The sequence below is a fragment of the Streptococcus xiaochunlingii genome (assembly GCF_006385805.1).
Classification (GTDB): domain Bacteria; phylum Bacillota; class Bacilli; order Lactobacillales; family Streptococcaceae; genus Streptococcus; species Streptococcus xiaochunlingii.
Genome location: NZ_VFSG01000004.1, coordinates 1 through 87,616, shown reverse-complemented (window position 1 = coordinate 87,616; position 87,616 = coordinate 1). Strand labels below are relative to the sequence as shown.

Below are 87,616 nucleotides of genomic sequence, written 5' to 3'. Positions count from 1 at the left end.
ATCATTCAGAGTTAAGTGACGATAGCCTAGGAGATACACCTGTACCCATGCCGAACACAGAAGTTAAGCCCTAGAACGCCGGAAGTAGTTGGGGGTTGCCCCCTGTGAGATATGGTAGTCGCTTAGCTTTTTTCCGCCATAGCTCAGTTGGTAGTAGCGCATGACTGTTAATCATGATGTCGTAGGTTCGAGTCCTACTGGCGGAGTCAGTACCCGAAAGGGTTTTTTTATTTCTCTTTATTAAAAAAGTAGAAAAAGGTTCTTTCGAACCTTTTTCTTAGTTAAAGAATACATTGTATAGAGCTTTAATAGCCTGTTTTTCTTGTTCTTGATTTACGACAAACATGATGGAAACTTCGCTGGATCCTTGAGAAATCATTTGGATATTAATGTTATTTTCTGATAAAGCCTTTGTGGCTGTAGCTGTTACACCAATTTGATTTTTCATATTCTCTCCAACAATCATAATAATGGAAAGATCATGTTCAATTTCGGCATAATCTACTTGTAAATCTTGGATTAGATGTTTTAAAATTTCTTGTTCTTTAATTGGTGTTAATTCTTTCGAACGGAGAATGACAGATAAATCGTCAATACCAGTTGGCATGTGATCCCAACTGATGTTCAAGTCTTCTAAAATTTGTAATAATTTTCTACCAAAACCGACTTCTCTATTCATCAGGTATTTGGTGGTATTAATGCTGACAAATCCAGAGTCTCCTGCAATCCCAACGACTTTAACATTTTCATCGGTATGGTTCAGCACAATCTTCGTACCTGGATGTTTTGGATTGTTGGTGTTCTTGATCACCATTGGAATCTTTCCACGATATGCAGGAACAAGTGCTTCATCATGGAGGACACTAAAGCCAGCATAGGCTAATTCCCGCATTTCTTTATAGGTTAATTCAGGAATAGAATGTGGCTGTTTGATAATGCCTGGGTGAGCTGCAAAAATACCATCGACGTCTGTAAAGTTCTCGTAGAGATCTGCTTTAACTCCCGCTGCAATAATAGATCCTGTAATATCAGAACCACCTCTAGAAAAAGTACAGACTTGTCCTTCTTTAGTAATTCCAAAGAATCCAGGGATCACTAAAATTTCATTATGATTTCTCAGTTCTTCAATCTTATCGTAACTAGAAGGGAGAATGCGGGCATTGCAAGGTTCACTTGTTACAAAGATACCTGCATCTTTTGGATGGATATATTTTGCTTCTAAACCCTTTTTTACAAAGTAAGCTGCAATGAGTTTTGCATTGTTGTTCTCTCCAGCTGCTAAGAAGGTATCATATAAGAAGGTATTATCGGACTTGGGAAGTGTTGCAAGGGATTTGATATCTCTAGCAATCTCTTCGATAATTTCCTCGTCTAAGTCTAACTCCTCTGTAATGGAACGATAGCGATTGATAATCCATTCTTGACTTTGGTTCGTATCTTTTCCGTTGGTATATTCTTTATAATACTTGATGAGGGCATCTGTGACTTTTGTGTCCTCAGCATTGCGTTTCCCTGGAGCAGAAACGACCACGTATTGACGGGTTTCATCTTCTTTAACAATATTGAATACTTTTTCTAGCTGGGTAGCAGATGCTAACGAACTACCACCAAATTTAACTACTTTCATGTGGACTCCTTTACAAAACTTACTTTAAATTATACCAAAGATAAGGCTTGGTTACAATCTAAAAAAGTACTGTTATCAAGCGAGTTTTTCGGGTGAGACACTTTGTTATGAAAATGTAATTTACTTCTCAAAGTAGTTGTGCTAAAATAATATAAAAATAAATAAGTTCAACTATCAAACAATTTGAATGGCTAATTAGTAAAGAGGTGGCTTATGGTGTTCGAAACGATTATTTATTCTGTAGAAGAGGATCTCGCATCTATTATTTTAAATAGACCAGAGGTTTCAAATGGTTTTAACATTCCAATGTGTCAGGAAATCCTTGAAGCATTAGAATTAGCTGAGAAGAATCCAGATGTTCGTTTTATTTTATTTAAAGCAGTCGGCAAGGTTTTTTCAGTTGGTGGTGATTTAGCTGAGATGAAACGGGCTGTTGATGCTGATGATATCGATTCGTTAACGCAAATTGCGGAATTGGTCAATCAAATCTCTAAAAAAATGAAGCAAATTCCAAAACCAGTGATTATGGTTGCAGATGGTGCGGTTGCAGGAGCAACTGCTAATATGGCAGTAGCGGCGGACTTTTGTGTTGCTTCTGATAAAGCCAAGTTTATTCAAGCCTTTGTTGGGGTCGGTTTGGCTCCCGATGCTGGTGGTCTATTCCTTTTAGGAAGAGCCATTGGTTTGACTAGAGCAACTCAGTTAGCAATGACTGGTGAACCATTAGGTGCTGAAAAGGCTCTGGAATATGGCGTTGTGTACAAGGTTTCTGAAGTAGAAAAATTAGACAAGACTGTCAACCAACTACTCATGAAGTTAAGACGTAGCTCAGACAATTCTTTTGCTGCGATTAAAGAGTTGGCTTGGTCTAGCATGCTGACTGACTGGGATCGTTATGCTGAAATTGAGTTGCGATTGCAAAGAAATCTTTCTCTAAAGGAAGACTTTAAAGAAGGAGTTATTGCCTATTCAGAGCGTCGGCGCCCAAAATTCCAAGGAAAATAAAAACGTAAAATTTTTATGTTTTTATTGCTGAGGCTTGCTATTTGGTTTGATTTTTGATAAAATTCGATTATCAAAGTAATGAATAGGGGGTGTGGTTTTTGAATTTTCAACTAGTCAATGATTACCTTACATCCATTTTTAACAACGTATTAGTCATCGAAGAAACTAGTTTACGTAGCAGTCGATTTAATGATGTTTCCATCAAGGAAATGCACACAATAGATGTCATCGGCTCAACACCAAACGCAACTCCAAGTGATATTTCGCGTTCGTTAATGGTAACGTTAGGTACAGTCACTACCAGTTTAAATAATCTTGAACGAAAAGGTTATATTGAACGAACCAGATCTGAAGTCGATCGTCGGGTTGTCCATTTGAGTTTGACCAAAAGAGGCAAGCTCTTGTATCGGCTTCACCAACAATTTCACAAGCGGATGGTCAATCAAATTATTGATGGGATGTCTCCAGATGAACGGAAAGTGATGCAAAAAGGGTTGCAGAATCTTTATCGTTTCTTGGAGGAGTTGAAATAATGACTTTTGCAAAAATTAGTCAGGTAGCCCATTATGCGCCAAGCCAAGTGATTTCTAATCAGGATCTTTCTGAACGGATGGATACCAGCGATGAGTGGATTGCTAGTCGGACAGGAATTCGGAAGCGTCATATTACTCAATCAGAATCAACCAGCGATTTAGCTACGGAAGTGGCTCGACGCTTGCTTGAAAAAAGTGGTTTACAAGCGGATCAGTTGGATTTTATTATTGTTGCAACGATTTCGCCCGATTCCATGATGCCATCCACTGCAGCTCGTGTTCAAGCTAAAATTGGGGCCTCTAAAGCTTTTGTTTTTGATTTGACAGCAGCTTGTAGTGGATTTGTCTTTGCGCTTGCGACTGCTGAAAAGTTGCTTCGGTCTGGTCAGTACAAACGAGGAATCGTTATCGGAAGTGAAACCTTATCGAAAGTGATTGATTGGGAAGATCGGACAACAGCGGTCCTATTTGGGGATGGTGCTGGCGGTGTTTTATTGGAAGCTTCCGAACAACAAACTTTTTTAGCTGAAAGTTTATTTTCTGATGGTTCCCGTGGAGAAGTTCTTCAATCATCATCTGTTGGTTTATCTTCACCATATTCTGATAAGGAAGAAGATAAAAAATATTTGTCAATGGATGGAAGAGCAGTCTTTGATTTTGCCATTCGGGATGTGGCTAAGAGTATTAAAAATACGTTAGCAGATGCTCCAGTGCCTGTTGAAGAGATTGATTATTTTCTTCTGCACCAAGCAAATGACCGGATCTTAGATAAAATGGCTAAGAAAATCGGGGTTGATAGAGAAAAACTTCCTGCAAACATGATGGAATATGGTAACACGAGTGCCGCAAGTATTCCAATTTTATTATCGGAGTGTGTTGACCAAGGACTGATCAAATTGGATGGAAGTCAAACAATTCTTCTGTCTGGATTTGGTGGAGGTTTGACATGGGGCTCACTTCTTGTTACAATCTAGTTAAACATGTGGTAACACATTTTAAAAATTTTTTATTATTTTAAGGAGGCCAATCATGGCAGTATTTGAAAAAGTACAAGAAATTATCGTTGAAGAACTTGGTAAAGAACCATCAGAAGTAACTCTTGAGTCTACTTTTGAAGATCTTGAAGCTGATTCATTGGATTTGTTCCAAGTGATTTCAGAAATTGAAGATGCATTCGACATTCAAATTGAAACTGAAGAAGGATTGTCTACTGTAGGTGACCTTGTTGCTTACGTAGAAGAAAAAACTAAATAATAATGGATGAGAGTATCGAAAGATATTCTCTCTTGTTTAGGTAATAGTTTGACGCTCAAAGCAAAGAATCGCTTTCAAACTATTACTTAAGCGAAAATGAGGAAGGTACTATGCAAACACGAATTACTGAATTATTAAACATTAAATATCCAATTTTCCAAGGTGGTATGGCTTGGGTAGCAGATGGAGATCTTGCTGGAGCTGTATCCAATGCAGGTGGTCTTGGGATCATCGGTGGAGGAAATGCACCTAAAGAAGTTGTCAAAGCGAATATTGATCGTGTCAAATCCATTACTGACAAACCTTTTGGAGTGAATATCATGCTCCTTTCTCCTTTTGCAGATGACATCGTTGACTTGGTTATCGAAGAAGGGGTTAAAGTGGTTACCACTGGTGCAGGGAATCCTGGGAAATACATGGATCGTTTCCATGAAGCAGGCATTACCGTTATTCCGGTTGTACCTTCAGTAGCTTTAGCAAAACTGATGGAAAAACTAGGTGCGGATGCTGTCATTGCTGAAGGAATGGAAGCAGGTGGGCATATTGGTAAATTGACTACCATGACCTTGGTTCGCCAAGTGGTCGAAGCGGTCTCTATTCCAGTTATCGGTGCTGGTGGTGTTGCAGATGGTGCAGGAGCGGCTGCAGTCTTCATGCTTGGAGCAGATGCTGTTCAGGTGGGAACACGATTTGTCGTTGCTAAAGAATCAAATGCTCACCAAAACTTTAAGAATAAAATCTTGAAAGCTAAGGACATTGATACAGTGGTATCTGCATCAGTTGTTGGACATCCAGTTCGTGCGATTAAGAATAAATTGGCTTCTGCCTATAACCAAGCTGAAAAAGATTTCTTGGCTGGTAAGAAGACCCAAGAAGAAATTGAAGAACTTGGTGCGGGTGCACTTCGCAATGCTGTTGTGGACGGAGATGTCGATAACGGATCTGTCATGGCTGGACAAATTGCGGGTCTTGTAAGCAAAGAAGAAACCTGTGCTGAAATCTTGGAAGATATCTACCTTGGGGCTGCTAAGGTGATTCAGAAAGAAGCAGCTCGCTGGGCTGATGTGAAATTCTAACAAGTAAAGGAAAGGAAGAGAACAGTGACAAAACGTGCCTTCTTATTTGCTGGTCAAGGTGCTCAAAAATTGGGGATGGCTAGTGACTTGTATGCAACCTATCCAATTGTCAAGGAAACCTTTAACACCGCAAGTCAGATTTTGGGTTATGATTTACGAAAATTGATTGATTCTGACGAAGAAAAGCTCAATCAAACACGCTATACCCAACCGGCTATTTTGACAACCTCAGTGGCTATTTATCGTCTCTTGGCAGAAAAAGGGATTACACCAGATATTGTGGCAGGTCTTTCTCTAGGAGAATATTCTGCTCTAGTTGCTGCAGGTGCTCTTTCTTTTGAAGAAGCGGTCGCCTTGGTAGCTAAGCGGGGGGAATTTATGGAAACAGCTGCTCCCGCTGGAAGCGGAAAGATGGTAGCTGTCATGAATACTGATCCTGCCTTGATTGAAGAAATCTGTCAACAGGCTTCTGAAAAGGGAGTTGTAACACCAGCTAACTACAATACTCCTGGCCAAATTGTGATTGGTGGAGAGGTTGAAGCTGTGGATTATGCAGTTGAACTCTTACAAGAAGCAGGGGCAAAGCGGTTGATTCCTCTGAATGTCTCTGGTCCTTTCCATACGGCCTTACTTGCTTCTGCTAGTGAAAAACTAGCGGCTGAACTTGAGAAAGTCACTTTTAAGGACTTTAGCTTGCCTTTGGTTGGGAATACAGAAGCAAAGATCATGAAATCAGACGAAATCAAAGCTTTATTAGCTCGCCAGGTGATGGAGCCCGTTCGTTTCTATGATTCGATTGCAACGATTCAAGAGTTTGGAGTAGATGAAGTGATTGAAATTGGTCCAGGTAAGGTTTTGACTGGTTTCTTGAAAAAAATTGATAAAACTCTTCCAACGAAAAATGTTGAGGATCAAGCCAGCCTTGATGCCTTACTGAACGAATAAGATGAGGTGACTATGGAACTGAAGAATAAAAATGTATTTGTTACTGGCTCAAGTCGAGGCATTGGATTGGCTATTGCGCATAAATTTGCGTCAAAAGGTGCCAACATTGTCTTAAATAGTCGTGGAGAGCTCCCAGCAGGCCTAGTAGATGAATTTGCCTCATACGGTGTGAAGGTAGTTTGCGTTACTGGGGATGTATCTCAAGCTGGGGAAGCGAAGCGAATGGTCGCGGAAGCGATTGAAGCACTTGGCTCAGTAGACATCCTTGTCAACAATGCTGGGATTACCAATGATAAGCTCATGTTGAAATTGACGGAAGAAGATTTCGAGCAAGTCTTGAAGGTGAATTTGACTGGTGCTTTTAATATGACACAATCAGTCTTAAAACCGATGACCAAAGCACGTGAAGGTGCTATCATTAACATGTCGAGTGTTGTCGGTCTGACAGGAAATGTTGGACAAGCCAACTATGCAGCCTCAAAAGCTGGTTTGATTGGTTTTTCTAAATCTGTAGCACGTGAAGTAGCTGGTAGAAATGTCCGTGTCAATGTCATTGCGCCGGGCTTCATTGAGTCTGATATGACAGAAGGACTTCCTGAAAAAATTAAAGAAATGTCTCTCGCTCAAATTCCAATGAAACGATTTGGAAATACAGAAGAAGTGGCAGATGTTGCAGTCTTTCTTGCAACTCAAGAATATCTAACAGGGCAAGTCATCGCAATTGACGGTGGCTTAACCATGCAATAAAAAGAGGTAGGTTTTGAAATGAAATTAAATCGTGTTGTTGTAACAGGCTATGGTTTGACATCTCCAATCGGGAACACTCCAGAAGAATTTTGGAATAGCTTAAAAGAAGGAAAGATTGGAATTGGTCCAATTACAAAATTTGACCACAGTGACTTTGCTGTTCATAATGCAGCTGAAATCCAAGATTTCCCATTTGATAAGTACTTTATCAAGAAAGATACAAACCGCTTTGACAACTACTCTTTGTATGCCTTGTATGCCGCTCAAGAAGCTGTGAATCATGCAGGTTTAGACGTAGAAGCTATTGATAAAGATCGTTTTGGTGTCATTGTTGCTTCTGGTATTGGTGGTATCAAAGAAATCGAAGATCAAGTGATTCGTTTGCATGAAAAAGGACCAAAACGTGTCAAACCAATGACCCTTCCAAAAGCTTTGCCAAATATGGCATCTGGTAATGTTGCCATGCGTTTTGGAGCTAATGGAATTTGTAAATCGATCAATACTGCTTGTGCCTCTTCCAATGATGCGATTGGGGATGCTTTCCGCGCTATCAAGTTTGGTTTCCAAGATTTGATGTTGGTCGGTGGTTCTGAAGCTTCTATTACACCATTTGCAATCGCCGGTTTCCAAGCCCTAACAGCTCTTTCAACAACAGAAGATCCAACTCGTGCTTCTATTCCATTTGATAAAGATCGGAATGGTTTTGTGATGGGGGAAGGATCAGGAATGTTGGTACTTGAAAGTTTGGAACACGCTGAAAAACGTGGTGCAACCATTCTTGCTGAAGTCGTGGGTTACGGAAATACTTGTGATGCTTACCATATGACTTCTCCACATCCAGAAGGTCAAGGTGCTATTAAAGCAATGAAGTTGGCTTTGGATGAGGCAGAAATTGAACCAGCTCAAGTTGATTATGTCAATGCCCATGGTACCTCTACTCCAGCAAATGAAAAAGGAGAAAGTGGTGCAATCGTTTCTGTATTTGGTACAGAAGTTCCAGTATCTTCTACAAAATCATTTACAGGTCACCTCTTGGGAGCAGCAGGGGCAGTTGAAGCTATTGCGACGATTGAAGCAATTCGCCATCAATATGTTCCAAAAACTGCTGGAACACAAGAGTTATCAGATTATATTGAAGCCAATGTCATCTTTGGTGAAGGGCAAGAACGTCCGATTTCCTATGCTATTTCCAATACATTTGGATTTGGAGGACACAATGCTGTCTTAGCCTTTAAACGTTGGGAGGGATAAAGTGAATATTCAAGAGATTAAAGACCTAATGAGTCAATTTGACCAATCTAGTCTTCGTGAATTTAGCTATCAAAATGCAACGGATGTGCTATCATTTAGTAAAAATGCTGGCAGTGTAGCTAGCCCACAACCGGCTACGCCAGCTCCAGTAGTTCAAGAAGTGGCACCTGCTGTTGAGAGCCCTGTTGTTCTTGCTGAAGAACCAGTTGCTTCTTCAGCACCAGCTCCTGAAGCAAGTCCAGCAGTAGCAGCAGAAGGGGAAGTGGTTGAAAGTCCTCTTGTTGGTGTAGCTTATTTAGCTTCAGGTCCAGATAAACCAGCTTTTGTTCAGGTTGGAGATAGCGTTTCAAAAGGCCAAACCCTATTGATTATTGAAGCGATGAAAGTTATGAACGAAGTTCCTGCACCAAAGGATGGAATTGTCACTGAAATCCTTGTTTCAAATGAAGAAATGGTTGAGTTTGGGAAAGGATTGGTACGGATTAAATGATCGATATTCAAGCTATTAAAGAGGCTCTTCCGCATCGCTATCCGATGTTGTTGGTGGATCGCGTCCTTGAAACAAGTGAGGATACGATTGTAGCCATTAAGAATGTGACGATTAATGAGCCCTTCTTTAATGGGCACTTTCCAAGCTACCCAGTAATGCCAGGTGTCCTCATTATGGAAGCCTTGGCACAAACTGCCGGTGTCTTAGAATTATCCAAACCAGAAAATAAAGGGAAATTAGTCTTTTATGCTGGAATGGATAAGGTTAAATTTAAAAAACAAGTCGTTCCGGGAGATCAGCTCGTGATGACGGCTACCTTTGTCAAGCGTCGTGGTTCGATTGCGGTCGTGGAAGCAAAAGCGGAAGTCGATGGGAAATTAGCTGCTAGCGGGACCCTAACATTTGCAATTGGTAACTAGGGAGGTTTCTATGTTCCGAAAAATTTTAATCGCGAATCGTGGTGAAATTGCGGTCCGGATTATTCGAGCTGCTCGTGAATTAGGAATTGAAACAGTCGCTGTCTATTCAACGGCTGATAAGGAAGCCTTGCATACCTTACTAGCGGATGAAGCAGTTTGTATTGGGCCTGCCAAGTCAACCGAGTCTTATTTGAACATGAATGCTGTTTTATCCGCAGCAGTTTTGACTGGATCAGAAGCGATTCACCCAGGATTTGGATTTTTGAGTGAAAATTCGAAGTTTGCCACCATGTGTGAAGAAGTCGGGATTAAGTTTATCGGACCATCAGGATCTGTCATGGATATGATGGGTGATAAAATTAATGCCCGAGCACAAATGATCAAAGCAGGCGTGCCTGTTATTCCAGGATCAGATGGAGAAGTTCATACAGCAGAAGAAGCCTTGGAAGTTGCCGATCGGATTGGTTATCCTGTCATGCTGAAAGCATCAGCTGGAGGTGGCGGTAAAGGAATCCGTAAAGTAGAACGGGCAGAAGACCTAGTTCCAGCTTTTGAATCTGCTTCGACAGAAGCTAAGGCGGCCTTTGGCAATGGAGCTATGTACCTTGAACGCGTCATTTACCCAGCTCGTCATATTGAAGTTCAAATCCTGGCTGACCAATTTGGACATGTGGTTCATTTGGGTGAACGGGATTGTTCCCTTCAAAGAAACAACCAAAAAGTCCTCGAAGAATCTCCATCCGTAGCAATCGGTAAGACAATTCGAGACCAAATCGGATCTGCAGCTGTCCGCGCAGCAGAATCTGTTGGCTATGAAAATGCTGGGACAATCGAGTTTCTTTACGATGAAGGTAAAGGCGAATTTTACTTCATGGAGATGAACACTCGGGTTCAAGTAGAGCATCCCGTGACAGAATTTGTCACAGGAATTGATATCGTGAAAGAGCAAATTAAAATTGCTGCTGGGCAAGAATTGTCTGTTCGTCAAGAAGATATTCAAATTTCTGGCCATGCAATTGAATGCCGGATCAATGCAGAAAATCCTGCCTTTAACTTTGCACCAAGTCCAGGAAAAATCACCAATCTCTATCTTCCAAGTGGAGGAGTCGGCTTGCGCGTGGATTCAGCTGTCTACCCTGGCTATACGATTCCACCTTACTACGATAGTATGATTGCCAAAATCATTGTCCATGGAGAGAATCGTTTTGATGCCTTGATGAAGATGCAACGCGCCCTCTATGAGTTGGAAATTGACGGTGTAATGACCAACAGTGATTTTCAATTGGATTTGATTTCAGATTCGAATGTGATTGCTGGTGACTACGATACCGCCTTTCTGATGGAGACATTTTTACCAAATTATCAGAAAAATCAATAAACATTGAACTTTGTAAATGTGAGATTCATTTTCACAAGGAATGAACGCGCACAATTACAAAGTTCTTTTACCAAGTAAGGAGAAGTTGATGGCTTTATTTTCTAAAAAAGATAAGTACATTCGAATTAATCCCAATCGGTCGGCCATTGAAGCACCTCAGCCAAAACCAGAGGTTCCAGATGAGTTGTTTTCTCAGTGTCCGGGTTGTAAACATACGATTTACCAAAAGGATCTAGGAAGTGAACGTCTGTGTCCTAAGTGTGGTTATACCTTCCGCATCTCTGCGGTTGAGCGACTTCAATTGACGATTGATCCAGGAAGCTTTATTGAATTGTTTACGGGTATTGAGACCAAGGACCCGCTTAAGTTTCCAAACTACAAGAAGAAATTGGCGGCTGTTCGTGAATTGACAGGACTTGATGAAGCTGTGCTAACAGGAACTGCAAAGATCGGTAGCCATCAAGTGGCTCTTGGTATTATGGATTCTAATTTCATCATGGCTTCTATGGGCTCTGTGGTCGGTGAAAAGATTACGCGTCTATTTGAATTGGCGACAGAAGAAAAACTCCCAGTCGTGCTCTTTACCGCTTCTGGTGGTGCTCGAATGCAAGAAGGAATCGTCAGTTTGATGCAGATGGCTAAAATCTCTGCAGCTGTTCAAAGACACTCAAAAGCAGGCTTATTTTATCTGACAGTTCTAACAGACCCAACAACAGGAGGGGTAACGGCGTCTTTTGCAATGGAAGGAGATATTATCATTGCAGAGAGTCAAGCCCTTGTGGGATTTGCAGGTCGACGAGTGATCGAGTCTACTGTACGAGAACAGTTGCCGGATAATTTCCAAAAGGCTGAATTTTTACAGGAGCATGGCTTTGTGGATGTGATTGTCCAGCGTAGTGAGATGCGTTCAACAATCGCAGACTTGTTAGCCTTTCATGGAGGGAAGTAATGACAAGAATAACACAAATTATTAAAGAAGCTCGTGACCAAGGACGTTTGACAGCTCTCGATTATGCTCATGGAATTTTTGATAACTTTATCGAATTGCATGGAGATCGAAATTTCCGAGATGACGGTGCAGTAATTGGCGGAATTGGCTGGTTAGGGGATCAAGCGGTAACGGTTGTGGGGATTCAAAAAGGAAAGAATCTTCAGGACAACCTCAGTCGAAACTTTGGCCAACCCCACCCAGAAGGCTATCGAAAAGCCTTGCGTCTGATGAAACAGGCGGAGAAATTTGGTCGTCCAGTAATAACCTTCATCAATACTGCGGGTGCTTATCCGGGTGTTGGCGCTGAAGAGCGGGGACAGGGTGAGGCTATTGCCCGCAATCTCATGGAAATGAGTGACTTAAAAGTTCCGATTATCGCGATTATTATCGGAGAAGGTGGCTCAGGTGGTGCCCTAGCTCTTGGTGTAGCAGACAAGGTCTGGATGCTGGAGAACTCCATTTATGCAGTTTTGAGTCCAGAAGGGTTTGCTTCTATTCTCTGGAAAGACGGAAGCCGTGCCATGGAAGCAGCTGAATTGATGAAGATTACTTCGCATGAGTTGTTGAATATGGATATTGTGGACAAGGTGATTCCCGAGCATGGTTTTTCCAATGGCGAACTACTAGCTCAAGTGAAGAAGGAAATCCAAGCAGAATTGAAGGAGCTACAAGCATTGCCTCTCGAAGAACTTCTAGAGCAACGTTACCAACGTTTTCGTAAATATTAAAAAACTGAGCTTGCAATTTGCAAGACTCAGTTTTTTTAACTTTATTTTGGTGCGATGACTTCAGCGCCACCCATGTATGGACGAAGGACTTCAGGAATGGTTACAGAACCATCTTCATTTTGATAATTTTCAAGAATAGCAGCAACGGTACGTCCAACAGCCAATCCAGAACCGTTCAAGGTGTGAAGAAGTTTGACTTTACCATCTGCTTCGTCACGGTAGCGGATTTGCGCACGGCGGGCTTGGAAATCTTCTGTGTTGGAACAGCTTGAGATTTCACGGTAGGTATTTTGCGCTGGAATCCAGACTTCCAAGTCATAAGTCTTAGCAGCTGAGAATCCCATGTCTCCTGTTGAGAGAGCCACGACACGGTATGGCAAGTTCAATTTTTGAAGGATGTTTTCAGCGTTAGCTGTCATCTTTTCCAATTCTTCATATGATTCTTCCGGTTTGGCAAATTTGACCATTTCTACCTTATGGAATTGGTGCAAACGAATCAAACCACGAGTATCACGACCAGCAGAACCAGCTTCAGAACGGAAAGATGGACTCATAGCAGTAAAGTAGATTGGTAGATCTTTACCATCAATGATTTCATCACGGTAGTAGTTGGTCAGTGGAACTTCAGCAGTTGGAATCAAGACATAGTTGGTGTCGCTGAGTTCAAAAGTATCTTCCTTGAATTTTGGATATTGACCAGTACCAAACATAGAATCGTGGTTGACCATGTAAGGGGTGATGACTTCTGTGTATCCTTCCTTGCCATGCTCATCCAACATAAAGTTATAGATAGCACGTTCTAAGCGAGCTCCAAGCCCCTTGTAGAAGAGGAAACGAGCGCCAGTGACTTTTCCACCACGTTCCCAGTCAAGGATGTCTAAGTCTTCTCCAAGGTCCCAGTGAGCTTTAGGTTCGAAGTCAAACTCGCGAGGAGTTCCCCAACGGCGAACTTCTACGTTATCATCTTCATCAGCTCCAACAGGCACGCTATCAGCAGGGATGTTTGGAAGAGTCGTAGTAAATTCTGTCAATTTTGCATCGATTTCAGCCAATTCTGTATCCAATGCTTTGACTTCTGCAGAGAGGGTTTGCATGGCAGCAATCTTATCATCTGCATTTTCCTTGTTGCGTTTAGCTTGTGCGATTTCAGCAGATACAGTGTTACGCTCTGCTTTAAGATTTTCTACTTTGACTAAGATATCTCGACGTTTAGCATCGATTTCTTTCATTTCATTCAAAATAGCTGCATCTACGCCACGTGTTGCCAATTTTTTAGCAACAGCATCAAAGTCTGTACGAATTCGTTTAATATCTAACATAGCTTCTCCTTTAACAAAAAACACACCTGTTAGAGTGTTGGAGTGGCAGAGCCACGGTTCCATCCAACTTCACAGGTGTGCACTTGATTCGATATTGTATTTTAAAGAAACGGTAGAATTTCAATTAAGATTTCTATCTGCTCGCAGCAACCGCAGACTTTCTGAAAGAGCCTCTTAACTTACTTATCCGTTTGCGTCTATTATACAAGAAAAGATCCTATTTTGCAAATAGATTTTTAATTTTAGCCGTGATGATTTGGATCAACGTAGGAAGTTTGACAATTTTATCATTTCCTAGATGTTCCCGAGCAATCTTTAAAATTTTTCCAGAGTCTTTTGAAGCAAAGAGAAATTTTGATTCTCTGGTATAGATTTCAAAATGGCGGCTAATTTTACGTCCGGATACATTGGCTCCGATTCGCTCGATTTCTTGCCAGGGAATTTGGATGTAGTCTTCTACATTTGCATCCGCATAAAATTCAAAAGCGGCATTCCCGACTAGGATTTTTCCAACCTTTCCCCCCACTCCAAGGTAAGAAACCCCTGTAGTATGGAATTCAACGGTTTTATTCAATGATTGAGCCATGAGATCCTCCTGTATTGCTGTTCACTCCATTATATCATAATAAAAAGAAGGCCGAAACCTTCTTTTTAGTTGATCTTTGCTTACATCAAGCCAGCAACGTGTGCTAATACACCGATTACAAAGAGAGCGATGATGATAGTGATTGGAGATACTTTTTTCTTCAACAACCACATACAAGCAAAAGTAAGAAGCAATCCCATCAAACCAGGAATCAATGAATCCAAGTTTTGTTGGAAAGTTGTAACTTTTTCAGGTGTTTGAGATAGGCCTGAACCAACTTGAGCGAAGGCTTCTTGAATTCCTTTGAAACCTTCAGGAAGTTTATCCCAATGGATATAAGCTTTGTCGTCTAATTTGACAGAAGAAACATTGAAGACGAATTTAATAGATACCCAACGTTCTACCAAGACAGCGAGGATGAACATCCCAAGGATAGAAGCCCCTTTAGTGATGTCTTGCAAGATCCCACCAGACATATCTTTGGTAATTTCAGAACCTGCTTTGTAACCAAGTTCTTGCGTGTACCACAAGAAGGCCATACGAATCGCATTCCATGCGATAAAGAAGATGAGTGGGCCAAGGATGTTACCAGACGCAGCAAGTGATGCACCAAGGGCACCAAGGATAGGACGTACTGTAAACCAGAAGACTGGATCTCCGATACCCGCCAAAGGACCCATCATACCAATTTTAACCCCTTGGATGGCAGCATCGTCAATAGCGGCACCGTTTGCTCTTTCTTCTTCAAGAGCAAGCGTTACCCCGATGATAGGAGCGGCAACGTATGGGTGAGTGTTAAAGAATTCCATGTGACGCTCAAGAGCAGCCGCTTGGTCTTCTTTCTTTGTGTAGAGTTTTTTGATAGCTGGGATCAATGAGTATGCCCAACCCAAGTTTTGCATCCGTTCATAGTTCCAAGAACCTTGCAAGAAGGTTGAACGCCACCAAACTTTTTGACGATCTGATTTAGATAATTGTAATTTTTCAGTCATGATAGTGTCACACCTTTCTTAGTAGTCTTCGAGAATGTCGCCGATTGGATCGTTAGAAGTAGCGGCTCCGCCACCTCCATTGCCACCTTTCTTAGAGAGTGAAAGGTAGATTAAGGCAAGAGCAACACCGATTGCTCCAAGAGCGATCAAGGTCAATTGGCTAACAGCTGCAAGAGCAAAACCGATGGCAAAGAATGGCCATACTTCACGGCTCGCCATCATGTTGATAACCATGGCATAACCAACGGCTACAACCATACCACCACCGATTTGCATTCCATCAGAGAGCCATTTTGGCATTTGTTCAAGAGCAGTTTTGACAGTTTCAGCAGGAATCATCAACAAGAGGGCTGCAGGAATGGCGATACGAAGACCTTGAAGAAGAAGGGCCACAAAGTGAGCGCGTTCTACACCTTTGATATCCCCTTTTCTAGCAGCAGCGTCGGCAGTGTGAACCAAACCAACGGAAAGGGTACGGACGATCATGGTCAAGAAAAGACCAGCAACTGCAAGTGGAATAGCGACACCTTGAGCGACAGCGATTCCTTTTGTACTGAAGTCTCCCCCAAGTACCATGATGATGGCAGCAGCGACAGATGCAAGGGCAGCATCGGGTGCAACTGCGGCACCAATGTTTGCCCAGCCAAGTGCAATAAATTGAAGTGAACCACCAAGCATAATGCCAGCAGTCAAATTACCTGTTACCAAACCGATTAAGGTACAAGCAACAAGGGGTTGGTGGAATTGGAATTGGTCAAGGATACCTTCAAGACCTGCTAAGAAGGCAACAACGACCACTAATACCATAGAAATAATAGACATGTTTAAAATCCTTTCGTAAGTAATCGATTATTGAACGTTAGCTTTGTTAATTAAGTCAAACAAATCTTTCTTAGAGTCATTTGGCACTTTACGGACGTCAAATTCTACTCCAAGATCACGCATTTTTTCAAATGTAGCCACATCATCTTTATCCATTGATAACACATTGTTCACCATGGTTTTACCAGTTGAGTGGGCCATTGAACCAACGTTCAAGGTTTTAATCGGAACACCACCTTCGATGGCGCGAAGAGCATCTTGAGGTGTTTCAAATAAGATCAAAGCATGGGTATTTCCAAAACGTGGATCTTTTGCAACGTCGATCAATTTTTGAATTGGGACAACGTTTGCTTTCACACCATTTGGTGCCGCTTGTTTGATCAATTCCTTACGGAGTTCATCTTTGGCAACAGAATCTGAAGCAACAATGATCCGATCGGCTTTTGAATCAGGTGTCCAAGCAGTTGCGACTTGTCCATGAAGAAGACGTGTATCTAAGCGGGCAAGGTTAATCTTGAGTTTTCCATCTCCGATAACTGTTCCTTCTGGAATAGCAGCTTGGGCTACAGGAGCAGCAGCGGCTGTACTAGCTTCTTCAACAGGATTCAATTCTTCTGGAAGAGCTTTGACACCGTCTTTTGCTTCCTTAATGATGTTTGCAGCGACTTTATCAACGCCGGCATTTGCATCCATCAAACGTTCTGTATAAGCTTGAATCAACATCGGAAGGTTTAATCCTGTAATGATCGCAAATTTACGATCTGGATTTTCTCCCATGACGCGACTTGCTTGGTTAAATGGAGAACCACTCCAAAGGTCAGCCAAAACCAAGACTTCATCTTCTGCATCAAATGCGGCAACAGCTGCATTGAATTTAGCATAGAGATCATCCGGGCCTTCACTTGGCATGAACGTAACCACTTGAACTTTCTCTTGATCCCCAAAGATCATCGAGCCGGATTGGTGGATTCCAGCTGCAAATTCACCGTGGCTAGCAATAATGATACCAATACTCATTATTGACATTCCTCCTTATAAAATTTGTTTGACTTTCAGTTTAAGAAAACTTTAAGCTTATATATTATAAAACGTTTTCATAATAAAGTCAATTTTTCAATACTAAATTAAAGGAAAAAGAGAGTCTTTAATATATTAAATTGTTAACATCTGAGGTCGCTTGCTAGCAGACTTATTTGGCTATAAAATTCGAAAATCCTTTGGAATTCCTTGACAAGAGGGGAACGAAGGGGATTCTATGTTTCTGAAAAGAGTAGTAGTAGGATCTAATAGGTAAAATAAAAATATAGCAACCCCTTGCAGGTCCTGTTTGTGAGAAACTAAAAAAGACCAGCCCATTTGGGCTGGTCTAATAGGTTGAGTTGATTAGTTGGTGAAGTCAAGTACCATACGTCCTTGAATGGTTCCGGCTTCCATTTCGTCAAAGACTTTGACAGCATCTTCTACTGGACGCTTTTGAACAACTGGAACGACCAAGCCTTCTGCACCAAATTGGAAGGCTTCTTCCAAATCTTTACGAGTTCCTACAAGAGAACCGATGACTTGGATACCATCTAATACTGTTTTCACAATGCTGAGGTCCATCATTTCAGAAGGAAGACCAACTGCGATCACGCGGCCACCTGCACGAACAGAATCTACTGCTTGGTTGAAAGCTACTTTAGAAACAGCTGTTACGACAGCAGAGTGAGCTCCACCATTTGTTTTTTCTTTGATCAATCCTGGGACATCTTCGACTTCGTAACCGTTGATGACAAAGTCTGCACCAACTTCTTTTGCCAATTCGAGCTTATCATTGTTGATATCAACAGCGATGACATGAGCGTTGAAGACTTTCTTAGCATATTGAACAGCCAAGTTTCCTAGTCCACCAGCTCCATAGATAACGATCCATTGTCCTGGTTCAGCTTTGGCTTCTTTGATAGCTTTGTAGGTTGTAACACCGGCACAGGTAATAGAAGAAGCTTGAGCTGGATCTAATCCCTCTGGTACTTTTACTGCGTAGTCTGCAGTTACGATACATTGTTCAGCCATTCCTCCATCAACAGAGTAACCAGCATTTTTTACAGTACGGCAAAGAGTTTCGCGACCAGTTGTACAGTATTCACAAGTACCACATCCTTCGAAGAACCAAGCAACACTGACACGGTCACCAACTTTTAAACTTGTCACATCTGGAGCAAGTTCTTTAACAATCCCGATTCCTTCATGTCCAAGAACACGGCCTGGAACTTTACCGAAGTCTCCGTGAGCAACGTGCAAGTCAGTGTGGCAGACACCACAGTATTCGATTTGAACAAGAGCTTCCCCTGTTTCTAATGGGCGCATCTCCTTGTTTGCAACGATTTCAACACCGGTACCTTCTGGATTTACAACAACAGCTTTCATAGTTTTCCTCCTCAAGAGCTTAGTTGAATTAGAGACGGTAATAAAACGAGAAGTAACATCACTTGAATCATTATCGTATGAAACGAGCTAGGCTCCTTTTTTATTTTTGTTATGTTAATTTTATCACAAACTTTATCAGTTAGCAAGCGTTTACATAGAAAATTTTCTGAAAACAAACTTAACCAGTTAAATTGTTTTCAGAAAAAGTCTCTATAAGGTTCCGTATGTTTGAGAAAACAAAAAGCTTGAATCCTTTCTTGTAAAAGGTGATTCAAGCGCTTCTCTATTTATAGGAAGAGTTTTTCTAGTTGACGAGCAACGCCGTCCTGATCATTTGTATACTCGGTTTGTTTATCGGCATAGGGGAGGAGAACAGGATTGGCGTTTTTCATTGCAAAACCAGTTCCTGCGAAAGCCAACATGTCTGTATCATTTTGTTCGTCTCCAAAGGCGATAAGGTCTTTCCGATCAAGTCCGTAAGTCTCGAGGAGATAGTTGAGGGCAAAGGCCTTATTGACGCCTTTTGGAGCACATTCCAGAATGTTGAGGGGACCACCCCAGCTATTGATTTCTAGCTCGTGATGGTAGTAATCACGCATTTCTTCGGCTAAAGCATACTTATCTTCAGCGCGTGTTTGAAAGAGGATGGCGTTTGGGTTTTCGGTAACTTTACGAGCTTCGAATTTTGTTTTGGAGGAGATTTTAGAAACCCCAAATAAGGCGGGATCAATAGTATGGTGGTAGGTGTGGGTGACATAGAACTTATTGCGATACTCTCCAGCGATAAAGTCCGCCTGGATGTCATTTTCTCTCTCGACCATATCTAGGAGGTATTTTTTATCAAGGGTCATGGATAGTTCTTTTGACCATTTTTTATTTGGAATATGAGTGAGAGCGCCGTTAAAGTTAATCATGGGACTTTCCAATCCCAATTCCTTATAGATGTGATCTGCCATTCGATAGGGACGCCCAGTTGTAATAATGACCCGGTGACCTTGTTCACTGACTTTCTGGATGGTTTCAATCGTATAAGGTGATAATTTGCTCTCAGAATTTAATAAGGTGCCATCTAAATCGACAGCGATTAGTTTTTTATTCATAGGAAGATTCCTTTCATTTGTATGGTTTTTCTTACTCTAAATGAGGAGTATAGAAGTGCCATATTTTAAGAAGAATGCTACCATTATACCAGATAAACAGGAAAATTTCAGTTTTTCGAATAGTAAATGATGTGGCACAAAAGATTATCCAGATGAATCTCTTGTAAAAGTGAATGATATTTGATAAAATATTTGTATTGTTCGTGATTGAGTCGCGAGCAGATTTATTTTTTTAAGGAGTTTATTGGAAAAATGGATAAGTTTTTCAAACTATCTGAACACGGAACGACGGTTCGTACAGAGGTATTAGCTGGTTTAACGACCTTCTTTGCCATGTCTTATATCTTATTTGTAAACCCTCAAATGCTCTCCCAAACAGGAATGCCTGCTCAAGGAGTATTTCTGGCAACCATTATTGGGTCAGTCGTTGGGACTCTTATGATGGCTTTCTACGCGAACCTGCCTTATGCCCAAGCACCAGGAATGGGCTTGAATGCCTTCTTTACCTTTACAGTGGTATTTGGGATGGGCTATTCTTGGAAAGAAGCCTTGGGAATGGTCTTTATTTGTGGATTGATTTCCTTGGTTATCACATTAACTAATGTTCGGAAAATGATTATTGAGTCCATTCCAAATGCTTTGCGTTCAGCTATTTCAGCTGGTATCGGAATTTTCTTAGCCTATGTTGGAATTAAAAATGCTGGCTTGTTGAAGTTTTCGATTGATCCGCATACCTATACGGTGGCAGGAGAAGGGGCTGACAAAGCGAATGCAGCGATTACAGCAAATTCTGCAGCGGTCCCAGGACTTGTTAGTTTTAATAGTCCGACAGTCCTTCTTTCCTTGGCTGGCTTAGCCATTACTGTTTTCTTTGTCATCAAGGGCATTAAAGGAGGAATTATCCTTTCTATCCTTACGACAACAATCCTCGCTATTGTGTTTGGCATTGTTGATCTTTCAACGATTGACTTTGGTAGTACCCATCTTGGGGCAGCCGTTAATGATCTTGGGAAAATTTTTGGTGCTGCACTTGGTTCAGAAGGATTAGGTTCTTTGATTACCAATACTTCTCGTCTTCCTGAAACCTTGATGGCCATCCTCGCTTTCTCATTGACAGATATCTTTGATACGATTGGTACCTTGATTGGAACTGGTGAAAAAGTTGGTATTGTTGCCACAAATGGTGAAAATCATCAATCCGCTAAATTGGATAAAGCCCTTTATTCAGACCTCGTAGCGACATCTGTTGGTGCTATTGCAGGTACTTCGAATGTGACGACTTATGTTGAGTCAGCTGCGGGAATTGGAGCTGGTGGACGGACTGGTTTGACAGCCCTTGTAGTAGCCATCTGTTTCGCAGTGTCAAGTATTTTTAGTCCCCTTCTTGCCATCGTACCAACTGCAGCGACAGCACCGATTTTGATCATCGTTGGGATCATGATGTTGAGTAGCTTGAAAAACATCCATTGGGATGATTTGGCAGAAGCTGTACCAGCTTTCTTCACCTCTATCTTTATGGGATTCAGCTATTCCATCACAAATGGGATTGCAGCAGGTTTTATTACCTATACAGTAACCAAATTGGTCAAAGGTGAAGCCAAAGAAGTTCACAGTATGATTTGGATTTTAGATGCCTTGTTTATCTTGAACTTTATCAGTATGGCCTTGCATTAGAATGAACATAGAGGAAAGCTTGGACAAATAGCCCAAGCTTTTTTTGATTGTCTTAGGTGAGGCAGAAGGTTGATCGACTAAAAATAGTGGGCAATAATCAATTATTTTTGGTATAATGGAGGAATGAAAAGTCAAAATGAACAAGAGTTGATTGCACTTGGAAAACAGTTGGGTCAACGGTTAGAAAAACAGGATGTCGTGATTCTGACAGGGGATCTGGGGGCTGGGAAAACAACCTTTACAAAAGGCCTAGCTCAAGGGTTGGGCATTCGCCAGATGATCAAAAGTCCTACTTATACTATCGTGAGAGAATATGAAGGCCGTTTGCCCTTGTATCACCTGGATGTCTATCGTATTGGAGACGATCCAGATTCGATTGATTTGGATGACTTTTTATTTGGTGAAGGGGTTACCGTCATTGAGTGGGGAGAATTGCTAGAGACCAGTCTTCCTGCTGGATATTTAAAGGTTGAACTGCTAAAGGACGGTGATGGACGTGAGATACGCTTGTCAGCTGTCGGTGAACGTGCAGAACAATTAAAGGACTCATTTCTAACTTCTGTAGGAGCTTGAAGATGGAACAGGTATTGGATCTCTTTTTGAAAGAGGCTGAGGCTTCGGATGCAGAGTGTTTACTCGACTTTTTTAAAGATGTAGCGACTGAATCGGATTTTATGACCTTGGCTCCAGAAGGGCTTGGGATGACCAAGAAAGAGTTGGAAATATTTGCTGAGACACAAGCACAAACAGACAATCAATTATGTCTCTTATTATACTTGGGTGAGGATCTGGTAGGTGTCTTAAATATTGCAGCGGACCAAAACAGAGCCTTGCGCCATATTGGAGATGTCTTTATCGTTGTTCGGAAGGCCTATTGGAATAAAGGCTTGGGTCGTATTCTTCTAGAAGAAGGAATCTCATGGGCAGAAGGTACCAACCTCCTTCGGAAGTTAGACCTCAGTGTCCAAGTTCGAAATGAACGGGCCATCCATCTCTACCAAACGCTAGGATTTGAAATTGAAGGTCTCCGCAAGAGAGGCGTATACAAGGAAGGGGAATATCTGGATGTTTACCTAATGGGCAAACTGATAGATGGACAGAATTAATGATTAAAAAAATTCTATTAATGTTTTTTAGTTTGTTGGCCGTAACGACAATCGGGATTGGGGCCTATGGGCTGACCATCCTCAATCAGTCAACAAACACGTTGAGTAAGACTTATAAAGGGATTGGTGATGAAAACAATGTCATCGCAGAAAACAAACCAATGACCATTTTGCTCATGGGGGTCGATACTGGATCAGGCTCACGAGAGGATCAGTGGGTAGGAAACAGTGATACCATGATTCTGGTGACGGTAAATCCACAGACGCGTGAAACAACGATTATGAGTTTGGAACGGGATATCTTGACCAATATTACGCAGGATGGAGAAACTGTCCAAGCTAAGCTGAACGCGGCTTATGCTCAAGGTGGAGCAGAATTGGCCATTAAAACCATCCAAGATTTGATGAATATTCATATCGACCGTTATGCGATGATCAATATGAAAGGCCTGGTTCAACTGGTTGATAAGGTTGGCGGCATCACAGTAAACAATCCATTTGATTTTGATATTTCAATCGAAGAAAATGAACCGGAATATACAGCAAAAATTCCACCTGGTCGTCAAGAGATTGATGGAGAACAAGCATTGGTATATTCACGGATGCGTTATCAAGATCCAGAAGGAGACTATGGTCGTCAAAAACGCCAACGGGAAGTCATTGAAAAGATCATCAAGAAAGTATTGACTTTGGATGGTCTAAGCAACTATCAAGGAATTATTGAAGCGGTTAGTGATAATATGCAGACCAATATCTCCTTGGATACGAATAGCTTGATGCACTTGATGGGCTATCGAGATGCCTTGAAGAACATCCGTATGGAACAGTTGAAAGGGGAAGATGCCACCCTAGCGGATGGCGGAAGTTACCAAATTGTTACTTCAGAACACCTGTTGAAGATGCAGAATATCCTGCGCAAAAGTCTTGGATTATCGCCTGTAAGAAAGCTCAAAACAAGTGCTGTTCTATTGGATAGCGATGAAGCTAGGGGTACTGATTCGTCAGAAAGTGGCGAAAGCCCAGTAGAGTCGGGTCAGAATACTGGTGGGGGCTATTACGATCCTTCCTATGTTCCGGAAACTTCTGTAAGTTCAGAAGCGGTGACACCATACCAACAGATAGTGCCTCCTTATACGGATACAACTGTAGCTGGTGTTGGAGGAAACTAAATTAAAAAATAAAAAGGTTTTGAGATAGCTATCTCAAAACCTTTTTTGGTTAGTCGTTCGTATTAGATTTCTCAGACCAAATAGTTTGGATTTGTTCTACAGAAGCGTTGGCTTGCTGAGAGAAGACCCTTGCTTTATAGGAAAAGTCTTCCAGTAGTTGATTTAAAAGGACTCTTTGCTCCTGAATGATTTCAATGTTTTTTTTGATTTTAGTAACATTTGATTGAATTCCATCCGTTAGTTGTTTGGTTTCGTTGAATTCATTTTTCAGTGGTTCACGATTTTTAACAAGTTGATAGCTGATGGTTGCTCCAGTCGCAAACCAAAATAGATCTCTTAATTTCATAGTAAGCTCCTTTTTAATGGTTTGAGATATCCTTGGCTAATTGAGCAAGGCGGTCAAAATCAGGTTCGTGGGCAATGAAATCAATCTTTAGGTCGTCTTCTTGAGAGTAGCGTGGAAGAATATGGACGTGGGTGTGGAAGACAGACTGACCCGCAATTTCTTCCATGTTGCTAATGATATTCATTCCTTGAGGCTGTGTAGTACCTTCCACTTTTTTGGTGACTCTTGAAACGATGTTAAAAAGATAAGCTGTTTCATCTGGTGTCATCTCCAATAGATTACGGGCGTGTTTTTTTGGAATCACGAGGGTATGGCCTGGAGTGACCTGAGAGATATCTAAAAAAGCAAGAAAATGGTCATCTTCGTAGACCTTAGAAGCAGGAATTTCTCCGGCAACAATCTTACAAAAAATACAATCCGAAACCATAAATGTACCTCAATTTCGCTAGATTTTGTTATAATATAAGAACATTATACCAGAAAGCTAAGAAAATATGTTAGAAATAAAAAACCTGACAGGAGGCTATGTCAATATCCCTGTCTTAAAAGATGTTAGTTTTGAGGTCGGTGATGGTCAATTGATTGGATTGATCGGCTTGAATGGAGCAGGGAAATCAACGACCATTAATGAAATTATAGGTCTATTGCGTCCCTATGCTGGCGAAATCCGGATCGACGGTTTGACTTTAGCTACTTCTCCAAGTGCTTATCGCCAAAAAATTGGTTATATTCCTGAAACACCGAGCCTTTATGAGGAGTTAACCCTGCGTGAGCATATTGAGACAGTGGCGATGGCCTATGACTTGGATCAGGAAGCAGTTTTTGCGCGTGTGACTCCTCTCTTGAAGCAATTTCGACTAGAGGAAAAATTAGATTGGTTTCCTGTCCATTTTTCTAAGGGGATGAAACAAAAGGTCATGATTGTTTGTGCCTTTGCTGTTGATCCAAGTTTGTTTATTGTCGACGAGCCTTTCTTAGGTTTGGATCCAGTTGCGATCTCAGATTTAATTCAATTATTGAAGGTGGAAAAAGAGAAGGGGAAATCTATTTTAATGAGTACCCATGTTCTGGATTCTGCTGAAAAAATGTGTGATGCTTTTGTCATCCTCCATAAGGGACAGGTCCGTGCTCAGGGGACTTTAGAGGATTTGCGGACAGAATTTGGAATGGCAGATGCCGATTTGAATGAAATCTACCTTGCACTAACAAAAGAGGCTGACCGATGATTGAAGTTTTACAAAAGAGGAAGACGACCTTTCGCAATCAGTGCTTAAAATATTCTCGCTATGTGTTTAATGATCACTTTGTCCTCTTTCTCCTGATTTTTCTAGGCTTTTTAGCGGTTCAGTACAGTCAATTTTTGCGCTCCCTACCAGAAGATAAGAGCCTTCTCCTCCTTGTACTTGCCCTTGCTCCTTTGTTCCTGCTTCCAATTGGTTCCATCGCTACCTATTTTGAGAAGGCAGACATGATTTTCCTTCTGGCAAAAGAAGAGCAATTGAAAGGCTATTTGAACCAACAGATCTTACGAGCGACTATTTTCTGGGGAATTGTACAAACCCTTGTGCTTGTTCTGTTTGTCCCTTTGGCTTTTGCTTTAGGACTGTCTCTTACCATTGTATTGGTTTATTTGGCTATTCTCTTCTTGTTGAAGGTTCTTGTTTTTCAAGGGAAGGGGAAAAGATTCTATAACCAGGCGGGTCTTGATTGGAAGCGAATCGTAGAGCTAGAAAACCAGAGAAAGCAAAGTATTCTAAGATTTTTCTCCCTTTTTACCACAGTAAAAGGAATGACCAACAGCGTGAAACGGCGGGCCTACTTAGACAGACTAACAAGCATGGTTCCGAAAGTCAGTGCTAAGACCTGGAACAACCTGTATCTCCGTTCTTATCTCAGAAATGGAGATCTGTTTTCCATGAGTCTGCGTCTATTAGGACTAGCAATCGCTGTCTTTGTCTTCATCCCGCAAACGCTAGTAGCAGTAGCCGTCGCGGGGCTCTTGAATTATTTACTTGTTTTTCAATTGCTCGGACTCTACAAGGCCTTTGACTATCAGTATTTAACGCGACTCTTCCCCTTGGAAATCAGTGCTAAAACACGAGGGCTTCTTCAAACAGTTCAATCGGTGACTTTGTTTGTGGTTCTTGTCGAGGGAGGACTGGGATTCCTGGTCTTTGAAGAGAAAATTCTCGTCCTGGCCTTGCTAGCTTTCACATCCTTTTTAGCCTATGGTTATGCACCTTTCAAGGTGAGACGATTAGTTGACGAAACGCTTTAAAATTAGTAAAATAGATGGGAAACTTTTTACGGAGGAAGAGATGGACTCGAACGAAAAAGAGCTAACGTTAACCCCAATTGCTGGTAAAAGCGGAAAAGCCTTTATGGGGACTTATCCGGATGGGGTGAAAGTATTTGTCAAAATGAATACGACTCCAATATTAGCAGGGTTAGCTAAAGAACAAATTGCTCCACAACTCTTATGGAGCCGACGCTTACCTGACGGAAATGTGATGAGCGCACAAGAATGGTTAAATGGAGAAATTTTAACTCCAAATGGGATGGGGAAAAAGCAAGTGGTTCATATCCTGACTCGTTTGCACCGTTCACGCCCCTTGATGACGCAATTGAGAAAGTTGGGCTACACAGCTGAATCGCCATTGGATTTATTGAATTCTTTGAGCAGTCAGTTGCCAATTGCTTTGCGTCAAAACAATTATTTGCAATCTGTATTAAAGAGTTTACGACAGACTGTTCCAGCTTTTCGAGAAGATTATGCAACCATTGTTCACGGAGATGTCCGTCACAGTAACTGGATTGAAACGGATAGTGGATTTATCTACTTGGTAGATTGGGATTCTGTCCGCTTAACAGATCGGATGATGGATGTGGCTCATGTTTTAAGTCACTACATTCCAGATTCCCAGTGGCAGGATTGGTTGGTCTATTACGGCTATAAGTACAATGAAACTGTATTTGGTAAATTGTACTGGTTTGGTCAATACTCTTTCCTTTGTCAGATTGTAAAATACTATGAAAACAATGATTTAGAGAATGTGAACCGAGAAATTTATGCCTTGCGTAATTTCCGGTCAAAATATGGGAAGGAAGCATGAGAGTTAGAAACCGTAAAGGTGCAACCGAATTATTAGAAGCCAATCCGCAATATGTCATTTTGAAGCCAGAAGAAGCCAAAGGGAAGTGGCATGAGATTTTTGGAAATGACCATCCTATTCATATTGAAGTGGGAAGTGGTAAAGGAGCCTTTATCACTGGAATGGCCAAACAAAATCCAGACATTAACTATATCGGGATTGATATTCAAAAATCAGTATTAAGCTACGCTTTGGATAAGGTGTTGGAAGCTGACGTTCCCAATATCAAGTTGCTTTGGGTGGACGGAGATAGCTTGACTAATTACTTTGAAGACGGTGAGATTGATCAATTGTATCTCAATTTTTCAGATCCTTGGCCGAAGAAACGCCATGAAAAACGTCGTCTAACCTACAAGAGTTTCTTAGATACCTTCAAACAGATTTTGCCAGAGCATGGAGAGATTCATTTCAAGACGGACAATCGAGGACTCTTTGAATACAGTTTGGTGAGTTTTTCTCAGTATGGAATGACCTTGAAGGGTGTCTGGATAGATCTTCATGCTAGTGATTTTGAGGGAAATGTCATGACCGAATATGAAAAGAAATTCTCAAGTAAGGGTCAGGTCATTTATCGGGTTGAAGCACAATTTTAAAGTCTAGTTAAGGATCGACGTCTCCTGAAAAGGAGGCGTTTTTCTTTTGGATGGTAGCTGTATGAATGAGGAAGGCGAAATTCTTGCATTTCGACGGAACTTGTGCTAGAATATTTAAAACGAATAGAAAAGGAGAGGCGAAGACATATCTTCGCCTCTTGTCTGTGAGGAGGTGTTGTCCTATCGCAACAATTGTTGAATTAGTAACAGAAATTCTTGAACCCGCCATCCAAGCTCCATTTGAATTAGTGGATGTGGAATATGAAAAGATTGTAGGAGACTATGTTCTAAGTATCTTTGTTGATAAGCCAGGTGGTATTACCCTGAATGATACAGCAGATTTAACAGAAGTGATTAGTCCTCTGTTGGATCAGATTCAACCTGATCCATTCCCAGAACAGTACTTCCTAGAAGTGACGAGTCCTGGTTTGGAGCGTCCCTTAAAAACCAAAGATGCAGTGGAAAAAGCTCTGGGTCAATATATCCATGTCAGCTTGTACAAGGCAGTTGACAAACAAAAGGTCATTGAAGGAACACTCGTTAAGTTCGAAGATGACCAATTGACCATGGAATACATGGACAAAACAAGAAAGAAAACCATTGAAATCCCCTATAGTCTTGTCTCAAAAGCAAGACTAGCTGTCAAATTATAGCAGAAAAGAAAGGAAGGCTCTTAGTAGCCTAAGAGCAAGAAAAGAATGAGTAAAGAAATGCTAGATGCTTTTCGCATCTTGGAAGAAGACAAAGGAATCAAAAAAGAAGATATCATTGAAGCTGTCACAGAATCATTGCGTTCGGCTTACCGGAGACGGTATGGTCAAGCAGAGAGTGCTGCTATCGAATTTAATGAAAAGACTGGTGATTTCCGCGTTTATACTGTTCGTGAGGTAGTGGATGAAGTATTTGATAGCCGGTTAGAAATTAGCTTGAAAGATGCTCTTGCGATTAGCTCTGCCTATGAATTAGGAGACAAAATCAAATTTGAAGAAGCACCTGCTGAGTTTGGCCGTGTCGCAGCCCAATCTGCCAAACAAACCATCATGGAAAAAATGCGCAAGCAAACTCGTGCGATTACCTATAACACTTATAAAGAACATGAAAATGAAATTATGAGTGGAACGGTTGAGCGTTTTGATAATCGCTTTATCTATGTAAATTTAGGGTCTATCGAAGCTCAATTGTCTAAACAAGACCAGATCCCGGGTGAAGTCTTCCAATCTCATGATCGCATCGAAGTATTTGTCTACAAAGTAGAAGACAATCCTCGTGGGGTCAACGTTTTCGTAAGTCGTAGCCATCCAGAAATGATCAAACGTTTGATGGAGCAGGAAATTCCTGAAGTCTATGATGGAACCGTTGAAATCATGAGCGTGGCACGTGAAGCTGGAGACCGGACCAAGGTGGCTGTTCGTAGCCATAATCCAAACGTAGATGCGATTGGAACCATCGTTGGTCGTGGTGGATCGAACATCAAAAAGATTACTAGCAAGTTCCACCCAGCACGTTACGATCAGAAATTGGATCGTATGGTCCCAACAGAAGAAAATATTGATGTCATTGAGTGGGTTCCAGATCCAGCAGAATTTATCTACAATGCCATTGCGCCTGCTGAGGTCGATCAAGTCATCTTTGATGAAGAAGACAGCAAGCATGCTCTTGTGGTAGTACCAGATAGCAAACTATCTCTTGCGATCGGTCGTCGTGGTCAAAACGTGCGCTTGGCGGCTCACTTAACTGGCTATCGGATTGATATCAAATCAGCTAGTGAGTACGAAGAAATGGAAGCAAGTCAAGAACCTGCTTTTGAAGAAGTAGAAAGTGATTTGAATTCTGTAGACGAATAGGGAGGAAATCATGGTAAAGACAAGAAAAATCCCTTTACGCAAGTCTGTCGTTTCAAATGAGGTCATCGATAAACGAGATCTCTTGCGAATCGTAAAAAATAAAGAAGGTCAAGTTTTTATCGATCCAACTGGGAAAGCAAATGGTCGTGGTGCTTATATCAAGCTCGATAACGAGGAAGCACTTCAAGCCAAGAAGAAGAAAGTCTTCAATCGCAGCTTTAGCATGGAAGTGGATGAAGCTTTCTACGACGAATTGATTGCTTATGTGGATCATAAGGTGAAAAGAAGAGAGTTAGGCCTTGAATAAGCAAAAAGTCAGTAATTTATTGGGATTGGCTCAGCGAGCAGGGAAAATCATCTCTGGAGAAGAGTTGGTCATCAAGTCTGTTCAAGAAGGAAAGGCTCGTTTGGTCTTTCTAGCAGATGATGCAGCTCCCAATCTTACCAAAAAAATCACAGATAAATGCCACTATTATGGCATTCCGGTATTAACCGTGTTTTCAACACTAGAATTAAGTACTGCCATTGGTCGCTCACGAAAGGTAGCGGCCGTGACAGATGCTGGATTTTCAAAGAAAATGAGGTCTCTTATGGAATAGAAGAGGAGGACAGCAATTGTCTAAGAAAAGATTGTATGAGATTGCCAAAGAACTAGGCAAGGAAAGTAAAGAAGTCGTCACACGGGCAAAAGAATTAGGGTTGGAGGTAAAGAGTCACGCTTCTAGTATCGAAGGTGAAGCGGTTGAGCGTTTGGTCAATAGTTTTGCATCAAAGGCGCCCCAAACTCCTAAAGTGACGGAAGAAAAACAAGTAAAAGCTGCACCGGTTGCAAAAGAACCTGTTGCAAACAAACCTGAAAAGACAACGGAAACAGCGGCAGCACCTGTTGTGAAGCCAAAGAGTCGTAATTTCAAGGCGGAACGCGAAGCCCGTGCAAAAGAGCAGGCGGAACGTCGTCAACAACAAGGGAATCGACCTAAGAAACAACAAAACGACCGTCGGGATGGGGATCGTTTCCAAAATCGTAATGAGCGAAAAAATCAAGGAAATGACCGCCGGAACCAAGGGAATGATCGTCGCCGTGACCAAGCTGGAAACGGTCAAGGACGTCCAAATCCTGTAAATGGCGCACCGAAGATTGACTTCAAAGCCCGTGCAGCAGCATTAAAGGCAGAGCAAAATGCAGAATATGCACGTGGTAGTGAAGAACGCTACAAGCAAAACCAGGCAGCCAAGGTAGAGCAAGACCGTCAACAACGTCGTAAGCGCGAAGAGGCAGTTACGACTGAAGTTGTTGCTCCACAACCAAAGGCAGAAGCAGTGAAGGCAACTCCGGTAGCGGCTCCAAGTCCTGCAGCAGTTGATACACGTCGGAAAAAGCAAGCTAGACCAGACAAAAAACGTGAAGATTTTGATCGCGAAGAAGATGGTCCAAGAAAACAACAAAAGAATCGAAGTAGTCAAAACCAAGTGAGAAATCAAAGAAATAGTAACTGGAACAACAACAAAAAGAATAAAAAAGGAAAGAATAACCGCAATGAAGCTCCAAAACCAGTAACAGAGCGTAAATTCCATGAGTTGCCAAGTGAGCTTGAGTACACAGATGGAATGACGGTTGCGGAAATCGCAAAACGGATTAAGCGTGAGCCTGCGGAAATCGTTAAGAAACTCTTCATGATGGGAGTGATGGCGACACAAAACCAATCCTTGGATGGCGATACCATTGAACTTCTGTTAGTGGATTATGGAATTGAAGCCAAGAAAAAGGTTGAAGTGGACAATGCGGATATCGAACGCTTCTTCGTCGAAGATGGCTATTTGAATCCAGATGAATTGGTAGAGCGTCCACCAGTTGTCACCATCATGGGACACGTTGACCACGGGAAGACAACCCTTTTGGATACCCTTCGTAATTCACGTGTAGCAACAGGTGAAGCGGGAGGAATCACCCAGCATATCGGTGCTTACCAAATCGTGGAAAATGGCAAGAAGATTACCTTCTTGGATACACCTGGACACGCGGCCTTTACTTCTATGCGGGCGCGTGGTGCCTCTGTTACGGATATTACCATCTTGGTTGTAGCAGCAGATGACGGGGTGATGCCACAGACCATCGAAGCCATCAACCATTCAAAAGCAGCGAACGTTCCAATCATCGTAGCTATTAACAAGATTGATAAACCAGGTGCCAACCCAGAACGTGTGATCGGTGAATTGGCAGAGCATGGAGTTATGTCAACAGCTTGGGGTGGAGATTCTGAGTTTGTAGAAATTTCTGCCAAATTCAACCAAAATATCGATGAACTTTTGGAAACGGTCCTTCTTGTGGCTGAAATCCAAGAACTCAAGGCAGATCCAACTGTTCGTGCCATCGGTACGGTTATCGAAGCGCGTTTGGATAAAGGTAAAGGTGCGGTTGCAACCCTTCTGGTTCAACAAGGTACCTTGAATGTCCAAGACCCAATCGTTGTTGGTAATACTTTCGGACGTGTCCGTGCCATGACCAATGACCTTGGCCGTCGTGTGAAAGTAGCTGGACCATCTACTCCAGTTTCTATCACTGGTTTGAACGAAGCGCCAATGGCGGGTGACCATTTTGCGGTTTATGAAGATGAAAAATCTGCGCGTGCAGCCGGTGAAGAACGTGCGAAACGTGCGCTGATGAAACAACGTCAAGCAACCAATCGTGTCAGCCTTGAAAATCTCTTTGATACCTTGAAGGCTGGCGAAGTGAAATCCGTTAATGTCATCATCAAGGCCGATGTTCAAGGATCGGTTGAAGCCCTTGCTGCTTCCCTTCAAAAGATTGAAGTGGAAGGTGTGAAAGTGACCATCGTTCACTCAGCAGTTGGTGCTATCAACGAATCAGACGTTACCCTCGCAGAAGCTTCAAATGCCTTCATCATTGGATTTAACGTCCGCCCTACTCCACAAGCACGTCAGCAAGCAGAAGCTGATGAGGTAGAAATCCGTCTTCACTCAATCATCTACAAAGTGATTGAAGAAATGGAAGATGCCATGAAGGGAATGTTGGATCCTGAATTCGAAGAGAAAGTCATCGGGGAAGCAGTCATTCGTGAAACCTTTAAGGTCTCTAAAGTGGGTACCATCGGTGGATTTATGGTCCTCAGTGGTAAGGTCACTCGTGATTCCAAAGTTCGTGTCATTCGTGACGGTGTCGTCATTTATGATGGAGCTCTTGCTAGCTTGAAACATTATAAAGATGATGTCAAAGAAGTGACCAACGGTCGCGAAGGTGGATTGATGATCGAAGGCTACAATGATATCAAGACTGATGATACCATCGAAGCTTACATCATGGAAGAAATTAAAAAATAAACTGTTAACTAGGAAGTAAGATAGGAAATCTCCTATTTCCTAGTTTTTAAAGACAGAGCAGAAAGGAGTTCCTATGGCAAGTCATTTTCGGACAGACCGAGTCGGTATGGAAATCAAGCGGGAAGTCAACGAAATTTTGCAAAAGAAAGTTCGTGATCCGCGTGTCCAAGGCGTCACTATTACGGATGTTCAAATGCTAGGCGATTTGTCGATGGCCAAGGTCTACTATTCGATTATGAGTGATCTGGCTTCAGAAAATCAAAAGGCTCAGACAGGGCTGGAAAAAGCAACAGGAACCATCAAGCGCGAATTAGGTCGGAATTTAAAATTGTACAAAATTCCAGATTTAACCTTTGTCAAAGATGAATCCATTGAATATGGAAACAAAATTGATCAAATGTTACGCGATCTTGATAAAAAATAATGAACAAAACGATAGGTTCTGTAGAGTCTATCGTTTTTTTATGGCGAAATTCAGAAGAAATTTCAAAAAAACCTTGTGCCGAAGGGGTGGATGTTTTAAAATAGAGTGAGTAAACTTTTATCGAATGATGATGGAGGAAAAGGAATGTCCATTGATTGGCAGAACATTTTATTTAACTTCTTAGGTGGTTTGGGTCTATTTTTATATAGTATCAAAACCATGGGGGATGGCTTGCAACAGGCTGCAGGGGATCGCCTTCGTTACTATATCGACAAATATACCAGTAATCCATTTCTAGGGGTGCTCGTAGGGATTGTCGTGACTGCCCTCATCCAGTCTAGTACAGGGGTAACTGTTATTACGGTTGGATTAGTAAGCGCAGGCCTCTTAACGCTACGCCAAGCAATTGGGATCATCATGGGGGCCAATATCGGGACGACGGTTACTTCCTTCATCATTGGTTTCAAGTTGGGAACATATGCCTTGCCGATTATGTTTGTCGGTACAGTCTGTCTCTTCTTTACCAAGAATCGGATGGCGAATAACATCGGTCGAATCTTATTTGGGGTTGGGGGGATCTTTTATGCCTTAAACCTCATCAGCGCAGGGATGAGTCCTTTGAAGGAGTTGCCAGAATTTAGCCAATACATGGTGACTCTTGGGAAGAATCCAATCCTCGGAGTGCTGGCTGGAGCCATTATTACCGTTTTGATCCAGGCTTCTTCAGCAACCATTGGAATTCTGCAAGGTCTCTACTCAGGAGGATTTTTGGATCTGAAAGGAGCCCTACCGGTCTTATTTGGAGATAATATCGGAACAACCCTCACTGTTATTATCGCTGCCATGGGAGCCAATGTTTCTGCCAAACGGGTTGCAGCAACCCACGTCTTATTTAATGTCATCGGGACCATTCTGTGTATCATCTTGTTGGGACCATTTACAAGTATGGTTGAGTTCTTCCAAGCTCAGTTGCATCTCTCACCTGAAATGACGATTGCCTTTTCACATGGTGCTTTTAATGTGACCAACACCATCGTTCAATTCCCATTCATTGGGGCGTTGGCTTACTTTGTGACGAAATTGATTCCTGGTGAAGATGAAGTGGTCAAATACGAGCCACTTTACTTGGATGAAAATCTGATTACCCAAGCTCCTTCGATTGCCTTGGGAAATGCCAAAAAAGAACTCTTGCACTTAGGGACTTATGCTGAAAAGATTTTTGATTTATCTTATCGCTATATTTTGAATCAAGAAGAAAAGTTGGCTGAAAAAGGTCATAAAACAGAAGAAGCCATTAATACCATCGATGACCAGTTGACCAAGTACTTGATCCGCTTGTCCAGTGAGGCTTTGAGTCCAAAAGAAAGCGAATCCTTGACCAATATTTTGGATTCCTCTCGAGATTTGGAGCGGATTGGAGACCACGCAGAAGCCTTGATCAATTTGACGGACTACCTCATTCGGAAGAAAGTTGTCTTTTCTGACAATGCTTTGACTGAATTAGAAGATATCTACCAACAAACGGCGACGTTTGTTAAAGATGCCCTTCGAAGTGTAGAAGAGGATAACCAAGAGTTGGCCGCAGAGTTGGAACAGCGCCATCAGGCGATTGAAAAACTTGAAAAGAAATTGCGGAAGACCCATATTTCTCGTCTGAACAAGGGCGAGTGTACACCTCAAGCAGGTGTGAACTTTATTGATATCATCTCTCACTATACACGTGTCGCAGACCATGCCATGAATTTAGCTGAGAAGGTACAATTAGAGCAGATCTAAAAAAACGAAAAATCCAGTTCTTTAGGACTGGATTTTAGAATGTAGACAAATTTTTTTCATAAAATAGCTAGAAAATTTTTTCAAAAAAATAATTTGTATTTTTAATTAATTAAACAAATTTATTACTTTCCGCTGTGAGAAAAGTGGCTGAAGCGCTAAAGTTTCAGCCACTCGGGAGTTTTGAAACTTTAGGTTCAAAACTAAGTCATGGAACTTCAAAGAAGTTCGCTGACGTCCGTACTCACCTAAGGAAAGTTTTAAAGAAGACTTTATATTCAATCTGAAATCCAGCTCAAAAAAACTGGATTTTTTATCGTATTTATAGAAAATATTAATATATTTAAATAAAATAGGTCTATACCATTTACAAATACAGTACAAAGGATTATAATGTGTATGAATATATCGGTAGAAAAAGAAAGGAAATCACCATGACAACTTATATACAAGCAGATCAATTCTTTTATCCCCATGGCATTCGTAAGGGAGGATATCTAGAAATCGTCGATGGCAAATTTGGGAAACATGTAGATCAGCTACCAGAGGGAGCTACTGTTTTGGACTATACAGGCTATAGTATTGCTCCTGGTTTGGTCGATACGCACATCCATGGATTTGGTGGAGTTGACGTTATGGACAACAACATAGAGGGAACCCTTCATACTATGAGTGAGGGTCTTTTGAGCACAGGGGTCACTAGCTTTTTGCCAACAACCTTGACCTCTTCTTATGAGCAATTATTAGCAGTAACTGAAAACATTGGAGCACGCTACCAAGAAGCGTCTGGTGCTAAGATTCGTGGTATTTACTTTGAAGGACCTTACTTTACAGAGAAGTACAAAGGGGCACAAAATCCAGCCTACATGAAAGATCCTCGGATGGATGAATTCCGTGCATGGCAAAAAGCAGCCAACGGCTTGCTCAATAAAATTGCCCTTGCTCCTGAGCGAGATGGTGTCGAAGACTTTGTCCGCACAGTGACAGGAGAAGGGGTAACGGTTGCGCTTGGTCACTCCAATGCAACCTTTGACGAAGCCAAAAAAGCAGTGGATGCTGGGGCTAGTGTCTGGGTACATGCCTATAACGGAATGCGCGGTTTGACGCACCGTGAGTTGGGAATGGTTGGGGCTATGTACCAACTTCCTCATACTTATGCAGAGTTAATCTGTGATGGCCATCACGTTGATCCAAAAGCCTGCGACATCCTTCTCAAACAAAAAGGAGTGGAAAATATTGCCTTGATCACCGACTGTATGACAGCTGGTGGCTTGGAAGATGGCGACTACATGTTGGGTGAATTCCCTGTTGTCGTAGAAAATGGAACAGCCCGTTTGAAATCGACAGGGAACCTGGCTGGTTCGATCTTGAAGCTTAAAGATGGATTGAAGAATGTTGTTGAGTGGGGTATTGCCAATCCTCATGAAGCAGTCATGATGGCGAGTCTCAACCCTGCTAAATCTGTCCATATTGATGATGTCTGCGGCCAAATCCGTGAGGGTTATGACGCTGACTTTATTGTATTGGATAAAGATTTAGAGTTGGTAGCAACCTTCTTGGATGGCCAAAAACGATTTGAAGCTTAATGGTGAAAAAGAGGTTCAACTACGAATCGCTTGCTTTCGCCAAACTAAAAATTGAATGTATCCCATAAGCTGAGATGAAAGTCTCAGCTTATTTGAATAGGATTCCTTGATCTAGCCATTTGTCTCTTTGCTCTGATACATGGTATAATGAAAGTAATTGAATCGCGAGGTAGTTTTATGAATAAGATAAACGTACGTTTTTTATTGATGGGCTTGTTTTTCTTTATCTACGGTATGTTGCGCCGTAGTCCCGTCATTTTAGTGGCAGGTAGTGCCTTTTTACTCTATGCCTTTTTTAGTAAATCGATGGTGCAGCCGAAGGAAAATATCTTTAAGCCAAAGTTGCGCTTGAATGCGAAGACTTCTAAGTCTGGTGAAAAAACAAAGGAAAGTGACGGGAAATAAGATGAAGAGTTACAAACTAAATGACGGACGCCACATTCCTGTACTTGGTTTTGGTACTTGGAAGGCGAAAGATGGCGAGGAAGCTTATCAAGCAGTAAAAGCAGCCTTAGAAGCGGGCTATCGCCATATTGATACGGCAGCCATCTATCAAAATGAAGAAAGCATCGGAAAGGCTATCAAAGATAGTGGTATTCCAAGAGATGAGCTTTTTGTAACGACTAAGTTGTGGAATAATCTTCACACCTATGAGGATGCTGTCAATGGTCTAGAAGAATCTTTGCACAAATTGGGACTAGATTATATCGATTTGTACCTCATCCACTGGCCGAATCCTGTGACTCACCGAGAAAATGAGGCCTGGAAAGAACGGAATCGTGAGGTTTGGAGAGCCATGGAAGAGATGCAGGCAGAAGGAAAGATTCGCTCTATTGGTGTGAGTAACTTCCTGCCCCATCACCTGGATGCTTTGTTGGAGAGTGCAAAAGTTCTTCCGGCAGTCAATCAGATCCGCTTGGCCCCTGGAGTCTATCAAGAGGAAGTAGTCCGTTATTGCCGTGATAAAGGAATTTTATTGGAAGCTTGGGGGCCATTTGGCCAAGGAGAGTTGTTTCAAAATGAGACAGTCCTTACATTGGCTAAACAGTATGACGTGACACCAGCCCAGCTTCTGTTGGCCTGGAGTCTAGCAGAAGGATTTTTACCTCTGCCCAAGTCAGTGACTCCTGAACGCATTGCAAGTAACCTACAATGCTCTGCGATTGCATTATCCCCAGAAGATTGTGACCTTCTTCGGAAGATCCCAGTAGAGGCAGGAGCACCGAATCCAGATACCAAAGACTTTTAGGATTGTTTGTTTTTAATAGACAGTGAGAATTTGCTCTTACTGTCTTTTTTGTGTAACAAGACGAAAAACGAATGTTTTGTTTTAAATATCTAATTATTTGGATAATAAAATCACCAAAAAGCAAACGAAAAATAACTAATTAAAGATATTGTACGGGAATATTACAATTTGATAACAAAGTTAATGTTGAGTGAATTTTCTGAAAAATTAGGAGTATAATAAGAATAATTTAGTATATAGGGGGAATATTATGAGTAAACAGCGTTTCTCATTGAGAAAATATAAGTTTGGTGTTGCATCGGTGCTATTAGGATCTGTTCTTGTCTTTGGAGCAGGGAATGTAAGTGCTGATGAAGCGAAACAGCCAGAGACTGCAGTCGTTGCATCTGCAGAAACAAATCCAGTATCGCCAAGTGAGTCTGCGTCTCCTGTAACGAATCAGGCAAATGAGCAGACTACAGACTCAGTCGTTGAAAATGCTAAAGTTGTTAACGAGCCAGTTTCTTCAGATAAAGGAACAACAACGCCATCTGTCGAATCAGATAGCCAAGTCCTTGCGCAGGAGGCAAAAACAGAGGCTCAAGCTACTGAAAAGCAAGCGGAAGTCGTAACTAAAACCGAAGAAAAAACTGTAGAAAAAAATGGAGAAAAAGCATCCGAAGGACAGGAAAAAACAGAAGCAAAACCTTCTTCAACAGAGGAGGAGAGTGAGGCTAAACCTGTATCGGAAGCAAGTACTGAAAAGAAAGCTGAAGATAAACCATTAAGTATCAGCAGCAATACGATTATTAATGTGCCCCAAACTTGGGAAAAAGGCTACAAGGGTGAAGGGACTGTTGTTGCAGTCATTGACTCTGGTTTAGATGTCTACCATGAAGTATTGCGGATTTCAGACCCTACAAAAGGGAAATTCAAAAATCAAACAGAATTAGAAGCTGCCAAAAAAGCAGCGGGAATTGACTACGGAAAATGGTACAACGATAAGGTTGTCTTTGCCTATGATTATATGGATGGAGATGACAATATCAAAGAAAAAGACCATGATTCACACGGTATGCACGTAACAGGGATTGCGACTGGGAACCCTGACAAAAAAGCTGGGGATGGCAACTACGTCTACGGAGTTGCTCCAGAAGCCCAAGTGATGTTCATGCGGGTTTTCTCTGATCGTAGTGGATCAACCAGCGATGTTGTCTATGTGAAAGCGATTGATGACGCAGTGGCATTGGGAGCTGACGTCATTAACATGAGTTTAGGATCTGGGACAGGATCTACAGTGAATGCTAGTCCTGCTGTCAGAGAAGCTATCCAACGAGCACGCGCCAAAGGGGTTAGTGTCGTTATTGCGGCAGGTAATAGCAATACCTATGGATACGGTTATGACAACCCAAGTGCTGAAAACCCGGATTACGGTGTCGTGGGTAGTCCTTCAACAGTAGAAGAGTCTATTTCAGTTGCATCAGTAAATGATTCATTCGTAACGGAAGAAGTCTTTACAGTACGTGGTTTGGAAGACAATGCCGACTTGGATAAAGGGAAGTTCACCTATACAGCAGCTGAAACAGATGCCAATTTCGAAAATGGGAAAGAATATGACTATGTGGATGCTGGCTTGGGGCGTGAGAGGGATTTAGAAAGTCTCGATTTGACTGGTAAAGTCGCCCTCATCAAGCGTGGTGAAATTACCTTCTCAGATAAGGTCGCTAATGTCTATAAAAAAGGAGCAATTGGAGCCCTCATTTATAACAGTGTCGAAGGTGCAAATGTCAAAATGGGCCTCGAAGGCGATGCGAAAAAAATCCCTGCGGTATTTATTTCTAAGCGGTACGGAGAAGCCATCAAAGACAAAGACTACAAGATAGTCTTTGATGGTAGTCTGGATAACCGTCCAAATCCTGACGCAGGAAAAATGTCTGAATTCTCTAGTTGGGGAGTGTCAACGGATGGACAATTGAAACCAGATGTCACTGCACCTGGTGGATCGATTTTCTCTTCACTAAATGACAATAGCTATGGCAGTATCAGTGGAACCAGTATGGCCTCTCCTCATGTGGCTGGGGTATCGGCTTTGGTGAAGGAATACCTCCAATCTCACCATCCAGAACTTTCACCAGAGGAGCTATCTGCAACGGTCAAGGCCTTGATCATGTCAACTGCAAAACCGCACTTCAACAAAGAAACGGGCGCCTACACTTCAGTACGTCAACAAGGGGCGGGGATTGTGGATACTGCTGCAGCGGTTTCAACAGACCTATATGTAACGAATGAAGATGCTTACCCAAGTGTTACCCTTGGCAATGTGGAAGATCGATTCAGTTTTGATGTGACCGTTCATAATATTTCTGATACTGACAGAGAGTTGAAGATGATTGTGAATACCACAACAGACGATGTGAAAGACGATCACTTTACTTTGAAGCCACGGAAATTAACAGAGACGGTATGGCCAAATGTCACCGTAAAAGCCCATAGCAGTCAGACAGTGACGGTGACTGTCGATGCGTCTAAGTTTGCCGAAGAATTGACTAAATTGATGCCGAACGGTTACTTCTTAGAAGGTTTTGTTCGCTTTGTGGATCCAGCAGATGACGGTGATGTGGTTAGCATTCCATTTATGGGCTTCCGTGGTTCTTTCCAAGATATCCCTGCAGTTGAAAAACCAATCTACAACTTGGTAAGAGAAGGAAAATCAGGATTTTACTATGATGTTCCAGAAACCAAACACCTGCCATCAAATGCAAATGTCACCTCTTTAGTCTCAAACGCTAATGATGTGCTCTATACAACTGCTAAGAAGGAAACAGTAGAACGAAGCCCAATCGTTCTTGGGACAGTAGAAACTCCAGAAGGTTTGAATGTCCTCCATTTAGATGCTGATGGAAATGTCCGTCTGGCTATTTCTCCAGATGGAGATGGGAACAAAGATTACGTGCAGTATCGTGCAGTCGTCTTGCGAAACCTAAAAAATATGAAAGCAGCTGTCTACAAGGCAGATGATCAAGCATTTGCTAATCCAATTTGGTCAAGTACAGGATCTTTCTCTGCTCGTAAGAATTATTTTGACGGACGTGGGAAACGATCTTATCTAGTCGACAATACGGCTTGGGAAGGAACGGATGCCAAGGGTGAAAAGGTAGCGGATGGCCACTATGTTTATGAAGTTCGCTATACGCCAGCCGTTCCAGGAGCAGAGGAGCAAGTTGTTCGCTTTAATCTCCAAATTGACACCCAAAAACCAATCTTGACTTCAGGTTATACGACCAAGAAGGATGGGGTAGAAACCTTTTATGCTCGTAAAACAAAAGATGTTGGCAATGGTGGAATCTTACGAGAGCAAGTCTTCTATGTCAAGGCCTTTGATGAAGAAGGAACCCTGGTTAAGGAGGGGAAAGATGCCCTAGGGAAGACTAGTCGCTTTGAAAACCGTGTCTATTTAACGGCAAATGAAGACGGTGGCTACACTCTTCCAGAAGGAATTAGCAAAGACTTACTTTACTATGTGGTAGAAGACTACGCTGGAAACCGCGACTTTGCCTCTCTTGCTGATTTTGCTGGTACTGAAGATAGTGGCCGGATTAAGGTGTCAGTCCTAGATGCCGATACACATAAAGAATTAGATACCGATTTTGTCTACCGTATCAAGGATGATCAAGGACAGTATGTCAACTTAGACAAAGGGAAAGAAATCAATTTCCTTAAGTTTGGTAGCTACGTGGCAGAACTCTTTGCCTATGACAAATCAGATCTGAAACTTGTCAGCCAACGAACTCAGAAATTTGAAATCACTGCAGAGGACAGCTTTAAGACCATTGAATTCTTGGCCAAAGAGATTGTCACTGCACCTTTGAGCCTGGTCTTTGATCAAGCAGTACCAAGAACAACACCAGTTGTCTTGAAAAATCAAGCTGGTGAAACCTTTGTTCTTCCAGTTCAACGCTATGGCAAGAATGCTTTTGGAAAAGATGTCCCAGTTGGAACATACACGATTTCAGTCAGTCTACCAACAGGTTATGAGTTGTTTGAGGATGCACCGACTGTGACAGTTCTAGCAGACCAAAACAATCTCGCAAAACTTTCTGTAGTCATTAAGACCCAATTGTTGCAATTGTTGGCCCAACAAACTAACTTGACCAGCACTCCTCAGTACTTTAATGCAACAAGTGAAAAACGTTTAGCCTATGATGCAGCTTATCAAGAAGCTCAGAAAGCTCTTGCGACTAAGTTATCACAAGCAGAAGTTAACCAAATCTTTTCAAATCTTGGATTGGTTACGAGTCAATTAGACGGAAAAGAGTCTGATTTTACAGCGCTAAAATCAGCCATTGCTGCCTATGATGTAACCTCAAAAACAGGTCGCTATGCCAACGCTAAGGATTCCGCTCGACGAACCTTTGACCAAAGCTTTAAGGAATTGGCCCTCTTGCTCGTCCGTGAAGGTGTGACACAAGAGCAAATCAACCAAGCACTTGCAAATTATCAGGCAGCTGATCAACAGCTAAATGGTAAAACAACTGATTTTTCAAGTCTGAAGAAATTGATTGCGGCAGAACTCCAGTTCCAAGCTAAGAATGCGAAGTTTATCTATGCAGCAGATAAGGCGAAGGTAAACTATCTACAAGCCTTTATCCGCGCTCAAGCTGTACTGGCTAATCCTGGTGCCAGTCAACAGGAAGTTAAGGCGGTATTAGCTGAGGTTAAAGCTGCTAAGAAAAAATTAAATGGGAAAAAACCAAAGGTTGTAAAACGCCCATAACAGTCACCTTTCTTTGAAAGGATTTGCGACAAGTCTGAAACACCTTTTTCGGACTTGTTTTTTGTTTACACTCGAATAGAAATCTGCTATAATACTAGTCAAGAAAGAAAGGCTTATGGCGTTTTTTTAGCGAGCTTGGGATAGTGAAAGCCAAGCAGAACAAGATAAGCAAGTGGCGCTTTCTCTCAGTAGATAACTGAGTATAGTAGAATAAAATGAAGTAATAAATTAGGGTGGAACCGCGTTTTTGACGCCCCTAGGTCACTTGACTTAGGAGCAAAGACACGGTTTTTTTGTATCCAAAGTCGCAAGAATTAAAAAAGGAGAAGAAGATGTCTAAAAAACTAACCTTCCACTGCGTTAGTGGCAGAGACCTCCTTACAGTCGGACTGCCTCACGCTCAGCACTAGGGTGCCTGAGCTAGACGCAGTACTAACTCGTCTTGCCTCGTATAATCGACGAGGCAGACTCGTGTCGCAAGAAATTATAGAAAAAAGGAGTAAAACATGTCTAAAAAATTGACTTTCCAGGAAATCATCCTTACTTTGCAACAATACTGGAATGACCAGGGTTGTATGCTGATGCAGGCGTATGATAATGAAAAGGGTGCGGGAACCATGAGTCCTTACACCTTCCTTCGTGCCATTGGTCCTGAACCATGGAATGCGGCTTATGTAGAGCCATCTCGTCGTCCAGCAGATGGTCGTTACGGGGAAAACCCAAATCGTCTTTACCAACACCACCAATTCCAAGTGGTCATGAAACCATCACCATCAAACATCCAGGAGCTCTACCTTGAGTCATTGGAAAAATTGGGGATCAATCCATTGGAACACGATATTCGTTTCGTTGAAGATAACTGGGAAAATCCATCAACTGGATCAGCTGGTCTTGGTTGGGAAGTTTGGCTTGACGGAATGGAAATCACACAGTTCACTTATTTCCAACAAGTTGGTGGTTTGGCAACTGGTCCTGTTACCGCTGAGGTTACTTATGGGTTGGAGCGTTTGGCTTCCTATATCCAAGAAGTAGATTCTGTTTACGATATTGAGTGGGCTCCAGGGGTAAAATACGGAGAAATCTTCCTTCAACCTGAATATGAGCACTCAAAATACAGTTTTGAAGTTTCTGACCAAGATATGCTTCTTGAAAACTTCGAAAAATTTGAAAAAGAAGCAGGACGTGCTTTGGAATTGGGCCTTGTTCACCCAGCCTATGACTACGTTTTGAAATGTTCACACACTTTCAACTTGCTTGATGCTCGTGGAGCAGTATCCGTTACAGAACGCGCTGGCTACATTGCCCGCATCCGTAACTTGGCTCGTGTCGTAGCCAAAACCTTCGTCGCAGAACGTAAAAAACTTGGTTACCCACTTCTTGACGAAGCCACACGCGCAAAACTCCTAGCAGAAGAGGAAGAATAAAGAAAGCTTATTAGATGGGATTGGCTGATAGAGCAATCCTACAGAACCAGTTGCCGCAGTGATAAAGATATCGTTAGAGAAACTAACGATACCAGGCAAAATTGGAGACCTTAGGATCCAATTTTAGCAATGAAACGACGAAGTCGGTTGCTTGCGTGCCAATCACATAAGGCAAACTGGAAAAAAAGATATTTTTCGGAGAAAAAACATGACAAAAAACTTATTAGTAGAATTAGGACTTGAAGAGTTGCCAGCCTACGTTGTCACACCAAGTGAAAAACAACTCGGTGAGAAAATGGCAGCCTTCTTGGATGACAACCGTCTTTCATACGAAAGCATTCAAACCTTCTCAACGCCACGCCGTTTGGCTGTCCGTGTGATTGGTTTGGCGGATCAACAAACAGATTTGACCGAAGATTTTAAAGGACCTTCTAAGAAAATCGCCTTGGATGCAGATGGAAACTTCTCAAAAGCGGCCCAAGGATTTGTCCGCGGGAAAGGCTTGACAGTAGATGACATCGAATTTCATGAAGTCAAGGGTGAAGAGTACGTTTATGTCACGAAACACGAAGCTGGTAAACCTGCCAAAGAAGTCTTGGCTGGCGTTCCAGAAGTGCTTGCTTCATTGACCTTCCCTGTTAGCATGCACTGGGCTAACAACAGTTTTGAATACATTCGCCCAGTTCACACCTTGATCGTTCTTTTGGGCGACGAAGCGCTGGATCTTGATTTCTTGGATATCCAGTCAGGTCGTGTGAGTCGTGGACACCGTTTCCTTGGACATGAAGTGGAAATTACCAATGCGGATTCTTATGAAGAAGACCTTCGCACGGTATACGTGATTGCGGATAGCAAAGAACGTGAAAACATGATTCGTGAGCAAATCAAGGCTATCGAGGCTGCAGAAGGAGTAAAAGTCCAAATCGAAGAAGGACTTTTGAATGAAGTCTTGAACTTGGTGGAATACCCAACGGCCTTTATGGGAAGTTTCGACACTAAATATTTGGACGTTCCAGAAGAGGTTTTGGTGACATCAATGGAAACACACCAACGTTACTTTGTTGTACGTGACCTTGATGGTCAGCTCAAACCAAACTTCATCTCAGTTCGTAATGGTAACGATGAGCACTTGGAAAATGTCGTTCGAGGAAATGAAAAAGTCTTGGTGGCGCGTCTCGAAGATGGTGAATTCTTCTGGCGTGAAGACCAAAAACTTAAGATTGAAGACCTCGTTGCTAAATTGGCACACGTGACTTTCCATGAAAAAATTGGTTCTCTTTCAGAACACATGGCGCGTGCTGGTGTCATTGCAGCGTCACTAGCTGAGCAAGCTGGTTTGACTGCAGAAGAAAAGGCAGCTGTAGCTCGTGCAGCTGAAATCTACAAATTTGACCTCTTGACGGGTATGGTCGGAGAGTTCGATGAATTGCAAGGAATCATGGGTGAAAAATATGCCCTCCTTGCTGGTGAGGATGCTGCAGTAGCGACAGCTATCCGTGAGCACTATCTTCCTGATTCAGCAGATGGAGCCCTTCCTGAAACCAAGGTTGGTGCCATCCTTGCTCTTGCGGATAAATTGGATACCCTTCTTTCCTTCTTCTCAGTCGGTTTGATTCCGTCTGGTTCCAATGACCCTTATGCGCTTCGCCGTGCAACACAAGGGATTGTTCGTATCTTGGATGCCTTTGGTTGGAACATCCCGATGGATGAGTTAATCGATAGTCTTTACGGACTTTCATTCGATAGTCTTTCGTATGCCAATCAAGCAGAAGTGCTCAACTTCATCAAGGCGCGTGTAGACAAGATGATGGGACGCACATCTAAAGACATCAAAGAAGCTGTACTTGCTAGTTCAAACTTCGTGGTAGCGGATATGCTTGAAGCGGCTGAAGCTCTTTCAGAAGCTGCTAAGACGGATGGTTATAAGGCAGCTGTTGAGTCACTCTCTCGTGCCTTCAACTTGGCAGAAAAAGCAGATGCTTCAGTAGCGGTCGATGCTAGTCTCTTTGAAAATGATCAAGAAAAAGCCTTGGCTCAAGCAGCAGAAAGTCTTGAATTGACAGGTTCAGCTAGCGACAAATTGGCTCAACTCTTTGCTCTTAGCCCAGTCATCGATGCTTTCTTTGACAATACCATGGTTATGGCAGAAGATGAGGCTGTTAAAAAGAATCGTTTGGCCCTTCTTGCTAGTCTAGTAGCAAAAGCCAATAAAGTCGCAGCCTTTAACCAATTAAATACAAAATAATGACCTGATGTCAGGTAGAAAGTAGGTTTTATTATGACACCTGAAAAAATTGCTCGAATCAATGAGCTTGCCAAAAAGAAAAAAGCAGAAGGCTTGACACCAGAAGAAGAGGTAGAACAAGCTAAACTTCGCGAAGAGTATATCGAAGGCTATCGTCGTTCCGTTCGTCATCACATTGAAGGGATCAAAGTTGTGGATGAAGAAGGAAATGACGTGACACCAGAAAAACTACGTCAAGTCCAACGGGAAAAAGGCTTACATGGTCGTAGCCTTGACGATCCCAATTCATAAATAGACAATAGAAAACTCGATCAGATGTTGAACTGATCGAGTTTTCTAATTCTATATGGGCTACTCTGACTCCTCATCTCTATTTTTGTAGTTTTTCCATTGATTTTTAAATATCCAAATGGAGACGGCAAGAACAAAGGTAGCTGTCCAAAAAATCCAAGGGACAGGAGTTCGTAGGAAAAAGTAAACTGCAATAAGATCGGCCACTAGCAGGCCAAGGAGAAGGTATTTCTTATCTTTCATAGAGTTATTGTATCACAATTTGTTTCTCTAGGTCTATTGGTTGATAGAATGAGGTTTTTAAAGAATAGGAACTTTTTATCCCGAAACAGTGTGTGGATAGAGGAAAGAATCTCAAGTGCATCCTGATCAGATTTGTGGTAAAATAGATAGGATATGAGTAAAGAATTTCATCATGTAACGGTCTTGCTCCATGAAACGATTGATATGCTGGATATAAAGCCAGATGGAATCTATGTGGATGCCACATTAGGCGGAGCCGGCCATAGCGAATATTTATTAAGTCAATTAAGTGAAAAAGGACATTTATATGCCTTTGACCAGGATCAGCATGCGATTGATAATGCGGAGAAACGATTGGCTCCTTACGTTGAAAAAGGCATGGTAACCTTCATCAAAGACAATTTCCGGAATCTTCAAGCGCGTCTCCAAGAATTGGGAGTCAGTGAAATTGATGGCATTTGTTATGACTTGGGAGTTTCTAGTCCCCAGTTAGATGAGCGGTCTCGCGGTTTTTCTTATAAAAAAGATGCTCCCTTGGACATGCGGATGAATCAAGAAGCCTCTTTAACGGCTTATGACGTGGTCAACAACTATGATTACTACGATCTAGTCCGAATCTTTTTCAAGTATGGAGAAGATAAATTCTCTAAACAAATTGCTAGAAAGATCGAACAGGCGCGTGCTGTCAAACCTATTGAAACGACGACAGAATTAGCAGAGATTATTAAGTCGGCAAAACCAGCCAAGGAACTAAAGAAAAAGGGACATCCAGCCAAACAAATTTTTCAGGCTATTCGGATCGAAGTCAATGATGAATTGGGAGCGGCGGATGAATCAATCCAGCAGGCTATGGATTTGTTGGCAGTTGGTGGTCGTATTTCAGTCATTACCTTTCATTCCTTGGAAGATCGTTTGACCAAGCAATTGTTTAAAGAGGCTTCTACAGTAGAAGTACCGAAGGGCTTGCCCTTTATCCCAGAGGACTTAAAACCAAAAATGGAATTAGTTTCTCGAAAACCAATTCTTCCAAGCCAAGAAGAGTTAGAAAATAACAACCGAGCTCATTCTGCAAAATTGCGGGTTGCTCAAAAAATTCATAAGTAAGAGGAAATGAACATGGCAGATCAACCATTACGATCTCGTGGCAGTCAATTGCAAGATCGTATTCGTCGCTTTACCAGAGTAGAGAAAGCCTTTTATGGCTCGATTGTCCTAACAGGGATTATCCTTGCTGTCAGTATTATTTTTATGCAGACGCGGATTCTACAAGTACAAAGTGATTTGACAAACCTCAATACAGAACTAAAAACAAAAGAGACTGAACTAGAAGATATCCGGCAAGAAGTCAATGAGTTGACTCGCTATGAACGCTTGTCTAAGTTAGCTAGTTCTCAGGGGATGACCCTCCAAAAAGAAAATCGAAAAGTGGTGAGTTCAAGTAGCGATGAGTAAATTAAAAAAGAAAATCATTCGTTATTCCCTTAAAAAAAGGAAACTTCCAGACCAAAATCGTCGGCAAGTAGCTAAGAATTTAAGTTTGCTTTCCATTCTTGTTTTCTTCATTTTTCTCATTAATTTTGCAGTTATTATAGGCACAGATAGCAAATTTGGAAAAAATTTATCTGAGTTATCGCATCAAGTCCATCAGAAAACCGAGATTGTTCCAGCCAAACGAGGAACAATTTATGATCGAAATGGAGCTGTCATTGCTGAAGATGCGACGACTTATAATGTTTATGCTATCATCGACAAAACTTATAAATCAGCAAAAGGTGAAGTTTTATACGTTGAAGAAAGCCAATACAACCAAGTAGCGGACGTTTTTAATCGTTATTTGGGGATGGAAAAAGATTATGTCGTCCAACAACTGTCTCAAAAGAAGCTCAACCAAGTTTCTTTTGGTGCGGCGGGGAACGATATCAGCTATAGCAATATGGATGCTATCCGGAGTGAACTAGAAGCTGCCAACATTAAAGGTGTTGATTTTACGACGAGTCCAAATCGGAGTTATAAAAATGGGACCTTTGCCTCTCAATTTATCGGTCAAGCTCAATTGGTAGAAGATAAAGAAGGCAATAAAACCCTGCAGGGAACAACGGGAATAGAAAAATCCTTGGATCGGATCCTGGGTGGTCAGGATGGAGTGGTGACCTATGAAAAGGATCGTAACGGAAATATTGTACCGGGATCAGACAAGGTTGCCGTGAAGACCGAAGATGGAAAGGATGTTTACACAACCATTTCTGCGGAACTTCAAACCTATCTCGAAACCAGAATGGATGTATTCCAAGAAAAGGTAAAAGGCAAATTTGTTAATGCGACCCTAGTGAGTGCCAAAACAGGGGAAATCCTTGCGACAACGCAACGGCCAACCTATAATGCAGATACCAAAGAAGGCTTGGATATTAAGAATCTGAGAACTTGGAATACGATTCTTTACCAGGATCAGTACGAACCAGGATCGACTATGAAGGTCATGACCTTGGCTGCGGCGATTGATCATGGAACCTTCCCAGCCTATAATGAGGTATACTACAGTAACGAACTACAAGTAAAAGATGCAACGATCCGTGACTGGGATGTCAATATGGGACTGTCTGAAGGTCGCTATATGAATATTGCCCAAGGTTTTGCCTATTCAAGTAACATTGGGATGACCAAGCTTGAACAGAAGATGGGCAATAATGTCTGGATGAATTACCTCAAACTCTTTAAGTTCGGACTTCCTACACGTTTTGGAATGGGGGACGAAGGTTTTGGAGGCCTACCAGGTGATAACTATGTCACTCAAGCCATGTCTTCCTTCGGTCAAGGGATTTCGGTGACCCAAACGCAGATGTTGCGTGCATTTTCTGCCATTGCAAATGATGGGGAAATGTTGGAGCCTAAATTTATCAGTGCGATCTACGACGGCAAGCATGAAACTGCTCGTAAATCACAAAGAGAGATTGTCGGAAATCCAGTACCCGCTTCAGTTGCCCAACAGACCCGTAATTACATGATTACGGTAGGGACTGATCCTCAATTTGGTACCCTCTATTCATCGGATGGTCCCATTATCCAAGTAGCTGGACAAAATGTTGCTGTTAAATCAGGGACAGCCCAAATTGCGACAGCTAATGGCTACTTGGAAGGCGAAAATGATAATATCTACTCGATTGTTGTCATGACACCTGCTGAAGACCCAGATTTTATTATGTATGTGACAGTTCAACAGCCTGAAGTCAGCTTTAGTCCAAAGAGCTGGCAAGAACTGGTCAATCCAGTCTTGGAAGATGCGGTTGCTTTGAAGGATGAGTTGAATCTAGTAACGGAAACCAAGGCCTTGGATGGGGTCACCAAAGAGGCCACCTATAAGATGCCGTCGGCAGAATCCTTGTCGAAAGAATTGAAGTTGAAGCAGACCATCAGCCCAGGTGGCTTCGCAGATGAACTGCGGCGCAATCTGATCCAGCCGGTCGTCCTAGGTACTGGAAAAAATATTAAAAAGATGTCTGTTTCAGCAGGAACGAAATTAAAAGCAAATGAGCAAGTGTTATTGTTGACAGATGATTTGGATTCAGTTCCGGATATGTACGGCTGGACCAAGAAAAATGTTGATAAATTTGCAGAATGGACGGGCATTGAGATCACCTATAAAGGGGAAGGTTCTCGTGTGAGCAAACAAAACGTCAAAGTAGAAACTGCTTTAAAGAAGACGAAGAAAATAACAATTACATTAGGAGATTGATATGTTACTTGCTACCCTAGTAGTATCATTTATACTGACGGTTATTGGCATTCCTGCCTTCATCCGTTTCTATCAACGAGCCCATATTTCAGGGCAACAAATGCACGAAGATGTGAAGCAACACCAAGCCAAGGCGGGTACTCCTACCATGGGTGGAGTGGTCTTCTTGATCACTTCAGTCTTTGTCACCCTCGTCTTTAGCTTCCTAACCGGAAACTTTACGCGCCCTGTCCAATTGATCCTCTTTATTTTGGTCTTGTATGGAATCGTTGGTTTCTTGGATGACTTTTTGAAAGTTTTCCGTAAGATTAATGAAGGGTTAAATCCCAAGCAAAAATTAGCCCTGCAATTGGTGGGAGGAATCATTTTCTATCTCTTCTCTGAACGTCATGGAGCTGGTAGTCTTCTCAATGTCTTTGGTTGGGATGTCTATTTGGGACATTTCTACATTGTCTTTGCCTTGTTCTGGTTGGTTGGTTTTTCAAATGCAGTCAACTTAACGGACGGGATTGATGGCTTGGCAAGTATTTCGGTAACCATCAGCTTGATCGCTTATTCCATCATCGCTGTTTGGCAAAGACGAATCGATATCCTTTTTGTGACCATCAGTATGATTGGAGCTCTATTAGGTTTCTTCGTCTACAACCACAAGCCGGCCAAGATTTTCATGGGAGATGTTGGAAGTCTAGCCCTAGGTGGGATGCTTGCAACTCTATCCATGGCTCTCCACGTAGAGTGGACCTTGCTCTTGATTGGGATTGTCTACGTCTTTGAGACTAGCTCGGTCATGCTCCAAGTGTCCTATTTCAAATGGACCAAGAAACGGACAGGAGAAGGGCGCCGGATTTTCCGCATGACGCCTTTCCATCATCATTTAGAATTGGGTGGTTTATCTGGGAATGGACCTAAATGGTCTGAGTGGAAGGTCGATGCCTTTCTTTGGAGCGTCGGTGCAGGAATGAGTGCCTTGACTCTCTTGATCTACTTTTTGACCAATTCATAAGTCGTGAATCATAAAAGGTTGGGATGCTATCTCAACCTTTTTCGCTGGCTAGGAATTGCTGTCCAAAAGAAGAGCGGGAAGAGGACTTTTTTGATATAATAGTAGAGATGATGAAAGGATAAGAGAATGAAATTTACAGATTTTAAGTTTAAGGACTATATCCAAGAGGCCTTAAAAGAGATTAATTTTATCGAAGCCACAGAAGTTCAAGAAAAGCTGATACCGATTGTTTTAGCAGGCCGTGATCTGGTCGGTGAATCTAAAACAGGATCAGGGAAGACCCATACTTTCCTCTTGCCAATTTTTCAAACCTTAAATGAGGATAGTAGCCATGTCGAAGTGGTCATTACTGCGCCTAGTCGGGAATTGGCCACACAGATTTACCAAGCGGCTCGTCAGATTGCTAGCCACTGTGAAAAAGAAATTCGGATTGCTAACTATGTCGGCGGAACTGATAAAGCTCGTCAGATTGATAAGCTCCAAGTGGCGCAACCCCATATCGTGATCGGGACACCAGGGCGCATCTATGATTTGGTTGCTTCTGGAGATTTAGCCATTCATAGGGCCCATACTTTTGTGGTCGATGAAGCTGATATGACTCTCGATATGGGCTTTTTGACGACGGTAGATAAGATTGCATCTAGTCTTCCCAAGAAACTTCAGTTTTTAGTCTTCTCAGCGACGATTCCGCAAAAGTTGCAACCCTTTTTGAAAAAATACCTGTCTAACCCTGTCATGGAGCAGATTAAAACCAAAACGGTGATTTCAGATACCATTGATAACTGGTTGGTATCGACAAAAGGGCGCGATAAGAATGAGCAAGTCTATCAACTAACCCAGGCTCTTCAACCTTATCTAGCTATGATTTTTGTGAATACCAAGGATAGAGCAGACGACTTGCATGCTTTTCTAGTAGAGAAGGGGCTTAAGGTCGCTAAAATCCATGGAGGGGTTCCTCCGCGGGAGCGCAAGCGCATCATGAACCAAGTCAAAAACCTGGATTTTGAATATATCGTGGCGACGGACTTGGCAGCGCGTGGTATTGATATTGAAGGAGTCAGTCATGTCATCAACGATGCCATTCCACAAGACTTGTCCTTCTTTGTCCACCGTGTCGGACGGACTGGTCGAAATGGCCTTCCTGGTACAGCCATCACCCTCTATCAACCGAGTGATGATTCAGACATTAGAGAGCTTGAAAAATTGGGGATTCAATTTGTACCCAAGGTCTTAAAGGCCGGAGCTATCGAGGATACCTATGACCGGGATCGTCGGGCTAATCGCGAAAAACGCCAAGAGAAACTTGATATTGAGATGATCGGCTTGGTCAAGAAGAAAAAGAAAAAAATCAAACCAGGCTACAAGAAAAAAATCAAATGGGCCGTGGACGAGAAACGTCGGAAAGCTAAGCGAGCTGAGAACCGAGCTCGAGGTCGGGCAGAAAGAAAGGCGAAACGCCAAACCTTTTAGTGATAAAGAAATTTAAAGATTTCCATAAAAATTAACTATTTGGTCGCTGATTTATTTTGTGATAGACTATCTATAGATAGTCTATTTTTTTGCTCCTAAGGGAGAGTGTTGCTTGCTAGTGCATGATACCTTGAGCATGATTTACGAACAATCAATAGCAAAACTCAGCATTTTAGCTGTAAATATGATAGAATGATTCATTATCTAGGGAGAAAGTAACGAAGATGTTTACAACTACTTATCTGGCGTCTGGTTGGTATGAACAGTTTTTAAAATGGATACCAGAGGGAGAAATCTTTAACCTACGCGTCGTTTTTGAAGCTATTCCCGGAATTTTAAAAGAGCTTCCAAATACGATTTTGTTAACCTTAGCAGGAGCCTTTTTTGGTTTATTGCTAGCCCTATTGTTTGCCATTGTCAAAATCAATCGGGTAAAAATTCTCTACCCTATTCAAGCCTTGTTTGTGAGTTTTCTAAGAGGGACACCGATTTTGGTCCAGTTGATGCTGACCTATTATGGAATTCCGCTCCTATTGAAAGCCATTAACCAACAATATGGTACAACCTTTAATATCAACGATGTGCCGGCCCATTTATTTGTCATTGTGGCCTTTGCCTTCAATGAGGCGGCCTATGCCAGTGAGACCATTCGGGCAGCGATTTTGTCTGTTGATGCGGGTGAAATCGAAGCAGCGAAGAGTCTCGGGATGACCAATACTCAAGTCTATCGACGGATTATCATTCCAAATGCAGCAGTGGTGGCGACACCGACCTTGATCAACTCTTTAATCGGTTTGACCAAGGGGACTTCTCTAGCCTTTTATGCAGGTGTTTTGGAAATCTTTGCCCAAGCCAAGATTATGTCGGGGAATGACAGTCGCTACTTTGAGCGCTTTATCTCTGTTTCATTGATTTACTGGGTTATCAATATTTTGATTGAACAATTGGGTCGCTGGATCGAACAGGTCCTCTCTATCAAAGATCCACAAGTCGTAACCCAAACCTTGCAAGAGGAGGAAAGAGCAGCATGATTCGGATTTCACAATTATCAAAATCCTTTTCAGGTCAAGTGGTCCTAGACCATCTTGATTTAGAAATTCAAAAAGGGGAAGTTGTTGCCTTGATTGGTTCTTCTGGAGCTGGTAAATCAACCTTCTTGAGAAGCTTGAACTATTTGGAAGCTCCAGATAGTGGGAGTATTGAGATCAATGGGGAGAAGGTAGACTTTGAAACGATCAGTAAGGACGAGATCCTAACCCTTCGAAGAAAGTTAGCCATGGTCTTTCAACAATTCAATCTCTTCAGTCGCAAGACAGCTCTGGATAATGTTAAGGAAGGATTGGTAGTCGTTAAAGGCTTATCCGACCAGGAAGCAACCGAGATTGCCAAAGAAGAACTCGCAAAAGTCGGTTTGTCGGACCGTGAAAACCATTACCCTCGCCATTTATCAGGGGGGCAGAAACAACGGGTGGCCTTGGCGCGTGCCCTAGCGATGAAGCCTGAAGTCCTCTTGTTGGATGAACCAACCTCAGCCCTTGATCCAGAATTGGTCGGAGAGGTAGAAAAAGCCATCGAAGCCGCAGCTCAAGCAGGGCAAACCATGATTTTGGTTAGCCATGATATGAGCTTTGTTTCTCAGGTGGCAGATAAGGTTTTGTTCCTTGATAAGGGAAAAATTATTGAAACTGGGACACCAGAAGAAATCATGAATGCCCCTAAAGAAGAGCGGACAAAAGAATTCTTTGCTAGTTACAAACGAACATTTGTTTGATATAATATATAAGAGCTCGAGTCTGGAACGCGATGTTTCAGACTCGGATTTTTCTTTGAGTAGGTGCCTCAGGAGAAGATGATTAGTAGTCTACTTTTCCGCATAGATAGGTGTTTTAGGTTGACCAACTGTTAACGAAACGAAGTGGCATCTCGTCCCCTCATTCCGATTTTGGATACTAAGGAGATCTTATGTTAAACCAATTGCTATCTCTCTATATTGAGAGCTTAATCATCACTTCAGTTGGGGTGTTTGCTGCTTCAGCTGTTTGGATAGGCTTGCGAGCGGCTCGTAAGACGGATAAAACAGCTAAGGAACGCCAGTTACACCTCTATGATATTTTATTAATTGATATTATGACAATTCCAGTCCTTACCTTTGCAGTCATTGGAGTTCTGTTTATTCTTCGAGCAAGATAATTGCAAAATGGTTCAATTGGAGTTAGAATCAAGATAGTTACAACAAAAGGAGAAGCTTATGTATGATACACTGATTATCGGCGCAGGCCCAGCTGGAATGACTGCTGCCTTGTATGCAGCCCGTAGCAATCTCAAGGTTGCCTTGTTAGAAGCAGGAATTCCTGGCGGACAGATGAACAACACGTCCGATATCGAGAATTATCCAGGCTATGCTAATATCAGTGGACCTGAATTGGCAGAAAAAATGTTCGAGCCTTTAGAAGCACTAGGTGTGGAACACTTGTTCGGCAGAGCCGAAAACATTGTTGATCAAGGAAGCTACAAGGAAATTACGACAGATGATGGCCTCCTTCAAGCCAAAACCCTTATTATTGCGACAGGTTCCAACCATCGTTTGTTGGGAGTTCCAGGTGAAGAAGAATTGAATAGTCGTGGGGTTTCTTATTGTGCCGTCTGTGATGGGGCCTTCTTCCGTGATGAAGACCTCATGGTTGTTGGTGGAGGGGACTCAGCGGTTGAAGAGGCAATCTTCCTGACTCAGTTTGCTAAGTCTGTTACCATTGTTCACCGCCGCGATGCCCTACGTGCCCAAAAAGTTCTTCAAGACCGGGCTTTTGCCAATGAAAAGATTCACTTTGCTTGGAATACAGTGGTCGAAGAGATCAAAGGGGACAACCGTGTGACTAGCCTGATCTTAAAAGATGTAAAAACCGGTCAGGTTCGCGAGCAAGCAGCAGGTGGTGTCTTCATCTATGTGGGCTTGGATCCTGTCAGTGATTTTGCCAAAGACCTCGGTATTCTAGACGATCAGGGTTGGGTGATTACAGATGATCACATGAAGACCTCCGTGCCGGGTGTCTTTGCGGTTGGAGATGTCCGTCAAAAAGATCTTCGCCAGGTCACCACAGCTGTTGGGGACGGCGCTGTCGCAGGTCAAGAAGCCTATAAATATATTACTGAACACGAAGAATAAGAGAGAAGAAAGGGATATTCGTCTGATGGAAAGAGACGGATAGCCCTTCTTTTTTACGATGAAAAATGAGGCTTAGCCCGGATTAAACTCATGTGGTCCTGCTTAAAATATGCTATAATGTGTTTAAAATTATTTTGGACTGTGCCAGTTGACGGAGCGTGACTGGTGCCACGACGTAAGAAAAAAGAAGAGGGATCAAAAATGTACCCAGATGATAGTTTAACTCTCCACACTGATTTGTACCAAATCAATATGATGCAGGTTTACTTTGAGCAAGGCATCCACAATAAAAAGGCAGTATTCGAGGCCTACTTCCGCCAGCAACCTTTTAAAAATGGCTATGCCGTCTTTGCGGGTCTTGAACGCCTTGTCAACTATTTGAAGAATCTACGTTTTTCTGAGTCAGATATTGCCTACTTAGAATCCTTGGGCTATGAAGGAGCCTTCCTAGACTACTTGAAAAATTTCAAAATGGAATTGACCGTTCGTTCTGCCAAAGAAGGGGACCTGGTCTTTGCCAATGAGCCGATTGTCCAAGTAGAAGGACCGCTTGCCCAGTGTCAACTGGTCGAAACAGCCCTCCTCAATATTGTTAATTTCCAAACCTTGATCGCCACAAAAGCAGCTCGGATTAAGTCTGTTATTGAGGACGAACCGTTGATGGAGTTCGGAACTCGCAGGGCGCAAGAAATGGATGCGGCCATTTGGGGAACCCGTGCAGCCGTTATTGGAGGTGCTAGTGGGACCAGTAACGTTCGTGCAGGAAAACTCTTTGATATTCCAGTTCTTGGGACCCATGCCCATGCCTTGGTGCAGGTCTATGGCGATGATTACAAAGCTTTTAAGGCCTATGCTGAGACTCATCGCAACTGTGTCTTCCTAGTGGATACCTATGATACGCTACGCATCGGAGTTCCAGCTGCTATTCAGGTGGCGCGCGAGATGGGAGATCGTATCAACTTCCTAGGCGTGCGGATTGATTCTGGAGATATTGCCTACATCTCGAAAAAAGTTCGCCAGCAGTTGGATGAAGCTGGTTTCACAGAAGCGAAGATCTATGCCTCAAATGATTTGGATGAAAACACTATCCTCAACTTGAAGATGCAAAAGGCTAAGATTGATGTCTGGGGTGTTGGAACCAAGCTGATCACAGCCTATGACCAACCAGCCCTCGGAGCAGTCTATAAGATTGTGGCTATCGAAGACGAAAATGGCCAAATGCGGAATACCATCAAGCTGTCTAATAATGCTGAGAAGGTCTCAACTCCAGGGAAGAAGCAAGTTTGGCGGATTACCAGTCGGGAAAAAGGCAAATCTGAAGGGGATTACATTACTTATGATGGAGTAGATGTCAATGAACTGACAGAAATCAAGATGTTCCATCCGACCTATACCTATATCAAGAAGACAGTTCGTGATTTTGATGCCATCCCGCTCTTGGTCGATATTTTCAAAGATGGGAAACTAGTCTACGAATTGCCAGCTTTGATGGATATCCAAGCCTATGCTCGGAAGGAATTTGACAAGCTCTGGGATGAGTACAAACGTGTCCTCAATCCACAACATTACCCAGTGGACTTGGCCAAGGATGTATGGCAAGATAAGATGGACCTCATTGATCAAATGCGTCAGAAAGCCTTGGGAGGTGAAGAAGAATGAGCCTACAAGAAGACATTATTGCCCAATTAGGGGTCAAGCCGGTCATTGATCCTCAAGAAGAGATTCGCCGGTCCATTGATTTTTTGAAGGACTACCTGCAAAAACATCCTTTTCTAAAGACCTTTGTCTTAGGAATTTCAGGAGGTCAGGACTCGACCCTAGCGGGTCGCCTGGCTCAATTAGCCATGGAGGAAATGCGGGCAGAGACTGGAGATGCTAGTTATCAGTTTGTTGCTGTCCGCTTGCCTTACGGTGTCCAAGCAGATGAAGCAGATGCCCAAAAGGCCTTGGTCTTCATCCAGCCAGACATTAGCCTGGTCGTGAACATCAAGGAATCGGTCGATACCATGGAGCGTGCTGTCGAAGCGACAGGAACAGATGTCTCAGATTTTAACAAGGGCAATATCAAGGCACGGAGTCGGATGATTGCTCAGTACGCCCTAGCAGGTGCCTATAGCGGAGCCGTCATTGGGACGGACCATGCGGCCGAAAATATCACTGGTTTCTTTACCAAGTTTGGAGATGGCGGAGCCGATATCCTTCCTCTCTACCGCCTTAATAAGCGCCAAGGCAAGCAGTTGCTTCAGGCACTGGGAGCTGATCCTGCCTTGTATGAGAAGGTACCGATTGCAGATTTGGAAGAAGAAAAGCCAGGTATCGCTGACGAAGTAGCTCTTGGGGTGACCTATGCAGAAATTGATGACTACCTAGAAGGGAAATCAGTTAGCCCAGAAGCTCAAGCAACTATTGAAAACTGGTGGCACAAAGGCCAACACAAACGTCATCTACCGATTACGGTATTTGATACCTTCTGGCGTTCATAGGAAAGAAAAGTCGGTTGAGCCGACTTTTTTAAAACAGGATAGGAGGAAAGAGGATGAGGAAATTAGGTTCTATTGAACTGAGGACCAACCATCTATTATTAAGACGCTTTGTTGTAGAGGATGCAAAGGCAATGTTTGAAAATTGGGCGTCTGATACAGATAATCTTAAATATGTGACTTGGGATCCCCATCCAAATCCTCAAGTGACTCAAGCTTCGATCGAAAGATGGCTCCTTCATTACCAAGAGGAAAACACCTACAAATGGGCGATTTGCAAGAAAGATGATCCCGTACAGGTGATAGGTGATATCAGTGTCGTTTCTCAGGATCCACAAAAAGAACTGTGTGAAGTCGGCTATATTCTAGGGAAGAAGTTTTGGGGTCAAGGTCTGATGACAGAAGCCCTCCAGGCTGTTTTACACTTTTTGTTGATAGAGGTGGGATTCAAGGAAGTTCAGGCCAAATATGTCAGTTTGAACCCTGCTTCAGGAAGGGTAATGGCAAAAGCTGGGATGCAATATCTAGCTACTCTCCCAAATGCTGTTGCCAGAAAAGGCTATGTCGGAGATCAAATCATCTACACGATCCGTTCTTCTGACCTTTAAAACAATTTTTACTTGAAGATTTTAGACAATGGTCTATAATGGTAAGTAGCTTTACAAAGGAGAATCTTATGTCAGAATTAACACAAGAATTTACAGATCAACTTTATACAAATTACCAAGCAAATGTGAAATTTGCGGCTCTCGAAAATGCTATCACCCACAATGGGATTCATGCAGCTTTGGAGACACGCAAAAGTGCAGTAGAAAACACACCCGTCTTTTCTCTTGATTTAACCAAGGACAAGGTGACGGACCAGAAAGCTTCTGGTCGTTGCTGGATGTTTGCGGCTCTGAACACCTTCCGTCATAAAATGATTTCGAGCTTCCAATTAGAGGATTTTGAGTTGTCTCAAGCACACACTTTCTTTTGGGACAAGTACGAAAAATCCAACTGGTTCTTGGAACAAATCATTGCGACAGCGGATCAGGATTTAACCAGCCGCAAGGTGGCCTTCCTCCTTCAAACTCCTCAACAAGATGGTGGTCAATGGGATATGGTCGTTTCCCTCTTTGAAAAATATGGGGTCGTACCCAAGTCTGTCTATCCAGAATCCATCTCATCTAGCAATAGCCGAGAGCTCAATACCTACTTAAATAAATTATTGCGCCAAGATGCTCAGATCCTTCGCGAATTACTTGCGACTGGAGCAGATAAAGCAACGGTTCAAAGCAAGAAAGAAGAACTCCTCCAAGAAATCTTTAATTTCTTGGCCATGTCACTTGGCTTGCCCCCTCGTACATTTAGTTTCTCTTATCGCGATAAGGACAATAATTTCTACACAGAGTCTGGCTTGACACCTCAAAGCTTTTACAAAAAATATGTGGATCTTCAGTTGGAGGACTACGTTTCTGTTATCAATGCGCCTACGGCAGACAAGCCTTATGGCCAGTCTTACACAGTAGAGATGCTGGGGAATGTGGTCGGTAGCCGTGAAGTACGCTACCTCAACGTTCCGATGGAGCGCTTGAAAGAATTGGCCATTGCCCAAATGAAAGCTGGGGAAACTGTTTGGTTTGGATCGGATGTCGGCCAAGTCAGCAACCGCAAAGCTGGAATCCTGGCAACAGATGTCTATGACTTTGAAGCGGGAATGGATATCCAGCTGACTCAAGATAAGGCAGGGCGTTTGGATTATGCAGAAAGTCTCATGACCCATGCTATGGTCTTGACTGGTGTGGATCTGGATGAAGCTGGACTCCCTCTCAAATGGAAGGTTGAAAATTCTTGGGGAGACAAAGTTGGAACAGATGGATACTTTGTTGCTTCTGACGCCTGGATGGACGAATACACCTACCAAATCGTTGTCCGCAAGGAACTGTTAACAGCGAAAGAATTGGCTGCTTATGAGGCAGAGCCAATCGTCTTGGCTCCATGGGATCCGATGGGTGCCTTGGCTTTTAAATAAGATACATAAAAAACACGATTGGTTAAGAACAATCGTGTTTTATTAATATAGTGTGGTCTAATTAGTGATTTTGCTCATTCTCTTTAGAAGATGATTCTGTGTGTTCAGAATTCTCTTCTGAGTTAGATGAACTAGAACTTGAACTATCTTCTGTTGCGTCAGTGCTTGGTTCGACACTTGGCTCATAATAGTAATTGTAGTTATTGTAGTTATTCTTACCATTATTGAGATATAGGTAAGAACCGCTACGGTATACACCACTTGGTTGGGTCCAATCAGTGCTACCTGATCCGTTTTGCTCATACAAATACAACATCATTTGTTTGTAGACATCTGTTGCGACTTTGCTTCCATCATCCAGTACGGGAGTCAAGCGATTGGTGTACCCTGTCCAAACAGCCATAGAATATTGCGTGGTGTAACCCACAAACGATTCATCAGGTGTCACAATGCTTGAGTAACTGTAGTCTTTGGTTAGTTTTTTTAATTCGTTGTCGGCATAGTTAGAGGTACCTGTTTTACCAGCGTGATAAAGACCAGAGATATTTGCATTGTATCCTAAACCAGCTGTGATAACTGATTTCAACATATCTGTCATCATGTAAGCTGTGGCTTCTTTCATCACTCGTGTTCCAGAGGTATCGAAGTTCTTCGTTGTACCATCGCTAAAGACAACCCGATTCACATATTGTGGCTTGTAATAGGTACCGCCATTTGCGAAGGTTGCATAAGCAGCGGCCATTTTCTCACTGCTAGCCCCGTATTTGTTGCTAGAGTCGCTGGTATTACTTGAGATGGCATTTGCATATACCATTTCTGGATAATCGATTCCGATGCTGCTCAAGAATTTCTGAGCCTTCTTCAAACCAACTTTTTCAAGGGCCCGGACCGCAGTAACGTTACGGGATTGTTGGAGAGCATAGACCATGCTGATATTGCCATAGTATTGTCTATCCCAGTTATTAATTTGCGTATTTGTACCAGGGAAGTTGTAAGGTGTATCAGGAATGGTTACTCCAGTGGAGTTATACTCTTCATATTCAATTGCGGGAGCATAATCTGAGATAGGTTTCATTGTAGATCCCCAATCTCGGTTCGTTTCGACAGCTTGGTTGGTACCGAAGGATACATTAGATGATTGATGACGGGATCCCAACTGAGCAATGACTTTTCCGTTTGTCACGTCGATGATAGTAGAAGCAACTTGCAACTCATTATCTGGATAATTGACATATTCGTCAGAGTTGTATATATCCCACAGACGTTTTTGAGCTGCGGTATCGACGTTGGTGTAGACATCCATACCAGTTGTCAAGACATTGTACCCTGTCTCTTCTTCGACTTGTTGGATGACTTCTTTGAGGTAGTTATCCATATAAGCAGGATAGTTGCTAGAGCCGGTTAGACTTTGCAAGCCATCGGTAACAGGTGTATTGACGGCACTTTCGTACTGCTCGTTTGTAATGGACTTCATATCCAACATTTCTTTAAGAACCAGATTACGGCGTTGGAGAGCAGCTTCCGGATTGGTATAAGGGTCGTATTGGTTGGGTGCCTGAGGCATTCCAGCCAATAGGGCTACTTGTGGAAGAGAAAGATCCTTTAAGTCTTTTGCATAGTAGCTACGAGCAGCTGTTTGCATCCCGTAGTTTCCGTTAGACATGTAAACTTTGTTGATGTAGTAGGTCAAAATCTCTTGTTTGGTTGCTTTTTGTTCCAATTGAGTAGCAAGCCAAGCTTCTTGGATTTTCCGAGATAAGGTTTGGTCGGCCGAAGAAGTAGAGAAGTAAGTGAGCTTGATCAACTGCTGTGTGAGAGTAGATCCTCCTTGGCGCCCTCCTCGGAGGTTGCTGAAGAAGGCTCCCCCGATACGAATAAAGTCTATCCCTCTGTGGTTGAAAAAGCGATGGTCTTCAATCGCCACAATCGCGTTGACCAAGTCGGTTGGGATTTCATTTGTTTTTACATTAATTCGTTTTTCAGCACCCAAGTCTGCAATCAGATTGTTTTGATTGTCATAGATTTTACTGGATGTCGTTGCGACCAGGTCTTTCTCAGAAAGAGTTGGTGCTTTTGCAGCATAATATCCAAATACCAATCCACCCAGGATAAGTAAAAGGAAAAATAAGGAAATAGCTGCAATCGCCGCATATTTTAACCACTGGATAACTGTTTGTTTGTTCATTTAATTACCGCCTAGTAGATTCTGTTCGATAATATCGAGATAAGGGACGCTTGGAAGGCGATCTGTCTCGATACGATAACCATTTTCCTGTATAAAGGTCAAGGGCATAGATTTACTGCCGTGATCGATGTTGTAAAAGTCGATTAAGGAAGGAGCGGGCAGTAGATATGTCTCATTGAGCTTTGCAAAATGCAAGAGCACAAAACAAATTCCTCCCTGTTGAAGGACTGCAGCCATGTGATCAATCTGGTGCTGATGAAAGTTTTTCATCGGCATGGCTTGTTTTTGCTGGGTCTCTTTTGCTTCAAAATCAATGTAGTGTCCTTTATAAACACCAGAATAGTCTGTGGTAGATGCCTGGCGAAAATAAGCTTCCACAATCTTTGCCCGACTGCGATGAGGATAGTCCACCTTTACAATCTGGATGGGTGTCGGCTTTTTATGAATCACCGCTAGCCCTCTAGAAAGGTAGTACTGATTGCTCTCATTAATCATTTTTTCAAATGTCATCCCTCGATTGGCAAAATTCACACTTTGCTTCCTCTGGACGGGCGAAGAAGATTTCTTGCTAAGTTTGTGAGGATAGTTGACCATAATTCTCCTTATTGGTACAATTACATCACTCTATTATATCACAAAATGAAGAAGGAAGGGGAAATAATGAATAGTTTACTGATTACAGGTTATAAGGCATTTGAATTGGGAATTCTGACAGCTAAGGACCCCCGACTTCCAATAATTAAAGAAGCGATTCGTAGGGATTTAGTCCGTTTTTTGGAAGAGGGAGTCAAGTGGTTGATTTTTACAGGGAATTTAGGTTTTGAAGCTTGGGTTTTAGAGGTTGCTCAGGAATTAAAAAAAGAATACGAGATACAGTTGGCCACAATTTTTATGTTTGAAAATCAAGGAGAAAACTGGAATGGGGCCAATCAAGATGTCCTCAGTCGCTTTAAACAGGTTAATTTTGTCAAATATGCCTATCCCTCTTATAGCCAGCCAGGTCAATTCAAAGAATACAATACGTTTTTGTTAGAAAATACAGATGGTGCCTATTTATTTTACGATCCAGAACATGAAACAAATCTCAAATATCTTTACAAAATGATGCTAGAAAAGGATCAGTATCATGTCAAAAGATTAAACTTTGATGACTTAAATGAAGTGGAAGAAAAAATTTACGAAAAATAAGTGGTTTACCTTGATTTTTGCTCCTTATTTTTTATATAATGATTATGATTAACTAGAACGGAGAGAATGATGGCAAGTATTATTTTTACTGCGAAAGATATTTTTGATCAAGATTTCAAAAAAGAAGTTCGTGGATTTAGTAAAGTTGAGGTAAATGAGTTTTTGGATGATGTCATCAAAGACTATGAAACCTATGCTGCCTTAGTGAAGGAATTGAAAGAAGAAAATGCTCGGCTCCGTGAAGAATTAGCGAAGAAAACGAGCCAAGCAACTCCGAGTCCATCAGTTCCTGAATCTGCTCCAAAGCATGAGTTTCCTCAGGTCACTACTACGACAAACTTCGATATTTTGAAACGCTTAAATCGTCTTGAAAAAGAAGTCTTCGGGAAACAAGTCGTAGATCGTGATTTTTAAGACATAAAAGATGAATCGTGCAATTTTTGGATAATCGCGTGAGAGCTTTCTCTCATGAGGAAAGTCCATGCTAGCACAGGCTGTGATGCCTGTAGTGTTTGTGCTAGGTGAATCCATAAGCCTAGGGACTTGATCTTCAAGTTACGGCGAGCGAACGGGCTAAGTCTTAGGATAAGTTCTACTAGCTCTGAAAGTGCCACAGTGACGTAGTTTTTAGGGAAACCTAAAAAGTGGAACGCGGTAAACCCCTCAAGCTAGCAACCCAAACTTTGGTCGGGGCATGGGATGCATGGAAACGAACATAGCATTCTGACTGGAAACAGTAGACAGATGATTATCGAAGGAAATGGTACCTAGTCATTTCTGGAACAAAACATGGCTTATAGAAAATTGCATATAGGTGGTGAGGGGGAGAGAAATCTCAACCTCCTTTTTTAAACAATGAGGAACAAATGAAAAAACAATTTGAATTAATTGCGACAGCTGCTGCTGGATTAGAAGCAGTGGTTGGGCGTGAATTACGAGAGCTCGGCTACGATTGCCAAGTGGAAAATGGACGAGTCCGTTTCAAAGGCGATGTTCGTGCAATCATCGAAACCAATCTTTGGTTGCGGGCTGCAGACCGAATCAAGATCGTCGTAGGATCCTTTCCTGCCCGTACCTTTGAAGAACTCTTTCAAGGAGTTTTTGCCTTGGATTGGGACCAATACCTCCCTTTAGGAGCGCGTTTCCCTATCTCCAAAGCAAAATGTGTCAAATCCAAACTGCATAACGAACCGAGTGTACAAGCGATTTCGAAAAAGGCAGTTGTCAAAAAGTTGCAAAAACACTATGCCCGACCAGAAGGTGTTCCTCTAATAGAAAATGGAGCAGAGTTCAAGATCGAAGTATCGATCCTTAAAGACCAAGCTACTGTCCTGATTGACACGACTGGTAGTAGCCTCTTCAAACGTGGTTATCGGACGGAAAAAGGGGGAGCTCCTATTAAGGAAAATATGGCGGCAGCCATTCTTCAACTTTCCAATTGGTACCCAGACAAGCCCTTGGTTGATCCGACTTGTGGATCAGGAACCTTCTGTATCGAAGCAGCGATGATGGCTCGCCAGATAGCACCGGGCTTGAGACGGACTTTCTCGTTTGAAGAGTGGAATTGGATCGACAATCGTCTGATTCAAGAAGTTCGCACAGAGGCTAGTAAAAAAATCAATCGGGACCTTGTCCTAGACATCATGGGAACCGATATTGATGCGCGGATGGTTGAGATTGCCAAAGAAAATGCTCAAAAAGCGGGTGTTGCGAGCGACATCACCTTTAAGCAAATGCGGGTGCAAGATCTGCGTTCAGATAAGATTAATGGGGTCATTATCTCCAATCCACCGTATGGTGAACGCTTATCCGATGATGCAGGGGTGACAAAATTGTACGCTGAAATGGGAGAGGTCTTTGAGCCCTTGAAGACTTGGAGCAAATTTATCCTGACCAGCGATGAAAACTTTGAAAAGAAGTTTGGGCGACAAGCGGATAAAAAAAGAAAATTATATAACGGAACCTTAAAGGTTGACTTGTATCAGTTCTTTGGGGAGCGGGTACGTCGACAAGCGACTAGTGAGAAAGGAAACATATGACAAAAGAAGATAAACAGCAGTTGGGCCAAGAGGCAGAGTCAGTTCTTGATTTTAAGGACGCCAAAGAGATGACGATTGGCCAAGCAAACCGCAAAGCTGAAGAAATCGAAGCAGGGGTCAAGGAAACAGATAATGTCCTCGATAAATACATCAAACAGCACCGTGACGAAATCGAAGCTCATAAGTTTGATACCATCGTCATGAAGAAGGAAATGTTGGCTGAGGCAGAGGAAGCAGCCACTGTGGATGCGGCGGACCCGATTCCAAGTGAAGAGCCAGTGAAGGAAGTAGCACCGGCTGAAGTAGGTCAAAAAGAAGGCGCGTCTACTCGCATTCCAGATCCAATTCCTGGGGAACGCCCTGCAAAAATTAAGTTTGGTCCAGAGCCAACAGAACCATATGTGGATGAAGAAATTGAGATTCCTGAAGAACCGAAAAAGAGCCGGGTAAAACCAATTCTGTTTTCAGTTTTAGCTCTGACAGCAGTTGCTACGGCTAGTTGGTTGTCTTATCAATGGATCCGTAACCAGTCTAAAGGGGAAACGACAGTGGTCTCTTCTACTAGCTCATCTAGCAAGAAGTCCTCTAGTTCTTCTGCCTCAACGAGTGCGAATACAGAGACTTTGCTGAAGGATTTTAACGATCAGTATGCAGCTTTCTTTACAGATGACACGCAGACGAAGCTGAAAAATGATTCTTTTGGTAATTTGGAAAAACTAAAAGCCAGTTTAGAAAAATTGAAAGACACCAAAGAATACGATGCGGCCAAAAGTAAATACGATGAATTGGTGAAGCAGGTTTCTGCTATTCAAACAGTAAACTCTCAGTTTACCAGCCCAGTTATTAAGGATGGGGCCATTGATACTAAGGCGCAGGTAAAGAGTGATGCAGTCTTTTCAGATGCGTCAACAGCTAATACACAGTTGAACCAATTGTTGAAGGATGCTGCAGCTCAAGGACGATCACAACAAGTTGCCACTCCAGCACCTGTGACAGATGGTGGAGGCAGTGCTACCGGCGGAAGTGCAGCTTCTTCTGGAACGGTTACCAGTCCAGCTCCTACACCAGCCCCAGCTACTGAAGGCAACACGATAGGCGGAGTGAACCCAGGCTATTCTGGCTTTGGTCTTCAAAGTACTGGTGTGCCACTTCAACGAAACTTGAGCCGGGTGCCATACAATCAGGCGGCACTAGACGATGTAAACAATCCTGCATGGACCTTTAACCCTGGTATCTTGGAGAAGATTCTGAAGATTGCTCGGGAACGTGGCCATATCGTTGGAGATCAATACATCTTGGAGCGCGTGAATATCATCAATGGCAATGGTTATTATAACCTCTTTAAGCCAGATGGAACTTATTTATTTAGTATCAATGCTAAAACAGGCTACTTTGTCGGAAACGGAAAAGGCCATTCCGATGCATTGGATTATTAAGAATTAAAAAAGACTTCTCTTTGAAAGAGAAGTCTTTTGTTTTTTATACGATATGGCGTGTGAATGGATCGTCAGAAATACCTTGTTCTAGAATCAATTTGCACCACTCTTTGGCAGAAAAGAGGCTGTGATCTTTATAGTTTCCGCAAGATTCAATCGTCGTTCCTGGGACGTCTTCCCAGCTTGTTGCTTCAGCAATTTCCTCTAAAGAAGATTTAATCACTTGTGCAATGGTTTTTGGATCGTGCTGACCCCACATAATCATATGAAATCCAGTACGACACCCAAATGGGGAACAATCGATCATCCCATCAATGCGCTTACGGATCAACATAGCTAATAGGTGCTCAATCGTATGTAAACCAGCAGTCGGGATAGAGTCTTCATTTGGTTGAACCAAGCGGATATCATAGTTTGAGATAACATCTCCCTTTGGTCCAGTTTCCTCTCCGATTAGGCGGACGTAAGGGGCTTTTACAGCAGTGTGGTCTAGTTCAAAACTTTCCACAATAACTTCTTTCGTCATGTATCTTCCTCAATTTCTTTTTTCTTGATTATAGCACAATTGGCGCTGGAAGAAAACACAAGAGAAGAGAGAGGCAAGTAGCCGTTGAAATAAGATTCAGAAGCTTGTTTTTAGGGTGTTTTCCCGTTAGAATCAAGGGAAAGAAGCATTAGAATAATAGCAGAAATAGATTAGTTTTCGCTAGAAAATTTGTTTGTTAATTTTGTAAAAATATGATAAAATAATAAAGAATTTTTTAATTCAACTATTCATTAGATTAGGGGTAAAAACATGGAATTTGGAATTGCAATTGTTTTTGCCGCAATCATTGGTTTAGTCATTGGATATGTAGGGATCTCAGTCAAGATGAAAGCATCGAAAGAGGCTGCAGAACTTACTCTTTTAAATGCTGAACAAGAAGCAACGAATTTACGTGGACAGGCTGAGCGCGAAGCTGATTTGATTTTGAAAGAAGCTAAGCACGAGTCTAGTTCACTTAAAAAAGAAGCACTTTTGGAGGCAAAGGAAGAAGCCAGAAAATATCGAGAAGAAGTCGATGCTGAGTTTAAGTCAGAGCGTCAAGAATTAAAACAATTAGAAACCCGCTTGGCGGAACGTTCAAATAATCTTGATCGCAAAGATGACAATCTTACGAGCAAAGAGCAAGCTCTTGAACAAAAAGAGCAAAGTCTTTCAGATAGAACTAAACACATTGATGCGCGTGAAGAACAATTACATGAGCTAGAAAAGAAGAAAGAAGAAGAATTAGAAAAAATTGCTTCTCTGACTCAATCGGAAGCACGTGATATTATCTTAACGCAAACAGAAGAACGACTCTCCAAAGAGATTGCGACTCGAATTCGAGAAGCAGAAGTGGAAGTAAAAGAACGTTCAGATAAAGTTGCAAAAGATATCCTGGTTCAAGCCATGCAACGGATGGCTGGGGATTTTGTGGCAGAACAGACCAACTCAACGGTTCATTTACCAGATGATGGAATGAAGGGTCGGATTATTGGTCGCGAAGGTCGAAATATCCGAACCTTCGAAAGCTTGACAGGTGTGGATGTGATTATTGACGACACACCAGAAGTAGTCACCTTGTCTGGATTTGATCCGATTCGTCGGGAAATCGCACGAATGACCATGGAAAGTCTCTTGAAAGATGGTCGCATCCATCCAGCTCGGATTGAAGAGTTGGTAGAGAAGAACCGTTTGGAAATTGACCAACGGATTCGTGAATATGGTGAAGCAGCAGCCTATGAAATTGGCGCACCAAATCTACATCCTGATTTGATGAAGATTATGGGACGCTTGCAATTCAGAACTTCTTATGGACAGAACGTCTTGCGTCACTCCATTGAGGTTGCTAAGTTATCTGGTATTATTGCGAGTGAGCTTGGTGAAAATGCTACCTTGGCTCGTCGAGCTGGTTTCCTTCATGATATTGGTAAAGCCATCGACCGCGAGGTAGAAGGTAGCCACGTAGAAATTGGTACTGAATTAGCTCGTAAATACAAAGAGCATCCAGTTGTTGTCAATACGATTGCCAGTCACCATGGTGATGTTGAACCAGAAAGTGTCATTGCAGTCATTGTCGCAGCAGCAGATGCCTTGAGTGCGGCGCGTCCAGGTGCTCGGAGCGAGTCTCTCGAAAGTTACATCAAACGCCTGCAAGATCTTGAAGAAATTGCAAATGGCTTTGAGGGAGTTAAGACCAGCTTTGCCTTGCAAGCAGGTCGTGAAATTCGAATTATGGTCAGCCCTGAAGAAGTCAAGGATGATAAGTTGACCATCTTGGCTCATGATATCCGTGAGAAGATTGAGTCCAACTTGGAGTACCCTGGTAACATCAAGGTAACCGTTATTCGTGAATTACGTGCCATTGATTATGCAAAATAGAGCTTGTTAAAAGCCATATATAAAAGATAGTCAGCGAAGGTGGAACAACCTTAGTTGGCTATTTTTTTGTGAGTCGTGTTAAAAATGGGTTAGCACAGATGAGATGGTTCATTGGTAGAGAAGTGGTTAGGGCCTTGCCTCAAGGAAAAATCTGTTGAAAAATCTTTCTATTTTTGTTACACTAGATAGAAAGACAGCGAAGGAGATAAAATGGCGGATCGAGGATTATTAATCGTTTTCTCAGGGCCCTCAGGTGTTGGGAAAGGAACGGTTAGACGTGAGATTTTTGAAAGCTCAGATAATCAATTTCAATACTCAGTATCGATGACAACGCGTGCACAACGTCCAGGCGAAGTGGACGGAGTAGATTATTTCTTCCGGACACGTGAAGAATTTGAGGAGTTGATTCGTCAAGGTCAAATGCTCGAATATGCTGAATATGTTGGCAATTACTATGGGACTCCCTTGACCTATGTGAACGAAACCCTCGACAAAGGGATCGATGTCTTCCTTGAAATTGAAGTTCAAGGGGCTTTGCAGGTCAAGAAAAAGGTACCAGATGCCGTCTTCATTTTCCTGACTCCTCCGGATTTGGATGAGTTGCAAGATCGTTTGGTTGGACGTGGCACAGACAGTGCTGAAGTCATTGCCCAGCGGATCGAAAAAGCAAAAGAAGAAATTGCCCTCATGCGTGAGTACGATTATGCCATTGTCAACGATCAAGTACCTTTGGCTGCGGAACGTGTCAAACGTGTGATTGAGGCAGAACATTTCCGTGTTGATCGGGTCATTGGTCACTACCAAGAAATGCTTCCCAAAGCCACTCAAGTGGTTCGATAATTTAGAATAGGAATTAGGTAAAAAGATTATGATGTTAAAACCATCTATTGACACATTGTTGGATAAAGTACCGTCAAAATACTCTTTGGTTATTCTTGAAGCCAAACGAGCTCATGAGTTAGAGAGTGGTGCAACTCCTACTCAAGAATTTCAATCAGTAAAATCTACCTTGCGTGCCTTGGAAGAGATTGAATCAGGAAATGTGGTGATTCACCCAGATCCAGAAGCTAAGCGTGAAGCGGTTCGTCGTCGAATCGAAGCAGAACGCTTGCGTAAAGAAGAAGAAGAGCGTAAAATTAAAGAACAAATCGCGAAAGAAAAAGAAGATGGTGAAAAAATTTAAGGTTGGGTTCGCTCAATCTTATTTTTTGCTATTTAGCGCTAGGACAGGAAGGAGGTGGAAGCATGCTAGCACAAGTCATCGTTGATGTTCCCTTGATGCAAACAGACAAGCCCTATAGTTACCAGGTACCAGAAGAGTTTTCTCCTTTCTTGGAAAAAGGAATGCGGGTGCATGTTCCCTTTGGAAAGGGAAATAGGCTCATTCAAGGGATTGTGGTTGGCCTTGAAGAGACCACTCTAGCAGTTAAAGATCAAGAATTGAAAAGTATCGTGGAGGTCTTAGACTACCAACCGGTTCTAGGAGAGGAGCAATTTTGGCTAGCAGATCAGTTGCGAAAGACGGTTTTTGCCTACAAAATCACCCTCTTGAAAGCCATGCTACCGAGTGTTTTAAATTCTTCCTATGACAAAATTCTCCATCCGACAGAACTGTTATCGCCAGAGGATCGAGAAGACATTTTTGGAACAGCGACTAGCTTGGCCTTTTCTTCTTTGGATATTGATGCTCAAGCACGAATGATGCGACTGACTCGTAAGGGAGAGTTGGAAGTAGAATACCAAGCAGTGGATCGTAAACATATCAAAACAGAAAAATGGTATCGAGTAAATCATCACCTACTTGAAAATTTGGAAATCGCCAAGAATGCCAAAAAGCGCTTGGCCCTGCGTGAGTTTGTCCAAAGTCAAGAAGTGGATGCGCCTTTGAGTGATTTATTGGCGGAATTCTCTCGTCCAGTTGTGAACTATTTCATTGATCAGGGAGCCTTGCTGATTTTTGAGAAAGAAGTCAATCGTGCAGCAACCTACTTTAAAGACAAAGAGTCGACAGAGGCCTTGGTTCTAAATGCTGAACAAGAACGAGCCGTTCAAGCGGTAACCAGCAAAATCGGGCAACCTTCCAAACCTTTTTTGCTAGAAGGAGTGACAGGAAGTGGGAAGACAGAGGTTTATCTCCAAATCATCCAAGAGGTGCTAGGAAAGGGAAAAACAGCTATTATGTTAGTTCCCGAAATTTCCTTGACACCTCAAGTGACGGGTCGCTTCATTTCTCGCTTTGGGGATCGGGTAGCCATTCTTCATTCAGGTCTATCCAACGGTGAAAAATACGATGAGTGGAGACGTGTTGAACGTGGAGAAGCTCAAGTGGTCGTAGGAGCGCGGTCTGCCATCTTTGCACCTCTGAAGAACCTAGGGGCCATTATTATCGATGAAGAACATGAGGCTACCTATAAACAAGATAGCAATCCTCGCTACCATGCGCGTGAAGTAGCTTTACTTCGGGCTCAGTATCACCAGGCTGTTTTGGTCTTGGGGTCGGCGACACCTAGTCTAGAAACACGAGCCCGTGCAGGAAAAGGTGTCTATGAATTTCTTCAATTGACCCAACGAGCCAATCCTCTTGCTCGTATTCCAGAGGTGGAAGTGATTGATTTCAGAGATTATATTGGCCAGCAGGAATCCGGAACCTATACACCTAAGTTGCTAGAAGCGATAGCAGAACGTCTGCAGCGAAAAGAGCAAGTTGTCCTCATGCTCAATCGCCGGGGTTATTCCAGCTTTGTGATGTGTCGGGAGTGTGGTCAGGTAGATACCTGTCCGAATTGTGATATCTCCTTGACCCTTCACATGGATACCAAGACGATGGATTGCCATTATTGTAATTACCACAAGGCCATTCCAACAGTCTGCCCTAATTGTCAAAGTCGATCGATTCGTTATTACGGGACGGGGACCCAGAAGGCCTACGATGAGCTACAAGAAATTTTCCCCGAGGCTCGTATTCTGCGGATGGACGTTGATACTACTCGGAAAAAAGGGAGTCACGAGGCTTTGTTGGATCAGTTTGGTCAAGGACAAGCGGATATTTTGCTCGGGACCCAAATGATTGCCAAGGGCTTGGATTTCCCCAATGTAACGCTAGTCGGTGTCCTCAATGCTGATACAGCTCTAAATTTGCCTGATTTTCGCTCGTCAGAGCGGACTTTCCAACTGTTAACCCAGGTGGCAGGGCGGGCTGGTCGTGCGGATAAAGAAGGACAGGTTCTGATCCAGACCTATAATCCTCATCATTATGCCATTGAATATGCGAAACGCCAAGATTATGAAGGGTTTTATGCCTATGAAATGAAGGTGCGCCACCAATTAGGCTATCCACCTTATTATTACACCGTAGGTTTAACCCTCTCTCACAAACAAGAAGAGGTCGTGGTTAAAAAAGCATATCAGGTGATGGACCTGTTGAAAGCAGGTCTGTCCGATCAGGTCCAAATCTTGGGACCAACGCCAAAACCGATTGCTCGCACGCATAATTTGTTCCATTATCAAATCCTGTTGAAGTACCGGTTTGAAGACCATTTGCCACAGGTTTTAAATCAGATTTTGGACTATACTCAAGAGCGGGAAAATCAAGATCTTCGAGTCAGCATTGACAATGAACCGCAAAGTTTTATGTAGAAGGAGAAAAAATGACAAAAATACTATTTATGGGAACGCCTGATTTCTCAGCTACAGTCTTAAAAGGCTTGATTTCTGATGAACGCTATGAAATTCTAGCCGTTGTGACCCAACCAGATCGTGCAGTTGGCCGGAAAAAAGAAATCCGAATGACGCCAGTAAAAGAAGTGGCTTTAGAAGCAGGCTTGCCAATCTATCAGTCGGAGAAACTATCTGGAAGTCAAGAACTAGAAGACTTATTGGCTTTGGGAGCAGACGGGATTGTCACAGCAGCCTTTGGACAATTCTTGCCGAGTCGTTTGTTAGAGGCGATGAAGTTTTCTGTCAACGTGCATGCTTCCCTTCTTCCAAAATACCGTGGTGGAGCTCCTATTCATTATGCCATCATGAATGGGGATAAAGAAGCTGGTGTGACCATCATGGAAATGGTCAAAGAGATGGATGCTGGAGATATGATTTCCTCTCGCGCCATCCCTATTTTAGAGGAAGACAATGTGGGGACCCTATTTGAGAAATTGGCTCTTGTCGGTCGGGATCTTCTCTTAGAAACTCTACCGGCTTACCTTGCGGGAGAACTTAAGCCACAACCGCAGGACCCCCAACAAGTCACCTTCTCTCCCAATATCAAGCCGGAAGAAGAACGCCTGGATTGGACACGAACCAACCGTGAACTCTTTAACCAAGTTCGGGGTATGTATCCTTGGCCAGTCGCCCATACTCTATGGAAGGGTGAACGCTTCAAGATTTACCAAGCAAAACCGTGTGAAGGTCAAGGAGAACCAGGGGAAATTTTGGCTCTTCATAAAAATGAAATCCTTGTTGCGACGGGTGAGGGAGCCCTGGCCTTGACCCTTGTTCAGCCAGCTGGTAAACCCAAGATGGCTGTCGGAGATTTCTTAAATGGTTTGGGGCGACAACTGCAAGTAGGTGATCAATTTGGTAAATAAGATGCAGACTGCACGAGGAGTAGCCCTATCTGCTCTAGGAGAGATTTTCCAGGACAGTGCTTTTTCAAATATCGCCCTCAAAAAAGTCCTGACTAAGGCGACCTTGTCAGATGTAGATAAAAGTCTAGTAACCGAAATCGTCTATGGGACGGTTTCACGCAAGCTAACCTTGGAATGGTATCTGTCGCACTTTGTCGCTGATCGGGACCAGGTGGATCCATGGATTTATCATCTTTTATTGATGAGCCTCTATCAGTTCGTCTATCTGGAGAAGATTCCTCCCCATGCTGTTGTCCATGAAGCAGTAGAGCTTGCCAAGCAACGGAAGAAGGGGAGCGAAAAATATGTCAATGCTCTCTTGCGGAAAATGCTACGAGAGGGGCTTCCATCGATTGACCAGATTAAACGAATCAACAAACGACTTTCGATCCGTTATTCTCTTCCGGTTTGGTTGGTGAAAAAGTTGATGGACGAGTATGGTGAAAAGCGGGCCATTGCGATTTTTGAAAGTCTCTATGTCCGCAACAAGGCTAGTGTTCGAGTTGTCGACCTGGACCAAAAAGAAGAGATCAAAGAGCGATTGCAGGCCTCTGATTCTTTATTGGCTTCAACTGCCCTCGTAAAGGAGAATGGCTATTTTGCGGGCTCTGATTACTTCAAACAAGGGAAATTAACCATTCAAGATGAGACCAGTCAATTGGTGGCTCCGGCTATAGAGATCCAACCATCAGACCAGGTATTAGATGCCTGTGCAGCACCTGGGGGCAAGACCACCCATCTAGCTTCTTATCTAGTCGATGGGAGGATCACAGCGTTGGACTTGTACGATCATAAGCTCCAATTAATTCAGGAAAACGCGGAACGTCTGGGAGTTGCAGATAAAATTCAGACAAAAAAACTGGATGCCAGCCAGGTCTTTGAAGCTTTTGGAGCGGATGCCTTTGATAAAATCTTAGTAGACGCCCCTTGCTCTGGGATTGGTTTGATCCGCCGTAAGCCAGATATCAAGTACAATAAAGACAATGCTGACTTTGCGTCTCTACAGGCGATTCAATTGGAAATATTGGATGGAGTTTGTCAAAGTGTGCGAAAAGATGGTATAATAGTCTACAGTACATGCACAATTATAGGAGAAGAGAATTTTGATGTGGTTGACCAGTTTTTAGAAACCCATCCAAATTTTGAACTCGTGCCATTAGATCATGAACGAAAAGATATTCTGAAAGATGGCTGTATTTTAATTACACCAGAATTGTATGGAAGCGATGGTTTCTTTATTAGTCGTTTTCGAAGAATATCGTAATCTCAGGAGGATACGGACAGTATGGAAATTTCTATCTTAACCGATGTAGGTCAAAGACGGACAAATAACCAAGACTATGCAAATCAATATAAAAATAAAGCAGGAAAATCCATGGTTTTCCTAGCTGACGGGATGGGGGGGCATCGTGCTGGTAATATTGCTAGTGAGATGGCTGTTACCGATCTCGGCGCTGCTTGGGTAGCGACTGAAATCAGCACCATTAACGAAGTCAGAGAGTGGTTTGCGGAGTATCTGGAAAAAGAAAACCAGCAGATCCATCGCATTGGTCAAGATGAAGAACATAAAGGAATGGGAACAACTCTCGAAGCTGTTGCCGTTATTGATGACCAAGTCTTATTTGCGCATGTAGGGGATTCCCGAATTGGACTCGTGCGTAATGGGGAATACCATCAATTGACCAGTGACCATTCTTTAGTAAACGCCTTGCTCAAGGCAGGACAGATTACGGAAGAAGAGGCAGCGCATCATCCCCAACGCAATATCATCACCCAATCCATTGGACAAAAAGATGAATTGCAGCCTGATTTTGGTATGGTTACGGTTGAAGCGGGAGATTTCATTGTTATCAATAGTGATGGATTAACCAATATGATCTCTGGCGATGAAATCCGTGATATCGTTGTCAGCGATTTATCGATTGAAGAAAAGGCAAAAACCTTGATTCGCTTTGCGAATAATGCTGGCGGTTTGGACAATATTACAGTTGTACTGATTCGCTTTGCTGAGGAGGATATGGCATGATTCAAATCGGCAAAATTTTTGCCGGACGATATAAGATAATCCGCCAAATCGGGCGTGGAGGAATGGCAGATGTCTACCTCGCTCGGGATTTAATCTTAGATGGTGAAGAAGTTGCAGTTAAAGTACTGAGGACCAATTACCAAACAGATCCAATTGCAGTTGCTCGCTTCCAACGAGAGGCCAAAGCGATGGCAGATTTGGATCATCCAAATATCGTTCGGATCACGGATATCGGTGAAGAAGATGGCCAACAATACTTGGCGATGGAATATGTCGCTGGTTTGGACTTGAAACGCTATATCAAAGAAAATGCTCCTCTCTCAAATGAAGAAGCTGTTCGCTTGATGGGGCAAATCCTTCTTGCTATGCGCTTGGCGCACACGCAAGGCATTATTCACCGTGATTTGAAACCTCAAAATGTCCTTTTAACATCGGACGGAAATGCCAAGGTTTCTGACTTTGGGATTGCAGTAGCCTTTGCAGAGACCAGTCTCACCCAGACCAACTCTATGTTAGGTTCGGTTCATTATTTATCACCAGAGCAAGCCAGAGGATCGAAGGCTTCTATTCAAAGTGATATCTATGCAATGGGGATCATTTTCTACGAAATGCTGACGGGTCATATCCCTTATGATGGGGATAGTGCAGTGACCATTGCGCTGCAACATTTCCAAAAACCACTTCCGTCCATCATTGAAGAGAACAAAAATGTTCCGCAGGCTTTGGAAAATGTGGTGATTAAGGCCACAGCAAAGAAACTATCCGATCGCTATAAGTCGGTAGCTGAAATGTATGTCGACTTGTCAAGTTGTCTATCTTATGAACGCCGTAATGAGAAAAAATTAGTCTTTGATGACGCTTCAAAAGCGGATACCAAGACCTTACCAAAGGTGAACGTGGTTCCAAAACCGGCTCCACTTCCAACATCGGAAGCTCGTCCTGCAGTTCATGAGGACCGACCAGTGGCTTCAGAGGATCGAATAGCTCCAGTTTCTCCAAAAAATAAGCCACGTCGTCGTTTGCGGACGCGCTACAAGGTATTGTTTGTCGCCCTAGCTTTGGTACTAGCTGCCTTTGCCTTTCTTCTTTATATGAGTCCAGCCAACAAAACAGTGCCGGATGTATCTGGAAAAACGGTAGCAGAAGCTCGGGCTATCATTGAAGATCAGGATCTTCAAGTGGGAGACGAAAAAGAAGAATACAGTGATTCGGTGCTGGAGGGCTATGTAATCCGTACCAATCCAAATGCAGGAGCTCAGAAAAAGGAAAACAGCAAGGTTGATTTGGTTGTCTCGAAAGGGCCAAGCACCTTTGACATGCCGGACTATACTGGTAGGTCTAGAGAAGATGCGGAAAACGATCTGAAAACCACCTATAAGCTTTCTAGCAAGCTGATTTCGATTGAAGAAGTCGAGACCAATGAAGTGGAGCCAGGAATCGTGCTTGAGCAATCTCCTGCTGGTGGTCAAAAATATGATTTGACTTCTAATACCAAGGTTGTTCTGAAAGTATCGAAGGAAAGTAATTCGATTGAGTTACCAAGTTATGTTGGTTCTAATTATGAATTTGCTGTCTCTAATCTCGTACAGATTTACGGGGTGAAGGAAGCAAATATTGAACGGAAGACCACATCGCATCTTCCGGCTGGTGTAGAAGTCTTACCAGGTCAAATTGTGAGTCAGACTCCAGAAGCTCAATCGAGCATCGATATTAAAAAGACTCGCATTGTCTTAACCGTATACGAACCGAAGACAGAATCATCAAGTAGCACGAAAGCTTCAAGTAGTTCATCAGAAAGTTCAACCTCTACAACTGTAGAATCCCATTCCAATACGGAACCTTCGGCTACTACTGAACCAGAATCTTAACATGATGACCTTATAAAACCAGACCCGATCGGTCTGGTTTTTTAGTAAAGAGAGAGTTGGAATGAATCCTTCTAGAGGCGGAAGCGAATCCTTTAGAATTTTGATAAAATGGAATGGAGAGGTTCAATTATGTGGAAGATTCAATTGTTTGTGTTTGTTGAAGCTTTGTTACTCACCATGGCTGCAATCACTATTTTGGCGGGAAATATATCTCGTATCGTCCTAATCGTGGTTCTGTGCTTGCTTTTATTGTATTATTACATCGGAAAACAGCGGAGTAACTTTCTTTTAGTGGCATCCAGCATTCTGCTGTTTTTTATTGTCATGTTAAATCCTTATGTCATTGCTGCGCTTTTGTTTGCCGTCGTCTATGCCATGCTGGTGGCTTATCCCTATTTTTACCGTGAAAACGAAGAAGTGAAGATAGATTATGAGGAAGATGTAGAAATCCGACAAGAGAAAACGCCTTGGATTGGGGATCTGCATCATTTTTCAAAGGTAAACTGCCATTTTCGCGATTTAACGATTACACGTTTATTCGGGAAGGATACGATCCACTTAGACGAAGTGATTGTTGTGAATCATGACAATGTCATCATCATGAGAAAGATGTTTGGCAATACGAAAATTATTTTGCCGGTGGATGTGGAGCTGAGCTTGCAGGTAAATACCTTATATGGAGAATTGCGCCTCTTCTCTCAAAAACCTAGGAAATTGAGAAATGAGACAGTAAGCATGGAGACACCGAATTATCGAAGTTCCCATCGAACAGTGAAGCTTGTTATTGCGGGGATTGTAGGAGATGTGGAGGTCGTCAGAGGATGAAACGAACAGACTATCTTTTAATCTTCCTTTATACGGTCTTAATTCTAGCTGTTATTATCCATTCTATTTTTGGTCTTTTCGACTTTCAGTGGACTTATCTATTGGAAGATTTATCCAAACTGCGTGCTTTTCTGTTTATCGGCTTTGGTTTGACGGTTGCTCTGACTATTTTGATGATTCTATTGATTAAATTGATTCAATTTACAATCATGAACACTGTCCAAAAAAACCTGAGAAACTTGCTCGAAGGCAAGAAGCTAAAACTCGGAGAAAACAAAGAGATTAATGAAGAGTTTCAACGCTTGGATCGCAAGCTCAAACGCCTGACAGAAAATTTGCAACGAACAGAAAATCGGGTTATGCAAAATGAAGAAGAGATTGTGGAGAGAGAACGCAGGCGAATTGCCCGAGATCTCCATGATACAGTGAGCCAAGAATTATTTGCAGCTAATATGATTTTGTCCGGTGCAGCCAGTCAGGATCAAGTTCTTCAACTCCCTAAAGTAGGGCAACAGTTGAAGGGGGTCACAGAAATTCTAAACACCGCTCAAAATGATTTGCGGATTCTCTTATTACACTTGCGGCCGACAGAATTAGAAGGTCGAAACTTGGTAGAAGGTCTTCAGGTGATTTTTAGAGAACTACAAGAGAAGAGTAATTTAGAAGTTTATTTTGAACACGATGTTCAAAAGTTACCAAAAACTATTGAAGAGCATATTTTTCGAATTGTACAAGAAGTAGTGAGCAATACACTAAAACATGCCCATGCGAAGCGATTGGATGTTTATCTTTTGCAAACAGAACAATCTCTCCATCTGAAATTAGCAGATGATGGAGTGGGGTTTGATCCAGAATCTTTGGGTGAACTAAGTTACGGTATGAAGAATATTCAGGATCGAGTAGATGACATGGCAGGAAGGATTAAGATTTTGACCAGTCCCAAAAAGGGAGTGGCTATTGATATTAAAGTGCCGTTAGTAGAAGGAGAAGATGATGAAATTATTACTAGTAGATGATCATGAAATGGTCCGATTAGGCTTGAAAAGCTATTTAAGTATGCAAGATGGGATTGATCAAGTCCTAGAAGCCAGTGATGGTCAAGCAGGTGTAGAGTTAGCCTTACAAGAGCGACCAGATGTCATCATTATGGATATTGTCATGCCCCATATGACCGGGATTGAAGCGACACTCGCGATCCTAAAGGAGTGGCCAGATGCAAAAATATTGATCTTGACATCCTATTTGGACAATGAAAAAATCTATCCTGTCTTGGATGCGGGAGCCAAGGGCTATATGCTCAAAACCTCTAGTGCAGAGGAAATTTTACGGGCCATTCGCAAGGTGGAGCAGGGAGAGTTAGCAATTGAGACAGAGGTCAGCCAAAAAGTAGAATATCGAAAAAATCACGTGGAACTCCATGATGACTTGACAGCGCGTGAACGAGATATCTTAGCTTTGCTAACCAAAGGATATGAAAACCAACGAATTGCTGATGAGTTATTCATTTCATTAAAAACAGTCAAGACCCATGTGTCGAATATTTTGTCAAAATTAGAAGTGAGCGACCGTACTCAGGCAGTGGTCTATGCCTTCCAGCATCACTTGGTTTCTCAGGAAGATTTTTAGTCAAAAACATGCTATAATAGACAGCATACTGAATGGAGACCTACATGGATGCAAAAACACGCTACAAAGCAAAAAAGATTAAAATAGTATTTTTTGATATTGACGATACCTTACGAAACGTTGAGACCGGCTATGTTCCGGCTTCGGTCACCAGAGTATTCTCTCAATTACGAGAAAAAGGAATTTACACAGCTATTGCTAGTGGAAGAGGGATTTTTGGAGTGCCAGAAGAAATCAAGGCTCTCCAACCTGACTTTTACGTCACTCTGAATGGTTCCTATGTGATTGATCGTAAGGAGCATGTCATTTATGAAGAAAGGGTACCAAATCCACTTGTTCAAGACTTTATTGCTTGGGCTAAGCAGGTAGGGATTCATTATGGTTTGGTTGGAAGTCATCAAGCAGCTCTTTCGACTCGGACAGAAGAGATAAGTCGGGCTATTGACCCCATTTATCCAAAGCTACCATTAGATCCTGATTTTGCTGCCAAACATCCCATTTATCAGATGTGGACTTTCGAGACTGGTAAAACAGTTGATGCCCTACCTGAGAATTTGGAGCAAAAATTGCGTTTGGTTCGCTGGCACCCAATCTCATCAGATGTTGTCTTGAATCAGCAATCAAAAGCTCATGGTGTCTCAAAAGTAGTCGAAAAATTGGGATTCAAACCAGAAAATGTCTTAACATTTGGGGATGGATTGAACGACTTAGAACTATTTGACTATGCTGGTTTAGCGATTGCCATGGGAAACGCCCAGGATGCATTAAAAGCTAAAGCAGATTATGTCACAAAAAATTTAGAAGAAGATGGCATCTTACATGCCTTAGAGGAGTTAAAAATGGTTGAAAAAGAATTGCACTTACCACAAACAAAAATGGATCAAGAGACAGGACCAATTGCGACGATTCATACCAACTATGGAGATATGAAGATTCGTCTCTTCCCTGATCAAGCACCGAAAACAGTAGCAAACTTTATTGCACTTGCAAAAGATGGCTATTACAACGGAGTGATTTTCCACCGCATTATTAAAGACTTTATGATCCAAGGTGGGGACCCGACTGGAACAGGTATGGGTGGAGAATCTATCTATGGAGAGTCTTTTGAAGATGAATTCTCAGAAGAGTTGTACAATATCCGTGGTGCGCTATCCATGGCCAATGCCGGTCCAAATACCAACGGCAGTCAATTCTTCATTGTTCAAAACCAACACCTTCCTTATTCTAAAAAGGAAATTGCCCGTGGTGGTTGGCCTGAAGCTATTGCAGAGATTTATGCAGAAGAAGGAGGGACTCCTCATTTGGACCGTCGTCACACAGTTTTCGGTCAGTTGATGGATGAAGCTTCTTATCAAGTATTGGATACAATTGCGGCAGTTGAGACAGGTGCCATGGACAAACCCAAAGAAGATGTGGTCATGGAATCGATTGACATTGAGGGAGAGGCATGAGAATCGGAGATAAACTCAAGGGTGTTGTGACAGGCTTGCAACCTTATGGAGCCTTTGTTGAATTAGAGACAGGGGGAACCGGTTTGATCCATATTTCTGAAATCCGCAGTGGATATATCGACAACATTCATGATATCTTAAAAATTGGGGATCAAGTTTGTACTCAGGTTATTGATATAGATGAATACTCTGGGAAGGCTAGCTTGTCCCTTCGAGCCTTAGAAGCTGGGAACAGAAAGCATTTTCGCCATCATCGTTTTTCAAATGATCGCCATAAGATCGGTTTTACTCCATTAGCCAAGCAATTACCTATTTGGATTAAAGAAAGTAAAGAATTTTTGAGTGATACCGGTCAGGGAAAATAAGAATTTGTTTCTGCAGATAGAAGAAAAAGAGGCTGGGACAAAAGTCCCAGCCTCTCAATTGTCTTTGGATTGTCGAGCAAGACGCAGTAGTAGAGCCCTACTCAACTGTGCGGAGGTGGGACGACGAAATCGAATTCTAACGAATTACCGATTTCTGTCCCACTCTCTTTCTTATTCTTGTTCAAAATCGTAAAGAGTAGTTGAAAGGTAACGTTCCCCATTATCCGGTGCCAAAGCCAAGACTTTTTTACCAGCTCCAAGCTCTTTAGCGACTTCAATTGCTGCATAGATAGCGGCAGCAGATGAAATTCCGACTAAGAATCCTTCTTTTCCACCAATGTAGCGACCTAATTCTAAAGCTTGTTCAGAAGTGACGCGGATTACGCCATCATAAGAATTGGTATCCAGCGTTTCTGGAATGAAACCTGCTGACAATCCTTGGATTTTGTGTGGTCCAGGTTTTTCACCAGAAAGAATCGCGGATTCATCTGCTTCGACTGCATAGACTTGGACAGCTGGGTTGACTTTTTTCAAGGCATGAGAAACACCTGAAATAGTTCCACCAGTTCCAACACCACTGACGTAAGCATCCAATCCATTTGGTCCAAAAGCTTCTAAAATTTCTTGTCCTGTTGTTGCTTCATGTACTTCTGGGTTTGCGCTATTGTTAAATTGGAGGGGAAGGAAACCGTTTCGTTCTGCAGCGATTTCTTCTGCTTTAGCGATAGCGCCTTTCATTCCTTCACTACCTGGAGTTAAGACCAGTTCAGCTCCATAAGCTTGAATGATTTTGCGGCGTTCAACACTCATAGTTTCAGGCATGACGATAACGACTTTATACCCTTTGGCAGCTCCGACCCATGACAAACCAATTCCTGTATTCCCACTGGTTGCTTCAACGATAGTAGAACCTGGTTGAAGAAGACCATCTCGTTCTGCTTTTTCAATCATGCTAAGAGCAATCCGGTCTTTGACAGATGAACCAGGGTTGAAGGCTTCTAGTTTAACATAGACATCAGCAGCTCCTTCAGGTACCAAGTGGTTCAATTTTACAATAGGTGTTTTTCCGATTAATTCTGTAATATTTTCATAGATTGGCATACGATATACACTCCTTTGTTAGTGTATCCAGTATACCGCCAGTAAGAAGGTTTGTAAAATATAAAAAAGCTATCGATGCGATAGCCTTTTTTTATAACGGGATAGGAACTTCCACTTCCTTTAATCCCTGATCACTAATCTCAACTTTTCCGTGGTAAAAATCAATCAGGTCCGCAATCACATCTTCTTTTTGCTCTTTATCTACATAGATCAGACTAAAGACAGCATCGGTGAAGTTTGTCTGGAATTCTGTTAATTGGTGAGCGGATAAAAAGTTCGCAAACTCTTGGTATTGGGGATAAGTCAAGCTAATCCCTAACCCAACTTGCTCCTTGATTTCAACGAGACCGATTTCTTTCACAGCCTGAGCGACGCTACCGGCATAAGCACGGATCAGACCGCCTGCGCCTAGCTTGATCCCACCAAAATAACGAGTGACAACGCAGCAGACATTGGTCAATTCATGATTTTCCAGCACACCTAGCATGGGAACGCCGGCAGTACCACTCGGTTCTCCGTCGTCGCTGGTCCGTTTGATCTCAAACTGTTGGCCTATTACAAATGCGGAGCAATTGTGAGTTGCCTTGTAATGTTCTTTCTTGACAGCAGCTATAAAGTCGCGAGCTTCCTCTTCAGTATAGACCCGTTTAACATGGCAAAGAAAGCGAGATTTTTTAATTTCTTCTTGGACGAGGCCGTCCTCTTTAAATGTCTTGTATTCCATACACTTATTTTACAAAAAAACTCACAAAACTGCGAGTTTTTACGAATATATAAGTATGAGAGTTGAAGATTGTTATGGAAGGTTGTTCACCCAAGAACAACTAGAGGTGGAACTGCTTGGACAAGCCCAAGAACTGCCAGCTATGGTAGAGGAAAAGACGGGCTTGTTTTGTAATCGGTGTGGGACTAAGATTGATAAAAGCAAATGGAAACTACAGATAGGAAGCTACTATTGTAGAGCCTGCATTCAATTGGGAAGAGTTAGAGGTGATCAATCACTTTATTACTTTCCCCAACAAGCCTTTCCACAAGAAAAAACTTTAAGATGGCAGGGGACCTTAACGCCATTTCAAAGTCGGGTTTCTCAAGAGTTGGTTCAATCCTTAACAGATAGAAAGCCGATGATGGTACACGCAGTTACAGGAGCAGGTAAAACGGAAATGATGTACCAAGTGGTGGCGGAAACGATTAAAAAAGGGAGATGTGTATGCATTGCTACACCAAGGATTGACGTGTGTATTGAATTGTATAAACGGATGACGATGGACTTTTCCTGTCCTATCTCCTTGTTGCACGGTGATTCAGACCCTTATTTTCGAACGCCTCTTGTCATATCCACTACTCATCAACTACTAAAATTCTACCAAGCTTTCGATCTCCTCATAATCGATGAAGTCGATGCCTTTCCTTTTGTTGACAACCCCGTTCTCTATCATGCCGTTTCAAATGCCGTAACCAAAAATGGGAAGCTCATCTATTTGACTGCTACCTCTACAGAAGAATTGGATAAAAAAGTCAAAAAACAGGAGATAAAACGCGTTAGCCTACCCAGACGATTTCACGGTAATCCCCTTGTGGTACCTAAGAAAGTATGGTTAAAAAATCTACGAAAAAAAGTAGAAAAGAAACAAGTGCCAAGGAAGTTGCTCAAGCTAATAAAAGAACAACGGAAGACCTCCTTCCCCCTGATCCTATTTGTATCGGAAATCGAATTAGGAGAAAAAATCCTCAACCTATTAAGAAGGGCATTCAAGAATGAAATCATCGAACTGGTAACCTCAAAAACGGATAATAGGTTGGAACTGGTAGAAAAATTTCGCAATCAAGAAATCACCATCCTTGTGTCAACGACCATTCTTGAACGGGGGGTCACCTTCCCGAAAGTAGATGTGTTTGTAATTGAGGCCAACCATCGATTGTTTACCAAGAGCGCTCTAGTTCAAATCGCTGGTCGTGTGGGAAGAAGTATGGAAAGACCCACAGGAGAATTACTATACTTGGCAGAAGGTAGTAGCAAAGAGATGACGCAAGCTATTAAAGAAATAAAAGAAATGAATCGGGAGGCAGGTTTTTGAGTAATTGTTTACTATGTGATGAAAAGATTTTCAATCAAGAATCCTTAAGGAGCCTCATCCTAATGAAAAAGGATAATCCAACGATGTGTGACAACTGTAAAAACAAGTTTGACCCAATTAGTGAAGCTGGCTGCAAGACTTGTTGTAAAAAAAGCACGGAGACTTTTTGTGAAGATTGCCAAGAGTGGAAACGAAAAGGAAAGAAGGTGAACCATAGAGCACTCTACTATTATAATGAAGAGATGAAGGAATATTTTCAAAGGTACAAATTTCAAGGTGACCAATTGTTAGCTTGTCTATTTGCTGAAGAAATGAAGGCAGAGCTAAAAAAGTATGAAGGGTATACCATTGTTCCAATACCTTTAAGCGATAAGAGAAATGAGAAGAGAGGATTTAATCAGGTAACAGCTATATTAGAATCTGCAGGAATCCCTTATCAAGACCTATTAATAAAAAAGGATACAAAAGCCCAATCACAGAAAAATAAAAAAGAAAGATTAAAAGCAGAACAAGCCTTTGAACGAAAAGAGCTTGAAAACAAAAGCTGGCCGGAGAAAATAATGATAATGGATGATATCTACACAACAGGAGCAACAATCGAAAGAGCTAAAGAGATGTTACATGTAAACGGGGTGAAAGAAATAAGATCTTTTTCATTGGCAAGATAGAATAATCAAAAATATATTTGCAAAAATAAAATGAAAGCGTTATAATATAGATATAAAAAGAAAAACGTTTAGAAAGAAGGTACTTATATGATTAAATATAGTATCCGTGGTGAAAACCTAGAAGTAACAGAAGCCATTCACGACTATGTCGTTTCTAAACTCGAAAAAATTGAAAAATATTTTCAAGCAGAGCAAGAATTGGATGCCCGCGTAAACCTAAAAGTTTATCGTGAAAAAACTGCAAAAGTTGAGGTCACGATTCCACTTGGTTCCATTACACTTCGTGCAGAAGATGTTTCTCAAGATATGTATGGATCAATCGACTTGGTAGTTGATAAGATTGAACGTCAAATTCGAAAGAATAAAACAAAAATTGAAAAGAAAAATCGTAGCAAATCTGCAACCAGCAAAATCTTTACAGACGCTCTGGTTGAGGAAAGTGTTGCTCTTGAAAAAGTTGTCCGAACAAAAACGATTGACATTGAACCAATGGAACTAGATGAAGCCATCCTGCAAATGGAACTATTGGGACATGACTTCTTCATCTACAAAGATGTGGAAGATAACACAACAAACGTCATCTACCGTCGCGAAGATGGAGATGTAGGACTTCTTGAAGTCAAAGAAAAATAAGCTAATACAATAGGAAAGCTCCTGTACAACATACAGGAGCTTTCCTATATTATAAGAAGATAAAGTTTCTAAAATCAAAAAAACAACAAAAAATTCAAAAAAATAGAAAAAAGATATTGACAAGATTTCATGGTCGTGATATACTAATATAGTTGTCGCGCGAGAGCGACAAAGACCTTTGAAAACTGAACAAGACGAACCAATGTGCAGGGCGCTATAACGGAAGTTATAGTAACTGAACAATGAAAAAAACAATAAATCTGTCAGTGACAGAATGAGTTTAAGACAAACAATTATTTTAATGAGAGTTTGATCCTGGCTCAGGATGAACGCTGGCGGCGTGCCTAATACATGCAAGTAG

Annotated in this window: 83 protein-coding genes, 1 tRNA gene, 2 rRNA genes and 1 other RNA gene; 72 read left to right on the top strand and 15 right to left on the bottom strand. The window is 42.3% G+C overall.

Annotation, left to right across the window (positions count from 1 at the left end):
• Nucleotides 1-11 precede the first annotated feature (11 nt).
• Together rrf and FJR71_RS09910 are read left to right on the top strand one after the other, a co-directional pair.
• Nucleotides 12-127, top strand: a 5S ribosomal RNA gene (gene rrf / locus FJR71_RS09915).
• 5 nt (nucleotides 128-132) lie between these two features.
• Nucleotides 133-206: transfer RNA gene (locus tag FJR71_RS09910), tRNA-Asn, on the top strand.
• 71 nt (nucleotides 207-277) lie between these two features.
• Here FJR71_RS09910 and FJR71_RS09905 read toward each other — a convergent pair.
• Nucleotides 278-1,627, bottom strand: coding sequence for an aspartate kinase (locus tag FJR71_RS09905; protein WP_048789391.1), 1,350 nt, complete (start codon nucleotides 1,625-1,627; stop codon nucleotides 278-280).
• 213 nt (nucleotides 1,628-1,840) lie between these two features.
• Here FJR71_RS09905 and FJR71_RS09900 point away from each other — a divergent pair, with 213 nt between their 5' ends.
• The 13 genes from FJR71_RS09900 (at nucleotide 1,841) to FJR71_RS09840 (ending at nucleotide 12,444) form a co-directional block, all read left to right on the top strand.
• A complete protein-coding gene (locus tag FJR71_RS09900) occupies nucleotides 1,841-2,632 on the top strand; it encodes an enoyl-CoA hydratase (protein WP_048789390.1) in 792 nt (263 codons plus the stop codon).
• A gap of 98 nt (nucleotides 2,633-2,730) precedes the next feature.
• Nucleotides 2,731-3,165: a fatty acid biosynthesis transcriptional regulator FabT gene (gene fabT, locus FJR71_RS09895; protein WP_006597415.1), complete on the top strand. Its 435-nt coding sequence runs from the start codon at nucleotides 2,731-2,733 to the stop codon at nucleotides 3,163-3,165.
• On the top strand, nucleotides 3,165-4,139 hold the full coding sequence (locus FJR71_RS09890) for a beta-ketoacyl-ACP synthase III (protein ID WP_125336171.1): 975 nt from the start codon (nucleotides 3,165-3,167) through the stop codon (nucleotides 4,137-4,139). The genes fabT and FJR71_RS09890 overlap by 1 nt, the downstream gene beginning before the upstream one ends.
• A gap of 55 nt (nucleotides 4,140-4,194) precedes the next feature.
• Nucleotides 4,195-4,419 carry an acyl carrier protein gene (locus tag FJR71_RS09885; RefSeq protein ID WP_003003892.1) on the top strand — a complete coding sequence of 75 codons (225 nt, stop codon included), beginning with the start codon at nucleotides 4,195-4,197 and terminating at the stop codon, nucleotides 4,417-4,419.
• Nucleotides 4,420-4,529: 110 nt separating this feature from the next.
• Entirely contained in the window at nucleotides 4,530-5,495 is a 966-nt protein-coding gene (gene fabK / locus FJR71_RS09880; protein WP_140814920.1) for an enoyl-[acyl-carrier-protein] reductase FabK, read from the top strand.
• A gap of 24 nt (nucleotides 5,496-5,519) precedes the next feature.
• Nucleotides 5,520-6,440, top strand: coding sequence for an ACP S-malonyltransferase (gene fabD, locus FJR71_RS09875; RefSeq protein WP_140814918.1), 921 nt, complete (start codon nucleotides 5,520-5,522; stop codon nucleotides 6,438-6,440).
• A gap of 12 nt (nucleotides 6,441-6,452) precedes the next feature.
• Nucleotides 6,453-7,187 carry a 3-oxoacyl-[acyl-carrier-protein] reductase gene (gene fabG, locus FJR71_RS09870; RefSeq protein ID WP_125329881.1) on the top strand — a complete coding sequence of 245 codons (735 nt, stop codon included), beginning with the start codon at nucleotides 6,453-6,455 and terminating at the stop codon, nucleotides 7,185-7,187.
• Between the two features lie 18 nt (nucleotides 7,188-7,205).
• Nucleotides 7,206-8,438 (top strand): beta-ketoacyl-ACP synthase II, encoded by a 1,233-nt coding sequence (fabF, locus tag FJR71_RS09865; RefSeq protein ID WP_023022242.1) that lies wholly within the window; start codon nucleotides 7,206-7,208, stop codon nucleotides 8,436-8,438.
• Nucleotide 8,439: 1 nt separating this feature from the next.
• On the top strand, nucleotides 8,440-8,928 hold the full coding sequence (gene accB, locus FJR71_RS09860) for an acetyl-CoA carboxylase biotin carboxyl carrier protein (protein WP_048688775.1): 489 nt from the start codon (nucleotides 8,440-8,442) through the stop codon (nucleotides 8,926-8,928).
• Nucleotides 8,925-9,347, top strand: a complete 423-nt coding sequence (gene fabZ / locus FJR71_RS09855; RefSeq protein ID WP_006596902.1) for a 3-hydroxyacyl-ACP dehydratase FabZ — start codon at nucleotides 8,925-8,927, stop codon at nucleotides 9,345-9,347. Before accB ends, fabZ begins: the two co-directional genes overlap by 4 nt.
• A 10-nt stretch (nucleotides 9,348-9,357) precedes the next feature.
• Nucleotides 9,358-10,725 (top strand): acetyl-CoA carboxylase biotin carboxylase subunit, encoded by a 1,368-nt coding sequence (locus tag FJR71_RS09850; protein WP_140814915.1) that lies wholly within the window; start codon nucleotides 9,358-9,360, stop codon nucleotides 10,723-10,725.
• 88 nt (nucleotides 10,726-10,813) lie between these two features.
• The gene (gene accD / locus FJR71_RS09845) at nucleotides 10,814-11,674 is read left to right on the top strand and encodes an acetyl-CoA carboxylase, carboxyltransferase subunit beta (RefSeq protein ID WP_140814913.1); all 861 of its coding nucleotides are present in this window, start codon (nucleotides 10,814-10,816) and stop codon (nucleotides 11,672-11,674) included.
• Nucleotides 11,674-12,444: an acetyl-CoA carboxylase carboxyl transferase subunit alpha gene (locus tag FJR71_RS09840; RefSeq protein ID WP_140814911.1), complete on the top strand. Its 771-nt coding sequence runs from the start codon at nucleotides 11,674-11,676 to the stop codon at nucleotides 12,442-12,444. Before accD ends, FJR71_RS09840 begins: the two co-directional genes overlap by 1 nt.
• 41 nt (nucleotides 12,445-12,485) lie before the next feature.
• Here the strand turns inward: FJR71_RS09840 and serS are convergent, their stop codons facing one another.
• The 7 genes from serS to FJR71_RS09805 all read right to left on the bottom strand — a co-directional run bounded on the left by serS (nucleotide 12,486) and on the right by FJR71_RS09805 (nucleotide 19,669).
• Nucleotides 12,486-13,763, bottom strand: a complete 1,278-nt coding sequence (gene serS / locus FJR71_RS09835) for a serine--tRNA ligase (RefSeq protein ID WP_140814909.1) — start codon at nucleotides 13,761-13,763, stop codon at nucleotides 12,486-12,488.
• 217 nt (nucleotides 13,764-13,980) lie between these two features.
• A complete protein-coding gene (locus FJR71_RS09830; RefSeq protein ID WP_023920226.1) occupies nucleotides 13,981-14,349 on the bottom strand; it encodes a DUF956 family protein in 369 nt (122 codons plus the stop codon).
• An 80-nt stretch (nucleotides 14,350-14,429) separates the two neighbouring features.
• Nucleotides 14,430-15,341 (bottom strand): PTS system mannose/fructose/sorbose family transporter subunit IID, encoded by a 912-nt coding sequence (locus FJR71_RS09825; RefSeq protein ID WP_031575187.1) that lies wholly within the window; start codon nucleotides 15,339-15,341, stop codon nucleotides 14,430-14,432.
• An 18-nt stretch (nucleotides 15,342-15,359) separates the two neighbouring features.
• Nucleotides 15,360-16,163, bottom strand: a complete 804-nt coding sequence (locus FJR71_RS09820; RefSeq protein ID WP_061455936.1) for a PTS mannose/fructose/sorbose transporter subunit IIC — start codon at nucleotides 16,161-16,163, stop codon at nucleotides 15,360-15,362.
• A 27-nt stretch (nucleotides 16,164-16,190) separates the two neighbouring features.
• Entirely contained in the window at nucleotides 16,191-17,180 is a 990-nt protein-coding gene (locus FJR71_RS09815; protein ID WP_031575194.1) for a PTS sugar transporter subunit IIB, read from the bottom strand.
• A gap of 366 nt (nucleotides 17,181-17,546) precedes the next feature.
• Nucleotides 17,547-18,569 carry an alcohol dehydrogenase AdhP gene (gene adhP, locus FJR71_RS09810; RefSeq protein WP_048789378.1) on the bottom strand — a complete coding sequence of 341 codons (1,023 nt, stop codon included), beginning with the start codon at nucleotides 18,567-18,569 and terminating at the stop codon, nucleotides 17,547-17,549.
• A 287-nt stretch (nucleotides 18,570-18,856) separates the two neighbouring features.
• On the bottom strand, nucleotides 18,857-19,669 hold the full coding sequence (locus tag FJR71_RS09805) for a Cof-type HAD-IIB family hydrolase (RefSeq protein ID WP_140814907.1): 813 nt from the start codon (nucleotides 19,667-19,669) through the stop codon (nucleotides 18,857-18,859).
• 252 nt (nucleotides 19,670-19,921) lie between these two features.
• Between FJR71_RS09805 and FJR71_RS09800 the strand changes: the two genes are divergently transcribed.
• The 4 genes from FJR71_RS09800 (at nucleotide 19,922) to lytR (ending at nucleotide 23,618) form a co-directional block, all read left to right on the top strand.
• A complete protein-coding gene (locus FJR71_RS09800; RefSeq protein ID WP_140814905.1) occupies nucleotides 19,922-21,343 on the top strand; it encodes an NCS2 family permease in 1,422 nt (473 codons plus the stop codon).
• Between the two features lie 123 nt (nucleotides 21,344-21,466).
• On the top strand, nucleotides 21,467-21,916 hold the full coding sequence (tsaE, locus tag FJR71_RS09795; RefSeq protein ID WP_140814902.1) for a tRNA (adenosine(37)-N6)-threonylcarbamoyltransferase complex ATPase subunit type 1 TsaE: 450 nt from the start codon (nucleotides 21,467-21,469) through the stop codon (nucleotides 21,914-21,916).
• 2 nt (nucleotides 21,917-21,918) lie between these two features.
• On the top strand, nucleotides 21,919-22,449 hold the full coding sequence (locus FJR71_RS09790) for a GNAT family N-acetyltransferase (protein WP_140814899.1): 531 nt from the start codon (nucleotides 21,919-21,921) through the stop codon (nucleotides 22,447-22,449).
• Nucleotides 22,449-23,618: a glycopolymer--peptidoglycan transferase LytR gene (gene lytR, locus FJR71_RS09785; protein WP_140814897.1), complete on the top strand. Its 1,170-nt coding sequence runs from the start codon at nucleotides 22,449-22,451 to the stop codon at nucleotides 23,616-23,618. The genes FJR71_RS09790 and lytR overlap by 1 nt, the downstream gene beginning before the upstream one ends.
• A gap of 49 nt (nucleotides 23,619-23,667) precedes the next feature.
• Here lytR and FJR71_RS09780 read toward each other — a convergent pair whose 3' ends face one another.
• Both FJR71_RS09780 and FJR71_RS09775 read right to left on the bottom strand, forming a co-directional pair.
• Nucleotides 23,668-23,964 (bottom strand): hypothetical protein, encoded by a 297-nt coding sequence (locus FJR71_RS09780; RefSeq protein ID WP_140814895.1) that lies wholly within the window; start codon nucleotides 23,962-23,964, stop codon nucleotides 23,668-23,670.
• A 13-nt stretch (nucleotides 23,965-23,977) separates the two neighbouring features.
• Complete coding sequence (locus tag FJR71_RS09775; protein ID WP_140814892.1) at nucleotides 23,978-24,391, bottom strand: HIT family protein; 414 nt, start codon at nucleotides 24,389-24,391, stop codon at nucleotides 23,978-23,980.
• 67 nt (nucleotides 24,392-24,458) lie between these two features.
• Between FJR71_RS09775 and FJR71_RS09770 the strand changes: the two genes are divergently transcribed.
• From FJR71_RS09770 to pepC, 31 genes are all read left to right on the top strand, one after another.
• Complete coding sequence (locus tag FJR71_RS09770; RefSeq protein WP_140814890.1) at nucleotides 24,459-25,190, top strand: ABC transporter ATP-binding protein; 732 nt, start codon at nucleotides 24,459-24,461, stop codon at nucleotides 25,188-25,190.
• Nucleotides 25,187-26,242 (top strand): ABC transporter permease, encoded by a 1,056-nt coding sequence (locus tag FJR71_RS09765; protein WP_140814887.1) that lies wholly within the window; start codon nucleotides 25,187-25,189, stop codon nucleotides 26,240-26,242. The genes FJR71_RS09770 and FJR71_RS09765 overlap by 4 nt, the downstream gene beginning before the upstream one ends.
• 40 nt (nucleotides 26,243-26,282) lie before the next feature.
• Nucleotides 26,283-27,077: a cell cycle regulator CcrZ gene (gene ccrZ / locus FJR71_RS09760; protein ID WP_140814885.1), complete on the top strand. Its 795-nt coding sequence runs from the start codon at nucleotides 26,283-26,285 to the stop codon at nucleotides 27,075-27,077.
• The gene (gene trmB / locus FJR71_RS09755) at nucleotides 27,074-27,709 is read left to right on the top strand and encodes a tRNA (guanosine(46)-N7)-methyltransferase TrmB (RefSeq protein ID WP_140814883.1); all 636 of its coding nucleotides are present in this window, start codon (nucleotides 27,074-27,076) and stop codon (nucleotides 27,707-27,709) included. Before ccrZ ends, trmB begins: the two co-directional genes overlap by 4 nt.
• Before the next feature lie 164 nt (nucleotides 27,710-27,873).
• Nucleotides 27,874-28,362 (top strand): ribosome maturation factor RimP, encoded by a 489-nt coding sequence (rimP, locus tag FJR71_RS09750; RefSeq protein ID WP_172605131.1) that lies wholly within the window; start codon nucleotides 27,874-27,876, stop codon nucleotides 28,360-28,362.
• A 45-nt stretch (nucleotides 28,363-28,407) separates the two neighbouring features.
• Nucleotides 28,408-29,553, top strand: coding sequence for a transcription termination factor NusA (gene nusA / locus FJR71_RS09745; RefSeq protein WP_006596880.1), 1,146 nt, complete (start codon nucleotides 28,408-28,410; stop codon nucleotides 29,551-29,553).
• Nucleotides 29,554-29,563: 10 nt separating this feature from the next.
• Nucleotides 29,564-29,860, top strand: coding sequence for an RNase P modulator RnpM (rnpM, locus tag FJR71_RS09740; RefSeq protein ID WP_006596879.1), 297 nt, complete (start codon nucleotides 29,564-29,566; stop codon nucleotides 29,858-29,860).
• Nucleotides 29,853-30,152: a YlxQ-related RNA-binding protein gene (locus FJR71_RS09735; protein ID WP_048715247.1), complete on the top strand. Its 300-nt coding sequence runs from the start codon at nucleotides 29,853-29,855 to the stop codon at nucleotides 30,150-30,152. The genes rnpM and FJR71_RS09735 overlap by 8 nt, the downstream gene beginning before the upstream one ends.
• Before the next feature lie 16 nt (nucleotides 30,153-30,168).
• Entirely contained in the window at nucleotides 30,169-32,892 is a 2,724-nt protein-coding gene (gene infB / locus FJR71_RS09730; protein WP_140814880.1) for a translation initiation factor IF-2, read from the top strand.
• Nucleotides 32,893-32,965: 73 nt separating this feature from the next.
• Entirely contained in the window at nucleotides 32,966-33,316 is a 351-nt protein-coding gene (rbfA, locus tag FJR71_RS09725; protein WP_140814878.1) for a 30S ribosome-binding factor RbfA, read from the top strand.
• A gap of 144 nt (nucleotides 33,317-33,460) precedes the next feature.
• Entirely contained in the window at nucleotides 33,461-35,092 is a 1,632-nt protein-coding gene (locus FJR71_RS09720) for a Na/Pi cotransporter family protein (RefSeq protein WP_140814876.1), read from the top strand.
• Nucleotides 35,093-35,523: 431 nt separating this feature from the next.
• Nucleotides 35,524-36,675 carry an N-acetylglucosamine-6-phosphate deacetylase gene (gene nagA / locus FJR71_RS09715; RefSeq protein ID WP_006597080.1) on the top strand — a complete coding sequence of 384 codons (1,152 nt, stop codon included), beginning with the start codon at nucleotides 35,524-35,526 and terminating at the stop codon, nucleotides 36,673-36,675.
• A 177-nt stretch (nucleotides 36,676-36,852) separates the two neighbouring features.
• Nucleotides 36,853-37,080: a hypothetical protein gene (locus FJR71_RS09710; protein WP_006597076.1), complete on the top strand. Its 228-nt coding sequence runs from the start codon at nucleotides 36,853-36,855 to the stop codon at nucleotides 37,078-37,080.
• Nucleotide 37,081: 1 nt separating this feature from the next.
• Nucleotides 37,082-37,924: an aldo/keto reductase gene (locus tag FJR71_RS09705; protein WP_140814874.1), complete on the top strand. Its 843-nt coding sequence runs from the start codon at nucleotides 37,082-37,084 to the stop codon at nucleotides 37,922-37,924.
• 250 nt (nucleotides 37,925-38,174) lie between these two features.
• A complete protein-coding gene (locus FJR71_RS09700; RefSeq protein ID WP_140814871.1) occupies nucleotides 38,175-42,677 on the top strand; it encodes a S8 family serine peptidase in 4,503 nt (1,500 codons plus the stop codon).
• A gap of 506 nt (nucleotides 42,678-43,183) precedes the next feature.
• The gene (gene glyQ / locus FJR71_RS09695) at nucleotides 43,184-44,101 is read left to right on the top strand and encodes a glycine--tRNA ligase subunit alpha (protein WP_000038760.1); all 918 of its coding nucleotides are present in this window, start codon (nucleotides 43,184-43,186) and stop codon (nucleotides 44,099-44,101) included.
• A gap of 208 nt (nucleotides 44,102-44,309) precedes the next feature.
• Complete coding sequence (gene glyS / locus FJR71_RS09690; RefSeq protein WP_140814869.1) at nucleotides 44,310-46,346, top strand: glycine--tRNA ligase subunit beta; 2,037 nt, start codon at nucleotides 44,310-44,312, stop codon at nucleotides 46,344-46,346.
• A gap of 33 nt (nucleotides 46,347-46,379) precedes the next feature.
• Nucleotides 46,380-46,637, top strand: a complete 258-nt coding sequence (locus FJR71_RS09685; RefSeq protein ID WP_023022306.1) for a DUF896 family protein — start codon at nucleotides 46,380-46,382, stop codon at nucleotides 46,635-46,637.
• Nucleotides 46,638-47,033: 396 nt separating this feature from the next.
• Nucleotides 47,034-47,984, top strand: coding sequence for a 16S rRNA (cytosine(1402)-N(4))-methyltransferase RsmH (rsmH, locus tag FJR71_RS09675; RefSeq protein WP_140814867.1), 951 nt, complete (start codon nucleotides 47,034-47,036; stop codon nucleotides 47,982-47,984).
• 12 nt (nucleotides 47,985-47,996) lie between these two features.
• Nucleotides 47,997-48,332, top strand: a complete 336-nt coding sequence (gene ftsL, locus FJR71_RS09670) for a cell division protein FtsL (protein ID WP_006596866.1) — start codon at nucleotides 47,997-47,999, stop codon at nucleotides 48,330-48,332.
• Nucleotides 48,325-50,610, top strand: coding sequence for a penicillin-binding protein PBP2X (pbp2x, locus tag FJR71_RS09665; RefSeq protein ID WP_140814864.1), 2,286 nt, complete (start codon nucleotides 48,325-48,327; stop codon nucleotides 50,608-50,610). Before ftsL ends, pbp2x begins: the two co-directional genes overlap by 8 nt.
• A gap of 1 nt (nucleotide 50,611) precedes the next feature.
• Nucleotides 50,612-51,613 carry a phospho-N-acetylmuramoyl-pentapeptide-transferase gene (mraY, locus tag FJR71_RS09660; RefSeq protein ID WP_140814861.1) on the top strand — a complete coding sequence of 334 codons (1,002 nt, stop codon included), beginning with the start codon at nucleotides 50,612-50,614 and terminating at the stop codon, nucleotides 51,611-51,613.
• 126 nt (nucleotides 51,614-51,739) lie between these two features.
• Entirely contained in the window at nucleotides 51,740-53,083 is a 1,344-nt protein-coding gene (locus FJR71_RS09655) for a DEAD/DEAH box helicase (RefSeq protein ID WP_140814859.1), read from the top strand.
• Nucleotides 53,084-53,307: 224 nt separating this feature from the next.
• Nucleotides 53,308-54,114 (top strand): amino acid ABC transporter permease, encoded by an 807-nt coding sequence (locus FJR71_RS09650; RefSeq protein ID WP_140814857.1) that lies wholly within the window; start codon nucleotides 53,308-53,310, stop codon nucleotides 54,112-54,114.
• Nucleotides 54,111-54,854, top strand: coding sequence for an amino acid ABC transporter ATP-binding protein (locus tag FJR71_RS09645; RefSeq protein WP_140814855.1), 744 nt, complete (start codon nucleotides 54,111-54,113; stop codon nucleotides 54,852-54,854). The genes FJR71_RS09650 and FJR71_RS09645 overlap by 4 nt, the downstream gene beginning before the upstream one ends.
• A gap of 191 nt (nucleotides 54,855-55,045) precedes the next feature.
• On the top strand, nucleotides 55,046-55,273 hold the full coding sequence (locus tag FJR71_RS09640; RefSeq protein ID WP_023022322.1) for a DUF4059 family protein: 228 nt from the start codon (nucleotides 55,046-55,048) through the stop codon (nucleotides 55,271-55,273).
• A 58-nt stretch (nucleotides 55,274-55,331) separates the two neighbouring features.
• Nucleotides 55,332-56,246 carry a thioredoxin-disulfide reductase gene (gene trxB, locus FJR71_RS09635; RefSeq protein WP_140814852.1) on the top strand — a complete coding sequence of 305 codons (915 nt, stop codon included), beginning with the start codon at nucleotides 55,332-55,334 and terminating at the stop codon, nucleotides 56,244-56,246.
• Between the two features lie 201 nt (nucleotides 56,247-56,447).
• Nucleotides 56,448-57,905, top strand: a complete 1,458-nt coding sequence (locus tag FJR71_RS09630) for a nicotinate phosphoribosyltransferase (protein WP_140814850.1) — start codon at nucleotides 56,448-56,450, stop codon at nucleotides 57,903-57,905.
• Nucleotides 57,902-58,729, top strand: a complete 828-nt coding sequence (nadE, locus tag FJR71_RS09625) for an ammonia-dependent NAD(+) synthetase (RefSeq protein ID WP_140814848.1) — start codon at nucleotides 57,902-57,904, stop codon at nucleotides 58,727-58,729. The genes FJR71_RS09630 and nadE overlap by 4 nt, the downstream gene beginning before the upstream one ends.
• Before the next feature lie 53 nt (nucleotides 58,730-58,782).
• Nucleotides 58,783-59,334, top strand: coding sequence for a GNAT family N-acetyltransferase (locus tag FJR71_RS09620; protein WP_140814846.1), 552 nt, complete (start codon nucleotides 58,783-58,785; stop codon nucleotides 59,332-59,334).
• 68 nt (nucleotides 59,335-59,402) lie between these two features.
• On the top strand, nucleotides 59,403-60,740 hold the full coding sequence (pepC, locus tag FJR71_RS09615; protein ID WP_140814843.1) for an aminopeptidase C: 1,338 nt from the start codon (nucleotides 59,403-59,405) through the stop codon (nucleotides 60,738-60,740).
• 61 nt (nucleotides 60,741-60,801) lie between these two features.
• Here pepC and pbp1a read toward each other — a convergent pair whose 3' ends face one another.
• Nucleotides 60,802-62,925 (bottom strand): penicillin-binding protein PBP1A, encoded by a 2,124-nt coding sequence (pbp1a, locus tag FJR71_RS09610; RefSeq protein ID WP_140814841.1) that lies wholly within the window; start codon nucleotides 62,923-62,925, stop codon nucleotides 60,802-60,804.
• The gene (recU, locus tag FJR71_RS09605) at nucleotides 62,926-63,519 is read right to left on the bottom strand and encodes a Holliday junction resolvase RecU (protein ID WP_140814838.1); all 594 of its coding nucleotides are present in this window, start codon (nucleotides 63,517-63,519) and stop codon (nucleotides 62,926-62,928) included.
• A 66-nt stretch (nucleotides 63,520-63,585) separates the two neighbouring features.
• Between recU and FJR71_RS09600 the strand changes: the two genes are divergently transcribed.
• From FJR71_RS09600 to FJR71_RS09580, 5 genes are all read left to right on the top strand, one after another.
• The gene (locus tag FJR71_RS09600) at nucleotides 63,586-64,113 is read left to right on the top strand and encodes an SLOG family protein (protein ID WP_140814923.1); all 528 of its coding nucleotides are present in this window, start codon (nucleotides 63,586-63,588) and stop codon (nucleotides 64,111-64,113) included.
• Nucleotides 64,114-64,182: 69 nt separating this feature from the next.
• Complete coding sequence (gene gpsB, locus FJR71_RS09595) at nucleotides 64,183-64,527, top strand: cell division regulator GpsB (RefSeq protein ID WP_006597079.1); 345 nt, start codon at nucleotides 64,183-64,185, stop codon at nucleotides 64,525-64,527.
• A 22-nt stretch (nucleotides 64,528-64,549) separates the two neighbouring features.
• An RNA gene (rnpB, locus tag FJR71_RS09590) (RNase P RNA component class B) lies at nucleotides 64,550-64,915 on the top strand.
• Between the two features lie 64 nt (nucleotides 64,916-64,979).
• The gene (locus tag FJR71_RS09585; protein ID WP_048789441.1) at nucleotides 64,980-66,152 is read left to right on the top strand and encodes a THUMP domain-containing class I SAM-dependent RNA methyltransferase; all 1,173 of its coding nucleotides are present in this window, start codon (nucleotides 64,980-64,982) and stop codon (nucleotides 66,150-66,152) included.
• On the top strand, nucleotides 66,149-67,588 hold the full coding sequence (locus FJR71_RS09580) for a cell division site-positioning protein MapZ family protein (RefSeq protein WP_140814836.1): 1,440 nt from the start codon (nucleotides 66,149-66,151) through the stop codon (nucleotides 67,586-67,588). Before FJR71_RS09585 ends, FJR71_RS09580 begins: the two co-directional genes overlap by 4 nt.
• 43 nt (nucleotides 67,589-67,631) lie before the next feature.
• On the opposite strand, the gene FJR71_RS09575 is transcribed toward FJR71_RS09580, so the two are convergent.
• Nucleotides 67,632-68,114, bottom strand: a complete 483-nt coding sequence (locus FJR71_RS09575; protein WP_006596848.1) for an S-ribosylhomocysteine lyase — start codon at nucleotides 68,112-68,114, stop codon at nucleotides 67,632-67,634.
• 270 nt (nucleotides 68,115-68,384) lie between these two features.
• Between FJR71_RS09575 and FJR71_RS09570 the strand changes: the two genes are divergently transcribed.
• From FJR71_RS09570 to FJR71_RS09510, 13 genes are all read left to right on the top strand, one after another.
• Nucleotides 68,385-69,992, top strand: coding sequence for a ribonuclease Y (locus FJR71_RS09570; protein ID WP_125329912.1), 1,608 nt, complete (start codon nucleotides 68,385-68,387; stop codon nucleotides 69,990-69,992).
• Nucleotides 69,993-70,202: 210 nt separating this feature from the next.
• A complete protein-coding gene (gene gmk / locus FJR71_RS09565; protein WP_006596846.1) occupies nucleotides 70,203-70,832 on the top strand; it encodes a guanylate kinase in 630 nt (209 codons plus the stop codon).
• A gap of 28 nt (nucleotides 70,833-70,860) precedes the next feature.
• Nucleotides 70,861-71,175 carry a DNA-directed RNA polymerase subunit omega gene (gene rpoZ / locus FJR71_RS09560; RefSeq protein ID WP_006596845.1) on the top strand — a complete coding sequence of 105 codons (315 nt, stop codon included), beginning with the start codon at nucleotides 70,861-70,863 and terminating at the stop codon, nucleotides 71,173-71,175.
• Nucleotides 71,176-71,237: 62 nt separating this feature from the next.
• Nucleotides 71,238-73,628: a primosomal protein N' gene (locus tag FJR71_RS09555; RefSeq protein ID WP_140814833.1), complete on the top strand. Its 2,391-nt coding sequence runs from the start codon at nucleotides 71,238-71,240 to the stop codon at nucleotides 73,626-73,628.
• An 11-nt stretch (nucleotides 73,629-73,639) separates the two neighbouring features.
• Nucleotides 73,640-74,575, top strand: coding sequence for a methionyl-tRNA formyltransferase (fmt, locus tag FJR71_RS09550; protein WP_140814831.1), 936 nt, complete (start codon nucleotides 73,640-73,642; stop codon nucleotides 74,573-74,575).
• Nucleotides 74,565-75,878, top strand: coding sequence for a 16S rRNA (cytosine(967)-C(5))-methyltransferase RsmB (gene rsmB / locus FJR71_RS09545; protein WP_140814829.1), 1,314 nt, complete (start codon nucleotides 74,565-74,567; stop codon nucleotides 75,876-75,878). Before fmt ends, rsmB begins: the two co-directional genes overlap by 11 nt.
• 21 nt (nucleotides 75,879-75,899) lie before the next feature.
• Nucleotides 75,900-76,640 carry a Stp1/IreP family PP2C-type Ser/Thr phosphatase gene (locus tag FJR71_RS09540; RefSeq protein ID WP_048691932.1) on the top strand — a complete coding sequence of 247 codons (741 nt, stop codon included), beginning with the start codon at nucleotides 75,900-75,902 and terminating at the stop codon, nucleotides 76,638-76,640.
• Nucleotides 76,637-78,508 carry a Stk1 family PASTA domain-containing Ser/Thr kinase gene (pknB, locus tag FJR71_RS09535; RefSeq protein WP_140814827.1) on the top strand — a complete coding sequence of 624 codons (1,872 nt, stop codon included), beginning with the start codon at nucleotides 76,637-76,639 and terminating at the stop codon, nucleotides 78,506-78,508. The genes FJR71_RS09540 and pknB overlap by 4 nt, the downstream gene beginning before the upstream one ends.
• A 129-nt stretch (nucleotides 78,509-78,637) precedes the next feature.
• Complete coding sequence (gene liaF, locus FJR71_RS09530; protein ID WP_126403855.1) at nucleotides 78,638-79,333, top strand: cell wall-active antibiotics response protein LiaF; 696 nt, start codon at nucleotides 78,638-78,640, stop codon at nucleotides 79,331-79,333.
• Nucleotides 79,330-80,349 carry an envelope stress sensor histidine kinase LiaS gene (locus FJR71_RS09525; RefSeq protein WP_140814825.1) on the top strand — a complete coding sequence of 340 codons (1,020 nt, stop codon included), beginning with the start codon at nucleotides 79,330-79,332 and terminating at the stop codon, nucleotides 80,347-80,349. The genes liaF and FJR71_RS09525 overlap by 4 nt, the downstream gene beginning before the upstream one ends.
• Complete coding sequence (locus tag FJR71_RS09520) at nucleotides 80,327-80,959, top strand: response regulator transcription factor (RefSeq protein WP_048691919.1); 633 nt, start codon at nucleotides 80,327-80,329, stop codon at nucleotides 80,957-80,959. The genes FJR71_RS09525 and FJR71_RS09520 overlap by 23 nt, the downstream gene beginning before the upstream one ends.
• A 44-nt stretch (nucleotides 80,960-81,003) precedes the next feature.
• Nucleotides 81,004-82,410 carry a bifunctional Cof-type HAD-IIB family hydrolase/peptidylprolyl isomerase gene (locus FJR71_RS09515; protein WP_140814822.1) on the top strand — a complete coding sequence of 469 codons (1,407 nt, stop codon included), beginning with the start codon at nucleotides 81,004-81,006 and terminating at the stop codon, nucleotides 82,408-82,410.
• Nucleotides 82,407-82,775 carry a S1 RNA-binding domain-containing protein gene (locus FJR71_RS09510; protein WP_140814820.1) on the top strand — a complete coding sequence of 123 codons (369 nt, stop codon included), beginning with the start codon at nucleotides 82,407-82,409 and terminating at the stop codon, nucleotides 82,773-82,775. Before FJR71_RS09515 ends, FJR71_RS09510 begins: the two co-directional genes overlap by 4 nt.
• Nucleotides 82,776-82,946: 171 nt before the next feature.
• Here the strand turns inward: FJR71_RS09510 and cysK are convergent, their stop codons facing one another.
• Together cysK and FJR71_RS09495 are read right to left on the bottom strand one after the other, a co-directional pair.
• The gene (gene cysK, locus FJR71_RS09500; protein ID WP_023027743.1) at nucleotides 82,947-83,876 is read right to left on the bottom strand and encodes a cysteine synthase A; all 930 of its coding nucleotides are present in this window, start codon (nucleotides 83,874-83,876) and stop codon (nucleotides 82,947-82,949) included.
• 91 nt (nucleotides 83,877-83,967) lie between these two features.
• On the bottom strand, nucleotides 83,968-84,600 hold the full coding sequence (locus tag FJR71_RS09495) for a YigZ family protein (protein ID WP_140814817.1): 633 nt from the start codon (nucleotides 84,598-84,600) through the stop codon (nucleotides 83,968-83,970).
• 55 nt (nucleotides 84,601-84,655) lie between these two features.
• Here FJR71_RS09495 and FJR71_RS09490 point away from each other — a divergent pair, with 55 nt between their 5' ends.
• The 4 genes from FJR71_RS09490 to FJR71_RS09475 all read left to right on the top strand — a co-directional run.
• Nucleotides 84,656-85,954: an ATP-dependent helicase ComFA gene (locus tag FJR71_RS09490; RefSeq protein WP_140814815.1), complete on the top strand. Its 1,299-nt coding sequence runs from the start codon at nucleotides 84,656-84,658 to the stop codon at nucleotides 85,952-85,954.
• Nucleotides 85,955-86,016: 62 nt separating this feature from the next.
• Nucleotides 86,017-86,622 carry a ComF family protein gene (locus FJR71_RS09485; protein WP_246040160.1) on the top strand — a complete coding sequence of 202 codons (606 nt, stop codon included), beginning with the start codon at nucleotides 86,017-86,019 and terminating at the stop codon, nucleotides 86,620-86,622.
• An 87-nt stretch (nucleotides 86,623-86,709) separates the two neighbouring features.
• Nucleotides 86,710-87,255 carry a ribosome hibernation-promoting factor, HPF/YfiA family gene (gene hpf, locus FJR71_RS09480; RefSeq protein ID WP_006596830.1) on the top strand — a complete coding sequence of 182 codons (546 nt, stop codon included), beginning with the start codon at nucleotides 86,710-86,712 and terminating at the stop codon, nucleotides 87,253-87,255.
• A 297-nt stretch (nucleotides 87,256-87,552) separates the two neighbouring features.
• Nucleotides 87,553-87,616 (top strand): 16S ribosomal RNA (locus tag FJR71_RS09475); the annotation flags it as partial.

Coding starts and splice junctions, on each gene's coding strand:
- FJR71_RS09540 (WP_048691932.1), top strand. CDS start 75,900: ATGGAAATTTCTATCTTAACCGATGTAGGTCAAAGACGGACAAATAAC.
- FJR71_RS09780 (WP_140814895.1), bottom strand. CDS start 23,964: ATGAAATTAAGAGATCTATTTTGGTTTGCGACTGGAGCAACCATCAGC.
- FJR71_RS09510 (WP_140814820.1), top strand. CDS start 82,407: ATGAGAATCGGAGATAAACTCAAGGGTGTTGTGACAGGCTTGCAACCT.
- FJR71_RS09620 (WP_140814846.1), top strand. CDS start 58,783: ATGAGGAAATTAGGTTCTATTGAACTGAGGACCAACCATCTATTATTA.
- FJR71_RS09515 (WP_140814822.1), top strand. CDS start 81,004: ATGGATGCAAAAACACGCTACAAAGCAAAAAAGATTAAAATAGTATTT.
- FJR71_RS09705 (WP_140814874.1), top strand. CDS start 37,082: ATGAAGAGTTACAAACTAAATGACGGACGCCACATTCCTGTACTTGGT.
- FJR71_RS09900 (WP_048789390.1), top strand. CDS start 1,841: ATGGTGTTCGAAACGATTATTTATTCTGTAGAAGAGGATCTCGCATCT.
- rbfA (WP_140814878.1), top strand. CDS start 32,966: ATGGCAAGTCATTTTCGGACAGACCGAGTCGGTATGGAAATCAAGCGG.
- FJR71_RS09885 (WP_003003892.1), top strand. CDS start 4,195: ATGGCAGTATTTGAAAAAGTACAAGAAATTATCGTTGAAGAACTTGGT.
- fabZ (WP_006596902.1), top strand. CDS start 8,925: ATGATCGATATTCAAGCTATTAAAGAGGCTCTTCCGCATCGCTATCCG.
- rnpM (WP_006596879.1), top strand. CDS start 29,564: ATGGTAAAGACAAGAAAAATCCCTTTACGCAAGTCTGTCGTTTCAAAT.
- FJR71_RS09830 (WP_023920226.1), bottom strand. CDS start 14,349: ATGGCTCAATCATTGAATAAAACCGTTGAATTCCATACTACAGGGGTT.
- accD (WP_140814913.1), top strand. CDS start 10,814: ATGGCTTTATTTTCTAAAAAAGATAAGTACATTCGAATTAATCCCAAT.
- FJR71_RS09645 (WP_140814855.1), top strand. CDS start 54,111: ATGATTCGGATTTCACAATTATCAAAATCCTTTTCAGGTCAAGTGGTC.
- fabK (WP_140814920.1), top strand. CDS start 4,530: ATGCAAACACGAATTACTGAATTATTAAACATTAAATATCCAATTTTC.
- FJR71_RS09820 (WP_061455936.1), bottom strand. CDS start 16,163: ATGTCTATTATTTCTATGGTATTAGTGGTCGTTGTTGCCTTCTTAGCA.
- FJR71_RS09650 (WP_140814857.1), top strand. CDS start 53,308: ATGTTTACAACTACTTATCTGGCGTCTGGTTGGTATGAACAGTTTTTA.
- FJR71_RS09555 (WP_140814833.1), top strand. CDS start 71,238: ATGCTAGCACAAGTCATCGTTGATGTTCCCTTGATGCAAACAGACAAG.
- FJR71_RS09580 (WP_140814836.1), top strand. CDS start 66,149: ATGACAAAAGAAGATAAACAGCAGTTGGGCCAAGAGGCAGAGTCAGTT.
- gmk (WP_006596846.1), top strand. CDS start 70,203: ATGGCGGATCGAGGATTATTAATCGTTTTCTCAGGGCCCTCAGGTGTT.
- FJR71_RS09600 (WP_140814923.1), top strand. CDS start 63,586: ATGAATAGTTTACTGATTACAGGTTATAAGGCATTTGAATTGGGAATT.
- FJR71_RS09765 (WP_140814887.1), top strand. CDS start 25,187: ATGATTGAAGTTTTACAAAAGAGGAAGACGACCTTTCGCAATCAGTGC.
- FJR71_RS09720 (WP_140814876.1), top strand. CDS start 33,461: ATGTCCATTGATTGGCAGAACATTTTATTTAACTTCTTAGGTGGTTTG.
- glyS (WP_140814869.1), top strand. CDS start 44,310: ATGACAAAAAACTTATTAGTAGAATTAGGACTTGAAGAGTTGCCAGCC.
- FJR71_RS09585 (WP_048789441.1), top strand. CDS start 64,980: ATGAAAAAACAATTTGAATTAATTGCGACAGCTGCTGCTGGATTAGAA.
- recU (WP_140814838.1), bottom strand. CDS start 63,519: ATGGTCAACTATCCTCACAAACTTAGCAAGAAATCTTCTTCGCCCGTC.
- glyQ (WP_000038760.1), top strand. CDS start 43,184: ATGTCTAAAAAATTGACTTTCCAGGAAATCATCCTTACTTTGCAACAA.
- pbp1a (WP_140814841.1), bottom strand. CDS start 62,925: ATGAACAAACAAACAGTTATCCAGTGGTTAAAATATGCGGCGATTGCA.
- FJR71_RS09575 (WP_006596848.1), bottom strand. CDS start 68,114: ATGACGAAAGAAGTTATTGTGGAAAGTTTTGAACTAGACCACACTGCT.
- rsmH (WP_140814867.1), top strand. CDS start 47,034: ATGAGTAAAGAATTTCATCATGTAACGGTCTTGCTCCATGAAACGATT.
- FJR71_RS09800 (WP_140814905.1), top strand. CDS start 19,922: ATGGATAAGTTTTTCAAACTATCTGAACACGGAACGACGGTTCGTACA.
- serS (WP_140814909.1), bottom strand. CDS start 13,763: ATGTTAGATATTAAACGAATTCGTACAGACTTTGATGCTGTTGCTAAA.
- pknB (WP_140814827.1), top strand. CDS start 76,637: ATGATTCAAATCGGCAAAATTTTTGCCGGACGATATAAGATAATCCGC.
- FJR71_RS09495 (WP_140814817.1), bottom strand. CDS start 84,600: ATGGAATACAAGACATTTAAAGAGGACGGCCTCGTCCAAGAAGAAATT.
- gpsB (WP_006597079.1), top strand. CDS start 64,183: ATGGCAAGTATTATTTTTACTGCGAAAGATATTTTTGATCAAGATTTC.
- FJR71_RS09815 (WP_031575194.1), bottom strand. CDS start 17,180: ATGAGTATTGGTATCATTATTGCTAGCCACGGTGAATTTGCAGCTGGA.
- pbp2x (WP_140814864.1), top strand. CDS start 48,325: ATGAGTAAATTAAAAAAGAAAATCATTCGTTATTCCCTTAAAAAAAGG.
- FJR71_RS09850 (WP_140814915.1), top strand. CDS start 9,358: ATGTTCCGAAAAATTTTAATCGCGAATCGTGGTGAAATTGCGGTCCGG.
- lytR (WP_140814897.1), top strand. CDS start 22,449: ATGATTAAAAAAATTCTATTAATGTTTTTTAGTTTGTTGGCCGTAACG.
- FJR71_RS09790 (WP_140814899.1), top strand. CDS start 21,919: ATGGAACAGGTATTGGATCTCTTTTTGAAAGAGGCTGAGGCTTCGGAT.
- tsaE (WP_140814902.1), top strand. CDS start 21,467: ATGAAAAGTCAAAATGAACAAGAGTTGATTGCACTTGGAAAACAGTTG.
- FJR71_RS09520 (WP_048691919.1), top strand. CDS start 80,327: ATGAAATTATTACTAGTAGATGATCATGAAATGGTCCGATTAGGCTTG.
- FJR71_RS09685 (WP_023022306.1), top strand. CDS start 46,380: ATGACACCTGAAAAAATTGCTCGAATCAATGAGCTTGCCAAAAAGAAA.
- cysK (WP_023027743.1), bottom strand. CDS start 83,876: ATGCCAATCTATGAAAATATTACAGAATTAATCGGAAAAACACCTATT.
- fmt (WP_140814831.1), top strand. CDS start 73,640: ATGACAAAAATACTATTTATGGGAACGCCTGATTTCTCAGCTACAGTC.
- FJR71_RS09640 (WP_023022322.1), top strand. CDS start 55,046: ATGTTAAACCAATTGCTATCTCTCTATATTGAGAGCTTAATCATCACT.
- FJR71_RS09490 (WP_140814815.1), top strand. CDS start 84,656: ATGAGAGTTGAAGATTGTTATGGAAGGTTGTTCACCCAAGAACAACTA.
- trmB (WP_140814883.1), top strand. CDS start 27,074: ATGAGAGTTAGAAACCGTAAAGGTGCAACCGAATTATTAGAAGCCAAT.
- FJR71_RS09630 (WP_140814850.1), top strand. CDS start 56,448: ATGTACCCAGATGATAGTTTAACTCTCCACACTGATTTGTACCAAATC.
- FJR71_RS09655 (WP_140814859.1), top strand. CDS start 51,740: ATGAAATTTACAGATTTTAAGTTTAAGGACTATATCCAAGAGGCCTTA.
- FJR71_RS09840 (WP_140814911.1), top strand. CDS start 11,674: ATGACAAGAATAACACAAATTATTAAAGAAGCTCGTGACCAAGGACGT.
- nagA (WP_006597080.1), top strand. CDS start 35,524: ATGACAACTTATATACAAGCAGATCAATTCTTTTATCCCCATGGCATT.
- adhP (WP_048789378.1), bottom strand. CDS start 18,569: ATGAAAGCTGTTGTTGTAAATCCAGAAGGTACCGGTGTTGAAATCGTT.
- FJR71_RS09700 (WP_140814871.1), top strand. CDS start 38,175: ATGAGTAAACAGCGTTTCTCATTGAGAAAATATAAGTTTGGTGTTGCA.
- mraY (WP_140814861.1), top strand. CDS start 50,612: ATGTTACTTGCTACCCTAGTAGTATCATTTATACTGACGGTTATTGGC.
- nusA (WP_006596880.1), top strand. CDS start 28,408: ATGAGTAAAGAAATGCTAGATGCTTTTCGCATCTTGGAAGAAGACAAA.
- FJR71_RS09525 (WP_140814825.1), top strand. CDS start 79,330: ATGAAACGAACAGACTATCTTTTAATCTTCCTTTATACGGTCTTAATT.
- FJR71_RS09825 (WP_031575187.1), bottom strand. CDS start 15,341: ATGACTGAAAAATTACAATTATCTAAATCAGATCGTCAAAAAGTTTGG.
- ccrZ (WP_140814885.1), top strand. CDS start 26,283: ATGGACTCGAACGAAAAAGAGCTAACGTTAACCCCAATTGCTGGTAAA.
- pepC (WP_140814843.1), top strand. CDS start 59,403: ATGTCAGAATTAACACAAGAATTTACAGATCAACTTTATACAAATTAC.
- nadE (WP_140814848.1), top strand. CDS start 57,902: ATGAGCCTACAAGAAGACATTATTGCCCAATTAGGGGTCAAGCCGGTC.
- FJR71_RS09805 (WP_140814907.1), bottom strand. CDS start 19,669: ATGAATAAAAAACTAATCGCTGTCGATTTAGATGGCACCTTATTAAAT.
- fabG (WP_125329881.1), top strand. CDS start 6,453: ATGGAACTGAAGAATAAAAATGTATTTGTTACTGGCTCAAGTCGAGGC.
- FJR71_RS09770 (WP_140814890.1), top strand. CDS start 24,459: ATGTTAGAAATAAAAAACCTGACAGGAGGCTATGTCAATATCCCTGTC.
- fabF (WP_023022242.1), top strand. CDS start 7,206: ATGAAATTAAATCGTGTTGTTGTAACAGGCTATGGTTTGACATCTCCA.
- FJR71_RS09890 (WP_125336171.1), top strand. CDS start 3,165: ATGACTTTTGCAAAAATTAGTCAGGTAGCCCATTATGCGCCAAGCCAA.
- FJR71_RS09485 (WP_246040160.1), top strand. CDS start 86,017: ATGAAAAAGGATAATCCAACGATGTGTGACAACTGTAAAAACAAGTTT.
- liaF (WP_126403855.1), top strand. CDS start 78,638: ATGTGGAAGATTCAATTGTTTGTGTTTGTTGAAGCTTTGTTACTCACC.
- rpoZ (WP_006596845.1), top strand. CDS start 70,861: ATGATGTTAAAACCATCTATTGACACATTGTTGGATAAAGTACCGTCA.
- trxB (WP_140814852.1), top strand. CDS start 55,332: ATGTATGATACACTGATTATCGGCGCAGGCCCAGCTGGAATGACTGCT.
- ftsL (WP_006596866.1), top strand. CDS start 47,997: ATGGCAGATCAACCATTACGATCTCGTGGCAGTCAATTGCAAGATCGT.
- FJR71_RS09905 (WP_048789391.1), bottom strand. CDS start 1,627: ATGAAAGTAGTTAAATTTGGTGGTAGTTCGTTAGCATCTGCTACCCAG.
- hpf (WP_006596830.1), top strand. CDS start 86,710: ATGATTAAATATAGTATCCGTGGTGAAAACCTAGAAGTAACAGAAGCC.
- FJR71_RS09775 (WP_140814892.1), bottom strand. CDS start 24,391: ATGGTTTCGGATTGTATTTTTTGTAAGATTGTTGCCGGAGAAATTCCT.
- FJR71_RS09710 (WP_006597076.1), top strand. CDS start 36,853: ATGAATAAGATAAACGTACGTTTTTTATTGATGGGCTTGTTTTTCTTT.
- FJR71_RS09570 (WP_125329912.1), top strand. CDS start 68,385: ATGGAATTTGGAATTGCAATTGTTTTTGCCGCAATCATTGGTTTAGTC.